Source organism: Streptomyces marokkonensis (assembly GCF_008312835.1).
Classification (GTDB): domain Bacteria; phylum Actinomycetota; class Actinomycetes; order Streptomycetales; family Streptomycetaceae; genus Streptomyces; species Streptomyces marokkonensis_A.
The window spans coordinates 1-113601 of record NZ_VSKS01000012.1; the positions used below are offsets into that span (position 1 = coordinate 1).

The 113601-nt window shown below is 72.0% G+C and carries 107 protein-coding genes, 1 tRNA gene and 1 pseudogene (1 of these 109 only partly in view); 36 read left to right on the plus strand and 73 right to left on the minus strand.

The window, feature by feature from the left end; all coding sequences use genetic code 11:
- The first annotated feature begins 287 nt into the window (after nt 1-287).
- The 4 genes from F1615_RS21010 (at nt 288) to F1615_RS21025 (ending at nt 4048) form a co-directional block, all read left to right on the plus strand.
- Nucleotides 288-875, plus strand: a complete 588-nt coding sequence (locus F1615_RS21010; protein WP_149550581.1) for a pyridoxamine 5'-phosphate oxidase family protein — start codon at nt 288-290, stop codon at nt 873-875.
- Between the two features lie 168 nt (nt 876-1043).
- Nucleotides 1044-2426 carry a ferredoxin reductase family protein gene (locus F1615_RS21015; RefSeq protein WP_167533813.1) on the plus strand — a complete coding sequence of 461 codons (1383 nt, stop codon included), beginning with the start codon at nt 1044-1046 and terminating at the stop codon, nt 2424-2426.
- Nucleotides 2427-2478: 52 nt separating this feature from the next.
- Nucleotides 2479-3255 carry an FMN-binding protein gene (locus F1615_RS21020; protein ID WP_149550582.1) on the plus strand — a complete coding sequence of 259 codons (777 nt, stop codon included), beginning with the start codon at nt 2479-2481 and terminating at the stop codon, nt 3253-3255.
- 55 nt (nt 3256-3310) lie between these two features.
- The gene (locus F1615_RS21025; protein ID WP_149550776.1) at nt 3311-4048 is read left to right on the plus strand and encodes an FAD:protein FMN transferase; all 738 of its coding nucleotides are present in this window, start codon (nt 3311-3313) and stop codon (nt 4046-4048) included.
- Between the two features lie 268 nt (nt 4049-4316).
- Here the strand turns inward: F1615_RS21025 and F1615_RS21030 are convergent, their stop codons facing one another.
- The 5 genes from F1615_RS21030 to argC are packed head-to-tail and all read right to left on the minus strand — an operon-like array spanning nt 4317 to nt 9147.
- The gene (locus tag F1615_RS21030; protein WP_149550583.1) at nt 4317-4859 is read right to left on the minus strand and encodes an arginine repressor; all 543 of its coding nucleotides are present in this window, start codon (nt 4857-4859) and stop codon (nt 4317-4319) included.
- A gap of 7 nt (nt 4860-4866) precedes the next feature.
- On the minus strand, nt 4867-6075 hold the full coding sequence (locus F1615_RS21035) for an acetylornithine transaminase (RefSeq protein ID WP_149550584.1): 1209 nt from the start codon (nt 6073-6075) through the stop codon (nt 4867-4869).
- Nucleotides 6072-6974: an acetylglutamate kinase gene (gene argB / locus F1615_RS21040; protein WP_149550585.1), complete on the minus strand. Its 903-nt coding sequence runs from the start codon at nt 6972-6974 to the stop codon at nt 6072-6074. Before argB ends, F1615_RS21035 begins: the two co-directional genes overlap by 4 nt.
- Nucleotides 6971-8122: a bifunctional glutamate N-acetyltransferase/amino-acid acetyltransferase ArgJ gene (gene argJ / locus F1615_RS21045; protein WP_149550586.1), complete on the minus strand. Its 1152-nt coding sequence runs from the start codon at nt 8120-8122 to the stop codon at nt 6971-6973. The genes argB and argJ overlap by 4 nt, the downstream gene beginning before the upstream one ends.
- Complete coding sequence (argC, locus tag F1615_RS21050) at nt 8119-9147, minus strand: N-acetyl-gamma-glutamyl-phosphate reductase (protein ID WP_149550587.1); 1029 nt, start codon at nt 9145-9147, stop codon at nt 8119-8121. The genes argJ and argC overlap by 4 nt, the downstream gene beginning before the upstream one ends.
- A gap of 80 nt (nt 9148-9227) precedes the next feature.
- Between argC and F1615_RS21055 the strand changes: the two genes are divergently transcribed.
- A complete protein-coding gene (locus F1615_RS21055; RefSeq protein WP_149550588.1) occupies nt 9228-9968 on the plus strand; it encodes a VOC family protein in 741 nt (246 codons plus the stop codon).
- Between the two features lie 3 nt (nt 9969-9971).
- On the opposite strand, the pseudogene F1615_RS36400 reads toward F1615_RS21055, so the two are convergent.
- A pseudogene (locus F1615_RS36400) lies at nt 9972-10167 on the minus strand (hypothetical protein); the annotation flags it as partial.
- Nucleotides 10168-10374: 207 nt separating this feature from the next.
- On the opposite strand from F1615_RS36400, the gene F1615_RS21065 reads away from it, so the two are divergent.
- Nucleotides 10375-10815: a DUF6314 family protein gene (locus F1615_RS21065; protein ID WP_149550589.1), complete on the plus strand. Its 441-nt coding sequence runs from the start codon at nt 10375-10377 to the stop codon at nt 10813-10815.
- Here F1615_RS21065 and F1615_RS21070 read toward each other — a convergent pair.
- From F1615_RS21070 to F1615_RS21080, 3 genes are all read right to left on the minus strand, one after another.
- Nucleotides 10797-11390, minus strand: coding sequence for a histidine phosphatase family protein (locus F1615_RS21070; protein ID WP_149550590.1), 594 nt, complete (start codon nt 11388-11390; stop codon nt 10797-10799). The genes F1615_RS21065 and F1615_RS21070 overlap by 19 nt on opposite strands.
- 129 nt (nt 11391-11519) lie before the next feature.
- Nucleotides 11520-11957: a GNAT family N-acetyltransferase gene (locus F1615_RS21075; RefSeq protein WP_149550591.1), complete on the minus strand. Its 438-nt coding sequence runs from the start codon at nt 11955-11957 to the stop codon at nt 11520-11522.
- A gap of 41 nt (nt 11958-11998) precedes the next feature.
- Nucleotides 11999-13435, minus strand: coding sequence for a PLP-dependent aminotransferase family protein (locus F1615_RS21080; RefSeq protein ID WP_149550592.1), 1437 nt, complete (start codon nt 13433-13435; stop codon nt 11999-12001).
- On the opposite strand from F1615_RS21080, the gene F1615_RS21085 reads away from it, so the two are divergent.
- Both F1615_RS21085 and F1615_RS21090 read left to right on the plus strand, forming a co-directional pair.
- The gene (locus F1615_RS21085) at nt 13434-14351 is read left to right on the plus strand and encodes a DMT family transporter (protein ID WP_149550593.1); all 918 of its coding nucleotides are present in this window, start codon (nt 13434-13436) and stop codon (nt 14349-14351) included. The genes F1615_RS21080 and F1615_RS21085 overlap by 2 nt on opposite strands.
- Nucleotides 14352-14363: 12 nt before the next feature.
- Nucleotides 14364-14558: a DUF1918 domain-containing protein gene (locus F1615_RS21090; RefSeq protein ID WP_149550594.1), complete on the plus strand. Its 195-nt coding sequence runs from the start codon at nt 14364-14366 to the stop codon at nt 14556-14558.
- A gap of 1 nt (nt 14559) precedes the next feature.
- Here the strand turns inward: F1615_RS21090 and F1615_RS21095 are convergent, their stop codons facing one another.
- Nucleotides 14560-15819 carry a glycoside hydrolase family 10 protein gene (locus F1615_RS21095; protein WP_149550595.1) on the minus strand — a complete coding sequence of 420 codons (1260 nt, stop codon included), beginning with the start codon at nt 15817-15819 and terminating at the stop codon, nt 14560-14562.
- Between the two features lie 167 nt (nt 15820-15986).
- Here F1615_RS21095 and F1615_RS21100 point away from each other — a divergent pair, with 167 nt between their 5' ends.
- On the plus strand, nt 15987-16847 hold the full coding sequence (locus F1615_RS21100) for a 3-hydroxybutyryl-CoA dehydrogenase (RefSeq protein ID WP_149550596.1): 861 nt from the start codon (nt 15987-15989) through the stop codon (nt 16845-16847).
- 55 nt (nt 16848-16902) lie between these two features.
- Here the strand turns inward: F1615_RS21100 and F1615_RS21105 are convergent, their stop codons facing one another.
- From F1615_RS21105 to infC, 10 genes are all read right to left on the minus strand, one after another.
- Nucleotides 16903-17448: an NUDIX hydrolase gene (locus F1615_RS21105; protein ID WP_149550597.1), complete on the minus strand. Its 546-nt coding sequence runs from the start codon at nt 17446-17448 to the stop codon at nt 16903-16905.
- Between the two features lie 156 nt (nt 17449-17604).
- The gene (locus tag F1615_RS21110) at nt 17605-18945 is read right to left on the minus strand and encodes a transcriptional regulator (RefSeq protein ID WP_149550598.1); all 1341 of its coding nucleotides are present in this window, start codon (nt 18943-18945) and stop codon (nt 17605-17607) included.
- A 269-nt stretch (nt 18946-19214) separates the two neighbouring features.
- A complete protein-coding gene (locus F1615_RS35965; protein ID WP_208818371.1) occupies nt 19215-19439 on the minus strand; it encodes a hypothetical protein in 225 nt (74 codons plus the stop codon).
- A gap of 229 nt (nt 19440-19668) precedes the next feature.
- Nucleotides 19669-22221 (minus strand): phenylalanine--tRNA ligase subunit beta, encoded by a 2553-nt coding sequence (gene pheT, locus F1615_RS21120; protein ID WP_149550599.1) that lies wholly within the window; start codon nt 22219-22221, stop codon nt 19669-19671.
- Nucleotides 22221-23342 carry a phenylalanine--tRNA ligase subunit alpha gene (gene pheS, locus F1615_RS21125; RefSeq protein WP_149550600.1) on the minus strand — a complete coding sequence of 374 codons (1122 nt, stop codon included), beginning with the start codon at nt 23340-23342 and terminating at the stop codon, nt 22221-22223. The genes pheT and pheS overlap by 1 nt, the downstream gene beginning before the upstream one ends.
- Nucleotides 23343-23531: 189 nt before the next feature.
- A complete protein-coding gene (locus F1615_RS21130; RefSeq protein WP_149550601.1) occupies nt 23532-24668 on the minus strand; it encodes a sensor histidine kinase in 1137 nt (378 codons plus the stop codon).
- 92 nt (nt 24669-24760) lie between these two features.
- Complete coding sequence (locus F1615_RS21135; RefSeq protein ID WP_149550602.1) at nt 24761-25621, minus strand: TrmH family RNA methyltransferase; 861 nt, start codon at nt 25619-25621, stop codon at nt 24761-24763.
- A gap of 184 nt (nt 25622-25805) precedes the next feature.
- Nucleotides 25806-26189 (minus strand): 50S ribosomal protein L20, encoded by a 384-nt coding sequence (gene rplT / locus F1615_RS21140; RefSeq protein WP_004933571.1) that lies wholly within the window; start codon nt 26187-26189, stop codon nt 25806-25808.
- Nucleotides 26190-26287: 98 nt separating this feature from the next.
- Nucleotides 26288-26482 (minus strand): 50S ribosomal protein L35, encoded by a 195-nt coding sequence (rpmI, locus tag F1615_RS21145; RefSeq protein WP_003977225.1) that lies wholly within the window; start codon nt 26480-26482, stop codon nt 26288-26290.
- 111 nt (nt 26483-26593) lie between these two features.
- Nucleotides 26594-27247 carry a translation initiation factor IF-3 gene (gene infC / locus F1615_RS21150; RefSeq protein WP_078903207.1) on the minus strand — a complete coding sequence of 218 codons (654 nt, stop codon included), beginning with the start codon at nt 27245-27247 and terminating at the stop codon, nt 26594-26596.
- A gap of 396 nt (nt 27248-27643) precedes the next feature.
- Here infC and F1615_RS21155 point away from each other — a divergent pair, with 396 nt between their 5' ends.
- A complete protein-coding gene (locus F1615_RS21155) occupies nt 27644-28021 on the plus strand; it encodes a DUF1844 domain-containing protein (protein WP_149550603.1) in 378 nt (125 codons plus the stop codon).
- 4 nt (nt 28022-28025) lie between these two features.
- Here the strand turns inward: F1615_RS21155 and F1615_RS21160 are convergent, their stop codons facing one another.
- On the minus strand, nt 28026-28757 hold the full coding sequence (locus F1615_RS21160; protein ID WP_149550604.1) for an SseB family protein: 732 nt from the start codon (nt 28755-28757) through the stop codon (nt 28026-28028).
- Nucleotides 28758-28868: 111 nt separating this feature from the next.
- Here F1615_RS21160 and F1615_RS21165 point away from each other — a divergent pair, with 111 nt between their 5' ends.
- Complete coding sequence (locus F1615_RS21165; RefSeq protein ID WP_149550605.1) at nt 28869-29576, plus strand: serine hydrolase; 708 nt, start codon at nt 28869-28871, stop codon at nt 29574-29576.
- On the opposite strand, the gene mycP is transcribed toward F1615_RS21165, so the two are convergent.
- Together mycP and F1615_RS21175 are read right to left on the minus strand one after the other, a co-directional pair.
- Nucleotides 29573-30754, minus strand: a complete 1182-nt coding sequence (mycP, locus tag F1615_RS21170; protein WP_149550606.1) for a type VII secretion-associated serine protease mycosin — start codon at nt 30752-30754, stop codon at nt 29573-29575. The genes F1615_RS21165 and mycP overlap by 4 nt on opposite strands.
- On the minus strand, nt 30751-31599 hold the full coding sequence (locus F1615_RS21175) for a hypothetical protein (protein ID WP_149550607.1): 849 nt from the start codon (nt 31597-31599) through the stop codon (nt 30751-30753). Before F1615_RS21175 ends, mycP begins: the two co-directional genes overlap by 4 nt.
- A 1262-nt stretch (nt 31600-32861) precedes the next feature.
- On the opposite strand from F1615_RS21175, the gene F1615_RS21180 reads away from it, so the two are divergent.
- Nucleotides 32862-34064: an amino acid deaminase/aldolase gene (locus tag F1615_RS21180; protein ID WP_149550608.1), complete on the plus strand. Its 1203-nt coding sequence runs from the start codon at nt 32862-32864 to the stop codon at nt 34062-34064.
- A gap of 4 nt (nt 34065-34068) precedes the next feature.
- On the opposite strand, the gene F1615_RS21185 is transcribed toward F1615_RS21180, so the two are convergent.
- From F1615_RS21185 to F1615_RS21200, 4 genes are read right to left on the minus strand one after another with little or no spacing between them, the layout of a single operon-like run.
- Complete coding sequence (locus tag F1615_RS21185; protein WP_149550777.1) at nt 34069-34968, minus strand: DUF2510 domain-containing protein; 900 nt, start codon at nt 34966-34968, stop codon at nt 34069-34071.
- Between the two features lie 28 nt (nt 34969-34996).
- Nucleotides 34997-35779 carry a 3-oxoacyl-ACP reductase gene (locus F1615_RS21190; RefSeq protein WP_149550609.1) on the minus strand — a complete coding sequence of 261 codons (783 nt, stop codon included), beginning with the start codon at nt 35777-35779 and terminating at the stop codon, nt 34997-34999.
- Between the two features lie 6 nt (nt 35780-35785).
- Nucleotides 35786-37159: an aldehyde dehydrogenase family protein gene (locus tag F1615_RS21195; protein ID WP_149550610.1), complete on the minus strand. Its 1374-nt coding sequence runs from the start codon at nt 37157-37159 to the stop codon at nt 35786-35788.
- Between the two features lie 7 nt (nt 37160-37166).
- A complete protein-coding gene (locus F1615_RS21200) occupies nt 37167-38537 on the minus strand; it encodes a glutamine synthetase family protein (protein ID WP_149550611.1) in 1371 nt (456 codons plus the stop codon).
- Nucleotides 38538-38619: 82 nt separating this feature from the next.
- Here F1615_RS21200 and F1615_RS21205 point away from each other — a divergent pair, with 82 nt between their 5' ends.
- The 3 genes from F1615_RS21205 (at nt 38620) to F1615_RS21215 (ending at nt 41687) form a co-directional block, all read left to right on the plus strand.
- On the plus strand, nt 38620-39354 hold the full coding sequence (locus F1615_RS21205) for a FadR/GntR family transcriptional regulator (RefSeq protein WP_149550612.1): 735 nt from the start codon (nt 38620-38622) through the stop codon (nt 39352-39354).
- A 107-nt stretch (nt 39355-39461) separates the two neighbouring features.
- Nucleotides 39462-40952: an ethanolamine permease gene (gene eat / locus F1615_RS21210; RefSeq protein WP_425385653.1), complete on the plus strand. Its 1491-nt coding sequence runs from the start codon at nt 39462-39464 to the stop codon at nt 40950-40952.
- 21 nt (nt 40953-40973) lie between these two features.
- The gene (locus F1615_RS21215) at nt 40974-41687 is read left to right on the plus strand and encodes a gamma-glutamyl-gamma-aminobutyrate hydrolase family protein (protein ID WP_149550614.1); all 714 of its coding nucleotides are present in this window, start codon (nt 40974-40976) and stop codon (nt 41685-41687) included.
- Between the two features lie 179 nt (nt 41688-41866).
- Here the strand turns inward: F1615_RS21215 and F1615_RS21220 are convergent, their stop codons facing one another.
- From F1615_RS21220 to F1615_RS21240, 5 genes are all read right to left on the minus strand, one after another.
- Complete coding sequence (locus F1615_RS21220; RefSeq protein ID WP_149550615.1) at nt 41867-42802, minus strand: LysR family transcriptional regulator; 936 nt, start codon at nt 42800-42802, stop codon at nt 41867-41869.
- A complete protein-coding gene (locus tag F1615_RS21225; protein ID WP_149550616.1) occupies nt 42799-43545 on the minus strand; it encodes a helical backbone metal receptor in 747 nt (248 codons plus the stop codon). Before F1615_RS21225 ends, F1615_RS21220 begins: the two co-directional genes overlap by 4 nt.
- Nucleotides 43542-44111, minus strand: coding sequence for a helix-turn-helix domain-containing protein (locus tag F1615_RS21230; protein ID WP_149550617.1), 570 nt, complete (start codon nt 44109-44111; stop codon nt 43542-43544). Before F1615_RS21230 ends, F1615_RS21225 begins: the two co-directional genes overlap by 4 nt.
- Before the next feature lie 395 nt (nt 44112-44506).
- On the minus strand, nt 44507-47125 hold the full coding sequence (locus tag F1615_RS21235; protein ID WP_149550618.1) for an ABC transporter permease/substrate binding protein: 2619 nt from the start codon (nt 47123-47125) through the stop codon (nt 44507-44509).
- Nucleotides 47118-48209 carry a quaternary amine ABC transporter ATP-binding protein gene (locus tag F1615_RS21240; protein ID WP_149550619.1) on the minus strand — a complete coding sequence of 364 codons (1092 nt, stop codon included), beginning with the start codon at nt 48207-48209 and terminating at the stop codon, nt 47118-47120. The genes F1615_RS21235 and F1615_RS21240 overlap by 8 nt, the downstream gene beginning before the upstream one ends.
- 234 nt (nt 48210-48443) lie before the next feature.
- On the opposite strand from F1615_RS21240, the gene F1615_RS21245 reads away from it, so the two are divergent.
- The 4 genes from F1615_RS21245 to F1615_RS21260 all read left to right on the plus strand — a co-directional run bounded on the left by F1615_RS21245 (nt 48444) and on the right by F1615_RS21260 (nt 51700).
- Complete coding sequence (locus tag F1615_RS21245) at nt 48444-49373, plus strand: 5'-3' exonuclease (protein ID WP_244328813.1); 930 nt, start codon at nt 48444-48446, stop codon at nt 49371-49373.
- Nucleotides 49374-49426: 53 nt separating this feature from the next.
- Nucleotides 49427-50323 (plus strand): siderophore-interacting protein, encoded by an 897-nt coding sequence (locus F1615_RS21250; protein ID WP_149550621.1) that lies wholly within the window; start codon nt 49427-49429, stop codon nt 50321-50323.
- A gap of 75 nt (nt 50324-50398) precedes the next feature.
- A complete protein-coding gene (locus tag F1615_RS21255) occupies nt 50399-50707 on the plus strand; it encodes a hypothetical protein (protein WP_149550622.1) in 309 nt (102 codons plus the stop codon).
- A gap of 42 nt (nt 50708-50749) precedes the next feature.
- Complete coding sequence (locus F1615_RS21260; RefSeq protein WP_149550623.1) at nt 50750-51700, plus strand: RluA family pseudouridine synthase; 951 nt, start codon at nt 50750-50752, stop codon at nt 51698-51700.
- On the opposite strand, the gene F1615_RS21265 is transcribed toward F1615_RS21260, so the two are convergent.
- The 17 genes from F1615_RS21265 to F1615_RS21345 all read right to left on the minus strand — a co-directional run bounded on the left by F1615_RS21265 (nt 51694) and on the right by F1615_RS21345 (nt 68866).
- Nucleotides 51694-53205 (minus strand): cytochrome P450, encoded by a 1512-nt coding sequence (locus tag F1615_RS21265; protein ID WP_149550624.1) that lies wholly within the window; start codon nt 53203-53205, stop codon nt 51694-51696. The genes F1615_RS21260 and F1615_RS21265 overlap by 7 nt on opposite strands.
- A 66-nt stretch (nt 53206-53271) precedes the next feature.
- Nucleotides 53272-53892, minus strand: coding sequence for a GTP-binding protein (locus F1615_RS21270; protein ID WP_149550625.1), 621 nt, complete (start codon nt 53890-53892; stop codon nt 53272-53274).
- A complete protein-coding gene (locus tag F1615_RS21275) occupies nt 53873-54286 on the minus strand; it encodes a DUF742 domain-containing protein (RefSeq protein WP_149550626.1) in 414 nt (137 codons plus the stop codon). The genes F1615_RS21270 and F1615_RS21275 overlap by 20 nt, the downstream gene beginning before the upstream one ends.
- Complete coding sequence (locus F1615_RS21280) at nt 54283-54690, minus strand: roadblock/LC7 domain-containing protein (protein ID WP_125507959.1); 408 nt, start codon at nt 54688-54690, stop codon at nt 54283-54285. Before F1615_RS21280 ends, F1615_RS21275 begins: the two co-directional genes overlap by 4 nt.
- A complete protein-coding gene (locus tag F1615_RS21285; protein WP_208818372.1) occupies nt 54687-56297 on the minus strand; it encodes a sensor histidine kinase in 1611 nt (536 codons plus the stop codon). The genes F1615_RS21280 and F1615_RS21285 overlap by 4 nt, the downstream gene beginning before the upstream one ends.
- Nucleotides 56298-56685: 388 nt before the next feature.
- Nucleotides 56686-59544 (minus strand): DEAD/DEAH box helicase, encoded by a 2859-nt coding sequence (locus tag F1615_RS21290; RefSeq protein ID WP_149550628.1) that lies wholly within the window; start codon nt 59542-59544, stop codon nt 56686-56688.
- Between the two features lie 40 nt (nt 59545-59584).
- Nucleotides 59585-60475: a diacylglycerol kinase gene (locus tag F1615_RS21295; protein ID WP_149550629.1), complete on the minus strand. Its 891-nt coding sequence runs from the start codon at nt 60473-60475 to the stop codon at nt 59585-59587.
- A 31-nt stretch (nt 60476-60506) separates the two neighbouring features.
- Entirely contained in the window at nt 60507-61376 is an 870-nt protein-coding gene (gene tatC, locus F1615_RS21300) for a twin-arginine translocase subunit TatC (protein WP_149550778.1), read from the minus strand.
- Between the two features lie 92 nt (nt 61377-61468).
- The gene (gene tatA / locus F1615_RS21305) at nt 61469-61750 is read right to left on the minus strand and encodes a Sec-independent protein translocase subunit TatA (RefSeq protein ID WP_037932365.1); all 282 of its coding nucleotides are present in this window, start codon (nt 61748-61750) and stop codon (nt 61469-61471) included.
- A gap of 252 nt (nt 61751-62002) precedes the next feature.
- On the minus strand, nt 62003-62197 hold the full coding sequence (locus F1615_RS21310) for a hypothetical protein (protein ID WP_149550630.1): 195 nt from the start codon (nt 62195-62197) through the stop codon (nt 62003-62005).
- Nucleotides 62198-62207: 10 nt separating this feature from the next.
- Nucleotides 62208-62501: a phage terminase large subunit family protein gene (locus tag F1615_RS21315; RefSeq protein ID WP_244328808.1), complete on the minus strand. Its 294-nt coding sequence runs from the start codon at nt 62499-62501 to the stop codon at nt 62208-62210.
- A gap of 70 nt (nt 62502-62571) precedes the next feature.
- The gene (locus F1615_RS21320) at nt 62572-63567 is read right to left on the minus strand and encodes a helix-turn-helix transcriptional regulator (protein ID WP_149550631.1); all 996 of its coding nucleotides are present in this window, start codon (nt 63565-63567) and stop codon (nt 62572-62574) included.
- An 18-nt stretch (nt 63568-63585) separates the two neighbouring features.
- Nucleotides 63586-64539 (minus strand): helix-turn-helix transcriptional regulator, encoded by a 954-nt coding sequence (locus F1615_RS21325; protein WP_149550632.1) that lies wholly within the window; start codon nt 64537-64539, stop codon nt 63586-63588.
- 123 nt (nt 64540-64662) lie between these two features.
- Nucleotides 64663-65034, minus strand: a complete 372-nt coding sequence (locus tag F1615_RS21330) for an FKBP-type peptidyl-prolyl cis-trans isomerase (RefSeq protein WP_030835713.1) — start codon at nt 65032-65034, stop codon at nt 64663-64665.
- Between the two features lie 61 nt (nt 65035-65095).
- A complete protein-coding gene (locus F1615_RS21335; RefSeq protein WP_149550633.1) occupies nt 65096-66097 on the minus strand; it encodes an FKBP-type peptidyl-prolyl cis-trans isomerase in 1002 nt (333 codons plus the stop codon).
- A 138-nt stretch (nt 66098-66235) separates the two neighbouring features.
- Entirely contained in the window at nt 66236-67597 is a 1362-nt protein-coding gene (gene pafA, locus F1615_RS21340) for a Pup--protein ligase (protein ID WP_142196373.1), read from the minus strand.
- A 9-nt stretch (nt 67598-67606) separates the two neighbouring features.
- Nucleotides 67607-68866, minus strand: coding sequence for an MFS transporter (locus F1615_RS21345; RefSeq protein ID WP_149550634.1), 1260 nt, complete (start codon nt 68864-68866; stop codon nt 67607-67609).
- Between the two features lie 93 nt (nt 68867-68959).
- Between F1615_RS21345 and F1615_RS21350 the strand changes: the two genes are divergently transcribed.
- Nucleotides 68960-69976, plus strand: a complete 1017-nt coding sequence (locus F1615_RS21350; RefSeq protein ID WP_149550635.1) for a LacI family DNA-binding transcriptional regulator — start codon at nt 68960-68962, stop codon at nt 69974-69976.
- 468 nt (nt 69977-70444) lie between these two features.
- On the opposite strand, the gene prcA is transcribed toward F1615_RS21350, so the two are convergent.
- From prcA to arc, 6 genes are all read right to left on the minus strand, one after another.
- The gene (gene prcA, locus F1615_RS21355) at nt 70445-71206 is read right to left on the minus strand and encodes a proteasome subunit alpha (RefSeq protein ID WP_149550636.1); all 762 of its coding nucleotides are present in this window, start codon (nt 71204-71206) and stop codon (nt 70445-70447) included.
- Nucleotides 71207-71276: 70 nt separating this feature from the next.
- Nucleotides 71277-72122, minus strand: a complete 846-nt coding sequence (gene prcB, locus F1615_RS21360) for a proteasome subunit beta (protein ID WP_149550637.1) — start codon at nt 72120-72122, stop codon at nt 71277-71279.
- Nucleotides 72074-72340, minus strand: a complete 267-nt coding sequence (locus F1615_RS21365) for an endonuclease domain-containing protein (protein ID WP_341873449.1) — start codon at nt 72338-72340, stop codon at nt 72074-72076. The genes prcB and F1615_RS21365 overlap by 49 nt, the downstream gene beginning before the upstream one ends.
- Nucleotides 72341-72406: 66 nt before the next feature.
- Nucleotides 72407-72625 (minus strand): ubiquitin-like protein Pup, encoded by a 219-nt coding sequence (locus F1615_RS21370; protein ID WP_030225373.1) that lies wholly within the window; start codon nt 72623-72625, stop codon nt 72407-72409.
- Nucleotides 72626-72814: 189 nt separating this feature from the next.
- Nucleotides 72815-74326, minus strand: coding sequence for a depupylase/deamidase Dop (dop, locus tag F1615_RS21375; RefSeq protein ID WP_341873451.1), 1512 nt, complete (start codon nt 74324-74326; stop codon nt 72815-72817).
- A 232-nt stretch (nt 74327-74558) separates the two neighbouring features.
- On the minus strand, nt 74559-76325 hold the full coding sequence (gene arc / locus F1615_RS21380) for a proteasome ATPase (RefSeq protein WP_149550638.1): 1767 nt from the start codon (nt 76323-76325) through the stop codon (nt 74559-74561).
- Between the two features lie 245 nt (nt 76326-76570).
- Between arc and F1615_RS21390 the strand changes: the two genes are divergently transcribed.
- On the plus strand, nt 76571-76876 hold the full coding sequence (locus tag F1615_RS21390; RefSeq protein ID WP_149550640.1) for a ferredoxin: 306 nt from the start codon (nt 76571-76573) through the stop codon (nt 76874-76876).
- Nucleotides 76877-76956: 80 nt separating this feature from the next.
- Here F1615_RS21390 and F1615_RS21395 read toward each other — a convergent pair whose 3' ends face one another.
- From F1615_RS21395 to F1615_RS21405, 3 genes are all read right to left on the minus strand, one after another.
- Nucleotides 76957-77535, minus strand: a complete 579-nt coding sequence (locus F1615_RS21395; protein WP_149550641.1) for a hypothetical protein — start codon at nt 77533-77535, stop codon at nt 76957-76959.
- 248 nt (nt 77536-77783) lie between these two features.
- Complete coding sequence (locus F1615_RS21400; protein WP_073933638.1) at nt 77784-78686, minus strand: tRNA (adenine-N1)-methyltransferase; 903 nt, start codon at nt 78684-78686, stop codon at nt 77784-77786.
- A gap of 50 nt (nt 78687-78736) precedes the next feature.
- Entirely contained in the window at nt 78737-80497 is a 1761-nt protein-coding gene (locus F1615_RS21405) for a site-2 protease family protein (protein WP_149550642.1), read from the minus strand.
- A gap of 175 nt (nt 80498-80672) precedes the next feature.
- Here F1615_RS21405 and F1615_RS21410 point away from each other — a divergent pair, with 175 nt between their 5' ends.
- Nucleotides 80673-81617 (plus strand): RecB family exonuclease, encoded by a 945-nt coding sequence (locus F1615_RS21410; protein ID WP_149550643.1) that lies wholly within the window; start codon nt 80673-80675, stop codon nt 81615-81617.
- Between the two features lie 14 nt (nt 81618-81631).
- Entirely contained in the window at nt 81632-82303 is a 672-nt protein-coding gene (locus F1615_RS21415; protein ID WP_037932336.1) for a response regulator, read from the plus strand.
- Nucleotides 82304-82372: 69 nt separating this feature from the next.
- Here F1615_RS21415 and F1615_RS21420 read toward each other — a convergent pair whose 3' ends face one another.
- The 4 genes from F1615_RS21420 to metH all read right to left on the minus strand — a co-directional run bounded on the left by F1615_RS21420 (nt 82373) and on the right by metH (nt 90413).
- Nucleotides 82373-83956 (minus strand): ABC transporter substrate-binding protein, encoded by a 1584-nt coding sequence (locus F1615_RS21420; protein ID WP_149550644.1) that lies wholly within the window; start codon nt 83954-83956, stop codon nt 82373-82375.
- 63 nt (nt 83957-84019) lie between these two features.
- Complete coding sequence (locus F1615_RS21425) at nt 84020-85627, minus strand: ABC transporter substrate-binding protein (RefSeq protein WP_149550645.1); 1608 nt, start codon at nt 85625-85627, stop codon at nt 84020-84022.
- Between the two features lie 443 nt (nt 85628-86070).
- Nucleotides 86071-86772, minus strand: coding sequence for an HAD family hydrolase (locus F1615_RS21430; protein ID WP_149550646.1), 702 nt, complete (start codon nt 86770-86772; stop codon nt 86071-86073).
- Between the two features lie 128 nt (nt 86773-86900).
- Nucleotides 86901-90413: a methionine synthase gene (gene metH / locus F1615_RS21435; RefSeq protein ID WP_149550647.1), complete on the minus strand. Its 3513-nt coding sequence runs from the start codon at nt 90411-90413 to the stop codon at nt 86901-86903.
- A gap of 298 nt (nt 90414-90711) precedes the next feature.
- Here metH and F1615_RS21440 point away from each other — a divergent pair, with 298 nt between their 5' ends.
- From F1615_RS21440 to F1615_RS21460, 5 genes are all read left to right on the plus strand, one after another.
- On the plus strand, nt 90712-91476 hold the full coding sequence (locus F1615_RS21440) for an IclR family transcriptional regulator (RefSeq protein ID WP_149550648.1): 765 nt from the start codon (nt 90712-90714) through the stop codon (nt 91474-91476).
- A gap of 343 nt (nt 91477-91819) precedes the next feature.
- Nucleotides 91820-92614 carry an MIP/aquaporin family protein gene (locus F1615_RS21445; protein WP_149550649.1) on the plus strand — a complete coding sequence of 265 codons (795 nt, stop codon included), beginning with the start codon at nt 91820-91822 and terminating at the stop codon, nt 92612-92614.
- 83 nt (nt 92615-92697) lie between these two features.
- Nucleotides 92698-94236 carry a glycerol kinase GlpK gene (gene glpK, locus F1615_RS21450; protein WP_149550650.1) on the plus strand — a complete coding sequence of 513 codons (1539 nt, stop codon included), beginning with the start codon at nt 92698-92700 and terminating at the stop codon, nt 94234-94236.
- Between the two features lie 8 nt (nt 94237-94244).
- A complete protein-coding gene (locus F1615_RS21455) occupies nt 94245-95861 on the plus strand; it encodes a glycerol-3-phosphate dehydrogenase/oxidase (RefSeq protein WP_149550651.1) in 1617 nt (538 codons plus the stop codon).
- Nucleotides 95862-96197: 336 nt separating this feature from the next.
- Entirely contained in the window at nt 96198-97184 is a 987-nt protein-coding gene (locus tag F1615_RS21460; RefSeq protein ID WP_149550652.1) for a PAC2 family protein, read from the plus strand.
- Nucleotides 97185-97245: 61 nt separating this feature from the next.
- Here the strand turns inward: F1615_RS21460 and mshC are convergent, their stop codons facing one another.
- The 4 genes from mshC to F1615_RS21480 form a co-directional block, all read right to left on the minus strand.
- On the minus strand, nt 97246-98475 hold the full coding sequence (mshC, locus tag F1615_RS21465) for a cysteine--1-D-myo-inosityl 2-amino-2-deoxy-alpha-D-glucopyranoside ligase (protein WP_149550653.1): 1230 nt from the start codon (nt 98473-98475) through the stop codon (nt 97246-97248).
- A 128-nt stretch (nt 98476-98603) separates the two neighbouring features.
- Nucleotides 98604-99437, minus strand: coding sequence for an SCO1664 family protein (locus F1615_RS21470; RefSeq protein ID WP_149550654.1), 834 nt, complete (start codon nt 99435-99437; stop codon nt 98604-98606).
- Nucleotides 99401-99991: a DUF3090 domain-containing protein gene (locus F1615_RS21475; protein WP_149550655.1), complete on the minus strand. Its 591-nt coding sequence runs from the start codon at nt 99989-99991 to the stop codon at nt 99401-99403. Before F1615_RS21475 ends, F1615_RS21470 begins: the two co-directional genes overlap by 37 nt.
- Before the next feature lie 110 nt (nt 99992-100101).
- Nucleotides 100102-100788 (minus strand): histidine phosphatase family protein, encoded by a 687-nt coding sequence (locus F1615_RS21480; RefSeq protein ID WP_149550656.1) that lies wholly within the window; start codon nt 100786-100788, stop codon nt 100102-100104.
- A 62-nt stretch (nt 100789-100850) separates the two neighbouring features.
- Here F1615_RS21480 and corA point away from each other — a divergent pair, with 62 nt between their 5' ends.
- Complete coding sequence (corA, locus tag F1615_RS21485) at nt 100851-101846, plus strand: magnesium/cobalt transporter CorA (protein WP_149550657.1); 996 nt, start codon at nt 100851-100853, stop codon at nt 101844-101846.
- 63 nt (nt 101847-101909) lie between these two features.
- Here corA and F1615_RS21490 read toward each other — a convergent pair whose 3' ends face one another.
- Nucleotides 101910-102698: a ferritin-like domain-containing protein gene (locus F1615_RS21490; protein WP_149550658.1), complete on the minus strand. Its 789-nt coding sequence runs from the start codon at nt 102696-102698 to the stop codon at nt 101910-101912.
- Nucleotides 102699-102958: 260 nt separating this feature from the next.
- Nucleotides 102959-104014, minus strand: coding sequence for an LLM class F420-dependent oxidoreductase (locus tag F1615_RS21495; protein ID WP_149550659.1), 1056 nt, complete (start codon nt 104012-104014; stop codon nt 102959-102961).
- 534 nt (nt 104015-104548) lie between these two features.
- Between F1615_RS21495 and F1615_RS21500 the strand changes: the two genes are divergently transcribed.
- Both F1615_RS21500 and F1615_RS21505 read left to right on the plus strand, forming a co-directional pair.
- Complete coding sequence (locus F1615_RS21500; protein ID WP_149550660.1) at nt 104549-105535, plus strand: aldo/keto reductase; 987 nt, start codon at nt 104549-104551, stop codon at nt 105533-105535.
- Nucleotides 105520-107565 (plus strand): helix-hairpin-helix domain-containing protein, encoded by a 2046-nt coding sequence (locus tag F1615_RS21505; RefSeq protein ID WP_425385654.1) that lies wholly within the window; start codon nt 105520-105522, stop codon nt 107563-107565. The genes F1615_RS21500 and F1615_RS21505 overlap by 16 nt, the downstream gene beginning before the upstream one ends.
- 51 nt (nt 107566-107616) lie before the next feature.
- Here F1615_RS21505 and F1615_RS21510 read toward each other — a convergent pair whose 3' ends face one another.
- Nucleotides 107617-108291 (minus strand): hypothetical protein, encoded by a 675-nt coding sequence (locus tag F1615_RS21510; RefSeq protein ID WP_149550662.1) that lies wholly within the window; start codon nt 108289-108291, stop codon nt 107617-107619.
- Nucleotides 108292-108338: 47 nt separating this feature from the next.
- Here F1615_RS21510 and F1615_RS21515 point away from each other — a divergent pair, with 47 nt between their 5' ends.
- Nucleotides 108339-108527, plus strand: a complete 189-nt coding sequence (locus F1615_RS21515) for a DUF5703 family protein (RefSeq protein ID WP_030225438.1) — start codon at nt 108339-108341, stop codon at nt 108525-108527.
- Nucleotides 108528-108599: 72 nt separating this feature from the next.
- On the opposite strand, the gene F1615_RS21520 is transcribed toward F1615_RS21515, so the two are convergent.
- The 3 genes from F1615_RS21520 to F1615_RS21530 form a co-directional block, all read right to left on the minus strand.
- Nucleotides 108600-109313: a chaplin gene (locus F1615_RS21520; protein WP_149550663.1), complete on the minus strand. Its 714-nt coding sequence runs from the start codon at nt 109311-109313 to the stop codon at nt 108600-108602.
- Nucleotides 109314-109480: 167 nt separating this feature from the next.
- Nucleotides 109481-109714: a chaplin ChpH gene (gene chpH, locus F1615_RS21525; protein WP_149550664.1), complete on the minus strand. Its 234-nt coding sequence runs from the start codon at nt 109712-109714 to the stop codon at nt 109481-109483.
- Nucleotides 109715-109866: 152 nt separating this feature from the next.
- Entirely contained in the window at nt 109867-111192 is a 1326-nt protein-coding gene (locus F1615_RS21530; protein ID WP_149550665.1) for a M20/M25/M40 family metallo-hydrolase, read from the minus strand.
- Between the two features lie 200 nt (nt 111193-111392).
- Between F1615_RS21530 and F1615_RS21535 the strand changes: the two genes are divergently transcribed.
- A tRNA-Leu gene (locus F1615_RS21535) sits at nt 111393-111477 on the plus strand.
- A gap of 63 nt (nt 111478-111540) precedes the next feature.
- Entirely contained in the window at nt 111541-111915 is a 375-nt protein-coding gene (locus F1615_RS21540) for a YchJ family protein (RefSeq protein ID WP_149550666.1), read from the plus strand.
- On the opposite strand, the gene F1615_RS21545 is transcribed toward F1615_RS21540, so the two are convergent.
- Complete coding sequence (locus F1615_RS21545; protein ID WP_149550667.1) at nt 111912-112613, minus strand: FadR/GntR family transcriptional regulator; 702 nt, start codon at nt 112611-112613, stop codon at nt 111912-111914. The genes F1615_RS21540 and F1615_RS21545 overlap by 4 nt on opposite strands.
- A 137-nt stretch (nt 112614-112750) precedes the next feature.
- Between F1615_RS21545 and F1615_RS21550 the strand changes: the two genes are divergently transcribed.
- Together F1615_RS21550 and F1615_RS21555 are read left to right on the plus strand one after the other, a co-directional pair.
- Nucleotides 112751-113269, plus strand: a complete 519-nt coding sequence (locus F1615_RS21550; RefSeq protein WP_149550668.1) for a gluconokinase — start codon at nt 112751-112753, stop codon at nt 113267-113269.
- Between the two features lie 80 nt (nt 113270-113349).
- Nucleotides 113350-113601: the 5' end (the start) of a gluconate:H+ symporter gene (locus tag F1615_RS21555; RefSeq protein WP_149550669.1), read on the plus strand. 1146 nt of this gene lie beyond the right edge of the window; only the first 252 of its 1398 coding nucleotides appear in the window; it begins with the start codon at nt 113350-113352; the stop codon falls past the right edge of the window.

The window sequence follows — 113601 nt, forward strand, 5'->3', positions numbered from 1 at the left end:
CAGGGCGGACCCAACTTCGTCCAGAACGCCATCCTCGGCCCCCTCGAGGACAAGCGCGTCGCCGCCATCAACCGCATCGCCACCGCCATCGGCCGCACCGCCGAACGCCCCTCGGGGCTGGACTCCCTGGCCGCCTGCACGCTCACCAAGTGAGGTGACAGGCGCTGTGGCCGCCCCGTTCAGCGCCGGCCGGGGCGGCCACGGTTCCCTCTCCCGGGTGCCGGACTCCCAAGATCAACCGGCAATTCCTTAGACAAGCGAACGATCTGCTCCCATAATCGTTGGACATGGGAAAGACCTATGAGCGCATAGACGGCCGCCTCCGCACATTCATCGAGGAGCAGCCGGTCTTCTTCACCGCCACCGCCCCCCTGGCCGCCGACGGCACGGTCAATCTTTCGCCCAAAGGGCTCAAGGGGTCCTTCGCGGTCCTCGACGAGCTCACCGTCGCCTACCTCGACTTCGCCGGCTCCAACGCCGAGACGATCGCCCATCTGCGCGAGAACGGCCGGATCACCCTCATGTGGTGCGCCTTCCAGGGCCCGCCCAACATCGTGCGCGTCCACGGCCGCGGCGAGCCCGTCTTCCGGGACGACCCCCGCTTCGCCGGGCTGCTCGCCCGCTTCCCCGGCATCGACCACACCGCGCACGGCCTGCGTGCCGTCATCGTCGTGACGGCCGAACTGATCCGCGACACCTGCGGATACGCGGTGCCCTTCATGGCGTACGAGAGCGAACGCGACCTGCACGAGAAGCGGTTCGCGCGGGAGGACGACGCCTCGCTCGACGCGTACTTCACCAAGAAGGAGCACGTCGCGACCAGCCTGGACGGACTGCCCGGGCTGCCGTTGCCGCTGCCCCCGTCCAGTGTCTGAGCCCCGCCCCGGGTGTCGCCGCCGCCGTCCTCGTGGGCAAGGCGTCGCGCGATCGGCACCGGGGGCGGAGGCACGGCGATCACGCGGTACCGAACCGGGAATCCTCTGAACGCTCCAGCGTGACGGCACGTATCTGTGGGCCAAGGGTCAAGTCCCCACGGAGGAACCGTGACCACCACGCTCGCCGGCGGCCGTGCCGCCCGCCGCCAGACGATGCGCCGCATCCGTCCGCGCCGCTCCCCCGCCGTGCCCCTGCTGCTCGCCGTGGGTGCGGGCGCGGTGGCCGTGCTGTGGCTGTGGTGGACGAACACACCGTCCATCGCGGACACCACCGGGAAGATCGTCGCCGCGGGCCGGATCACCGGGCTGCTCGCCGGCTATCTGATGGCCCTGGTGGTCCTCCAGATGGCGCGGGTGCCCGCCCTGGAGCGGCGGGTGGGTTCGGACCGGGTCGCCCGCTGGCACGCGATGAGCGGCCGCTACACCGTCAGCCTGGTCATCGCGCACGTCTTCCTCATCATGTGGGGCTACGCCCGCCAGGCGGGCAAGAGCCTCGGCGACATCGTGCAGCAGACCATCACCTCCGTCACCACGCTGCCGGACATGGGCAAGGCCGCCATCGGCACCGGACTGCTGTTCGTGATCGCCTTCCTCTCCATCGGCCCGGTCCGGCGCCGGCTGCCGTACGACGGCTGGTACCACGTGCACCTGCTGACGTACGCGGCGGTCTTCCTGACGTTCTGGCACCAGATCACCACCGGCAACGAGTTCGCCGTCGAACCGACCGCGAAGACCTTCTGGTACGGGCTCTACGGCGTCGTGACCGCGCTGGTGCTGTGGTACCGGATCATCACCCCCGTGCGGCTCAACTTGCGGCACCGGATGCGGGTCGCGGCGGTCATCGAGGAGACGCCGGGCATCGTGTCGGTGCTGATCAGCGGCCGCAGGCTGCACCGGATGGGCGCGGAGGCGGGGCAGTTCTTCCGCTGGCGGTTCCTGGCCCCCGGGATGCGGTTCAGCTCCCACCCGTACTCGCTGTCGGCGGCGCCCCGTCCCGACATGCTGCGGATCACCGTCAAGGCGATCGGCGACCACAGCTCGCGGCTGCGCGAGCTGGAGCCCGGCACGCGGGTGTGGGCGGAGGGCCCGTACGGTGCCCTGACCGCGCAGCGCCGCAGCCGCGGCAAGGTGCTGCTGGTCGCGGGCGGGGTGGGCATCACCCCGATGCGGGCCCTGTTCGAGACGCTGCCCGGCGCGGCCGGTGACATCACTCTGCTCTACCGGGCCAACAGCACGCAGGACCTGGCGCTGTGGAGCGAGCTGGCCAAGATCGCCGACGAGCGCGGCGCACGTCTGATGTACGCGGTGAACAGCCCCGACGGGGAACGTCCCGACATCTCGGCGGAGAGCCTGCAGCGGAAGATCCCGGACGTCGACCGGCACGACGTCTTCATGTGCGGGCCGCCCGGGTTCGCGCAGTCGGTGTACGACGCACTGCGCGGCGCCGGGGTCCCCGCCCGCCGTATCCATCACGAGTCGTTCGAGATGTGAGCGACGGGTCATCCACCCGGGCCATCCACACCCATCAGGAGCTTGAGAAGCGATGAGGAAGAGTCACCCCGTCCGGCGTGCCGTACTCGCGACCGCCGCCACCGTGTCCGGGATCGTGCTGCTGCTGTCGCTCAAGCCGGCGTCCGATCCCGGCTCGGCCGCGGCGGCGGGCGGCGCGGCCCCGCCCGCGGCGGCCCAGTCCCCGCAGGGCGGCTCCCAGCCCATCGGCGACGGCACGGTCACCGGGGACGCCGCGAGCACCCAGTACGGCGCGGTGCAGGTGCGGCTGACGGTGAGCGGCGGGAAGATCACCAAGGCCGAGGCGGTCCAGGCGCCCAAGGGCGGACAGAGCGACCGGATCACCTCCAGCGCCGTGCCCCGGCTCAACCAGGCGGCGGTCGCGGCGCAGGGCGCGGAGATCGACGCGGTGTCCGGGGCGACGTACACCAGCGCCGGGTACAAGAAGTCGCTCCAGTCGGCGCTGGACAAGGCGCGGGCCGCCGGAGCCCCGGAGTCCTCCGGTCCGGGGGGCGGCGGGAACGCCGGGAACGAGCAGGCCGGGACCGTCACCGGGGACGCGGCGCAGACGCAGTACGGGCCGGTGCAGGTCCGGATCACCGTGAGCGGCGGGAAGATCACCAAGGCCGAGGCCGTCCAGGCGCCCAAGGGCGGACAGAGCGACCGGATCACCTCCAGCGCCGTGCCCCGGCTCAACCAGGCGGCGGTCGCGGCCGGCAGCGCGGAGATCGACGCGGTGTCGGGGGCCACGTACACGAGTGCGGGGTACAAGCAGTCGCTCCAGTCGGCGCTGGACAAGGCCGGTGACTGACGCGGTGGCCGAGCCGGCCGAGGCTCCCGCCGCGGTGCGTCGTGCGGAGGAGACGATGGGGACCGTCTTCTCCCTCGACGTCCGCGGCGGGGAACCCGCCGCGGTGCGCGCGGCGCTGGAGGAGGCGGTCGCGGGGCTGCGCCGGGTCGACGAGGTGTTCAGCACCTACCGCGAGGACAGCCAGATCTCCCGGCTGGCGCGCGGTGAGCTGGGCGTCGGGGAGTGCGATCCCGAGGTCGCCGAGGTGCTGGAGCTGGCGGCGGAGGCGGAGCGGGTGAGCGACGGCTGGTTCAGCACGCGCTGTCGAGGGCGTCTCGACCCGACCGGGATCGTCAAGGGCTGGGCCACCGAGCGGGCGGCGCGGCGGCTCGCGGCGGCCGGGGCGACGGGGGTGAGCGTCAACGGGGGCGGCGACGTGCAGGTGCTGGGTGCGCCGGGGGCGGGGCGGCCGTGGCGGGTCGGGGTGTCGGATCCGCTGCGGCCGGGCGGGCTCGCCGCCGTGGTCTCCGCGGCCGGTGCGGACGAACTGGCCGTGGCGACGTCCGGTACCGCGGAGCGGGGGGATCACATCGCCGATCCCCGTACGGGGCGGTCGGCGGTGACCGACCTGGTCGCGGTGACGGTGGTCGCGCCCCGGCTGACGTGGGCGGACTGCTGGGCGACGGCGGCGTTCGCGATGGGCTCCCGGCAGGCGCTCGCCTGGCTGGAGTCGCTTCCGGACGTCGAGGCGCTGCTGATCACGGCGGGCGACGAGGTGCGCTGTACGGGTGGGCTGGCGGGTTGGCTGGGGTGACCGGCGCTGCGGGGTGACCGGCGCTGCGGCTGAGGTACGGGCGTGACACTCACCGCGTTGGCGGGGTGCCTCCCCCAGAGGAGGTACCCCCGTCGCCCACCCGTGCCGCCCTGGGGGAACCTCCCAGGCCCTTGAGGCACTGGGGGAGGCACGGCCGCCCGCGCCCCTGGGGCCGCCACCTCCCCCAGGGGCGCGGGGAACTGCGCGAGCGGCCACCGACGGGCCGCAGGCGCCGTACCGACATGTACCCGCCGCCCCCGCGGAGCGCTCAGTGGCCGTTCTGGGCCAGCCGGAGCAAGTGGTCCGCCAGGGCCTGACCCCCCGCCGGCTCCCTGCTGATCAGCAGCAGCGTGTCGTCACCGGCGATCGTGCCGAGGATGTCCTGCAGTTCCGCCTGGTCGATCGCCGAGGCCAGGAACTGCGCGGCGCCCGGCGGGGTGCGCAGGACCACCAGATTCGCCGAGGCCTCCGCGGAGATCAGCAGCTCCTGCGAGAGCCGCCGCATCCGCTCCTCCTTGGCGGACTCCCCCAGCGGCGCCCGCGGGGTGCGATAACCCCCCTCGCTCGGCACCGCGTAGATCAGGTCACCGTCGTTGTTGCGGATCTTCACCGCGTTCAGCTCGTCCAGGTCGCGGGAGAGCGTCGCCTGGGTGACGCTCAGCCCGTCGTCGGCGAGCAGCTTCGCCAGCTGGCTCTGCGACCGCACCGGCTGCCGGTTGAGGATGTCCACGATCCGGCGGTGGCGTGCGGTGCGCGTCTGCGGCACGGCAGGTCCGGCCTGCTGACCCTGGTCCTGCTGCTCCTGGCTCATCGTCGTCTCATTCTCCGGATCGTCCTTCCCCGCCCGCCGGCGCACCGGCCTGGTCCAGGATGCCGGGCAGCGCCCCGAGGAAGGCGTCCACCGCGTCGTCCCCGAGGTTCAGCGGCGGCATGAGCCGTACGACATCGGGGGCGGGCGCGTTCACGAGGAATCCGGCGTCCTGAGCCGCCTGTTGCGCCTGGGGCGCGAGCGGCTCGGTGAGCACGATACCCAGGAGGAGCCCCGCACCCCGGACATGGTCGATCAGGGCGTGGCCGGATCCCTCGATTCCGTCCCGGAGCCTCTCGCCCTGCCGCTTGACGTTCTCCAGCAGCCCTTCGCCCTCAATGGTGTCGAGAACGGCGAGTCCGGCGGCGCAGGCGACCGGGTTGCCGCCGAAGGTCGTGCCGTGGTGGCCGGGCCCGAGCAGGTCGGCGGCGCGGCCGAAGGCGACGGTGGCGCCCAGCGGCAGGCCGCCGCCGAGCTGCTTGGCCAGGGTGACGACGTCCGGCAGCACGCCCTCGTGGGCCTGGTACTCGAACCAGTGCCCGGTGCGGCCGATGCCGGTCTGCACCTCGTCCAGCACGAGCAGCGCGCCCTTGGCCGCGGTGATGGCACGGGCCGCCTTCAGATAGCCGGGGGGCGGGACGACGACGCCGAGTTCGCCCTGGATGGGTTCGAGGACGACGAGGGCCGTCTCCTCGGTGACCGCGGCGGCCAGCGCCCGGGCGTCGCCGAAGGGCACATGGGTGACCTCGGCGGGCAGCGGCTGGAACGGCTCGCGCTTGCCGGGCTGGCCGGTCAGGGCGAGGGCGCCCATCGTGCGGCCGTGGAAGGCTCCCTCGGTGGCGACGACGTGGGTCCGTCCGGTCAGCCGGCCGATCTTGAACGCTGCCTCGTTGGCCTCGGCGCCGGAGTTGCAGAAGAAGACCCGGCCGGTCCGGCCGAAGAGCTGGAGCAGCCGTTCGGCGAGGGCGACGGTCGGCTCGGCCATGAAGAAGTTGGAGATGTGGCCGAGGGAGCCGATCTGCCGGCTCACGGCCTCGACGATCGCCGGGTGGGCGTGGCCGAGGGCGTTGGTGGCGATGCCGCCGACGAAGTCGGCGTACTCCGTGCCCTCGGCGTCCCAGACCTTCGTGCCCTCACCGCGCACGAGCGGCAGGCGCGGGGTGCCGTAGTTGTTCATCAGGGCGCCCTGCCACCGCGCGGTCAGTTCTGCGTTGCTCACGACTCCCCCTGTTCGTCGGGCACGACCATGGTGCCGATGCCCTCGTCCGTGAAGATCTCCAGCAGGATCGAGTGCTGGACCCGGCCGTCGATGACGCGGGCGGTGGTCACGCCGCCTCGCACGGCGTGCAGGCAGCCCTCCATCTTCGGCACCATGCCGGAGGACAGTTCCGGCAGGAGCTTCTCGAGCTGGGACGCGGTGAGGCGGCTGATCACCTCGTCGCTGTTGGGCCAGTCCTCGTAGAGTCCCTCGACGTCCGTGAGGACCATGAGGGTTTCGGCGCCCAGTGCAGCAGCGAGTGCCGCAGCCGCCGTATCAGCATTGACGTTGTAGACATGGTGGTCGTCCTGGCTGCGGGCGATCGACGAGACGACCGGGATGCGGCCGTCGGCGAGCAGTGCCTCGATCGCGCCCGTGTCGATCGCGGTGATCTCGCCCACCCGCCCGATGTCGACCGACTCGCCGTCGATCTCGGGCCGGTGCTTGGTGGCGGTGAGGGTGTGCGCGTCCTCGCCGGTGAGGCCGACGGCGAGCGGTCCGTGCCGGTTGAGCAGTCCGACCAGTTCCCGCTGCACCTGTCCGGCGAGCACCATGCGTACGACGTCCATGGCGTCCTCGGTGGTGACGCGCAGGCCGGCCTTGAACTCGCTGACGATGCCGTGCCGGTCGAGCGCCCGGCTGATCTGCGGGCCGCCGCCGTGCACGACCACCGGCCTGAGGCCGGCGTGCCGCAGGAAGACGACGTCCTGGGCGAACGCGGCCTTCAGGTCCTCGTCGACCATGGCGTTGCCGCCGAACTTGATGACGACGGTCTTGCCGTGGTGCCGGGTCAGCCAGGGCAGCGCCTCGATGAGGATCTGCGCCTTGGGCAGCGCGGTGTGCTTACGGGTGTGGGTCATGACGAGTACGCGCTGTTCTCGTGGACGTAGTCGGCGGTGAGGTCGTTGGTCCAGATGGTGGCGGTGGCGTCACCGGCGGCCAGGTCGGCGACGATGTGCACCTCGCGGTAGCGCATGTCGACCTTGTCGCGGTCCTCGCCGACACCGCCGTTCTTGCAGACCCAGACGCCGTTGATGGCCACGTTGAGCCGGTCGGGCTCGAAGGCGGCCCCGGTGGTGCCGATGGCGGAGAGCACGCGGCCCCAGTTGGGGTCCTCGCCGTGGATGGCGCACTTGAGGAGGTTGTTGCGGGCGATGGAGCGGCCCACCTCGACGGCGTCGTCCTCGGTCGCGGCGCCCACCACCTCGACCCTGATGTCCTTGCTGGCGCCCTCGGCGTCGCGGATGAGCTGCTGGCCGAGGTCGTCGCAGACGGCCCGCACGGCCTCGGCGAACTCGTCGTGGCCCGGGGTGACGCCCGAGGCGCCGGAGGCGAGCAGCAGCACGGTGTCGTTGGTGGACATGCAGCCGTCGGAGTCGACGCGGTCGAAGGTGACCCGGGTCGCGTCGCGCAGGGCCCGGTCGAGCACATCGGCCTCGAGGTCGGCGTCGGTGGTGAGGACGACGAGCATGGTGGCCAGGCCCGGGGCGAGCATGCCGGCGCCCTTGGCCATGCCGCCGACGGTCCAGCCGTCCCTGGTGACCACGGACGTCTTGTGGACGGTGTCGGTGGTCTTGATGGCGATGGCGGCCTTCTCGCCGCCGTGCTCGGACAGCTGACCGGCGGCGGTCCCGACGCCGGGGAGCAGTTTGTCCATGGGGAGCAGGACACCGATGAGTCCCGTCGAGCAGACGGCGATCTCGCCCGCGCCGGTGCCGAGCACCTCGGCGGCCTTCTCGGCGGTGGCGTGGGTGTCCTGGAAGCCCTTCGGTCCCGTACAGGCGTTGGCGCCGCCGGAGTTGAGGACGACGGCGGACAACTGCCCGCTCTTCAGGACCTGCTCGGACCAGAGGACCGGCGCGGCCTTGACGCGGTTGGAGGTGAAGACGCCGGCGGCGGCGCGGCGGGGGCCGTTGTTGACCACGAGGGCCAGGTCGGGGTTGCCGTTCTCCTTGATCCCGGCGGCGATGCCCGCCGCCGTGAATCCCTTCGCTGCCGTCACACTCACGGCGCAACTCCGATCGTCGTCAGCCCGGTGGTCTCGTCGAGACCCAGGGCGATGTTCATGCTCTGGACGGCACCGCCCGCGGTGCCCTTGGTCAGGTTGTCGATGGCGCTGATCGCGACGATCCGCCCCGCGGCCTCGTCGTGGGCGACCTGGATCACCACGGCGTTGGAGCCGTGGACGGACGCGGTCGTGGGCCACTGTCCCTCGGGGAGGAGATGGACGAAGGGCTCGTCGGCGAGGGCCTTGCCGTAGGCCGCGCGCACGGACTCGGCGGTGACGCCGGGCCTCGACTTCGCGGTGCAGGTGGCGAGGATGCCGCGGGGCATCGGCGCGAGGGTCGGCGTGAAGGAGACGGAGACCCGCTCGCCGGCCGCCGCGCTGAGGTTCTGGATCATCTCCGGGGTGTGCCGGTGCTCGCCGCCCACACCGTACGGCGACATCGAGCCCATGACCTCGCTGCCGAGCAGATGGGGCTTGAGCGCCTTGCCCGCGCCGGAGGTCCCGGAGGCGGCGACGATCACCGCCTCGGACTCGGCGAGGCCGGCGGCGTACGCCGGGAACAGGGCCAGGGAGACGGCGGTGGGGTAGCAACCGGGCACCGCGACGCGCTTGGACCCCTCCAGCGCGGCGCGGGCACCCGGCAGTTCGGGCAGGCCGTACGGCCAGGTGCCGGCGTGCGGCGAGCCGTAGAACCGCTCCCAGTCGGCGGCGTCCTCCAGCCGGAAGTCGGCGCCCATGTCGATCACGAGCACGTCCCCGCCGAGCCGCTCGGCGACGGCGGCGGACTGCCCGTGCGGCAGCGCGAGGAACACGACGTCGTGCCCGGCGAGCACCTCGGGGGTGGTCGGCTCCAGGACGCGGTCGGCGAGCGGCAGCAGATGCGGCTGGAGCGCGCCGAGCCGCTGGCCGGCGTTGGAGTTTCCGGTCAGGGCGCCGATCTCGATCCCGGGGTGCGTCAGGAGCAGACGCAGCAGCTCACCGCCCGCGTACCCGCTCGCTCCGGCCACCGCCGCACGTACTGCCATGGAAAACCCTCCTCCTGGATGGCATGACTATACGTTTGCTTGCACGTTTATGCAACGCCGTGGCCCGTATGATCAGCGGCATGGCGCTGCGACCGGTCATGGTGAACATCAAGGCTCTCGACGCCCCGGCGATCGGCCGTTTCTGGGCGGAGGCGCTCGGCTGGACCGCCTACAGCGCCGGCGTGACCACCTACGTCGGACCCCCCGGCGGCCTCGTCTGGCCGGATCCGGTCGCCCTCGGCATCGACGTCGTTCCCGTCCCGGGGCCCGGGACCGCGGCGAAGAACCGGGTGCACCTCGATCTCGCCACGACCTCCGCGGCCCACCGGACGGAGTTGGTCGAGCGCCTGAGGGGCCTCGGTGCGACGCCCGCCCACGTGGGCCAGGGCGCGGTGCCGTGGACGGTCCTCGCCGACCCGGAGGGCAACGAGTTCTGCGTGCTGGAGCCCCGGGAGACCTACCGGGACACCGGGCCGGTCGCCGCCGTGGTGGTCGACTGCGCGGATCCGCGGGCCATGGCCGCCTTCTGGGGTGAGGCACTGGACTGGACCGTGCACGAGGTGACCGACGGTCATGCCTCGATGCGCTCGGCCAGGGGTACCGGGCCGTATCTGGAGTTCCTCCGCACCCCCGACGTGAAGACCGTGCCGGACCGGGTCCATCTGGACCTGCTGCCGTACCCCGGGGACGACAGGGCGGCGGAGGTGGCCCGGCTGCGGGCCCTCGGCGCCACCGGCCTCGACATCGGCCAGGGCGACGTCCCGTGGACGTGCCTGGCCGATCCCGAGGGCCACGAGTTCTGCGTCCTCGCCCCGTCCTAGCCACCTCCGCCCGATCCTCGGGAACGTCACCGAGTTTCGCCGGGAAGGTGTACGTGAAGGTGCTCGCCATGCCCCGGAACGTGGAGGTCATCAGGGTGACCGGGGTGTCCGTCTCCGTGTTCACCGCGTCCGCGTCCGCGTCGGCGGCCGGGGTGGTCACGCGGGCCCGTGGGGCGACCCTCGCGCCGCCGAGGTCGATCTCGGGACCGAGTGCGAGTCGTGCGCGGTTCCGGGCGGTGCGTGACTTGGGCGCTCCGCGGCTCTCTCGCGGGGGTGGGGGACACAGGAGACGAGCCGTTCGGTATGTCGGTCATCGGTCAGCACTTCGAACGGCAGGATAGGGAGGAGACAGGAGCACGTTCATGGGTCGCGTGACGGCGCGGGCCACGCGGGAACGGGGGGGGCGATGGGCGAGTTCTGGCCGGTACCCGACGCACTGATCTACCTCGCCGGCCACTGGCGGGCGGAGCGGACCGTGCGGGACCTGGCGAGCGGCGACGAGGGGCACTTCGCGGGGACGGTCGTCTTCGGCCCGCTGGAGGGCGGCGGCCTGCTGCACCGGGAGTCGGGCGACTTCACCTGGCGGGGCCTCACCCGGCCCGCCGAACGGACCCTGCTCTTCCTGCCCGGGCCCGGCGGCACGGCGGACGTACGGTTCGCGGACGGCCGCCCGTTCCACGACCTGGATCTCACCGCGGGCCGGCACGTCACCGACCACCCGTGCTCCGCCGACCTCTACCGGGGCGAGTTCACCGTCCGCGACGCCGGCCACTGGCACACGGTCTGGCGGGTGCGCGGTCCCGCCAAGGATCTGGAGCTCACCACCGGCTACGCGCGCGTGGGCTGAGCACAGGTCCCTTCCAGGCGCAGGCTCCAGCGGCCCGCCCGGCCGGTCACGCCGACCGTCGAGAGCGAGCGGACGTCGATGCTCCAGTACGTGGCGGGCGGCGCCTTGAGCACGTACACGAGGGCCGCGCGGATCACCGACGGCTCGGCCACGGCGACGACCCGGCAGCCGTCCTCGACCGGCCTGGTGTCGAGCCAGCCGCCGACCCGGCCGATGAAGTCCAGCAGCGACTCCCCGCCGTGCGGTGTGGCCCGCGGGTCGGCCAGCCAGGCGTCCACGGCCTCCGGCTCCCGGGCCATGGCCTCACCCAGGGTCAGCCCCCGCCAGCGGCCCATGTCGCAGTCACGGAGGGCGAGCTGCACCAGCGGCGCGTATCCCAGCCCTTCTCCGGTGGCACGGCTGCGCGGGGCCGGGGAGCAGTAGCGCAGATCGGCCGCCGCGAGCGGCAGCAGTTCGTGCGCGACCCGTTGCACCTCGCCCCATCCGGCCCGGTCCAGCGGCCGCACGTCCTCGAAGCGCTCGGCGAGCACCGAGGAGCTCCCCGCGGCTGCGACGAACGTGACCCGAAGTGCCATGCCGCGATCGTCAGTCGCCGGAGTGGACAGGTCAAGGGGTGCCGCCATGCCGTCACTCCGGGTGCCCACCGCCCTACTCACCGGTAAGGACGCGCCGGACAAGTCACCCGGAACGCCCGTGCGCCCCCCTCACTCGAAGACGAGCGCCATCCAGTGGTCCGGCCGCTCCAGCGGGCGGAACCCCAGCTTCTCGTAGACGCCGTGCGCGTCGTGCGTGGCGAGCATGACGCGCTTGGGCCCGCAGGCCCGCAGCTCCTCCCGCACGGCCGCCACCAGCGCGGTGCCGACCCCCTTGCCCCGTACCGACGGGTCGACGTACACATCGCACAGCCAGGCGAACGTCGCCCGGTCGGTGACGACCCTGGCGTACGCCACCTGCTCCCGCGACGCGCTCTCGTAGACGCCGAAGTTCAGCGATCCCCCGATCGCCCGGTCCTGCTTCTCCCGGGAGCGGCCCAGGGCCCAGTACGCGTCGGTGGACAGCCACCCGTGCACCCGCGCCGCGTCGATCCTGGCAGGGTCGGTGGAGATCTCGTAGCCCTCGGGCAGGCGCGGGGTGTCGGTCATGTCGGGGATGTTCGCAGGCCGGGCGGGGCGGCGTCGAACCTTTATCCCCGTACCTCGTCGCAGGCGGTGCGCAGGCGCCGCACGCCCTCCGTGATCTCCCCGGTGCCGGCCACCGCCGCGAAGCTCAGCCGGAGGTGCCCTGCCGGCGGCTCGGCGCTGAAGTAGGGGCGGCCGGGGGTGACGGCGACGCCCGCGCGCAGGGCGGCGGCGGTCAGGGCGGACTCCGCGGTGCCTTCGGGCAGCCGCAGCCAGAGGTGGTAGCCGCCGGAGGGGACGTGCGGCAGGGCGAGTTCCGGCAGCCGCAGGCGGAGCGCGGCGGTCATGGCGTCCCGGCGGGCCCGCAGATCGGCGGAGATCGCGCGCAGATGACGCGGCCAGGCGGGCGAGCCGACGAGTTCCAGCGTGGCCTCCTGGAGCGGGCGGGGCACGAAGAAGGTGTCGACGACCTGGATGGCCCGCAGCCGCTCCAGCACCGGGCCGTGCGCGGCCAGGGCGCTCACCCGGAAGCTGGGCGAGGTCGCCTTGGTCAGCGAGCAGACGTGCACCACCACTCCGTCGGGGTCGTCGGCGGCGAGCGGACGGGGCAGCGGGCCCGCGTCCTCGTGCACCAGCCGCCGGACGAAGTCGTCCTCGACGACGAACGCGCCCGCCTCGCGTGCGATGCGCAGCACCTCGCCGCGCCGTTCCGGAGCGAGCACGGCGCCGGTGGGGTTCTGGAACAGCGGCTGGCAGACGAAGACACGGGCGCCGGTCGCCCGGAACGCGTCGGCGAGCAGCGCGGGCCGTACGCCGTCCGCGTCCACCGGTACGGGCACCGGGCGCAGTCCGGCCGCGCGGGCGATGGCCAGCATGCCGGGATAGGTGGGCGACTCGACGAGCACGGGCGCGCCCGGCGGGGCGAGGGCGCGCAGGGCGGTGGTCAGCGCGGACTGCCCGCCCGAGGTGACCAGCACCCCGGCCGCCGACACCGGCCCGCCGACACTGCGCGCGAACCACTCGCGCAGCTCCGGCAGCCCCTCCATGGGCGGCCGTCCCCAGGCACCCGGCCGGCGACCGGCCCGGGACAGCGCCGCCGCCATCGCCCGCTCGGGCTGAAGACAGGGATGCAAATAGCCGCCGTTGAACTCGATCACCCCGGGCGGCGGCGCGGCCAGCGAGACGAGCACGCCGGAGGCGTCCACCGAGCGCGGCACGAGGTCGGCGGCGCCGTCGGCGCTGAGGGCGACCTCCTGCCAGGAGGTGTCGCCCGCGGCAGCGGCCGAGGCGCGGGGCTGGGCGCGGAACGCCCCGGCGCCGGGCCGGGTGACCACCAGCCCCTCTGCGGCGAGCCCCGCGAGCGCCCGGGAGACGGTCACGGGACTCACTCGGAACCGCTCCACAAGGGCGCGGCTCGACGGGAGCTTTTCACCGGGAGAGTAGCGGTCAAGCTCCCGTCGCAGCCGCTCCGCCAGTTCACCGACACTGCTACGCTCTTGCATGAGAGCACAGAGTAGCGCTACTACCGCGCCTCCGATAGCGGTTGCCGCTCCCCGGGACCGCGGCGGCTCCGGCACCCTCCAGGCCGCCCTCGGCGTCATCGCCTTCTCCCTCACCTTCCCGGCCACCGCCTGGGGTCTCGAGGGCTTCGGGCCGTGGTCGCTGGTGGCCGTGCGCAGTGTGCTCGCGGCGCTGATCGCGGGCGCATGTCTGCTGGCGCTGCGCATCCCGGCGCCGGCCCGGCAGCACCGGCCCGGCCTCGCGGTGGTCGGTGCCGGAGTGGTGCTCGGCTTCCCGATGCTGACCACGCTGGCGCTGCAGACGTCGACCACCGCGCACGCGGCCGTCGTGGTGGGTCTGCTCCCGCTGACCACGGCGCTGCTGTCCGCCCTGCGGGTCGGCTCACGGCCCTCGCGCACCTTCTGGGCGGCGGCCCTCGCCGGTGCGGCCGCGGTGGTGGCGTTCACCGTGCGGCAGAGCGGCGGCGCGCTGACCACGGCCGACCTGTACCTCTTCGGGGCGCTGCTGGTCTGCGCGGCCGGCTACACCGAGGGCGGCAGGCTGGCCCGGGTGATGCCGGGGTGGCAGGTGATCGGCTGGGCGCTGGTCCTCTGCCTGCCGCTCGCCCTGCCCGCCGCCGCGGTCGCGCTGACGGTCGAGCCGGTGCGGCTGACCGCCCACAGCGTGACCGGCCTGCTGTGGGTGGCGGCGGGCTCGCAGTTCCTCGGGCTGATCGTCTGGTACCGGGGCATGGCGGCCATCGGCATCCCCAGGGCCAGCCAGTTGCAGCTCGCCCAGCCGCTGCTCACACTGGTGTGGTCGGTGCTGTTGCTGAACGAGCACCTGACGGTGGCCGCGCCGCTGACGGCCGCGGCAGTGCTCGTGTGCATCGCCGTGACCCAGCGGTCACGCGGTTGAGAGGAGGCCCCGATGCGCGCAACCGAGGGTGACCAGCTTGTCCAGCACGGCAGGGTGGTCGGCCAGCACGACAAGGTCGGAGAGATCGTCGAAGTGATGGGCCAGGAGGGGAACCCGCCCTACCGTGTCCGCTTCGAGGACGGACACGAGGGCGTGTGCTCACCCGGCCCCGACACGGAGATCCGGCACAGGACCCCGCAGCACTAGATCAGCGCGGCGGTTGCGCCGGCTGCCGGTAGTGGTCGGTGACCACCCGCGCCATCGCCCCGGCCGGATCGGCCGCCACCTCACGGGCGGCGAAGAAGACGTGTCCGCGCACCTGCGGGTACTTCTCGGCAAGCGTGAGGTGGCGGGACAGCTCGGCCGGGTCGCGCCAGGCCGCGGGCTGCGCCGGGTCGCCCGCCTTGTACAGCGCCTCGCCGACGCAGAGGCGTGTGGCGGAGCCCCGGACCACGTCGGCCCACCAGCGGACGAGCTCGGCGTAGTCGGCGGGGGCGAAGCCGATGTGCCAGTAGAGCTGCGGGCAGATGTAGTCGATCCAGTTCTCCCGGGCCCACCTGCGGGTGTCGGCGTGCAGATCGTCGTACGTCTGCACGCCCGCGCGGGTGGCGGAGCCCCGCTCGTCCACCTCGGCGTTGCGCCAGACCCCGAACGGGCTGATCCCGAAACGGGTGCCGGGCCGGACCGCCTTGATCCCGGCGGCCGTCTCGCGCACCAGCCGGTCGACGTTGTCCCGCCGCCAGGCCGCGCGGTCCGGGAAGGCTCCGCCGTGGGTGTCGTAGGCACGGTCGTCGTCGAACGTCTGGCCGGCCACGGGATACGGATAGAAGTAGTCGTCGAAGTGCACCGCGTCGACGGGGTGGCGCCGCACCGCGTCGAGCATCGCCTCCCGCACGAAGGCGCGGACCTCGGGCAGCCCCGGGTTGTAGTAGAGCTTGTCCCCGTACCGGACGATCCAGTGGGGGTGGCGCCGGGCGGGGTGCGAGGGGGCGAGCCGGGCCGGATCGGCGTGCATGGCCACGCGGTAGGGGTTGAACCAGGCGTGGAGTTCCAGACCGCGGGCGTGCGCCTCCTCGACGGCGGTGCCGAGCGGGTCCCAGCCGGGGTGGGCTCCCTGGGTGCCGGTGAGGTACTGCGACCACGGCTCGTACGGCGAGGGCCACATCGCGTCGGCGGTGGGCCGCACCTGGAACACCACGGTGTTGAGGCGGGCACGGACGGCCGCGTCGAGGTGGGCGGTCAGCTCGGCACGCTGCCGGGCGGCGCTCAGGCCGGGCCGGGAGGGCCAGTCCCGGTTGGTCACGGTGGCCACCCACATGCCGCGCATCTCCCCGGCCGCCGTGCCGCCGCCCCGCCCCGGACCGCCGGGGGTCCCGGGTCCGCGCCCGGGCGCGGCGGACGCCTGCGGCATCGTCGCCAGCGCGGCCAGCGCCATCGCCGTGAAGCCCCTGCGGGACACCCGCCCCATCGTGCCCCCTCGTGTGCCGTCGAACCGGCTGGTCGGGTACCGTCTCCCGGCCAGGATGCCCCACCCGCGCGATCGATCATCGATACTTCGGAGTAACGTGCACGAACGGAGCAGGCGCCGGGACCCGGCACCCTGCCACAGCCGTAAGCAGTAGCGAAAGGGACGATGTGACCGACATCGAACGCGTCGGAGTGGTGGGCTGCGGTCAGATGGGCGCCGGGATCGCCGAGGTGTGCGCCCGGGCCGGACTGGACGTCATGGTCGCCGAAACCACCGGCGAAGCCCTGGAGATCGGCCGTACCCGGCTGTTCAACTCCCTGTCGAAGGCGGCCGAGCGCGGGAAGATCACCGAGGAGGAGCTGGCGGCCACACAGGCCCGGCTGAGCTTCACCACGGACCTCGGCGAGTTCGCCGACCGTGACCTGGTGATCGAGGCCGTGGTCGAGAACGAGCAGGTCAAGACCGAGATCTTCCAGGTGCTCGACCAGGTGGTGACCCGGCCGGACGCGATCCTGGCCTCCAACACCTCCTCCATCCCGCTGGTGAAGCTGGCGGTCGCCACCTCGCGGCCCGACCACGTCGTCGGCATCCACTTCTTCAACCCGGCCCCGGTGCAGAAGCTCGTGGAGCTGATCCCGGCGCTCACCACCTCCGAGGGCACGCTGAGCCGGGCCCAGGTCTTCACCGAGAAGGTGCTGGGCAAGCACGCGATCCGCGCGCAGGACCGCTCCGGCTTCGTGGTGAACGCGCTGCTGATCCCCTATCTGCTCTCCGCGATCCGGATGTTCGAGTCGGGCATCGCCAGCCGCGAGGACATCGACAACGGCATGGAGATGGGCTGCGCCCACCCGATGGGCCCGCTGAAGCTGTCCGACCTGATCGGCCTGGACACCGTGGCCTCGGTCGCGTACTCGATGTACGAGGAGTACAAGGAGCCGCTGTACGCCGCTCCCCCGCTGCTCCAGCGCATGGTCGACGCGGGCCGGCTCGGCCGCAAGAGCGGTTCCGGTTTCTACACGTACGGCTGAGGGACCTCCCCGAGGGGCCCGGACACCCGGCCGCGGGTGCCCGGGCCCCTCGGCGTCAGGGCCTGCCGTCCTGGCCGAGCCTGAGGTGGTGCAGCAGGAGTAACGCGGCCGCCATGCCCGCGGCCGGGACCTCGCCGCGGGCGACGAGGTCGGGGACCACCTTGAGGGGCACCCACTCCCGGCGCTCCGACTCGAAGTCGTCCACGGGGTGCCCGACGTACTCCCCCTCCTCGGCCCAGTAGACGTGGTGCCGGGCGTCGGTGAGGCCGTTGGACGGCTCCACGCTCATCAGGTGGCGCAGGGGACCCGGCCGCCAGCCGGTCTCCTCCTCCAGCTCCCGCGCCGCTGCCCCGGCGAGGTCCTCGCCGTCCTCGACCACCCCCGCCGCGAGTTCCCAGCCCCAGCTGTCGGTGATGAACCGGTGCCGCCACAGCAGCAGGACCTCGTTGGCGTCGTTCACCACCGTGGCCACGGCGACCGGGCGCAGCCGTATGAGGAAGTGGTCGAGGTGCCGGCCGTCCGGCAGCTCGACGTCCGCGAGATTGACGCTGAACCAGCGGTTTGCGTACACAGGCTGTTCGTTCTGTTTCGTCCACTGCACGGTTCTGCCACCTTCCGAACGAGTAAGGGGCAATATCCCAGCAGTAGACGTCCCGGCAGCAGGCGCACGGGAGGCCGCCCGCGGCGCAGCGGAAGGCGCGGCGGAGGCGCACACCTGGCCGCGGTGTCCCTGCACCGCGGCGATGCCGACGGGCCCTCAGAGCGGGACGCGCAGGGCCCCGTCGATGAGTTCGGCCGCCTCGGCCGTGCCCGAGCAGCCGCTGCGCACGAGGTGTTCGCGCACCGCGCGCAGCCTGTCGCGCAGCCGCTGCGACTCCATCCCCCGGGCCTGTTCGGCCATCCGCACCGCGATGGCCACCGCCTTGTCGGCGTTGCCCTGGCGCAGTTCGACGGTGCTCAGCATCGCAAGCCGGTGCACCCGGCCCCGGTCGTGCGCCGGGGTGTCCACGGCCGCCGCGGCGTGCTCCCCGGCCGCCGCCAGCTCGCCGAGGCTCAGCAGCGCCTCCGCCACCTGGACGTTGACCAGGCCGGGCTGGACGTAGCCGGTCTCGTCGGGCTCGTGCCCGCGCCGGATGCGCTCCGCGGACTGCTCGGCCCGCCGGATGCAGGACAGCGCGCTCGTGCCGTCGCCGAGGTGCGCGTACGCCTTGGCCTGCATCGCGTACAGGTCGGAGGCGAGCGCCGGGGTGATGCGGCTGCCGGCGGCGCGCAGCGCGGCCTCCGCGAAGGCGACGGCCTGCCGGTACTCCCGCATGAACAACGACTGGTTGACGAGCAGCGCGATCACATAGGCGCCGAGTCCGCGGTCCCCGCTGGCCTTCGCCAGCCGGAGCGCCTGGTGGAAGTAGCGCTGGGCGAGTCCGTGCGCGTCGGAGTCGTAGGCGCAGATGCCGGCGACGGCGACCAGACCGCCGGTGGCGCGGTGCAGCTGACGGCCGGTCGCGTCGGTGTAGCTGCCGCGCAGCAGCGGGGCCGCCTCGGCGTTGAGGAAGCCGACGATCCGGGCCCGGGTCGCCACACCGCCGGCCTTGCGGTACATCTGCTCGTAGTGGGTACGGGCAGCGCGCAGCATGTCGAGGTCGTTCGGCGTGACCCGGTGCCGGCCGCCGCGGGAGACGTCCACGTCCTCGGGCGGGTTCTCCCACTCCCACACCGGCATCACGGCGGGCGTGCCGGTGACCGCGGGGGCGCCGACTATGTGCGGGCGGCGCTGCTGGTCGGAGCGCCACAGCGCGGTGGCCCGCTCGACGAACCCGCACAGCGATCCGGTGTGCGGGGCGGCCGGTTCGCCGGGAACCCCGAGCCCGATGTCGTCGAGGGTCACCGGACGCCGCAGCCGGGCGGCGAGCACCTCGCAGATCAGGTCGGGCACCTGCCCCCGGGGCCGTTGCCCCTTCAGCCACCGCGCCACGGCGGTGTGTTCGTACCTGAGGGACAGACCGCGCGCCCGTCCGGCCTGGTTGACGTGCGCCGCGAGGCCGGCGTGCGAGACCCCGGCCTCGTCCAGGATCGCGTCGAGGAGAGTGTTGGGCTGCATGCGGGCCCCCCGGTGGCTCGGTGCGGACAGACTAGTGGCTGCCGATTCACACGGGGTGTGAACGGAGTGCCAGGATCCGTAGTGTGCGCGCACTGTCGCGGAGAGTTTCCAGCCGGTTGACTGAATTGCCTCGAAAGAGGCCGGCCGGGCCGCCGGCTCCCCCTCGTACAGTGCGGCGGCCCGTTTCCGCGCCGTCCGCCCGGCTGCCTGCCCGACACTCCGTGGCGGGGCGGACGGCCCCGCCGGCTCCGACCAAAGCGGACGGCCGGTCACTCCGCCGGAGCGGCAGGCGGTCGGCTCACGCCCGGGTCGGCGGGCGACCACGCGGGGAGCTTCAGGTGGTCCGCCGGGTGGGCGTCGGCCGTGGCACGGGGGCGCGGGGGCGGGACGGGGTGCCGCGCGTGCCGCTCGTTCCTGAGGACCAGCAGTGCCACGTCGTCCCTCGAGAGCCCGGTCGAGTGGCGCGGAAGCGCGCCGAGGAGCGTGCGCAGCACCGACCGGGGCCTGGGCGGGCGGGTGCGGGCGGCCTCGGTGAGGGCCCCCGCAGCGGAAAGAAGCGCCCCTCGGCGTTCCGGGCCTCGCAGAACTGGACCGGCCGCACGGCCCGATCCGGATGTATCGCCCGGAATGGCCACCCGAACAGTGAGGTGACCGGCGGGAAGGGGGGTGCGGGTGTGGTGGGGGCGTGTCGCACGCCCCCACCACCGGCACAACCCGGAGGAGCTAGCTCCGCAGGACCGCCCCGGTGCGGTCGCCCGCGAGGGCGACCGCCGCCTCGCGGGCCGCCGACGCCTCGTCGACGGTCAGCGTCCGGTCGTTCGCGCGGAACCGCAGCGCGTACGCCAGCGACTTGCGGCCCTCGCCCAGCTGCTCGGCGTTCTCGTACACGTCGAACAGGCGGATGGACTCCAGCAGTGCCCCCGCGCCCTCACGCAGCGCGGCCTCGACGTCCGAGGCGGGCACGAACGCGTCGACGACCAGCGCGACGTCCTGTGTGGCGACCGGGAACGTGGAGATGCCCGGCGCCTGCGGGGTGTCGTCGCCGACCCGCTCCAGGACGTCCAGGTCCAGCTCCATCGCGCAGCTGCGCGCGGGCAGGCCCAGGGTCTTCAGGACGCGCGGGTGCAGCTCTCCGGCGTGGCCGATGACGCGCTCGGCGCCGTCGACGGTGACGGTCAGCTCGGCGCAGCGGCCCGGGTGCCACGGCCCGTACTGGCCCTTGCGGATGCCGAGTCCGGCGCCGGCCTCGCGGGCGACGGTCCGGGCGGCCTCGACCGCGTCGGCCCAGTCGGCCGGACGGCCCCTGCCCCACCAGCCGGCCTGCTCGCGGGCGCCGGCCAGCACCACGGCGACGTGCCGGGGCTGGTCGGGCAGCGCGGCGTTCAGCGCGGCGACGTCGGCCTCGCTGGGGCGCCGGTCGACGGGCAGGTTCGCGGCGACCCCGCGCTCGTCGCGCGGCTGGAAGACCAGGCCGGTCTCGAACAGCGCGAGGTCGTGCGAGCCCCGGCCGTCGTTGCGGCGCAGCGCGCCGAGCAGACCCGGCAGCAGCGAGGTCCGCAGCGCGGGCTCCTCGTCGCTGAGCGGATTGACCAGCTTGACGACACGGCGGGCCGGGTCGTCCGCGTCCAGGCCGAGCTGGTCGAAGACCTGCTCGCTGACGAACGGGTAGTTCGGCGCCTCGACGTAGCCGGCCCCGGCCAGCGCGCGGCCGACGCGGCGGTGCAGCCGCTGGCGGGCGGTCAGGCCCCGGCCGGCCGGCGGCCTGGGCAGCGTGGAGGGCAGGTTCTCGTAGCCCTCCAGCCGGATGACCTCCTCGGCCAGGTCGTTCGGGTCGGTGAGGTCGGGCCGCCAGGACGGGACGGTGACGATCAGCTCATCCTGCCCGTACACATCACACCCGACCTCCTGAAGGCGGCGTACGACGGTCTCGCGGCCGTACGTCACACCGGCGACCTTGTCCGGGTGGTCGGCGGCGACGGTGACGGTGTGCGGCGCGGCCGGGGCGACGACCTCGGTGACACCGGCCTCGGCGGTGCCGCCGGCGAGCAGCACCAGCAGGTCGACGGTGCGCTGCGCGGCGGCGGCGGCGGCCTGCGGGTCCACGCCGCGCTCGAAGCGGCGGGAGGCCTCGGAGGACAGCTTGTGCCGGCGTGCGGTGCGCGCGACGGACACCTGGTCGAAGTGCGCGGCCTCGATGACCACGTCGGTCGTCGCGTTCCCGCCGTTGCCGGAGGCGTCGTGGTCGGCGATCTCGGTGTTGGCGCCGCCCATGACCCCCGCGAGGCCGATCGGGCCGCGGTCGTCGGTGATCACCAGGTCCTCGGCGTGCAGCTTCCGCTCGACGCCGTCGAGGGTGACGATCTTCTCGCCCTCCTCGGCCCTGCGGACGCCGATGGTGCCCTGGACCAGGTTGCGGTCGTAGGCGTGCAGCGGCTGGCCGAGCTCCATCATCACGTAGTTGGTGACGTCCACGGCGAGCGAGATCGGGCGCATGCCGACCTTCTGCAGGCGCCGCTGGAGCCAGATCGGGGAGCGCGCCTCGGGGCTGAGGCCGGTCACCGTGCGGGCGGTGAAGCGGTCGCAGCCGGCCGGGTCGGAGACCTTCACCGGGTAGCCGAAGGCGTTGGGGCCCGGCACGTCGAGCAGCGCCGGGTCGCGCAGCGGCAGGCCGTAGGCGATGGCGGCCTCGCGGGCGACACCGCGGATGGACAGGCAGTCGCCGCGGTTGGCGGTGACGGCGATGTCCAGGACCTCGTCGACCAGTTCGAGGAGTTCGATGGCGTCCTTGCCGACCTCGGTCTCCGGCGGCAGCACGATGATGCCGTGGGAGCCGTCGTCGCCCATGCCCAGCTCGTCGCTGGAGCAGATCATGCCGTGGGACGTCTTGCCGTACGTCTTGCGCGCGGAGATCGAGAAGCCACCGGGCAGGGTGGCGCCGGGGAGGACCACGACGACCTTGTCGCCGACGGCGAAGTTGCGGGCACCGCAGACGATCTCCTGAGGCTCACCGGTGCCTCCCCCGGAGCCGAAAACTTGGGAGGCGCCCCCGGCCCGGCCCACGTCGACGGTGCAGAAGCGGATCGGCTTCTTGAAGCCCTCCAGTTCCTCGATGGTCAGCACCTGGCCGACCACGAGGGGGCCCTTGAGGTCGGCGCCGAGGTGCTCGACGGTCTCGACCTCCAGCCCCGCCGAAATGAGCTTGGCCTGTACGTCACGGCCGGTCTCCGTCGCCGGCAGGTCGACGTACTCCCGCAGCCAAGAAAGCGGGATCCGCATCAGATCTCCATCCCGAACGGCCGGGTGAACCGGACGTCACCCTCGACCATGTCTCGCATGTCCTCGACGTTGTGGCGGAACATCAGCATCCGCTCGATGCCGAACCCGAAGGCGAAGCCGCTGTACTTCTCCGGGTCGACGCCGCAGGCGGTGAGCACCCGCGGGTTGACCATGCCGCAGCCGCCGAGCTCGATCCAGCCCTCGCTGGAACAGGTGCGGCAGGGCCGGTCGGGGTTGCCGACGGACGCGCCCTTGCAGACGTAGCAGAGCATGTCCATCTCGGCGCTCGGCTCGGTGAACGGGAAGAAGTTCGGCCGCAGCCGGGTCTTCATCTCCGCTCCGAACAGCGACTGGACCATGTGGTCCAGGGTGCCCTTGAGATCCGCCATGGTCAGGCCCTCGTCCACGGCGAGCAGCTCGACCTGGTGGAAGACGGGGGTGTGCGTGGCGTCCAGCTCGTCGGTGCGGTAAACGCGGCCGGGGCAGATCACGTAGACCGGCAGCTCGCGGTCGAGCAGGGAGCGGATCTGCACGGGCGAGGTGTGGGTGCGCAGCACGACACCGGACTCGGTGCCGCCCTCCGGGCCCTGGACGAAGAAGGTGTCGGCCTCGCCGCGGGCCGGGTGGTCCGGGCCGATGTTCAGGGCGTCGAAGTTGAACCACTCGGCCTCGGCCTCGGGGCCCTCGGCGACCTCGTAGCCCATGGCCACGAAGACGTCCTCGATGCGCTCGGAGAGCGTGGTGAGCGGGTGCCGGGCGCCGGCCGGTACGCGGTCGTGGGGCAGGGTGACGTCCACGGCCTCCTCGACCAGGACGCGCTGGTCGCGCTCGGCCTCCAGCTCGGCCTGGCGGGCGGCGAGGCCCTTGTTCACGGCACCGCGTGCCTGGCCGACACGCTTGCCGGCGTCGGCCTTGGCGTGCGGCGGCAGGGCGCCGATCTCGCGGTTGGCCAGGGCCAGCGGCGAGGTGCCGCCGGTGTGGGCGACCTTGGCCTCCTGGAGCGCGTCGAGGGAGTCCGCGGCGGCGAAGGCGGCGAGCGCCTCGTCCCGCATGCGCTCGATCTCTTCCGGTTTCAACGCCTCGACCTCGACAGGGTCGTACGACTTATTCGGTGCCGACATCTCTTCCCGTGCTTCCGGTTGTCCCCCAGCTGTCGCTGAGAGGTGCCCCCAGGCTGATGGTCCCGTCATCGACTCGTGGACGAATCCCTGGTGACGTCTCGTCTTTCGTCCTCGGGACGCAAAGGTGCCAAAAGCCGAGTCTAACGGGGTGAGGGAATGCGAATGCGCCCGTGGGGGCCGTCGGACGTCTCAGCTGAGATACGCCGGTGCCGCCACGGGCAACGTAAATCGGAACTCGGCGCCGCCGCCGGGGGCACGCCCGACCGTGATGGTGCCGCCGTGGGCTTCGACGATGCCCTTGACGATGTACAGCCCGAGGCCCGTCCCGCCACGCTTGCTGCCCCGCCAGAAGCGGGTGAAGACGCGGTTCATGGACTCCTCCGGGATGCCGGGCCCCTCGTCGCTCACCGTGACCGACGTGCCGGCGTCCTCCCGTTCGCGCGGGGACGCCGAGGGCGTGATGTCAATCGTGACGGTTCCCTCGCCGTGCCGCACGGCATTTTCCAGCAGGTTGCTCAGCACCTGGTCGATCTTGTCGGGGTCGGCCCACAGGTCGGGCAGCGGGTGCTGCATCCGCAGCAGGAACCGGTCGGCCGGCTGGCCCGCGGCGACGTAGGCCTGGATGTGGCGGCCGACGGCGGCCCCGATGTCGACGGGCTGACGGCGCACCTCCAGGCGCCCGGAGTCGATGCGCGATATGTCGAGCAGCTCGGCGATGAGCCGGGTGACCCGGTCCGCGTCGGCGTCGACCGTCTCCAGCATCAGCCGTTTCTGGTCGTCGGTGAACCGTTCCCACTTGGCGAGCAGGGTGGCGGTGAAGCCCTTGACGGAGGTGAGCGGGGACCGCAGTTCGTGGGCGACGGTGGCGATCAGCTCGGCGTGGCTGCGCTCGGTGCGGCGCCGGGCCTCGGTGTCGCGGAGGGTGACGACGACCCGGCGGACGGGTCCGGTGGGGCGGGCGCGGACGTAGCGCGCGGACACGAGGACCTCGCGTCCGCCGGGGAGCAGCAGGTTGCGCTCGGGCTGGCGCACGCGGATGGCGAGGCCGCCGTAGGGGTCGGTGAGCTGCCACCAGCGGCGGCCCTCCAGGTCCTCTAACGGCAGGGCCGTCTCCAGCGGCTGCCCGAGGACCCGCCGGGCGGGTACGGCGGTGATGCGCTCGGCCGCCGCGTTGAAGCAGATCACACGGCCGTGCTCGTCGGCGACGACGAGTCCGTCGGGCAGCTGGTCGGGGTCGATGCCGAGTTCGGCGAGATCACCGGGCCGGGGCGCGGGCGGGCGCGCCGTCCGCTGTGCCCCCGGTGCGCTGCTCGTGCCGACGCTCATCCCCGTACCCCACCTCTCGGAACTTCCTCGGGGCGCCCCGTGCTCGGGACCGGCCGAGAGCTTGGGGGAGGGTCCCCGAGCTGGTCACCCTACTAGTTCCCGGTGACGGAGCGGCACCCTCCGGCGGCGCGCTGTGCACGTGCCGACGCGTAGAGACATACGGCGGCGGCGGTGGCCAGGTTCAGGCTCTCGGCCCTTCCGTGGATCGGAACGCGTACGACGGCGTCGGCGAGCGCGCGGGTCTCCTCGGGCAGTCCCCAGGCCTCGTTGCCGAAGACCCAGGCGGTCGGGCCGCCCATGGTGCCCTTGTCGAGCTCCTCGTCCAGGTCCCGGTCACCGGCGCCGTCCGCGGCGAGCAGCCGCACGCCCGCCTCCCGCAGCCCCGTCACGGCCCGTTCGACGGGCACGCCGACGGCGACGGGCAGGTGGAACAGGGAGCCGACGGAGGCGCGTACGGCCTTGGGGTTGTACAGGTCGACGGAGGCGTCGGTGAGGACGACGGCCTCGGCTCCGGCGGCGTCGGCGCACCGCAGCACGGTGCCGGCGTTCCCGGGGTCCCGCACGTGGGCGAGCACGGCGACGAGGCGGGGCCGGGCGGCGAGGACCTGCTCGAACGGCGTGTCCAGGAACCGGCACACCCCGACCAGCCCCTGCGGGGTGACGGTGGTGGAGATGTCCGCGATGACCTGCTCGGAGGCGAGGTGCGTACGGGCACCGGCGTCCCGTGCCGCACCGATGATGTCGGCGTACCGGTCTGCGGCCTCGGGTGTGGCGAACAGTTCGACGAGCGTGGCGGCGTCCCCGTCCCGGTGCGCGGCGGCCTCCCGCACGGCCTGCGGCCCCTCGGCGAGGAACAGCCGCTCCTTCCCCCGGAAGTTCCGCTTGCCGAGCCGCCGGGCGGCGGCGACGCGGGAGGAACGGGGGGAGATCAGCTCGGGGCTGACGGGGGCCATCTTCTTCGTCACCTTCGGGAGATCTCAACACGCGGCACGCGCCCCCGGGGCGCGGGGAACTGCGCGACCAGCCACAACGGACCCGGGGCCGAACGACGGCCGGCGAACCTGCAACAGCAGGACCCGCAAGCTTTCAAGCCTGCGGGTCCTGGAAACTCACGTCGGCTTCAGGCCAACGCAGTGCTCACGCGGCCTTCGGCGCGTTGACGTCCGCCGGCAGCGCCTTCTGCGCGACCTCGACGAGCGCCGCGAAGGCGGTGGCGTCGTTGACGGCCAGCTCCGCGAGGATCTTCCGGTCGACCTCGACGTTCGCGGCCTTCAGACCCTGGATGAAGCGGTTGTACGTGATGCCGTTGGCGCGGGCAGCGGCGTTGATGCGCTGGATCCACAGCTGGCGGAAGTCACCCTTGCGCTTCTTGCGGTCGTTGTAGTTGTAGACCAGCGAGTGGGTGACCTGCTCCTTGGCCTTGCGGTACAGACGCGAACGCTGACCGCGGTAGCCGGAGGCCTGCTCGAGGATCGCCCGGCGCTTCTTGTGGGCGTTGACTGCCCGCTTGACGCGTGCCACTTGTTAACTCCTTGTAGCGGGGCCGTGGTTGTGCCCACACGGCCCGAAATCGATTGGGTCCCGGTCGGACGGACGTGCGGCGCTCGCGCGCCGGGGCGTCACTTGCCGAGAAGCTTCTTGATCTTCGCGGCGTCGCCCGGGGCCATCTCGGCGTTGCCGGTGAGGCGACGCGTCACACGGGACGACTTGTGCTCGAGCAGGTGGCGCTTGCCGGCGCGCTCGCGGAGCACCTTGCCGGAGCCGGTGATCTTGAAGCGCTTGCTGGCACCGCTGTGCGACTTGTTCTTCGGCATAGCGCCGTTCTCTCCTCGTCGGTGGCGCTCCGGTGCCCGGTCGTGAGAACCGGGCACGGTGGAGCGTCGTACTTGTGTCGGTTACGTCCTGGGGACTCGCGTCCCCCGGAGTCACGCCTCGGCGGAAGCCTCGGCCGGAGCCTCGGCGTTCGCGGCGTCGGGGTCCGCGGCGTTCATCGAACGGCCGGGGTTGGCCTTCGCCTCCGCCTTGCGAGCTTCCTGTGCCTGGCGGGCCTCGGCCATCGCCTCGGTCTTCTTCTTGTGCGGACCGAGGACCATGATCATGTTGCGGCCGTCCTGCTTCGGGTTCGACTCCACGAACCCGAGGTCGGCCACGTCCTCCGCGAGACGCTGCAGCAGTCGGTAGCCGAGCTCCGGCCGGGACTGCTCGCGACCACGGAACATGATCGTGATCTTGACCTTGTCGCCCTGCTTGAGGAACCGGACGACGTGACCCTTCTTGGTGTCATAGTCGTGCGGGTCGATCTTCGGCCGGAGCTTCATCTCCTTGATGACCGTGTGCGCCTGGTTCTTGCGCGCCTCACGGGCCTTCATGGCCGACTCGTACTTGAACTTCCCGTAGTCCATGAGCTTGCACACGGGCGGACGGGCGTTCGCCGCGACCTCGACGAGATCGAGGTCGTACTCCTGCGCAAGCTCCAGGGCCTTGGCAAGCGGGACAATCCCGACCTGCTCGCCGCTGGGACCGACAAGTCGCACCTCGGGAACGCGAATCCGGTCGTTGATGCGGGGCTCGGCGCTGATGGATCCTCCTCGGTAGCACCACGCGACGGTCTGGCGGACAGCCGCGTAACGTCTGTGTTCGTTAGACCTGACCGCGCCGAAGCATGCAAAACGCCCCGGACGATCACAGGCGGGGCTCCTCGAACTACCGGAGCACCGCCGCGATGACCGCGGGGCGCGATTTCGGGCGGACCGCCGTCTCGGGGACGGGGACCGCCTGACCGGTGACCCGCCACCCTGAGGGCGGCCAGGTGGGAGTTCGAAGCCTCCACTTGTGGGCCGGGCTCGCTAGCCGCGAGGCATACGGGTCCGACCGGTCGTTACACAAGGTTAGCAGCTCCGGGAGGCGTGCGCTAACCGCGTGCCGCATGCCTCCTGCTGTCAAGGGGACACGCGTCTGCGCCTATCGTGTGGGGCATGAGTGACACCTCCCCCTCGGACACCCCCGAGACCCCCGGAAACCCCGACTTCGACGCCATGGCCCGCGACATCGCCGAGGTCCCGGCGGTCGAGGTGATCGTGACGGTGGCCGTCAACCTGATGAGCGCCGCCGCCGTGAAGCTCGGTCTGACCGAGGAGGGCGACAGGTTCAAGGACCTGGACGAGGCCCGCAAGCTGGTGCACGCGCTGGCCGGTCTGCTGGACGCGTCCGCGACGGAGATCAGCTCCTTCCACGCCGCGCCGCTGCGCGACGGCCTGAAGTCGCTCCAGCTGGCCTTCCGCGAGGCCTCCCTGGTCCCGGACGAGCCGGGCAAGGGCCCGGGCGAGAAGTACACGGGCGCGATCTACGGCTAGGACCTCAGGGACGCACGTACAGGGGCTCGCCGGGAGGCGCCGCCTCGGCCGGCAGGACTGCCAGGTCGAGGCCGCGCACCAGGCGGGCCCTCAGCGTTTCGTCGGCCGCGAGGCGCCGGGCCACGGCGCGGGCGGCCTCGGCGACGGAGGCGGCCGGGTCGAGGACCAGGGCGAGGGTGCCGTCGGCCTGTCCCGGCCCGAGGTGGGCGCGCAGCACGGCGGGCTCCTCGGCCACGGCGGCCCGAACGGCCTCGACCACGGCGGGGTCGGCGAGCGGGTCGGTGCTGGTGCGGCCCTCGGCGAGCGCGAGCAGGGTGGGCCCGGTCAGTTCGAAGGGCACGGGACCGGACATGTCCAGGACCACGGTGTCCGCCTTCTCGTGCGCGGCGGCCTGCAGGGCCTGGTGCAGCGGTACGGCGACGGGGCGGGCCGCGGGGTCCCAGCGGGCGAGCGACTCGACGGACGTGAAGGCGGGCAGAGCCGTGCGGCCACCGGCCTTCAGGGTCGGCACGGCCATGTCGCTGGTCTTCTCGCGGCGCAGCCCGTTCTCGTCTTCCTCCACCTCGCCGAGCAGCGCCACGACGGGGACGAGCAGACGGGCGTCCTTGAGTGCCTCCAGGACGGGACCGACCGCGTTGCCGTCCTCGGCCCAGGCGGCGAGCGCGGCACTCAGCCGGGGGTCGGCGGAGCCGTCGTCGTCACGGAACGGGGAGTCGGGAATGTTCTTGTTCGCCACGGTCACCGACCCTATCGGCCGTCCGTGACACGCTCGGACGCGGGCGGCCCGTACGACGCGGGGGCGCATGCGGCTTCGGCTTCGGCTTCGGCTTCGGCGGAGGGAGACACGGTGGGGGACGGGGCGAGGGTGTCCGTGGCGGTGCAGGACCTCGGCTCCCGGGAGACCGTCTCGCACGGGGACGGGACGTTCGTCACGGCGAGCATCGTCAAGGTCGACATCCTGGCGGCGCTGCTGCTCGGCGCGCAGGACGCGGGACGGGAGCCCGGCGGGACGGAGCGGGCGTACGCGGAGGCGATGATCGTGCGCAGCGACAACGACGCGGCGTCGGCCCTGTGGGACGGGATCGGGCGGGCGGCCGGTCTGGACGCCGCGAACGCCCGCCTCGGGCTGACCCGGACCGCGGGCGGCGAGGGCACGCTGTGGGGGCTGACCCGCACCACGGCCGAGGACCAACTGGTGCTGCTGCGGCAGGTGTTCGGCGGGGACTCGGAGCTGGGCGAGGCCTCGCGGGCGTATCTGCGGGGACTGATGGCGCGGGTCGTCCCGGAGCAGGCGTGGGGTGTGCCGACGGCGGCGGACGAGGGTACGGCGTGGGCCGTGAAGAACGGCTGGCTGCCGCGCGACGCGACCGGTCTGTGGGTCGTGCACAGCATCGGGTGCGTCACGGCCGGCGGGCGCGAGTGCCTGGTGTCGGCGCTGTCCGACGGCAACGCGACGAAGGAGCGGGGCGTGGCACGGGTGGAGGGGGCGGTGGCGACGGCCCTCTCGGCGCTGGACCGGCTTCCGCACCCCTTGCGGCGGCCGGGCGGCTCCTAGAAGTCCTCGCGGTCAGCGCGGCGGCCGCGCCACAGGACCACCGTGGCGACCAGCAGGACGCCGCCCGCGCTGCCCGCCAGGGGCGCCGCCCAGTCGGCGGTGTCCTCGCCGGAGCGGTCGGTGTCCGGGCCGGGGCCGAAGTACTTCTCCCCGTGGGCCGCCGGCTTCAGGCCGTCCGGCTTCAGCCGGCCCGCCGCCTCGATCGCGGCGGCCGGGTCGATGAAACCGGAGCCGCGGGAGTCGTCGCGGCCGTCGGCGGGGGCGTTGCGGGCGGTGTCCTGAAGGAGCCGCTTGATCTGCGCGGGGGTCAGACCCGGGTGGGCCGCCTTGACCAGCGCGACGGCGCCGGAGACGAAGGCGGCGGCGGCGCTGGTGCCCCAGCCCTCGTAGTACTTGTGGTCGGGGTCGGCGATGATCACGTCGACGCCCGGGGCGCTGACCGTTGCGTACCAGCGGCGGGTGGAGAACGGGGCGCGGGTGCCGTAGCGGTCCACGGCGGTCGCGGTGATGACGCCCGGGTAGGCGGCCGGGTAGGAGATCCGGTCGCCCTTCTCGCCGCCGTTCCCCGCGGAGGCGACGACGGCCACGCCCTTGCGCAGGGCGTACTGGATGGCCTCGTCCTCGCCGGGTTCGGGGTGCGCGGAGGCGGAGTCGTCGCCGAGGGAGAGGTTGATGACGTCGGCGCCGTTGTCGGCGGCCCACCGGATGCCCTCGGCGAGGGCGTTGCCGCGGGTGCTGCGGGCCTTGGCGCGGGAGGGGTCGCCGTCCTCCAGGATCACGCGGACGGGGAGGATCTTCGCCCCGGGCGCGATGCCCATCACTCCGTCCGCGTTTCCGGGGCCGTGTCCGTGACCGGCGATGATGCCGGCCATGGCGGTTCCGTGGCGGGCCCAGGCACGGTCGCCCTCGCTCGCGCCGAAGCCGACCAGGTCCTTGCCGTCGAGGACGTTGCCGTCGAGGTCGGGGTGGTCGGCCTCCACGCCGGTGTCCAGGACGGCGACGGTGACGCCCTCGCCCTTCGTGGTCCGCCAGGCCTCCTCGGTGTGCATGGCCTCCAGGGACCACTGCCGGACGCGGATGCCGTCGGCGTGCGCGGGCGCGGCGGGCAGGAGCACCAGCGTGGCGGCGAGGAGCGCGCCGAGGGCCGCGGCGTGACCCCGGCCGGTGACGGGCCTCATGACGGCTGCTCCGTGGCGGTGCCCGCCCTCTTGCGCAGGCCGCGTTCGACGCGGTCGGCGAGGCCCCGTGCCTCGTGGCCGAGGCCCGCCTGGGCGGCGGCGGTGGTGGCTCCGGACTCCATGGCGTCCTCGGCGGGCTGCGGGGTGTCGACGGTGCGTCCGTCGGCCCAGCCGGAGACGGCGTAGACGACGACGGGGGCGTCCGTGAGGACGGAGACCGCCCAGGAGGCACGCTGTCCGGCGCCGAAGCCGGCGGCGGCGGTGCCCTTCGCGGCGTGGGGCAGGGGCATCAGGTCGGTCCGGCGGTCGAGGCGTTCCCTGTCGAAACGGCGGGCGAGGGAGGCCATGCCGGCGGCGTCGGCCTCGGTGAACAGCAGGCCGACGGTGGTGACGTGGCTCTGGGTGGCATCGGTGTAGGTGGCGCGCAGCAGACGCTCGCAGCCGACGGGGTCGAGGACCTTGCGCAGCAGGGGGTCGAAGGCGCCCTCGCAGCCGCTGTCGGGGGCGACGGCGATACGGGTCCACGTCCGGTCGGCTTCGCCGGGTCCGGCGCCCTTGCCCCGCACGGTGGGCGGGAACAGCTGGTCGACCGGGACGTTGTGCCACAGGTCTCCGGCGGCGGTGAAGCCGTGCCGGGCGCCGGGTCCCGCGGAGTCCCCGGCGAGCCAGGCACCGGTGACGGCACCGCCGATGAGCCCCGTCCCGAGGACGAGGCAGGCCGCGGCGGCCACGACCTGCGACCGGCCCCGCCGGCCGAACGGCCGTCGCCGGGCGCGCTCGTCGTACGCCTCCGGCTCGCCGAACGTGACGAAGGCCGCCGGTCCGGGGGCGCCGCCCGGCGCCACGGGGGCGCTCCAGGACAGCGCGGGGTCGGGACCGCCCCGGCCCCCCTGACCGGTGGTCGCGCCGTCGCCGGTCGCGGGCCGCCGGGCGGGGGCGGGCGCACCGGCCGGGGCGTGCGCCGGGCCCGCTCCGGAACGGTGCGGCTCCCCGGAGCCCGGGCGTGGACCGGGCCCCGGCCGGGGCGGGGCGGGCGGTGTCCGGGACGTCCCGCTCGGGCCGGCGGCCGGTTCGGCGGGGACGGGGCGCAGACGGGTGGTGGTCTCCGACGCCGTTTCCGAAGGGGCACCCGGCCTGCCCGCGGTGGGCCGGTGGGTGGGCTGCGCCGGCACGGAGGGCGCGGCGTCCGGGGAGCGCAGGCCCCGGCCGACGGTGGGCGGGGCGTCGGGGAAACGGGCGGAGGCACGCGGCGGCGGGGGCGGCGCGGAATCCGCGTCCCGGTGGGCACCGGCACCGAAGCGCGGGAAACGCGGCCGGGGCGCGGACCCGTCGGCCCCCGCGGGAGCAGGTCCGCGGCGGCGGTCGAGCGGGCCGTCGGCGTGGCCGTCGCCCTCCCCGGCCGAAGGGTTCGCGGGCTGACGGCTCTCGAACGCACCGGACCCGCCCGGGGTCCGCCCGCGCCGATCGGCCGCGCCGGCCGCTCCGTCACGGGGGTCGGCGCCCGGCGGGTGGCCCGGTTCACCGCGGTCGGGGCCGGCGCCGGCCCCGACGCGTCCACGGCGGCCGGTCGCGCCGTCCCGACCGTCCGCCGTCCCGGCCGGAGGGCCGGCGGGCTCCCGGTTTCCGGGTGCGCCGGGCGCACCCGGGGTCCGCCCGCGGGGAACGGTGGCTGTGCCGTGGGTGGGTTCGCGGGAGTCGAAGGCGCCCGGGCCGCCGGAGGTCCGGCCCTGGGGGGCGGGTTCCGCCGGGGCGGTGCCGGGTGGGGTCGGGGGGTGGACGGGGCGCGGAGGGACGGCCGGGCGCGGGGGGAGGGAGGCGCGACGCGCTTCCGTGCTCATGCACCCCCCGTTTCCTCGTGCCCGGGCCGCTCCTCGTGTGCGGGCCGGTGTTCCGCCGCCAGGGGCCCGGCACGGACTCGTCCCGGGCACAGATACCCGCACGGACGGCGCGTCATCCCGCCCGGACGTCCGGGCCGGCCCCGTTCCGCCGTGCGTGCGCGTCACTCTACGGCGTGGTCCGCCCCGAACGGGAACCAGTCCGCAGGCCCGCGGCATCTGCCCGGAACGTCCCCCTACCCTGCGGTAATCCCGTCTGGCAGGCTGCGGTCATGACTGCGCGCGCCGCCGACCGGGCCCGTTACGACCGGGCCACCGCCCAGCTCGACGCCCCTCTCGCGATCGTGGATCTGGACGCCTTCGACGCCAACGCGGACGATCTGGTCCGCAGGGCCGGGGGCAAGCCGATCCGGGTCGCCAGCAAGTCCGTGCGCTGCCGTTGGCTGCTCGAACGGGTCCTGGCCCGGGACGGGTTCGCGGGCATCATGTCGTTCACGCTCGCCGAGTCGTTGTGGCTGGCCCGCTCCGGTTTCGACGACGTCCTGCTCGCCTACCCCTCCGCCGACCGCGCGGGGTACGCCGAACTCGCCGCCGATCCCAAGCTCGCCGCCGCCGTCACGGTGATGATCGACGACCCGGCACAGCTGGAGCTGATCGACGCGTCACGCGCGGGCGGCGGCGAAGTGGTGCGGGTGTGCCTGGAGTTGGACACCGCGCTGAAGCTGTTCGGCGGGCGGGTGCGGGTCGGTGCCCGCCGCTCGCCGCTGCACGCCCCCGCCCAGGTCGCCGAGGTCGCGCGCGCGGTGGCCCGGCGGCCCGGGTTCAGGGTCGTGGGGATCATGGCGTACGAGGGTCATGTGGCCGGTGTCGGCGACGCGGTGGCCGGGCGGCCGCTGCGGTCCCGGGCGGTGCGGCTGATGCAGGCCGCCGCGCGCCGTGAGCTCGCCGAGCGCCGGGCCGCGGTGGTGCGGGCGGTACGGGAGGTCGTACCGGACCTGGAGTTCGTCAACGGCGGGGGCACCGGCAGTGTGCAGCACACCGCCGCGGAGGACGCGGTCACCGAGATCGCGGCCGGCTCGGGGCTGTACGTGCCGCGGCTGTTCGACAACTACACGTCGTTCAGCGGGCGTCCGGCCGCTCTCTTCGCCCTGCCCGTCGTACGGCGGCCGGGGGTGGGCGCGGTCACGGTGCTGGGCGGGGGCTATCCGGCCTCGGGCGCGGCCGGCGCGGACCGGCTGCCGGTGCCGTATCTGCCCGAGGGGCTGCGGTACGACCCCCAGGAGGGGGCCGGCGAGGTGCAGACCCCGCTGCTGGGTCCGCCCGCCGACGATCTGCTGATCGGCGACAAGGTGTGGTTCCGGCACGCCAAGGCGGGCGAGCTGTGCGAGCGGTTCGACGCGCTGCGTCTGGTGGAGGGCGACGCGGTGACGGCGACCGTGCCGACGTACCGCGGCGAGGGGCACACGTTCCTGTAGCGGCTCAGCCGGCCGGGCCGATGCTGCTGCCGACGCCGCCGCCGGAGTCGGCGTCGGTGACCGGGCGGATGCCCTTGGTGATGCGGTCCATGTCGGCCAGGGGCGGGCCGTCCTCCCCCGCTTCGAAGACGTACCGGACGAGGACCGGTGACTCGGTGCCGACGCTGGAGGGGAACACCAGCGACTGCACGTAGCCGCCGGGTCCCTCGGCGGTGGTGACGCGCCAGCGCACGAAGTAGCCGGCGCGTCCCGCCACCGCGACCGGGCCGGACTTCACGACCTGGTGGGACTCCAGGCCGCCGTACGGGCGCTGGCCGAGGCTGTCCTCGTCGAAGGCCGCGTCGGCCGCCTCGGAGATGTCCTCCTTGGCGAGTGCCTCGGGCGAGGTCCGGTCGGTCTCGGTCACGGTGCGGGAGATGACGAGGCCGTGGCGGCAGACGGAGCCCTCGCCGGGGCAGTCGTAGGTGCCGTCGGTGGTCATGACGACGTCGTCCTGGGCGACGTGCTCGGGCCGGACCCAGCCGTCGAGGAGCGGGAAGGTGATGCCGTTGAGCTGGTCCTCGACGACGTCCGGGTCACCCGTGCCGGGCTCAGGCGTGGAGGGCGAGGGAGACGGCGGCGCGGTCGCGGAGGTGGCGGCGGTGGCCGTCGGGCCGGTCCGTGTCTCCGGCTCGCCGCCGTCCCCGCCGAGGAACACCGCGCCGGTGACGACCGCGGCGACGAGTACGGCACCGGCGGTGGTCAGGGCGACGGCCTTCGCGCGGCCGGTGCCGTCCGCGGGCGGGGCCGGCGGCACGTCGGGGCTCCCGGGTGTGCGCCGGTGCCCGGTCCAGGCCGTGCCGTCCCACCAGCGTTCCAGGTGCGGTGCGTGCGGGTCGCGGTACCAGCCGGGCGGGGGCGTCATGCTCATCCGGGCACTGTAACGACGGGCGCTACAGCGGTGTGACGTACGCCCCCGAGATTCCGCCGTCCACCAGGAAGTCGGTGGCGTTGACGAAGGAGGCGTCGTCGCTGGCCAGGAAGGCGACGGCGGCGGCGATCTCCTCGGCCTCGGCGAACCGGCCGAGCGGGATGTGCACCAGGCGCCGGGCCGCCCGCTCGGGGTCCTTGGCGAACAGTTCCCGCAGGAGGGGGGTGTTGACCGGGCCGGGGCACAGGGCGTTGACGCGGATGCCGTCGCGGGCGAACTGCACGCCGAGCTCACGGGACATGGCGAGAACTCCGCCCTTGGAGGCGGTGTAGGAAATCTGGCTGGTGGCCGCCCCCATCCGGGCCACGAAGGACGCGGTGTTGATGATGGAGCCCCTGCCCTGGCGCCGCATGTAGGGGATGGCGGCCTTGCAGCACAGGTACACGGAGGTGAGGTTGACCTCCTGGACGCGCTTCCAGGCGTCGAGGCCGGTCTCCAGGATGGAGTCGTCGTCGGGCGGGGAGATCCCGGCGTTGTTGAAGGCGATGTCGACGCTGCCGTAGGTGTCGTACGCGGTGCGGAACAGCGCCTCGACCTGTTCGGGTTCGGTGACGTCGACGTTCACGAAGACGCCGCCGGTCTCCTCGGCGGCGGCCTTGCCGCGTGCCTCGTCCACGTCCCCGCAGACGACGAGGGCTCCCTCGGAGGCGAGCCGGCGGGCCGTGGCGAGGCCGATGCCGCTGCCGGCTCCGGTGACGACGGCGCTGCGGCCGACCAGTCGGCGGCAGATGTTCTCTTCGCTCATGTGCGGTCAGGCCTCCGTGCTGATGAAGACGTTCTTGGTCTCGGTGAAGGCGGTCAGCGCGTCCGGGCCGAGCTCGCGGCCGACGCCGGACTGCTTGAACCCGCCGAAGGGGGTCCAGTAGCGGACGCTGGAGTGGGAGTTGACGGACAGGTTGCCGGCGCGCACCCCCCGGGAGACGCGCAGGGCGCGGCCGACGTCCCGGGTCCAGACCGAGCCCGAGAGCCCGTAGTCGGTGGCGTTGGCCAGGTGTACGGCGCCGGCCTCGTCGTCGAAGGGGAGCACGACGGCGACGGGGCCGAAGACCTCCTCGACGGCGACGCGCGCGCGGGGGTCGACGCCGGTGAGGACGGTGGGCGGGAACCAGTAGCCGGGGCCCTCGGGGGCCTTGCCGCGGATGCCGTCGAGGTCGTCGGTGACGTACGAGCGGACGCGGTCCAGCTGGGTGCGGGAGATCAGCGGGCCCATGTGGACGGTCTCGTCGGCCGGGTCGCCGACCCGGACCGCCTCGATCGCCGGGGCGAGCAGTTCCAGGAACCGGTCGTGCGCGGAGCGTTCGACGAGGATGCGGGTGCGGGCGCAGCAGTCCTGGCCGGCGTTGTCGAGGAAGGACAGGGGGGCGGTGGCCGCGGCGGCCTCCAGGTCGGCGTCGGCGAAGACGATGTTGGGGCTCTTGCCGCCGAGTTCGAGGGTGACGCGCTTGAGGTGTGCCGCGCCCTTCGCCCACACCTGTCTGCCCACGTCCGTCGACCCGGTGAACACGATCTTGGCGACGCCGGGGTGTTCGACGAGTGCGTTGCCGGCGACGGGTCCGTGTCCGGGGAGCACCTGGAGCAGGCCCTCGGGCAGTCCCGCCTCCAGGGCGAGCTCGGCCAGCCGCAGGGCGGTGAGGGGGGTGGTCTCGGCCGGTTTGAGGAGGACCGCGTTGCCCGCGGCGAGGGCGGGTGCGGCGCCCCAGGCCGCGATGGGCATCGGGAAGTTCCAGGGGGCGATGACGCCGACGACCCCGAGCGGTTCGAGGAAGGTGACGTTCACCCCGCCGGAGACCGGGATCTGGTGGCCGGTCAGGCGTTCCACTCCCCCGGCCGCGTAGTCGAGCAGATCGCGGACGTTGCCCGCCTCCCAGCGGGCGTTGCCGAGGGTGTGGCCGGCCTCGCGGACCTCCAGCTGGGCCAGTTCCCCGACGTGCGCATCGACCGTGGCGGCGAACCGGCGCAGCAGCCGCGCCCGGTCACCGGGGGCGAGGGCGGCCCACGCGGTCTGCGCGCGTGCGGCGCGCACGACGGCGGCGTCGACGTCGGCGGGGGTGGCGGCCGGGACGGTGGCGATCACCTCCTCGGTCGCGGGGTTGCGTACCTGGAGCTCAGGGGTGTGCTCGGACAACGAGGCCTCACATGCGTTCGAAGGAGCGGCGCAGCTCCCAGTCGGTGACCGCGGCGTCGAAGGCGTCGATCTCGACGCGCGCCATGTTGCGGTAGTGCGCGACGACCTCGTCGCCGAAGGCCGCCTTGGCGATCGCGCTGTTCTCCCACAGTTCGGCGGCCTCGCGCAGGGTGGTGGGGACGTGCTCGAAGCCGGCGGTGTAGGCGTTGCCGGGGCAGGGTTCGGGCAGCTCGAGTCCCTGCTCGATGCCGTACAGGCCGGCGGCGACCATGCCGGCCACCGCGAGGTGCGGGTTGACGTCGCCGCCGGGCAGCCGGTTCTCGAACCGCAGCGAGCGGCCGTGGCCGACCACGCGCAGGGCGCAGGTGCGGTTGTCGCGTCCCCAGGCGACGGCGGTCGGGGCGAAGGAGCCCGGCTGGAACCGCTTGTAGGAGTTGATGTGCGGGGCGTACAGCAGGGAGAACTCGCGGAGCGCGGCGAGCTGCCCGGCGAGGAAGTGGCGCATGACCTCGGACATGGCGTCCGGTTCCTCGGCGGAGTCCGGCATGACGCTGTCGCCGGCGGCGTCCGTGAGGGAGAGGTGGATGTGGCAGGAGTTGCCCTCGCGCTCGTTGTACTTGGCCATGAAGGTGATCGAGACGCCCTCCTGGGCGGCGATCTCCTTGGCGCCGGTCTTGTAGACGGCGTGCTGGTCGCAGGTGACCAGGGCCTCGTCGTAGCGGAAGGCGATCTCGTGCTGGCCGGGGTTGCACTCGCCCTTGGCGGACTCGACGGTGAGTCCGGCGCCGGCCATCTCGTTGCGGATGCGGCGCAGCAGGGGCTCGATGCGTCCGGTGCCGAGCACGGAGTAGTCGACGTTGTACTGGTTGGCCGGGGTGAGGCCCCGGTAGCCGGCGTCCCAGGCCTGTTCGTAGGTGTCCCTGAAGACGATGAACTCCAGCTCGGTGCCGGCCTGGGCGGTGTAGCCGAGCGCGGTGAGGCGGTCCAGCTGGCGGCGCAGTATCTGCCGCGGGGCGGCGACGACCGGGGAGCCGTCGGCCCAGGCGAGGTCGGCGACGACCAGGGCGGTGCCCTCGTTCCAGGGCAGGCGGCGCAGGGTGCCGAGGTCGGGGTACATGGCGAAGTCGCCGTAGCCGGTGTCCCAGGAGGACATCTCGTACCCCTCGACCGTGTTCATGTCGGCGTCGACGGCGAGCAGGTAGTTGCAGCCCTCGGTACCGTGCCGGAGCACCTCGTCGAGGAAGAAGCGCGCGGCGAACCGCTTGCCCTGGAGCCGCCCTTGCATGTCCGGAAAGGCCAGGACGACGGTGTCGATCTCACCGCCGGCGACGAGGGTGTGCAGCTCCTCGACGGAGAGCGGGGGTGTGCGGTCTGCCACGGGAGAGCCTCCTCGGGCTTCTGTCAGCCGGGAGCCATAAGGTATTGCGGAGGACCTTTGCTTGGGAAGGGGGCACGGCGACATGCCGGAAGATGCGGTCGGAGCGGTCGGGGACCGTCTGGCACCGGTGCTGCGGCAGGTCCGCGCGGGCAACGGTTTCGAGGAGGCGCTGGAGCAGATCCTCCAGGTGGTGCGGCTGGGCCTGGTGGCGGGCGGGGAGCGGCTGCCGGCCGAGCGGGAGCTGGCGGAGCGGCTGGGGATCAGCCGGGTGACGCTGCGCGAGGTGCTGAAGGTGCTCCAGGACCAGGGTCTCGTCGAGTCGCGGCGCGGGCGGTACGGCGGCACGTTCGTGCTGCCCCGCCCGACGGACACGGGCGAGGAGGAGCTGCGGCGGCGGATCGCCGAGGTGGACATCGAGGACGTGCTGCGCTTCCGGGAGGTGCTGGAGGTGGGGGCGGCGGGGCTGTGCGCGGCGCACGGGCTGACGGACGGGCGGGCGGCGCGGCTGCGCGAGGCGCTGTCCGGCACGCAGGAGGCCCCGCTGGGCGACTACCGGCGGCGGGACACGCTGTTCCACCTCACGCTGGCGGAGCTGTGCGGCTCACCGACGCTGACGGCGCAGTACGCGGCGGTACGGGCGACGGTGAACGACCTGCTGGACTGCATCCCGCTGCTGGTGCGCAACCTGGAGCACTCCCAGCGGCAGCACGCGGCGCTGGTCGAGGCGGTACTGGAGGGGGACGCGGACGGGGCGAGGGAGATGATGCGCGAGCACTGCGCGGGGACGGCGGCGCTGCTGCGGGGGTTCCTGGCGTGAGGGCGTGACGCCGCACGGATGGTTTACCGCGGCTTGACGCATGGGGCTTGCGCTCACGGTGTCCGCGCCACGAAGGTATGGGCCCACAAAGGTCTGGATCCGTTCCATTGCTCCACTGCCCCCTCCGTCGCCGCCCCTTGGGGAGTCGCCCTGTGAGCCTTCCACCCCCGTCCCGTGAGCCCGCCGGTGAGGCGGATGACTACCTGGAGCGCAGGAAGCTGCGCCGCGGCAGCGCCGGCTGGGTGCTGCTGACCGGCCTCGGTGTCGCCTACGTCGTGTCCGGCGACTACTCGGGCTGGAACTTCGGCCTGGCCGAAGGCGGCTTCGGCGGCCTGGCGATCGCCATGGTGCTGATGGGCGCCATGTACACCTGCATGGTCTTCGCCCTCGCCGAACTGTCCTCGATCCTGCCCACGGCGGGCGGCGGCTACGGCTTCGCACGCCGGGCGCTCGGCCCGTGGGGCGGGTTCCTCACCGGCACGGCGATCCTGATCGAGTACGTCCTGGCACCCGCCGCGATCTCCATCTTCATCGGCGACTACGTCGAGTCGCTGGGCCTGTTCGGCCTGGAGTCCGGCTGGCCGGTGTACCTGGCCTGCTTCGTCGTCTTCATCGGCATCCACCTGTGGGGTGTGGGCGAGGCCCTGCGGTTCAGCTTCGTCGTCACGGGCATCGCGGTGGCGGCGCTGGTCGTGTTCGCGCTGGGGGCGCTGCCCGACTTCGACGCGTCCTCGCTGGACGACATCCCGGTGGACGCATCGGCCCTCGGCGCGAACTCCTGGCTGCCGATGGGCCTGCTGGGCATCTGGGCGGCGTTCCCGTTCGGCATGTGGTTCTTCCTGGGCGTCGAGGGCGTACCGCTGGCCGCGGAGGAGACCAGGGAACCGGCCCGTACGCTGCCGAGGGCGATCCGCTGGTCCATGGGCATCCTGGTGGTGCTGGCCGTGGTCACCTTCGTCGCGGCGGCCGGGGCGCGGGGCTCCGCCGCGGTCCAGGACGCGGGCAACCCGCTGGTGGAGGCGCTCCAGCCGGACGGCGAGGCGACGGTGCTGAGCCGGATCGTGAACTACGCGGGCCTCGCGGGGCTGGTCGCCTCGTTCTTCTCGCTGATCTACGCCGGTTCGCGGCAGCTCTTCGCGCTGTCCCGCGCGGGCTACCTGCCCAAGTTCCTGTCGCTCACCAGCGTCCGCAGGGCGCCTTACCTCGGACTGCTGGTGCCGGGCGCGATCGGCTTCGCCCTGGCCGCCGGGACGGGCAACGGCGCGCGCATGCTGAACATCGCCGTCTTCGGCGCGACGATCTCGTACGCGCTGATGTCCCTCTCCCACATCGTGCTGCGCCGCCGCGAGCCTGAGCTGCCGCGGCCGTACCGGACGCCGGGCGGCGTGCTGACCTCCTCGGTCGCGCTGGTGCTCGCGTGCGCGGCACTGGTGGCGACGTTCCTGGTGGACGTGACGGCGGCGTTCATCGCGCTGGCCGTCTACATCGTGGCCGCGGCGTACTTCGGCCTGTACAGCCGCAGGCATCTGGTGGCGAAGGCGCCGGAGGAGGAATTCGCGGCGCTGGCGGCGGCCAAGGCAGAGTTGGCACGGGACTGAGAGCGGAAGGAGGTGCCCGGAGTGCCGTCCAGGCCACTGATCGGCATCAGTACGTACGCGGAGCCCGGTGTGCGCTGGGGTGTGTGGCACCTGGACGCCGTGCTGCTGCCGGCCGGCTATCCGCGGCTGGTGCAGCGGGCGGGCGGACTGGCCGCATTGCTCCCGCCGGACGCGCCGGAGCAGGCGGCGCCGGCCGTGGCACGCCTCGACGGCCTGGTCGTCGCGGGCGGCCCGGACGTGGAGCCCGTCCACTACGGCGCCGAGCCCGACCCGCGCACGGGGCCGCCCGCCCGGGCGCGGGACGCGTGGGAACTGGCGCTGATCGAGGCGGCCCTGGCCCGCGGGATCCCGCTGCTGGGCATCTGCCGGGGCATGCAGCTGCTCAACGTCGCGCTGGGCGGCACCCTCGTCCAGCACATCGACGGCCACGCGGAGGTGCCGGGGACCTTCGGCCGGCACCCGGTCAAGCCGGTCCCGGGCACGCTCTACGCCGGCATCGCCCCGGAGCAGACCTCCGTACCCACCTACCACCACCAGGCGGTGGACCGCCTGGGCACCGGCCTGATCCCTTCGGCGCACGCGGAGGACGGCACGGTGGAGGCGATCGAGCTGCCGGGACCGACGTGGGCCCTGGGCGTCCAGTGGCACCCGGAAATGGCCGACGACCTCCGAGTGGTGCAGGCCCTGGCCGCCGCCGCCGGCCGCGGGCAGTCGTGCCTCCCCCCAGTGCCTTGAGGGCCTGGGAGGTGCCCCCAGCGGCGATGGGGGTCTCCCCGCTCATGAGGGTCTCCCCGCTCATGGAGGTGGGGAGAAGCCGAGAGCGGGGGAGGGTGGGCGCGACGGCACCCCGTAGCGCCGGGCTGCGTGAACGCCCCCGGCCAGCACCCACGCCTGCACGTGCCGGCTCACGCCCCTCAACCCCGTGTCAGCGACAGCAGGTCCCGCGCCGGCCCGGCAGGCCGATGCCCCGCGGTCCACACCGCCCGCAGGTCCCGCGCCAGCGCGACACCGTGCACAGGAATCCGCACCAGCCGCCGCGTCCCCAGCTCCTCCCCCACCGCGAGCTCGCTCAGCACCGCCGGCCCCGCGCCCCCGACGGCCGCCGCCTTCACCGCGGTGGTCGAGGACAACTCGATCAGCGGCCGCGCCAGCCCGCCCAGCGCGGCGTCCAGCACCTGCCGCGTCCCCGACCCCTCCTCCCGCAGGATCAGCGGGGTCGCCGCAAGTTCCTCCGCCGCGAGCGGCCGCCGCCGCCGCGCCCACGCGTGCGACGGTGCCGTCACGACGATCAGCCGGTCATGGGCGATCACCGCGGAGTCCAGCCCCGCCGGCACCGTCAGTCCCTCCACGAACCCGACGTCCGCCTCCCCTGTCAGCAGCCGCTCCGCGACCGCCGCGGAGTTCCCCGCGAGCAGCGACACCGCCGTGTCCGGCCGCTGCGCGCGCAGCGCGAGCAGCCAGCCCGGCAGCAGGTACTCGGCGATCGTCATGCTCGCCGCCACCCGCAGCCGCGAGTCCCTGCGGTCCCGCAGTGCCTGCGCGCCCGCGTCGAAGGCCTCCGCCGCCTCCACGATGCGTCGCGCCCAGTCGGTGACCAGCGCCCCCGCGTCGGTCAGCCGCGACCCCCGCGGCGAGCGGTCGACCAGGGCCACACCCAGCTGCCGTTCCATCGACCGGACGCGGCTGCTCGCCGCGGGCTGGGTGATGCCCAGTTCGCGCGCCGCGCCGCCCAGGCTCCCCAGCCGCGCCACCGCCAGCAGCAGTTCGAGCGCCCCGAGGTCCGGCACCCTGTGGGTCAGCGACCCGGGGCTCACGGGCCGGTCGTCGGCGTGGTCCTCCGTCGTGCTCATAAGTTCAGCTTATGTGGGCGCGCTCCTCGCAGGGCCCGCCCCAGCACCGTCGGGGCCTCAACCAGCGAAGGACCGTACCAGGTGAGGTGCCGGCCGCTCACCAGCGCGCAGGGCAGTCCGGGGAAGGCCTCGGGGCCGTCGTCGGCGGTGAAGCGGTACGGCTCGTCGGGGAGGACGACGAGGTCCGGTTCCCTCCCGCGCAGTTCGTCGAGGGGGATGCGCGGATACCGCTCCGGGTGAGCGGCGTACACCTGGTCGACGCCCAGCCGCGACAGCAGGTCACCGGCGAAGGTGTCGCGGCCCAGCACCATCCAGGGGCGCCGCCAGACGGGCACGACCGCCGTCCGGCGGGGCGGGGCCGGGGACAGGGCGTCCCAGGCGGCTTCCGCCTCGTCCAGCCACCGGGGCCGTGCCACGACGGCGCAGGCGGTGAGTACCCGGGCCAGCTCGCCGAAGGCCTGCGGCAGCGTCCGCACCTCGGTCACCAGCACGTCGAGGCCCGCCGCGCGCAGGGCGGCCAGATCGGGCGCGCGGTTCTCCTCCTCGTTGGCGATCACCAGGTCGGGGGCGAGGGCGGCGATCCGGTCCACCTCCGGGTTCTTCGTGCCGCCAACGCGTACGACGTCCAGCCCGGCCGGATGCGTGCACCAGTCGGTGGCGCCGACGAGGGCGCCGGGCGCGGAGCGGGCCACGGCCTCCGTCAGCGACGGGACGAGGGAGACGACCCGGAGGGGACGGCTCATCGGCGCGGCTTGTCCCGCAGCGCCTCGATGTCCTCGGCCACGGCGACGACCAGCAGCCGCGTGTCGGGGACCGTGGCCCGCCACCGGTGCCGGACGCCTCCGGTCAGGTACAGGGTGTCGCCGCGGCCGAGGCGGTAGGCGCGCCCCTCCGCCTCGATCTCCACGGCGCCGTCCGACACGTACATCAACTGGTCGTTGCGGAACTGGAGTTCGCGTCCGGCATCATGGTCGCCGGTGTACTCGGAGGCGTGCATCTGGTGGTGGCCGCGCACCAGGGAGCGCACCCGGGGTTCCGCCCAGGGCTCCGTGTCCTCGGCGCGGACGACGTCCACGCTGCACGCCGGGTCGGCGGCGGCGAGCAGTTCCACGGCGGTGGTGCGCAGGGCGTCGGCGACCTTCTCCAGGGAGCTCTGGCTGGGGCGCGCCCGCTCGTTCTCGATCTGGCTCAGGAACGGGACCGACAGGCCGCTGCGCTCGGCCACGACGGCGAGGGTGAGGTCCAGCGCGCGGCGGCGCCGCCGCACGGCCGCGCCCACCCGCAAGGGCTGTTCCTTGTGGTCGCCCATCGCTCCGGCTCCCTCCTCGCCGATCGTCCCGCACCCCGTGTGCCGGTCACCCCGGCCCACTCCCTTGGTGAGTTGTCTGCACCCTACGCATGTTCGGCAAACCGTTTCAGGCGCCTGTCACGTCGCCGTCCCGCGCGACCGGTGCCGACCTCACAGTTCGCGCCAGCCGCCCGGCGGGCCCCTCGGTCCCCCGCACATACGAAAAGGGGGTGTTCCCGCCATTCTTCCCCGGACTCGGCGGAAGGTCACGGGGGAGGTTCGGGCAGGGCATTGCGCTCTGTGGTTGTCCGGATTCCTCTCGTGTTCCTGCTCGGCCGCGGACATGCGCGAGGGGCGGGCCCGGCCGTCCCGAGGGGCGGATCCGGGCCCGCCCCTCGGGACGGCCGGTACGGCGGTTACCGCGGGGTCATCCGCTCCACCATGTCCGGGTGCTCCTCGAGCCAGGCGGCGACCGCCTCCTCCTCGTGGCCCTGGCCACGGTTCTTGATCTCCGCCTCCAGGCTGCCGAGCTCTTCCTCGCTCATGTGCCAGCCCTTGATCCACTCCGTGAGCCGCGGGTACTGCTCGGGGAACTTCTTGCTGGCGATGGTGCGGATCGTGTTGCCCTCACCGAAGGCCTTCCTGGGGTCCTTCAGCTTGGTCAGCTCGTACTCGCTGTAGGCCCAGTGCGGTGACCACAGGGTGACCGCGACCGGTTTCCTCTCGGCGAGGGCGCGCTTGAGCTCGGCGAGCATCGCCGGCGTGGAGCCGTCGACGACCTCGTACTCGTCCTCCAGGCCGTAGCCCGGCATGACCTCGTTCTTCAGCAGCTGCATCTCACCGGTGCCCGGCTCGATACCGATGATCCTGCCGTCGAAGAGGCCGGCCTTGCCCTTGAGGTCCTCGAGCGACTTCACGTCCCTGACGTACGAGGGGACGGCGATCTCCAGCGAGGTGGGCTCGTACCAGGTGCCCAGGTCGGTGAGGTCGTCCTTGCTCTTGTCCCAGTAGTTCTTCTGCGCGTAGGGCAGCCAGGCGTCGAAGTTGAGGTCGAGGTCCCCGGAGGCGAGGCCGGTGTAGACCGGGCCGACCTCCATCTGCTTGAGGTTCAGCGTGTAGCCGCGCCGTTCCAGGACGTTCTTCCACAGGTAGGTGACGGCGATGTCCTCGTCCCAGGGGAACCAGGCCACGTCCAGCGTCCGCTTCGCCTCGGCGGGGACGTCGCCGGTGCCTGACCCGACCGGGGCGAGCCGGTCGACGACGCCCGGGTTGTCCCCGAGCCAGGCGCGGACCGCGTCCTGCTGCCTGCCCTTGCCGGCCTTGTTGATCTCGGCCTCGAGGCCCGTCAGCTCCTTCTCGGTCATCGAGAAGTCCTTCAGCCACTTCCCGACGAGCGGGTTGTCGCCGGCGAAGCCCTTGCGCGACACGGTGTGCACGCCGTCGCCCTCGCCCCAGGACCCCTTGGGGTCCTTCAGCTTCTTCAGGTCGTAGTCGCTGTACGCCCAGTGCGGCGACCAGAGCGTGACGACGAGCGGCTCCTTCTTGCTGTAGGCCCGCTTGAGCTCGGCCAGCATCGCCGGCGTGGAGCTGTCGACGACCTCGTACTCCTTGTCCAGGCCGTAGTCCTCGAGCACCTTGTCCTTCAGCAGGCCCATCATGCCGGCGCTGGACTCGATGCCGGTGATCTTCCCGCCGAAGACGGACGCCTTGCCCTTCAGGTCCTCCAGGGAGTCGACGTCCTCCATGTACGCCGGCACGGTCAGCTCCAGCGACGTCTCCTCGTACCATGAGCCGAGGTCGTCGAGCTGCTTTCCGTACTTCTTCCAGTACGCCTCGTGGGTGGTGGGCAGCCAGGCGTCCGTCTGGAAGTCGACGTTGCCCTGGGCGAGCGCGGTGTAGAGCGGGCCGGCCTCGAACTGCTCGGCCTCCACCTCGAAGCCGCGCTGTTCGAGGACCTCCTTCCACAGGAAGGTGGAGGCGACGCCCTCGTCCCAGGGGATGTAGCCGATGCTGACCTTCTTGCCGTCACCGACCTTCTTGCCGTCGGCGATGCCGCCGGTACCGCCGGAGCCGCCGCCGAACAGTCCCATGCCGCCCGCGACGAGCGCGAGGACGACGACACCGATCACGGCGACCTGCGGGCGGGGCCGGTAGGACCAGATCTTCAGTCCCTGGGCGGCGCGCGCCTTGGCCGCGGCGCGCCGGCCGAGCGGGGAGACGTGGGTGCCCAGGGCGCTGGTCATCCGGTCCAGGTAGATCGCCAGGATGACGATCGCGATGCCGGACTCGGCGCCGAGGCCGATGTTCAGCTGGCCGATGGCCTCGATGACCGCGCCGCCCAGACCGCCGGTGCCGACCATGCCGGCGATGGCCGCCATGGACAGGCCGAGCATGATGACCTGGTTGACGCCCGCCATGACCGTCGGCAGGGCCAGTGGCAGCTGGACGCGCAGCAGGGTGTTGCGGGGGGTGGTGCCGAACGCCTCGGCGGCCTCGACCAGTTCCTTGTCGACCTGGCGGATGCCCAGCTCGGTCATGCGCACGCCGGGGGCGAGCGCGAAGATCAGGGTGGCGACGATGCCCGGGGCGGATCCGGTCCCGAAGAACAGGATCGCCGGGATGAGGTAGATCATCGCGGGCAGCGTCTGCATGAAGTCCAGGACCGGCCGGACGACGGCACTGACCCGGTCCGAGCGGGCCGCCCAGATGCCCAGCGGCACCGATACGACCAGCGCGATGACGGTGGCGACGATGACCAGCGCCAGCGTCACCATCGAGTCCTCCCACAGTTCGAGGGAGTCCAGGAAGGCGAACCCGAGGAAGGTGAGGACACCGGCGAAGGTGCCGCGCAGCCAGAAGGCGATGACCGCGAAGATGCCGCAGAGGATCAGCGGTTCGGGTGCCTGGAGGACGGCGTTGACACCGTCGTAGGCGCCGGTGAAGACGGCCTTGAAGAAGTCGAACAGCCAGCTGACGTTGTCGAGGAGCCAGTCGACGGTGCTGTTGACCCAGTCGCCGAGCGGGATCCTAGGCACGGGCCATCACCTTCTCGCCGCCCTTGTCGCGCGGGGTGTCGCAGACCCCGGGGTCGGACTCCTCGTCGCCGAGGAAGCCGACGAGGCGCTGCCGGGGCACGACCCCGACGAGCGCGTCCCGCGTGTCGAGCACCGCCACGGGGTGCGGCACGCGGGCGCTGATCGCGCACAGATCGGTGAACGGTGTGTCGGGCGAGGCGGTCTCGCAGCCGCAGTCGGCCTCGTCGCCGCGCACCTCGCGGTCCATCACGGCCCCGGCGGTGAGCACGCGGGAGCGGTCGACGTCCTGGGTGAAGGAGGCGACGTAGTCGTTGGCGGGCCGGATGAGGATGTCCTGCGCGGTGCCGATCTGCACGATGCGGCCGTCGCGCATCACCGCGATGCGGTCGCCCAGGCGCATGGCCTCGTTGAGGTCGTGGGTGATGAAGACGATCGTCTTCTTCAGCTTCTTCTGCAGTTCGATCAGCTGGTCCTGCATGTCCCGGCGGATCAGCGGGTCGAGCGCGCTGAAGGACTCGTCCATCAGCAGCAGGTCGGCGTCGGTGGCGAGCGCGCGGGCGAGGCCGACGCGCTGCTGCATACCGCCGGACAGCTCGTCGGGCCACGACTTCTCCCAGCCGGCCAGGCCGCACAGGGCGAGCGCCTCGTCGGCGCGGCGTTCGCGCTCGGCGCGGGGCACGCCCTGCACTTCAAGACCGTAGGCAGCGTTGTCACGGACGCTGCGGTGCGGGAACAGCGCGAAGTGCTGGAAGACCATGCTGATCTTCCTGGAACGGACCTGGCGCAGTTCCCGGTCGGACAGCGCGGTCAGGTCCTGACCGTCGAAGCGCACGTGTCCGGCGGTCGGCTCCAGCAGGCCGTTGAGCATCCGCAGGAGGGTCGACTTGCCCGAGCCGGACAGGCCCATGACGACGAAGATCTCGCCCGGCTCCACCGTGAACGAGGCGTCGATGACGGCCGCGGTGATGCCGTCGGCGCGCAGCTCCTCCCGGTCCGCCTTCTTCTGGCGCAGTCGTTCGACCGCCTGGTCCGGTCGTCTGCCGAACACCTTGAACAGATGCTCGGCCTCAAGCCTGGATGACACGCGTACCTCTTGTCTCGACGGCGAAGGACAGGAGCGATGTCCGGACGGCTACGGCTCACACCGCCCACGACGGTTGAATCTGCAACCGGCATCGCTCCGGGGCCGCGCCTCCCCGGTTTTGCACAGGGCAAACGTGTTCATGCGACGCCTCACAGAGGTCGCGCATGACGCAACTCGTTGTGTCCTGCACGCCACCGCGCTTCGGGCGGGGCGGTGTCGGTGCCGTGCGGCATGATGCGGGACGTGACCGGACGACTGATGCTCCTCGACACCGCCTCCCTGTACTTCCGCGCCTACTTCGGCGTCCCCGAGTCCGTCCGGGCCCCGGACGGCACGCCGGTGAACGCCGTGCGCGGACTGCTCGACTTCATCGACCGGCTGGTGAAGGACCACCGGCCGGACCACCTGGTGGCCTGCATGGACGCCGACTGGCGCCCGCAGTGGCGGGTGGAACTCATCCCCTCCTACAAGGCGCACCGGGTCGCCGAGGAGCGTCCTCAGGGCCCCGACGAGGAAGAGGTGCCCGACACGCTGACGCCCCAGGTACCGGTCATCGAGACGGTGCTCGACGCGGTGGGCATCGCGCGCGTGGGGGTCGCCGGGTACGAGGCGGACGACGTGATCGGCACGTTCACCGCCCGGGCCACGGGGCCGGTCGACATCGTCACCGGCGACCGCGACCTGTACCAGCTGGTGGACGACGCGCGCGGGGTGCGCGTGCTGTATCCGCTGAAGGGTGTCGGCACGCTCCAGGTCACCGACGAGGCCGCGCTGCGCGAGAAGTATGGGGTGGACGGCAGGGGGTACGCGGATCTGGCGCTGCTGCGCGGTGATCCGAGCGACGGCCTGCCGGGCGTGCCCGGCATCGGGGAGAAGACGGCGGCCAAGCTGCTGGCCGAGTTCGGCGACCTGGCCGGGATCCTGGCGGCCGTGGACGACCGGCAGGCCAGGCTCACACCGACGCAGCGCAAGCGTCTGGACATGGCGCGTCCGTACCTCGCGGTCGCCCCCAAGGTCGTCCGGGTCGCGGACGACGTCCCGCTGCCGGACGTGCACACGGCGCTGCCGCGGGCGCCGCGCGACCCGGCCGGGGTCGACGCCCTGGCCGCCCGCTGGGGCCTGGGCGGTTCGCTGCGGCGTCTGCTGACGACGCTCTCGGCGTGAGCCCCGAGGTGCTAACTTAGGTAACCCTAACTGTAACGGCTGGGAGGCACCTCATGGCAGAGCGACCGGGACGCGCACCGCGCACGCCGCACACCGCCGAGGTGATCCGCACCGAGCGGCTGACCCCGCACATGCAGCGCGTGGTGCTCGGTGGCGAGGGCCTCGCCGGCCTGGCCGCGGACACGTGCACGGACCACTACGTCAAGCTGCTGTTCCCGCCCCCGGGGGCGGCCTACCCGGAGCCCTTCGACCTCCAGCGCATCCGCGAGGAGCTCCCGCGCGAGCAGTGGCCGGTGACGCGTACGTACACCGTGCGCCAGTGGGACGCCGGGCACCGCGAGCTGACCCTGGACTTCGTGGTGCACGGGGACGAGGGCCTGGCCGGCCCCTGGGCGGCGCACGCGCGGCCGGGCGAGGTGGTGCGCTTCCTGGGCCCCGGCGGCGCCTACGCCCCGGACCCGGCCGCCGACTGGCACCTGCTCGTCGGCGACGAGAGCGCGCTGCCCGCGATCGCCCGCTCTCTTGAGGCACTGCCGCACGGCGCCCGGGCGTTCGCCTTCGTGGAGGTCTCCGGTCCCGAGGAGGAGCAGAAGATCGACTCCGACGTGGAGGTGCGCTGGCTGCACCGCGGCGGCCGGCGCGTCGGCGAGGCGCTGGTGGAGGCGGTCCGCGGTCTCGACTTCCCCGAGGGCCGGGTGCACGCCTTCGTCCACGGCGAGGCCCACTTCGTGAAGGAACTGCGCCGTCTGCTGCGGGTCGAGCGCGGTGTCCCGCGCGAGGACCTGTCGATCTCCGGTTACTGGCGGCTCGGCCACAACGAGGACGGCTGGCAGGCCTCCAAGCGGGACTGGAACGCCCGTATCGAGGCCGAGCAGGAGGGCACGGCGGCTCCCGCCCGACCGGGCCCTCGAGCCGTCCTCCGGCCCTCCTGGGGAGCGCCGTCCGGGTGAACGACGGCGCCGCGCCCCGGCCCGGACGGCGTGGCGAGCCCGCCCGGGCCGGCCGCTGCCCCAGGATCCGGGCGCGTGGCACACACCTTCGACGAGCTCGTGGCCAAGCAGCGCGCGGCGGACGAGGCACACGCCCGGGTACGACAGCTCCGGGACGCCTACGACCCGCGCGCCCGCGCCCGGTGGAGCGGGAACCAGACCTCCACCTGGGAAACCGCCTGGAGGGCCTGGCGCGACCTCGCCCGTGACGTCCGCGTCGCGGTGGCCGAGTACGCCCGGGCCGAGGGCAGGTCCCTCCACGAGATCGAGGCCGAGCTGGCACGGGCGGTACGGCCCGAGGATCCACCCGGGCCGGGCGGACGGGAAGGCGGGAGGCGGCCCTAGGGGCGCCTCCCGCCTTCCCGCCGCCTCGTACGCTTGCTCGTTGTGAGACGTAGACGCCCCCTCCCGCCCTCTCCCCTGCCGCAGCGCGACGGTGTGGACCCCGTGCGGGTGCGGCTGCCCGCCGGGGAGCGGTGGTCCACGGTGCGGGAGCACCTGGTGCAGCGGCTGTCGGCCGGACCCGGCGTCGTGGACGGGATGTTCGCGGCGGGGCTGATCGTCGGGGCGGACGGGCGGGCCGTACCGGCGGACGCGCCGTACGCACCCGGCATGTACCTGTGGTTCCACCGGGAGCTGCCCGCCGAGGTGCCCGTGCCGTTCCCGTTGGAGGTCGTCCACCGGGACGAGCACATCGTCGTGGCCGACAAGCCCCACTTCCTGGCCACCACCCCGCGCGGCAGCCATGTCACCCAGACCGCGCTCGCCCGGCTCCGCCGTGAACTGGGCATCCCGGAGCTGGGCGCGGCACACCGCCTCGACCGGCTCACCGCGGGCCTGGTGCTGTTCACGGTGCGTCCCGGGGAGCGGGGCGCGTACCAGACGCTGTTCCGCGACCGTCTGGTGCACAAGGAGTACGAGGCCGTCGCGCCGTACGACCCGGCGCTGGAGCTCCCCCGGACCGTACGCAGCCGGATCGTGAAGGAGTGCGGGGTGCTGACCGCCCGGGAGGTCGGGGGCGAGCCGAACGCGGTGACCCGTGTGGAGCTCGCCGCCCACCGCCCGGACGGTCTGGGCCGGTACCGGCTGGTGCCCGGCACCGGGCAGACCCATCAGCTGCGGGTCCACATGAACGCCCTCGGCGTGCCGATACTCGGCGATCCGCTGTATCCCGCGGTGGCCGGCCCCGTCCCCGCAGGTGACTTCCGGCGTCCGCTGCAACTGCTGGCGCGGCACCTGGAGTTCACCGATCCGGTGACGGGCGTGGAGCACCGCTTCACCAGCGGCCGGGCACTCGCGGCCTGGTCGTCGTACGAGGACTGGGCGGCCGGTCAGTAGCCGCGCCACCAGCGCAGGAAGCGCTGCCATGCGTTCCGCGGCGGGGCGGGTTCCGTCACCGGCGGGGGCGGCGGCACGGGCACGGGCGGCTCGACGCGCGGCTCGGGCGGCACGGGGGCCGCGGTGACCGGCCCGGGCTGTGGGCGTGCGGCGCCGATGTGCCAGTCCCGCTGCCGGGGCGTGTCGTTCTCGTGGCTGGGCCGCTGCGTCACGTCCTGCTGCGGCCGGGGCGTGAAGTGGACGGGCAGCTCCACCAGATGCCGCGAGGCGATGGACTCGGTGAAGGACAACTCCTCCTCGTCGACGCTGAGCTCCACGTCGGGCAGCCGCATGAGCAGGGCGTCGACGCCGACTTCGGCGATGGTGCGGCCGATGTCCTGGCCGGGGCACTCGTGCGGGCCGCCGCCGAAGGCGAGGTGCGAGCGGTTTCCCTGCATGTCGGCCGTCGGGTCGGGGCGCACGCGCGGATCGACGTTGGCCGGCGCGGGCGCGAACAGCAGTCCGTCGCCCTTGCGGATGCGCTGGCCGCCGAGCTCCGTCTCCTGCTTGGCGTAGTAGGCGAAGATGGTGCTGAAGGGAGGCTCGTCCCACAGCAGTTGCTCCACCGCCTGAGGCACGGTCATCTGGCCGCCGTTGAGCTGGGAGCGGAAGCGGGGGTCGATCAGCACCTGGCGCAGCACGTTGGCGAGGAGGTTGGCGGTGGCCTCGTAGGCGGCGATCAGCACCACTCTGAGGTGCTGGCTGACCTCCTCGTCGGTCAGCCCGGCCGGGTGGGCGATGAGGTGGCCCGCGAAGTCGTCCATCGGCTCGGTACGGCGGCGTGCGGTGAGGCGTTCCAGGGCCCCCATGACGTAGGCGTTGCTGGCGATGGCGGTCTCGGTGCCCCGGATCATGTCGCGGGCGGCCTCGACGATCCGGTCGTCGTACTCGTCGGGCATGCCGAGGACATGGCACATCACGGCCATCGGAAGGTGCTCGGCGTACTGGCCGACCAGGTCGGCCTCGCCCGCCTCGCAGAACCGGTTGACGACCCGCTGCACGCTGCGGTTGACGTGCCGGCGCAGGCCGCGGAAGTCGGTGGCCGCCACGGCTGCGTCGATGGCGGCGCGCAGCCGCTTGTGCTCGTCGCCCTCGGCGTGCGCGCACATCGGCTGCCAGGCGATGTGCGGCATCAGCGGATGGTCGGGCTTGACCAGACCGTCCCGGAGCGGGGACCAGATGCGGCTGTCCTTGCAGTACTGCGCGGGTGTGCGGACCAGCTGCTGGCTCTCGGCGTGACCGAGGACCACCCACATCGGCACGTCGTCGTGCACCAGCACCGGTGCCACCGGACCGTGCCGGTCCCGGAGTTCCTCGTACAGCTTCCTCAGGTCCTCCGACTCGTGCAGCCGGGCCGGTCCGCCGGGGCCCGGGCCGTGCGCGGGGCAGCCGGGGGGCGGCCCGGGCCGGGGACCGTCCGTGCCGGTCGGGGAGTCACCCGTCAGGGAGTGGGATTCAGGCGTCACAGTGGTCGCTCCGGAAGGGGAGAGCAGAGGGCTGGGGAGGGGAAGGGCGGGGGCGGATGCCGGGGATCAGGTGAGCGAGCCCGTCATGGCGAGGGAGTGCAGGAACCGCATCAGGGTCATCAGGACGTCCCGGCTGGAGGCGCGGCGCCGCACGTCGCACTCCATGATGGGGATCTGCTCCGACAGGTCGAGGGCGGACCGCAGGTCGGCGACGGGGTAACGCGGGGCGTCCGGGAAGGAGTTGACGGCGACGACGAACGGTACGCCGCGTTCCTCGAGCCGTCCCATGACGTCGAAGCTGACTTCGAGGCGGCGGGTGTCGACGAGCACGACCGCGCCGAGCGCCCCCTCGAACAGCCCGTTCCACAGGAACCAGAAGCGCTCCTGGCCGGGGGTGCCGAACAGGTACAGCACCAGCTGGTCCGTGATCTTGATGCGGCCGAAGTCCATGGCGACGGTGGTGGCCGTCTTGGAGGGGGAACCGAAGTTGTCGTCGACCCCGATGCCTGCCTGCGTCATGGTCTCCTCGGTGGTCAGCGGTTTGATCTCGCTGACCGAGCCGACCATGGTCGTCTTGCCGACGCCGAATCCGCCGACGATGACGATTTTCACCGCGGCCTGGGCCGTGTGCGGCAACTGATCCTCGGCCCGGGGTCCCGGGATGGTGTCAGAGCCTTTGAAGTCCATGCATCACCGCTTCGAGAAGGGAACGGTCGGGGAGCGCCTCGCGGACGACCGGCAAGCGCGCCTGGACCAGTTCCGCCGTCAGCAGCTCGGTGAGCAGCACGGTCACCACGCTGAACGGCAGGCTGAGGTAGGCCGACAGTTCGGCCACGGACAGGGGGGCGACGCAGAGCCGCAGCAGCGCCGCCTGCTCGGGGGTGGCCGAGGGCGGGGGGTCCGGGGAGCGGGCCACGATCAGCGTCACGAGATCGATGTCCGCCCGTTCGCCGTCGGGGCCGGCGACGACGTACAGGCGCTCGGGATTGCCGCCACGGCCCGGCTTCCTGCCGGCCGGTCCGGCCGGTTGCGGAGGGGGGCCGTCCTGGGGGGAGCGCCTCTGGCGTTGCGGAGGAGTCATACGGTCTGCCCGTTCCGTCGCGGCGGACTGGTCAGATGGGCGCCGATGCGGACGACGAGGTCGCGCATCATGCCGCCCATGCGGCCGGGTTCGCAGGTCATGTCGGAGAGCACCGCGAGATAGGCGTTGGCGCCGGCCGCCATCAGATAGAAATAGCCCTCGTTGATCTCGATGAGCACCATCTTCATCTCGCCGTCGCCGTGCGGGAGTTCCTGGGCGACGGCCCCGGCGAGGCTCTGTACGCCCGCGCAGGCCGCGGCGACCCGGTCGGCGGCGTCCGGCTCGCCTCCGTAGCGCGCGATGCGCAGACCGTCGGCGGACAGCACCACGATCATCTCGACACCGGGTACGCCGTCGGCGAGCTCCTTGAGCATCCAGTCGAAGTTGGCTCGCTGCTGGATCACGTGAGGTCCCCCTCGTCATCGGCCTCGGTACGGGCCGGTTCGTTGATGAGATGCAGGTAGGCGGTCGGGTTCCGGGTGAAGTCGGTGGGGTGGACGCCCGGGTCGAGGTCCTTCTTCAGGCCCTCCCAGAAGGCGTCGACCCACAGCCCGGGTTCGCGGTCGTTCTGCTTCTTCTTCTCGGGCTCGGGCGTGGCCCAGATGTCGTGGTACTCCTCGCCCCGCTCCTTGGCCTCGCGCTCGGCCCGTTCGGCGGCCGCCCGTTCGGCGTACCGCTGGGCCAGCGGGGTCTTCACCCGGCTCCGGCGCTGCGGCAGGCCGCCCGCGGTCCACTCGGTGACCTCGGGGGCGTCGTCCTCCACGGCCACCGTGTCGGGGATGCGGGGGCTGGTGGGGCGGCGCTTCTTGGGTGTGCGCTCGGGGCCGGGGAGGGCGTCGACCGGGCGGGGCACGGCGGTCGCCCCGATGCCGTGGGCGAGGCCCACGCCGGGCTGGTCGGTGATCATCTCGCTCGGTACGACGAGGACGGCGCGGACGCCTCCGTAGGCGGAGGCGCGCAGCGAGACCTTCATGTCGAACGCGGTGCACAGCCGCCCGACGACCGCGAGGCCGAGGCGCGGGTTGCCCCCGATCTCCTGGAGGTCGACGCCCCGCTGGGCCTGCTCGAGGATGCCCTCGATGCGTGCCCGGGCCTGCTCGTCGAGGCTGACTCCGGCGTCCTCGATCTCGATGGCGACGCCGGTCTGCACCTCCGTGGCGGTGACACTCACCTTGCTCGTCGGCGGCGAGTAGCGGGTGGCGTTGTCGAGGAGCTCGGCGGCGGCATGGATGACGGGTTCGACGTGGATGCCCTTGATGTTGATCTTGGCGATCGACTTCAGGTCGATGCGGCGGTACTCGAGGATGCGGGACATGGCGCCGCGCAGCACGCTGTAGAGCGCGACGGGCTGGGGCCACTGACGTCCCGGACGGCCGCCGCCGAGGACGGAGATGGAGTCGGCGAGGCGGCCGATCAGCGCGGTGCCGTGGTCGATGCGCAGCAGGTCGTCGAAGACCTCGGGGTTGCGGCCGTGGTCCTCCTCCATCTCCCGCAGTTCCTTGGCCTGCTGGTGGACGATCGCCTGGACGCGGCGGGCGATGCTGACGAAGGAGCGCTGGGAGGAGTCGCGCAGGTTCTCCTCGTCGTCGATGATCTTCAGCATCGTCTTGAGCAGGCTGATCTGGTACTTCGGCAGGTCCCGCCAGGCCGGGTCGAGCCGGGGCAGGGCGCGGATCACCTCGTCGGGGTCGTTGCCGACGTGCAGGTGGTCCAGGGCCGCGGGGACGACCCGCTGGGTGAAGTACTGCGTCTCCGTGTCATGGGCGGCGATCCGGGCCTCCAGATACGCACGGTGACGGCCGTACTCGGCTCGCGCCTCCCGCAGTACGCGGCCGCGGCGCACCGCCTCGGCCGCGGCGGCGGTCACGAAAAGCGTCGCGACGGCGCCGCACACACCGACGGCGGTCCGGGCGGGCTCCGTCACCAGGGCGACGGCGGCTCCGGTCGCCGCGGCCATCACTATGGCCGGCAGCAACAGCACGCGTGCATAAGGAAGTTGGACACTCGCCATGTGAGCCCTCTGAAGCGAATCGACTGATGGTCGGGGAATGTGCGCATAAGGGAACAAGCGCACGAATTCATCCCAACTCGGTGCGCTGCGGGCGAGCTTAGTCCGACGGGATCATCGCCATGTCATATTCAGCAAGTGCCGGAAATGACCTCTGGGGCAGGAGTACGCTCAGGTCCTTTGCACGGTGCGCGCCTGTTCGAACACAATGCGTCACGACGTACGGACGTACGAGAACCACTCACCGTCATGGGTGGGGAAGAGCCCCGTGGCGACCTGATCCTGCCCACAGGACCGGCCGGTGATGCGGGCCGGCGAGGGCGCACGGAACGCACGAGCCCGGCGCGCGGAAGGCGCACCGGGCTCGGCGTGGTGTCGGGACCGGGCGGGGTCAGCCCACGGAGGAGTAGGCGACCACGCCGCGCAGCAGTCCGTCGACCGCCTTGCGGGCGTTCCTGGCGACGGTCGAGCCCTCGACGGACGGTGCCGCGGCGGAGATCTGGCCGAGCACGTCGATGACCTGCTTGCACCAGCGCACGAAGTCGCCGGCCGGCATCTCCGCCTCGCGCAGCACCTCGTCCAGGCCCTTGCCCGAGGCCCACATGTAGGCGGCCCAGGCGAAGCCGAGATCGGGCTCGCGCTGGCCCACGCCCTCCGTCTGGCTGATCCGGAAGTCCTCCTCCAGGGCGTCCAGCCGGCCCCAGATGCGGACCATCTCGCCGAGCGCCGCCTTCGCCCTGCCCGAGGGCAGCTTGGGTGCCATCGCGTCGTCGGAGACCCGCGCCTCGTAGACCAACGCCGACACGCACGCGGCGAGTTCGGCGGGGGCGAGCCCTTCCCAGACGCCCTCGCGCAGGCATTCACTCGCCAGCAGGTCGAGTTCGCCGTACAGCCGGGCCAGCCGCTTGCCGTGCTCGGTGACCTCGTCGCCGCGCAGGTAGTCCATCTCGGTCAGCAGCGCGACGATCCGGTCGAAGGTGCGGGCGATGGTGTTCGTCCGGCCCTCGATACGGCGCTCGAGCTGCGAGGTGTCACGCAGCAGCCGGTGGTAGCGCTCGGCCCAGCGGGCGTGGTCCTCGCGGTCCTGGCAGCCGTGGCACGGGTGCGCCTTCAGTGCCTTGCGCAGCCGCGCGATCTCCCGGTCGTCGGCCGCCTGGGCTCGCTGCTTGCGGTGCCGCTCCGGCGCGATGTGCCCGGCCTTGGTGCGCAGCGCCGAGGCGAGGTCCCGGCGGGACTGCGGGGAGCGCGGGTTGAAGGACTTCGGGATCCGCATCCGCTCCAGCGCCTCCACCGGCACCGGGAAGTCGATCGACGCCAGCCGCTTGACCTGCCGCTCGGCGGTCAGCACCAGCGGGCGCGGACCGTCGTGGTACTCCACACCCCGGTGCCCGTGTGACCGGCCCGCGGGCAGGCCGGGGTCGAGGACCAGTGCCAGCCCCGCGTACTTGCCGGTGGGGACGTGGATGACGTCACCGGGCTTGAGCTTCTCCAGCGCGACGGCGGCCTCCGCGCGGCGCTGCACCGCGCCCTGCCGGGCCAGCTCGTTCTCCCGGTCCTTCAGCTCGCGCCGCAGCCGCGCGTACTCCTCGAAGTCGCCGAGGTGGCAGGTCATGGAGGCCTTGTAGCCCTCCAGCCCCTCCTCGTTGCGCTGCACCTGCCGCGAGATGCCCACGACCGACTTGTCCGCCTGGAACTGCGCGAACGACGTCTCGAGCAGTTCCCGCGAGCGGTGCCGGCCGAACTGCTCGACCAGGTTGACCGCCATGTTGTACGACGGCTTGAAGCTGGAGCGCAGCGGGTACGTGCGCGTGCCGGCCAGCCCCGCGAGGTGGTCGGGGTTCATGCCGCGCTGCCACAGCACGACCGCGTGGCCCTCGACGTCGATGCCCCGCCGTCCGGCCCGGCCGGTCAGCTGGGTGTACTCGCCGGGGGTGATGTCGGCGTGCTGCTCGCCGTTCCACTTGACGAGCTTCTCCAGGACCACCGACCGGGCGGGCATGTTGATGCCGAGTGCGAGGGTCTCGGTCGCGAACACGGCCTTCACCAGGCCGCGGACGAACAACTCCTCCACGACCTCCTTGAACGTCGGCAGCATGCCCGCGTGATGGGCCGCGATGCCGCGCTCCAGGCCCTCCAGCCACTCGTAGTAGCCGAGGACGTGCAGGTCCTCGGACGGGAGGGAGGCGGTGCGCTCCTCGACCAGCGAGCGGACCCGGGCCCGCGCCTCCTCGTCGTTGAGCCGGAGCCCCGCGTACAGGCACTGCTGGACGGCGGCCTCGCAGGCGGCGCGGCTGAAGATGAAGGTGATGGCGGGCAGCAGGCCCTCGGAGTCGAGCCGCTCGATGACCTCCGGCCGACTCGGGGTCCACACCCGCGAGCGCTGCCGGCGCTCCCGCTCCCGGTCCGCCTCCCGCATGGCGCCCCGTCCGCGTCTGCGGTCCGCGTAGGACGGGCGGCTCGCCTCCAGACGGGCCATGCGCGTGAGGTCCGGGTTGACGGCCTTCTTCCGGCCCTCCCCCTCCTCGAACAGGTCGTACATCCGGCGGCCGGCGAGCACGTGCTGGAACAGCGGCACGGGCCGGTGCTCGGAGACGATCACCTGGGTGTCGCCGCGGACCGTGTCCAGCCAGTCGCCGAACTCCTCCGCGTTCGACACCGTCGCCGACAGCGACACCAGGGTCACGGACTCGGGGAGGTGGATGATCACTTCCTCCCAGACGGCGCCGCGGAAACGGTCGGAGAGGTAGTGCACCTCGTCCATCACCACGTAGCCGAGGCCGAGGAGGGTCTGCGACCCGGCGTACAGCATGTTCCGCAGCACCTCGGTGGTCATCACGACCACCGGTGCGTCGGAGTTGACACTGTTGTCGCCGGTGAGCAGGCCGACCTTCCCGGCGCCGTAGCGGCGGCACAGATCGGCGTACTTCTGGTTCGACAGGGCCTTGATGGGTGTCGTGTAGAAGCACTTCTTGCCCTGCTGGAGGGCGAGGTGGACGGCGAACTCGCCGACGATCGTCTTGCCGGAGCCGGTGGGCGCCGCGACCAGCACGCCCTTCCCCGCCTCGAGCCCCTGGCAGGCCTCGATCTGGAAGGGGTCGAGGCCGAAGTCGTACATCTCGCGGAAGGAGGCGAGCGCGGTGGCCTGCTCGGCAGCGCGCCTGCGTGCTGCCGCGTACCGCTCGGCCGGTGAGAGATCCTCTGTCATCGTGCTTTCGAGCGTACCGGGCCGCACCGACAACAGGACGATCATTATCCGGAACCGTCCCGCTGAGCGGCGGGAGCCGCCCGGATCAGGGGCCCACGACCCGCAGGGCGCCCGGCACGCACCGCGCGGTCAGCGGCAACGGGCCCACCGGCTCCCCGTCCGCGTACCCGGTGACGTGCTCGGCGGCCAGCTCGACGCTCGCCGCCCGCAGCACGGTGATCGCGGGATGGTCGACGTGCGTCCCCCGGTACACCCGCGGGAACACCCGCAGCAGCGTGGCCCGGCTGCACTCCCCCACGACCGTGATGTCGAACAGCCCGTCGGTGAGATCCGCTCCGGGGCATATCCGCATGCCGCCGCCGTACGACGGCCCGTTCCCGACGGCCACCAGCGTCGCCTCGACCTCGCGTACCTCGCCGCCGTCCAGGGTGATCCGGTACGGCAGGGGCCGGAAGGCGGCCAGTTCGGCGACCATCGCGAGGTCGTACTTGAAGCGTCCGAGGGGCAACCGCATCCGGTTGCCGCGGTCGTTGACGCGGGAGTCGAACCCGGAGGCGAGCACGGCGCCGAACCAGCGGTCGCCGATCCGGCCCAGATCGATGTCGCGGACCCGGCCGCTCCTGAGGGCGTCGGCGATCATCCGGCCGGCCGCGGCCGGTTCCCGCAGGGGCATGCCGAGCGCGCGGGCGAAGTCGTTGCCGGTTCCGGCGGCGACCAGGCCGAACGGGGTGCCCGTGCCGACGACCGCCTGCAGCGCCAGGTTCGCCATGCCGTCGCCCCCCACGGCGATCAGGGCGCCGGTGCCCTTCTCGATCGCGGCGCGTGCCCGGGCCAGGGCGTCCTGGGGGTCGTCACCGAGCACGGTCCGCACCGGGAAGCCGGCGTCCCGCAGGGCCGAAGCGGCCGGCAGCGCCGCGCGGGCGCCCCGGCCGCCGCCCGCGGTGGGGTTGACGAAGAGGGTGATCTCGCTGGTCACGGGAGTGACCCTATGAGCTGCGGGCCGCTCCTCAGGTCACGTCGTCATAACCGTTGACCCGGTCCTTGGTCGCCTGCTCGGGCAGTGCGGCCACCGGCTCCACCGGTTCGATCGACTCCGGTGTGAGGTCCAGCTCGGAGGCCTCGTCGTCGGCGGGCCCCGCGGACTCCCTGCGGGCGCGCCGTTTGTCGTTGAGCAGCGAGAACGCCACGGCGACGAAGTAGAGGACGACGATGGGCCCGGAGAGCGCGATCATTCCCACCGGGTCGGTCGTGGGCGTCGCGACGGCGCCGAAGACGAAGACGCCCATGACGACACCGCGCCACCAGCCGGCCATGCGGCGGCCGGAGACGATGCCGACCAGGTTCAGCATGATGAGCAGCAGGGGCAGCTCGAAGGCCAGGCCGAAGACCAGCACCATCCTGATGGTGAAGTCGAGGACCTCGTCGAGCGAGAGGATGTTGGCCGATCCCCCGGGTGTCAGGCTGAGCAGCACCTTGATGCTGACGGGGAGGATGACGTACGACAGGTAGGCGCCGCCGACGAACAACGGAACGGCGGCCGCGACGAAGTAGTAGGTGTACTTCTTCTCGTGCTTGTGCAGCCCGGGGGCGACGAAGGCCCAGAGCTGGTAGAGCCACACCGGGCTGGAGACGATCAGGCCGGCCATGAGGCTCACCTTGATCGTCGTGGTGAACGGCGACGTCAGTGTGTTGAAGGAGACGATGGCGCAGTTGCCGCCGTCGCTGTTCGCCAGGTCCTCGCATTTCGGCACCGGCTCCGCGAGGAACTGCATGAGCTGCTCGCTGTAGAACGCGGCCGCGATCATCACCACGACGATCGCGACGACGGCCTTGGCGAGCCGGTTGCGCAGCTCACGCAGGTGTTCCACGAGGGGCATCCGCCCCTCGGGATCCCTCTCCTGCTTGCGGGCAGACTTGAGCAACCCACGTTCCCATCTCGTGCGGCGGGCCGGAGATCACCGGCCCTGCGTCAGCGCTTGGTCGTGTCCGTCGGCTCCGTGACCGGGCGGGAGCTGGTCACGTCGCCGGGGGCCGCCTGGATGGTGCGCTGCGCCGGAGGCTGCTCGCCGGGGGCCGGCGGGTCGGCGGGGGCGGAGGACTTGTTGTCGTCCTTCATCGCCTTCGCCTCGCTCTTGAGGATGCGTGCGGACTTGCCGAGCGACCGCGCCATGTCCGGAAGCTTCTTCGCGCCGAACAGCAGGATGATGACGACGAGGATCAGAATGATCTCGGTAGGTCCGAGCCGTCCCATAAGTCTTTACCTTCTCACCGAGGCGGGTGGGTGGGTGGCTGTCCGACCGGTCGGACAAGTGTCCGAACGACGGTGCTGGCAGCGATCGTAACGCTCAGGGGTGAACGTCCGGCAATCCCTGTGCGTACTCCCGTCCGCGATCCGGGCCTCGTTCTCCGGGCCGCGATAGGCAGCGTACCTGCCGGGCCCCGCCGGGTGACAGCGCGCGGCCCTGCCGGCCGTCGCGGGCGGTCGCGCCACCGGTGGACGAGGTCAGAGCGCCTCGGCCGAACGCGCCGCGCCGGCCGCCGCGCTCTCCAGGTCCTCGGCGGCGCGGCTGATACGCCGGGCCGACTCCGTGACCTGCCTGCCGAGCCGCTCCGCTTCGACGAAGACCCGGACGGCAAGCACCCCGAGCACCAGAAGACCCAGGAATCCCACGGCAACCGCGAACATCGGCCAGAACATGGGAGCGAGCCTAGACGGTCGAGTGCAGCCGCAGCGTCCGGACCCCGCCGCCGGTCAGCAGCTCGACGATCCGCTCCCCCGCCGGCTTGCGGACGGCGGCGCCGCACCCGGGACAGGTGAAGGAGTAGAAGGTGGTGCGGCTGCTGGCGCCGATGGCCAGGCGCAGCGCGCTCGCGGAGAGCTCGAAGCGCTCCCGGCAGTCCGGGCAGCCCGCCCGGAACATCACCGGGGCCACGCTCCTCATCCCGGCGAACGCGGACGCCGCCGTCATGCCCCGCACTCCAGGGGTCGCCGACTCGCTCAAAGCCCTCGCTCCTGACTGTCGTCCTGCCCGTCCCGCACAGGCCGCCCGTCCCAGCCCGCGTGCGGCCCGTTCATCCGGCCGCCTCGGCCCCGTCGTACGCCGCCAGCGCCTCGCGCGCCGCCTGCCGGGCGCTGTCGGCCAGCTCGGACGGCTCGACGATGCGGCCGTCGCGGCCGAGCCGCAGCGCCAGCCGTCTGAGCGAGGCGGGGTCGGGCGTGCGCAGGGTGATACGCAGCCCGCCGTCGGGAAGCTCATCCGCGCTGTCGTGCGGGTAGTACTCGGCGACCCAGCGCCCGCCCGGCGCGACCTCGACCACCACCTCCGGGTCCTCGGCCGCGGGCTGCACCAGTGCCTCCGACAGGTCCCGCAGCTCCATCTCGGGCGGCGCGGACGGCTCGTCCATGACCCTGATCTCGGCGACCCGGTCGAGCCGGAAGGTGCGGCGCGCCTCGGAGCGGCGGCACCAGGCCTCGACGTAGGTGTGACCGACGCTGACCAGACGGATGGGGTCGATCTCCCGCTCGGTCACCTCGTCGCGCGCGGGCGAGTAGTAGCGGATCCACAGCCTGCGGCGCTCGGCGATGGCCCGGTCGACGTCCGCGAAGACCCCGCCCTCGGACTCGAAGGTCACCGACAGCCGGGAGCTGGCGCCCGCCGCCTCACCGGCGGCGGTCTCGACCTTGGCCGTGGCGCGCAGCAGGGCCTGCCGGTCGCTCTCGCGCAGGCCGGGCAGGGTGGCCACGGCACGGGCGGCGACCAGCAGGGCGGTCGCCTCGTCGGCGGCCAGCCTCAGCGGCTCGGCGGCCTCGGCGCCGAGGGCCGCCGGGTTGTGCCACCAGATGCGCTCGCCGTCGGTGTCGATGTCCAGCAGGTCGCCGCCGCGGAAGCTGGTGCCGCACATGGGCAGGACGTCGAGGTCGGAGACCAGCTCGTCCTCGGTGATGCCGAAGGCGCGCGCCACGTCCTCGATCCGGGCGCCGGGGCGCTCGCGCAGATACGTCACCAGCGAGAGCATCCGCCGGGTCTGGTCGATGGCGTTCACGGGCCTGACCGGTTTGCCTGCCACGTTCTTGTCCGCTCCCCCTCAGCCCTTGGCCACGGCACGCAGCCGGTCCACCACGTCGGCCCGCAGCTCGGCGGGTCCCAGGACCACCACGTCCGGCCCGAACTCCACCAGCCAGGCATCCAGCCCGTGTCCGTACGGAATCTCCAACTCGTCCCAGCCGTCCCCGAGTTCCCGCACCGCGGTGGCCTTCGACCGGAGCGGGTAACCGGCGTCGGAGCGCAGCCGGATCCGCGCCGAGCGGTCGGCGGTCTCCCCGGCCCAGCTCGCCACGGTCTCCCGCACGGTGACGACGTCCGGCACCGGGACGGTGAACCGGCCGCTGCGCGACCGCACCTTGCCGCTGATCCGGGAGAGCCGGAAGACCCGCTCGGCACCCCGGTCACGGTCCCAGCCGGCCAGGTACCAGTGGCCGCGCCAGCACTCCAGCGCCCACGGTTCGACGTGGCGGGGTTCGGGCTGGGCGGCGTTGGCCTTGCGGTAGTCGAAGACGACTGGCCGGCGGTCGCGGCAGGCCAGCATCAGCGGCTCGAACGCCGCCTCGTGCACGGGGATGCGCGGTTCGAGCGCACCATGGGCACCGTACGGGTCGACGTCCTCCGGGAGGCCCGCCGCGCGCAGCTTCTGCAGGGCGCCGCTGGCCGCTCCGGCGAGCCGGGCCTGCTGCCACACCTTGGCGGCGAGCCCGAGGGCTGCGGCCTCCTCGGCGTCGAGGGTGATCGGCGGCAGCCGGTTGCTGTCGCGGCGCGCGAGGTAGCCGGTGTCGCCGTCGAGGTTCTCAACGGTTTCGATCACCAGTCCGAGTTCGCGCAGATCGTCCTTGTCGCGCTCGAACATCCGGTTGAAGGAGTCGTCGGACCCGGCTTCCAGATAGGCCTCGATGGACTCGCGCAGCTCGCGCTTGCTGAGCGGCCGCCGGGTCCCGAGCAGACACAGCGCCAGATTCATCAGCCGCTCGGCCTTGGCAATGGCCATCGACGCGCTTCGCCTCCCTATGGTGCTTACGAGCGATGACCGTACCGCCCCGAGGTGGCGCGGTAAAAGCCGAGGGCCCATGCCCGGACAGGCATGGGCCCCAGGCGATCGACTCCGGTCGGATCAGACGCCGAGGAGGTCGACCACGAAGATCAGGGTCTCACCGGGCTTGATCGCCGGGGTGGGGCTCTGGTTGCCGTAGGCGAGGTGCGCCGGGATGGTCAGCTGACGGCGGCCGCCGACCTTCATGCCCTGCACGCCCTGGTCCCAGCCCTTGATGACCCGGCCGCCGCCCAGCGGGAAGCGGAAGGGGGTGCCGCGGTTCCAGCTGGCGTCGAACTCCTCGCCCGTGCTGAACGCCACGCCGACGTAGTGGACGGTGACGGTCTGACCCGCCTGCGCCACCTCGCCGTCGCCCTCCCAGATGTCCTTGATCTCGAGGTCCGCCGGGGGCTCGCCGCCCGGGAAGTCGATCTCGGGCTTGTCGATGCTCACGTCTAACGCTCCTGCTTGTCTGCGGAAAGGCGAACACGCACAGTCTTACATCCCCACGGCGTCACAGCTTCGCGAGGATGTCGACCGAGAAGACCAGTGTGGAGTCCTTCTTGATCTCGCTGCCCTGCGGCGGATTGTCGCCGTAGCCCAGCTCCGGCGGGATGACGATGAGGACCCGGCTGCCGACCTTCTTGCCGGTGAGCCCCTGCGCCCAGCCCTTGACGACCTGCTGGAGCGAGAACGACGTCAGCTGCCCCCGGCCGTAGGTGGAGTCGAACTCCTTGCCGCCGTCCCACAGCACGCCCTTGTACTGCACGAGCACGCTGTTGTCGGCGCCGACCTCCTCGCCGTCGCCCTCGAGGACGTAGCTCGACACGAGCTTCTTGGGGGCGTCCGTGTCGGGCACCTCGATGGAGGGCGCCTTGCCGTCGGTGTTGGTGCCGACCTTGGGCAGGTCCTTGTTGTCCTGGGCCACCTCGGAGCCCTTGGCGGAGCTCTTGGCGTTGTACGTGTCCTGCACGTCGACCACGAACACCAGCGTGTCGGTGCCCTTGATGCCCGCCTGCTCGTTGCCCTGCTCGCCGTACCCCCACTTCGGCGGTACGGCCATCTGGACGCGGCTGCCGGTCTTCTTGCCGGTGAGCGCGTACCGCCAGCCGTCGATGATGGTGCCCTGGGCGAGCTGGATGGCCAGCGGGGTCTTGCGGTCGTAGGAGTTGTCGAACACCTTCGCGGTGCTCCACACCTGACCCAGGTAGTGGGCCACGACGAAGTCGTTCTCGGCGACCGTCTTGCCGCCGCCCGCGATGACGGTCTTGACCGCGAGGTCCTTGGAGGGATCGCCGCTGCCCTTGGCGACCGTCGGCTTCTCACCGAACTTCGTGCCCGCCGTGATCGCCGGAAGCGGGCCGTCGACGATCTTCGGCGGCGGCGCGGCGGACGTCTCGGGCGCCGAGGGCGACGCGCTGTCGCCGGCATTGCCCGAGTCGGACTTGTCGTCGCCGCACGCGGCGAGGGTGGCCAGTCCAGCGGGAACGGCAATGAGAAGTGAGCGTCGGCGCACGGTGGGGGCCTCGTAATCGTCGATCTTGTGGATGGCGTCCGCGCAACTCTACGGCGTGAGAAGGGCGCCGCACGGTGTAACGTACGGCGCCCGTGTGACGTTCCGGGAATATTGGGATCCCCTGACAGAACGTGTTTCTCACATTCCGGCGATCAGCTTCTCCACCCGTTCGTCCACCGAGCGGAACGGGTCCTTGCACAACACGGTGCGCTGGGCCTGGTCGTTCAGCTTGAGGTGCACCCAGTCGACGGTGAAGTCGCGGCGCTGCTCCTGGGCCCGCCGGATGAAGTCGCCCCGCAGCCGGGCCCGAGTGGTCTGCGGCGGTACGGACTTGCCCTCGAAGATCTTCAAGTCGTTGCAGATCCGGGCGGCTTGTCCCTTCTTCTCCAGCAGGTAGTACAGGCCCCGCCGGCGGTGGATGTCGTGGTAGGCGAGGTCTATCTGCGCGACCCGGGGGTGCGACATGGTCATGTTGTGCTTGGCCCGGTACCGCTCGAGCAGCTTGTACTTCATGACCCAGTCGATCTCGGTGCCGATGCGGTCGAGGTCCTCGGACTCGATCGCGTCCAGCGTGCGGCCCCACAGCTCCAGCACCTGCTCGACGGTGCCGGTGCGGATGCCGCGGCGCTCGCAGAAGTCCAGCGCCTTCTCGTAGTACTCGCGCTGCACCTCCAGCGCGGACGCCTCCCGGCCGCTGGCCAGGCGCACCTTGCGCCGCCCGGTGATGTCGTGGCTGACCTCGCGGATCGCCCGGATGGGGTTCTCCAGGGTCAGGTCGCGCATCACGGTGCCCGCCTCGATCATGCGCAGCACCAGGTCGGTGGCGCCGACCTTGAGCAGCATGGTCGTCTCGGACATGTTCGAGTCGCCCACGATGACGTGCAGCCGGCGGTAGCGCTCGGCGTCCGCGTGCGGCTCGTCCCGCGTGTTGATGATCGGCCGGGAGCGGGTCGTCGCGGAGGAGACGCCCTCCCAGATGTGCTCGGCCCGCTGGCTGACGCAGTACACGGCGCCGCGCGGCGTCTGCAGCACCTTGCCCGCGCCGCACAGCAGCTGCCTCGTCACCAGGAAGGGGATGAGGATGTCCGCCAGCCGGGAGAACTCCCCGTGCCGGGCGACGAGGTAGTTCTCGTGGCACCCGTAGGAGTTGCCGGCCGAGTCGGTGTTGTTCTTGAAGAGGTAGACGTCGCCCGCGATTCCCTCCTCGTGCAGGCGTCGTTCGGCGTCCACCAGGAGTCCTTCGAGAATGCGCTCGCCGGCCTTGTCGTGGGTGACCAGCTCGGTCACGTTGTCACATTCCGGCGTTGCGTATTCCGGATGTGACCCCACGTCGAGATAGAGGCGGGCGCCGTTTCGCAGAAAGACATTGCTGCTCCGGCCCCATGACACGACACGGCGGAAGAGGTACCGCGCCACCTCGTCAGGCGACAGGCGGCGCTGTCCCCTGAACGTGCACGTGACGCCGTACTCGTTCTCCAGCCCGAAAATGCGGCGGTCCATGAGGGAACATTACGCCCGATCCCCCGAGCTGAAACGAGGTTCGGGGGCACGGTTCGGATCATTTTCCGAACGGGCCGCGACCACCGCCCTGCCGGCGGGAACCGCCAATACCCGTCCCGTGGCGATCAAAACCAGCAGCGACACGCCGCCCGCGACACCCGGCACGGCGAACCCCCACAGCGCCCCGCCCGTCTCGACCACCGGACCGGTGAGACCCGTTCCGACCGACGCGCCCACGGTGAAGGTCGTCACCAGCCAGGAGAAGGCCTCCGTGACGGTCCCGCGCGGCGCGTGCCGGTCGACGAGCACGAACGCGCAGGCGATCGCCGGCGCCAGGAAGAGGCCGGCGACCACGGTGAGCAACGTCATGGCCACCGGGCCGGGCATCAGCATCAGCGGCAGGTAACACACCGCCAGAAGGGCCACGAGCACCTGAAGCCGCCGCGCGGGCTCACCGGCCCACTGCCGGGCCCCGTACGCCGCACCGCCGACCAGGGCGCCCAGCCCGATCCCCGCCATCAGCCAGCCGTACACGTGGTCGCCGCCGTGCTGGTCCGCGTACGTCACGGCCGCCACCGTGATCGACCCCAGGGCCATCCCCACGGCCAGGAAGGCGCCCAGCAGCGCGAGCAGCCCCGGCGAGCGCAGGGCGCCCAGCCAGTGCGCCTCGCGCGGCGCCGACCGCCAGGCGCGGGAGGGCTGCGACACGACGACGGAGAGGGCGCCCAGCACGCCGATGACGTTCAGCACGAGCAGCGCGGCCTGGGCGGACCACAACGAGGCGCAGACCGTCACGAGCAGCGGCCCGACGGTGAACATCACCTCCTGCGCCACGGCGTCCATGGCGTACGCCCGGTGCACGTGGTCCTCCTTGGGCAGCACCGAGGACCACAGCGCCCGCAGCCCGCCCTCCAGCGGCGGAGTGAAGAGGCCCGCCGCGGCGACCGCGCCGTAGGCGAGCGCCGGGGGCCCGGTACCCACGAAGGCGAACACGGCCATCGCCAGCGCCGACAGCACGGCGGCGGGCAACTGCACCCGCGGCTGCCCCCGCAGGTCCACCAGCCGCCCCAGCACAGGCTGTCCGACGGCGTTGGCGACGCCGTACACCGCGGCCAGGGCTCCGGCCAGGCTGTACGTACCGCCCTCCGCGCGCACGAACAGCACGATCGCGATGGCCGCGGTCGCGTTGGGCAGCCGCCCCACGAGCGTGCCGACCAGCAGCCGGGTGGCGTGCCGTGCCCGGAGGATCTCCAGGTATCCCGTGGCCATTCCGGCGCCTCCACTGAAGTTTTACGTATAACTTGTTCCTCCATACGTACCATGGCCGCTGTTCACCAGTCCAGACGAAGGAGCGGCCCGACGATGCCCGGAGCCGGTACCCGCCCCACGAGCCGGGATGTCGCCCAGGCCGCCGGTGTCTCCCAGGCCGCGGTCTCCCTGGTCCTCGGCGACAAGTGGCGCGGCCGGGTCTCACAGGCCACGGCGGAGCGCGTGCGCGAGGCCGCGCGCGCCCTGGGCTACCGGCCCAACCTCGCCGCCCGCAACCTCCGCCTCGGCCGTACCCGCACGGTCCTCCTCGTCGTCCCCGCCCTCACCACGGAGTTCTTCGCGGGCGTCTACACGGGTGCCGCCCGGGTGGCCTCCCAGCACGGATTCGGCGTGGTCCTCTACCCCTCCCCCGAGGGCATCGGCCCCGCTCGCAACCCCTTCGCGTCCGCCCAGGCGGCCCTGGACGGCGTGATCGCCTCCTCGATGGCGGCGGAGGCGCTGACCGCGATCCGCGGCGACCAGCTGCCGCTGGTGATGCTGGACAGCGATCCCGAGGGCAGTGTGGGCGCGGCCACGGTCAACCTGGACATCGCCGACGGGGTCCGGCAGGTCACGGACCACCTTCTCGGCCTGGGGCACCGCCGGTTCCTGCATCTGGCGGCGGATGTGCCGTCCTGGACCTTCGAGGTGCGCGCGCGGGAGCTGGCGGGGCGGCTGCGGGAGGTCCCGGGGACGTCGTTGCGCACGGCGCGTGCGCCGATCTCCATCAGGGGTGCGGAGGCCTCGGCCCAGGCCGCGCTCGCCGGGGCGCCGGACCGGCCGACCGCGGTGGTCTGTGACGACGACCAGCTGGCGGCGGGCGCGTACAAGGCGGCGCGGCGGCTGGGGCTGCGGGTGCCGGAGGATCTGTCCGTCACCGGGCTGGACGATCTGGCCCTGGCGACGGCGATCGATCCGGAGCTGACGACGGTGCGGCTGGATGCGGAGCTGTTCGGGGAGCGGGGGATGCGGGCGCTGCTGGCGGTGCTGGAGGGACGCGATCCCTCGGAGGGCGACATCCCGGTCGACCTGGTGGTGCGGGGGTCGACGGCACGGGTGCCGGCGGGCTGACGCGGCGAGGGCTGCGCCGGCCGGGGTTGAGGGAGCTACCCGGCGTCGGTGTGGGCCGGCGGAGGTGGCGCAGCCCGGCGCATACGGGGTGCCGTCGCGCCGGGCTGTGCCACCTCCCCCACTCTCGGCTTCGCTCGAGCGGGGGACCCCATCACCCCAGCGGCACGACCGCCCGCGACGACCGGCAACGGCGAGGCTGCCCGCAGGAACGGAGGCGCGACACCGCTTGCCCGCAGGCACGGCGCGCGCGGCACCTCTGCCGGCGGTTGTCCGCACTGGCGCGGCCGGCCGCCGCGGAGTACGCCGCCGACGGCGCGGAGGGGACGGGGCGGGGGTGTGCGCCCGCAGCGGCTGGTGCGAGTCAGCGCCCTCGGCCCCTTCGGCCAACCCAGTCGCGCCAGTCCGAGGACGGACACCCCCGACCCGGCCCCGACCCACCCACCGGCATCAGGCGCTGCACGAGGAGACCTACTCCACGTCGCCGCCGGAGTCGGTCTCCGCGTCCTCCGCCTCCGAGGCCGTCTCCGCGCCGCCCGCCTCCAGCAGGCGCCCCAGCTGCCGTCCGCCGATCCGCTTGAACTTCCGCTTCTGCGGCCGCGTGCGGTCCAGCACGGCCACCTCCAGCCGCTCCTCGGGAATCTCCCGCTCACTGCCGTTGGTGTCCCGCGACAGGGACTGCACCGCCAGCTTCAGCGCCTCCGCCAGCGTCATCCCGTCCCGGTGCCGCTGATCGAGGTACCCGCTGATCTGCTCCGCGTTGCCCCCCACCGCCACCGAGCCGTGCTCGTCCACGATGGACCCGTCGTGCGGCAGCCGGTAGATCTGGTCCTGCTCCGGGGTCTCCCCGACCTCGGCCACCACCAGCTCCACCTCGTACGGCTTCTCCCCCACGCTCGAGAAGATCGTCCCGAGTGTCTGCGCGTACACGTTCGCCAGCCCCCGGGCGGTCACGTCGTCCCGGTCGTAGGTGTAACCCCGCAGATCGGCGTACCGCACGCCCCCGATCCGCAGATTCTCGTACTCGTTGTACTTACCGGCGGCGGCGAACCCGATCCGGTCGTAGATCTCGCTGAACTTGTGCAGCGCCCGGGACGGGTTCTCGCCGACGAACACGATCCCGTCGGCGTACTGCAGCACGACAAGGCTGCGGCCACGGGCGATGCCCTTGCGGGCGTACTCCGCCCGGTCGGCCATCGCCTGCTGGGGTGAGACATAGAACGGCGTCGACACCGGTTATCCGTCCCTTTCTGTCGAAGTCACTGGACCACCCTGAAACATCCGAACAACCCGCCCGCGCGGCCTACAGCAGCGAGGCCCGCGGACCGTCCGGCTGCTCCAGCCGCCGCTCCAGCACGGACCGGGCGATGTCGGACGCCTCGTCCTCGGTGAGCCGGCGGTAGCCGTCCTCGGTGATCACGGTGACGATGGGGTAGATCCGGCGGGCGACATCGGGACCACCGGTCGCCGAGTCGTCGTCTGCCGCGTCGTACAGCGCCTGCACCACCAGCGTGGTGGCCTCGGCCTCACTCAGATTCTCCCGGAACAGCTTCTTCATCGCACCGCGCGCGAAGATCGAACCGGAACCGGTGGCGGCGTACCCCTGCTCCTCCGAGCGCCCGCCCGTGACGTCGTAGGAGAAGATCCGCCCCTTCTCCCGGTCGACGTCGTACCCGGCGAACAGCGGGACCACGGCCAGTCCCTGCATGGCCATGCCCAGATTGGAACGGATCATCGTGGAGAGCCGGTTCGCCTTGCCCTCCAGCGAGAGCTGCGCGCCCTCGACCTTCTCGAAGTGCTCCAGCTCCAGCTGGAACAGCTTCACCATCTCCACGGCAAGCCCGGCCGTGCCGGCGATGCCCACGGCCGAGTACTCGTCGGCGGGGAACACCTTCTCGATGTCCCGCTGCGCGATGACGTTCCCCATGGTGGCCCGCCGGTCACCGGCGAGCACGACCCCGCCGGGAAACGTGACGGCCACGATCGTCGTGCCGTGCGGCGCCTCGATCACGCCCTTGACGGGCGGCAACGTCCTCCTGCCCGGCAGCAGTTCCGGCTGGTGCTCGGAGAGGAAATCCATGAAGGAGGAGGATCCGGGCGTCAGGAAGGCGGCCGGCAGACGCCCTGTGTGACGAGTGTTCGCTTCCACGAAGTTCCTTCCAGGTAGGCGGCTGCCCGACGAACAGCGTCGGGATCATCTCCCAACTTGCCGATGGCCGAATTGCAGTTGAAGCACGGTACGCCACGGACCCTACCCGCCTCACGGCAATGATCCACATATCCGGCGAGGGCTTTCGGGACGCCCCGGACGGCGGCCCTCGTCACCCCCGCAGCGCGAACGCTGCCCGCGGCCGGCCGAGCCCGCACCGCGAACAGCGTTCACACCGTCTTCGTCTCTCGCCCCGTGCGCCCCCGCGGCCTCCGGTCCGGAGGCTACTGGCCACCCTTCTGAACGAAGGACCTCACGAAGTCCTCGGCGTTGGCTTCGAGCACGTCGTCGATCTCGTCGAGGACGTCGTCCACGTCCTCGTTCAGCTTTTCCTGACGCTCCTTGAGGTCCTCCGAAGCCTGCGTCTCCGCCGCCTGCTCCTCGACCTCCTCGGTGGACCGGGTGGCCTTCTGCTGTCCGCCGCCGGTGTCCTTGGTCGCCATCACCCTCACCCCGCTCGGTTCGCCCGACACACTTGCTCGGTCAAGATCAGACCCTACAAGCCGGGTCCGACAATGCCCCCGCAGTTGCTCCAACGTACGGGGACCACCTCGATGATTCCCGGACCGGGGATTTTCCACCCTGTCCGGCCGGTCCTTCCGGGTACCCGCAGGTACCCGCCCAGGCCAGGATCACCCCCCGGACAACACCCTGACCAGGTCTTCCGCCGTCCGGCAGCGGTCCAGGAGCTCCTTGACGTGATTACGCGTTCCGCGAAGCGGTTCCAGGGTTGGCACCCGCTGGAGCGAGTCCCGGCCCGGCAGATCGAAGATCACCGAGTCCCAGGAGGCCGCCGCGACATCGTCCGCGTACTGCTCCAGGCACCGCCCGCGGAAGTAGGCCCGGGTGTCCTCCGGAGGCGCCGTACGGGCCCGCTCGACCTCCTCCTCGGCCAGGAGCCGCTTCATCCGTCCCCGGGCCACCAGACGGTTGTACAGGCCCTTCTCGGGGCGCACGTCGGCGTACTGCAGGTCCACCAGGTGCAGCCGGGCGGCGTCCCAGTCCAGACCGTCCCTGCGCCGGTATCCCTCCATGAGCTCACGCTTGGCGACCCAGTCCAGCTCGCCGGCCAGGCTCATCGGGTCGTTCTCCAGCCGGGTGAGTGTGTCCTCCCAGCGCGCGAGGACGTCCTTGGTCTGCTCGTCGGCGTCGGCCCCGAAGCGTTCCTCCACGTACTTGCGAGCCAGCTCGAAGTACTCCATCTGGAGCTGCACCGCGGTCAGCGTCCGCCCGCTGCGCAGCGTGACGAGCCGCTTCAGGGACGGATCGTGCGACACCTGGTGCAGCGTCCGCACCGGCTGGTCCACCGCGAGATCCACCGCGATGAAGCCGTCCTCGATCATGGACAGCACCAGCGCCGTCGTGCCCAGCTTCAGGTACGTCGAGATCTCGGACAGGTTCGCGTCGCCGATGATCACATGCAGTCGCCGGTACTTCTCCGCGTCGGAGTGCGGCTCGTCCCGGGTGTTGATGATCGGGCGCTTCAGCGTCGTCTCCAGGCCCACCTCGACCTCGAAGTAGTCCGCGCGCTGGCTGAGCTGGAAGCCGTGCTCGTGGCCGTCCTGGCCGATTCCGACACGGCCGGCGCCGGTGAAGACCTGGCGGGAGACGAAGAACGGCGTCAGGTGGCGCACGATGTCCGAGAAGGGGGTCTCCCGCTTCATCAGGTAGTTCTCGTGCGTGCCGTAGGACGCGCCCTTGTTGTCGGTGTTGTTCTTGTACAGGTGGATCGGCTGGGCGCCGGGAAGCTGGGCCGCGCGCTCCGCCGCCTCGGCCATGATCCGCTCGCCCGCCTTGTCCCAGAGCACGGCGTCGCGCGGATTGGTGACCTCGGGCGCGCTGTACTCCGGATGGGCGTGGTCCACGTAGAGCCGCGCGCCGTTGGTCAGGATGACGTTGGCCAGACCGATGTCCTCGTCCGTGAGCTGGCTGGCGTCGGCGGCCTCACGGGCGAGGTCGAAGCCTCGCGCGTCCCGCAGCGGGTTCTCCTCCTCGAAGTCCCAGCGGGCCCGGCGGGCCCGGTGCATCGCCGCCGCGTAGGCGTTCACGATCTGGGACGAGGTGAGCATGGCATTGGCGTTGGGGTGGCCGGGGACGGAGATTCCGTACTCCGTCTCGATGCCCATTACTCGCCGTACGGTCATGCGGCCCTCCTTGCCCGGCGGCGTCCCCGGTCGGGGACGCTGCTGTACCGCTGGCGCTCCGGTGCGTGTGCGGTGCCCGTCCCCGCACTGCGCGACTCGGCGGTACCAGAGAGCCTAGAACGCCTTTGCGCTGGTGGGGAGATCATTTGCGTCATTGCTGTGCTCCAGCCGTGGCACCGAAAAACAGTCGGCTGCGGGTACCCGCTGAGGGCACCCGCAGCCGCCCTGGTTTTTACAGGTACTGACCGGTATTCGCCACCGTGTCGATGGAGCGTCCGGTGTCCGCGCCCTGCTTTCCGGTGATGAGCGTACGGATGTAAACAATCCGCTCGCCCTTCTTTCCGGAGATACGGGCCCAGTCGTCCGGGTTGGTGGTGTTGGGCAGGTCCTCGTTCTCCTTGAACTCGTCCACGCAGGCCTGGAGCAGGTGGGAGACGCGGAGGCCCTTCTGGCTCTTCTCCAGGAAGTCCTTGATCGCCATCTTCTTGGCGCGGCCCACGATGTTCTCGATCATGGCACCGGAATTGAAGTCCTTGAAGTACAGGACTTCCTTGTCACCATTGGCGTAGGTGACTTCCAGGAAGCGGTTCTCCTCGGTTTCGGCGTACATCTGTTCCACCGCGGTCTGGATCATGCTCTGGACCGTCATGGACTTGTCGCCGCCGTGCTCCGAGAGGTCGTCGCCGTGCAGCGGGAGGCGTTCGGTGAGGTACTTGCCGAAGATGTCCTTGGCCGCCTCGGCGTCCGGACGCTCGATCTTGATCTTCACGTCCAGCCGGCCGGGACGCAGGATGGCGGGGTCGATCATGTCCTCACGGTTGGAGGCGCCGATCACGACCACGTTCTGCAGGCCCTCGACGCCGTCGATCTCGGCGAGCAGCTGCGGGACGATGGTGTTCTCCACGTCCGAGCTGACACCGGACCCACGGGTGCGGAAGAGGGACTCCATCTCGTCGAAGAAGACGATGACGGGGGTGCCCTCGCTGGCCTTCTCCCGGGCCCGCTGGAAGACCAGGCGGATCTGCCGCTCGGTCTCACCGACGTACTTGTTCAGCAGCTCGGGGCCCTTGATGTTGAGGAAGAAGCTCTTGCCGGCGGCCTGGCCGGTGACCTCGGCGACCTTCTTGGCCAGCGAGTTGGCGACGGCCTTGGCGATGAGCGTCTTGCCGCATCCGGGGGGTCCGTACAGCAGCACGCCCTTGGGCGGCCGCAGTTCGTGCTCCTTGAACAGGTCCGGGTAGAGGTAGGGCAGCTCGACCGCGTCGCGGATGGCCTCGATCTGGCCACCGAGGCCGCCGATCTGCTCGTATCCGATGTCGGGGACTTCCTCGAGGACGAGCTCCTCGACCTCGCTCTTGGGGACGACCTCGTAGACGTATCCCGAGCGGGGTTCCAGCAGCAGGGCGTCGCCGGGGCGGATGGTGACGTCCAGCAGCGGCTCGGCGAGCCGCACCACCCGCTCCTCGTCGGTGTGCCCGAGCACCAGGGCCCGCTCGCCGTCCTCGAGGATCTCCTTGAGGGTGACGATGTCACCGACGCGCTCGAACTCCATGGCCTCGACCACGTTGAGCGCTTCGTTGAGCATCACTTCCTGGCCGCGCCTGAGCTCGTCGAGCTCGACGCTGGGACTGACGTTCACCCGCAGCTTGCGGCCGCCGGTGAAGATGTCGGCCGTGCCGTCCTCGTTGGCCACGAGGAAGACGCCGAAGCCGGCCGGGGGCTGTGCGAGCCGGTCGACCTCCTCCTTGAGGGCCACGATCTGGTCGCGGGCCTCACGGAGCGTGCCCGCGAGTCGTTCGTTCTGGGCGGACACGCCGGCCAGGTTGGTCTGCAGCTCGACGATCCGCTCTTCGAGAATCCTCGTGTGTCGCGGAGAGTCGGCGAGCTTGCGTCGCAGGACGGCGATCTCCTGCTCAAGGTAGGCGATCTGCCCGGCCGGGTCGTCGGACCCGTGTCCCGGGCGGATGCCGCGGTTCATGTCGTCGTCGTGGGCTGCCACGGTCCTCACCTCCTCCAAGGGGAGCTGGACGCTTCCAGACCCTACCTGGGCGGGTGTCGATTGAAACCCCTAGATCACAAAGACGGTCGGGGTGTGTCCGATCTTCACCCTTGCGCTCTCCCTCACGCCAGGGGAATACCCACCGAAGATGATTGGAACCCAGGCGAAGGTAGGGTCGAAGTGTTCAACACCCGTCAGAGCTGGCCGGATTCCCGTTCGGCTCGGCGCAGGAAACGGCAGGAGAGATGAGCGTGCAGCAGGAGGCCGGAGTCGGTGGCGAGGCCCTGGAGGTCTGGATCGACCAGGACCTGTGTACCGGTGACGGCATCTGCGCGCAGTACGCGCCCGAGGTGTTCGAGCTGGACATCGACGGTCTGGCCTATGTGAAGAGCCCGCAGGACGAGCTGCTGCAGGACAAGGGGGCGACAACGCCCGTGCCCCTGCCGCTCCTCACGGATGTGATCGACTCCGCGAAGGAGTGTCCCGGCGAGTGCATCCACGTCCGTCGGGTTTCGGACAGGGCCGAGGTGTACGGGCCGGACGCCGCGTGACCGCTACGGCACGGCGCGTCACGACTGTCTGATTCCTCACACTCCGGTGTGCGCGCCCCGACGCACGCCCCGCGTGCGGGTCACACGCTCCTGGCGCCGGACGGGGTCGACCGCACGAACGCGCCGTCGTCCCACCGCCATTTCACGCTCTCGCGCACATCGGGACAGCAACTGGGCACGTCCTCGGACGAGTAGCCGAGGAGGGTGGCGGCGACCTCGCCGTCCCGTACGGCGAAGTCGTCGACGTTGGTACGGTCCTCGGGGTCGGCCAGGGTGGCGACCACGCGCGGCCGCGTGCTCCCGGCGGCCTGGGTGACGACGTACACACCGTCGGGCGGGGTGCCCATGGGGGCGTCGCAGTGCACCACCGCCACCGTCTCCGGCCGCCCGTCTCCGTCGAGGTCGCCGGACGCCTTCTTCTTCACCACCGGCTTCACCGGGCCGCACTCGAGGGGGAACTCCACGGCCGCCGGGTCGGGTGGGGCGGTCTGCGCCGGGGCGCTCTTCGTCTGCGGTCCGGGGGGCGGGGCCGCGGTGGCGGCGTCGGGCCCCAGGACCGAGGACAGGGCCACGACACCGGCGAGGGCCGTGGCGGTGGCGACCCAGTGGATCGGGCGTGCGTGCGTGTGGGCGAGCTCCGGAACGGCGGAAGGCTGCACTAGGAGTGTCTCCTGTGAGGGCTGTGCCGGTGGGGGTGGCCAGCATCGTGCCACACGTCACAGTACGGAGGGAACGGCGGGGGGTGTGCAGTTGCGGTGCCGGGGAACCGGGGAGGGCTGCGGTCGCCGCACTCATGTCGATGTGTCGACGTGTCACCGTGTCAACGGCGGAGCGCCGTGGCGCAGTTCCGAGCGGTTCGGGGGAACTGCGCCACGGCGCCCGTGCGTTGCGGGAGTGGCGGGCCGCGTCAGCGGGCGGCGCCTCCGTCGGCGTTGGGACCGGCGTAGTCCTCGCCGTAGGCGCCCTTGGCGGGACGGCGTCGGCGCATGGGCGGCTCGACTCCGTCGGCGAGGCGGCGGGCGGTGAGCAGGAAGCCGGTGTGGCCGATCATCCGGTGGTCCGGACGGACGGCCAGGCCCTCGATGTGCCAGTTGCGGATCATCGTCTCCCACGAGGTCGGCTCGTTGAAGCAGCCGATCTCACGGATGGACTCGACGGTCCGGGCGAGCTGGGTGGTGGTGGCGACGTAGCAGCACAGGATGCCGCCGGGGACGAGCGCCTTGGAGACGGCCTCCAGGCACTCCCAGGGGGCGAGCATGTCCAGGATGACGCGGTCGACGTCGGTGTCGGACAGGTTGTCCTGGAGGTCGCCCACGGTGAGCTGCCAGGCGGGGTGCGGTCCGCCGAAGTAGCGCTCCACGTTCTGCCGGGCGATGTCGGCGAAGTCCTCGCGGCGCTCGTAGGAGTGCAGCATGCCCTGGTCGCCGATGGCGCGCAGCAGGAAGCTGCTGAGCGAGCCGGAGCCGACGCCGGCCTCCACGACGCGCGCGCCGGGGAAGATGTCGGCGAAGGCGAGGATCTGCCCCGCGTCCTTCGGGTAGACGACGGCGGCCCCGCGGGGCATGGACAGGACGTAGTCGGGGAGCAGGGGGCGCAGCGCGAGGTAGGCGACGTTCCCGGTGGTGCGGACAACGCTGCCCTCGGGAGCACCGATCAGTTCGTCGTGGGGGAAGGAACCCTTGTGGGTGTGGAAGTTCTTCCCGGCCTCGAGCGTGAACGTGTAGTGGCGGCCCTTGGGGTCGGTCAGCTGAACCTGGTCCCCGACCTTGAAGGGCCCGCGCCTGCGGGCGGCACCGGTCGGTTCGGACATGTGACCAGCCTACCGGTCCACGGAGGGGCCGCCGACCACGGCCCGTGCGATCAGCTGGGCCGTGCCATGGCCTTCACGAAGGCGCGCTCGACGTCGGCCGCGGACAGCACGCCGTAGATCTCGCCCGTCTCCTCGACCACGAGGTACTCGGTGGCCGGTGCCGCGCGCAGGGCGTCCAGGAGGTCCTCTCCGGCGAGCTCGGCGGAGACGCGCATGCCGTCGGTGAGGTCCTGGGCGAGCCCGCTGACCGGGACCCAGGGCCGGCGGTGCTCGGGCACGCCGACGATGGCGGCCTCGCGCACCAGGGAGAGGGGAGCGCCGTCCGGGTCGACGACGACCAGGGCGCGGGCCCCGGCGGCGTTGGCGCGGCGCAGGGCCTCGGAGAGGGGGGTGTCGCTCTCGACGGGCACCGCGCGGCGGGTGAGGGTGCGGGCGCGCAGCTCGGGCAGGTGTTCGCGCAGGCGGGCCATGCGCAGGCTGTTGCCGGCGCCGGTCCAGATGATCGCGGCCAGGATGGCGGCGAGCAGGGCGTCCAGGACCGTGTCCATGCCGACGTTGTCCACGGCGTCGGAGCCGAGGGCGCCGGACTGGGTGAGCAGCGGGAGGCCGATCAGGACGGAGACGGCGAGGGCGCGGCCGACCCAGGCGGCGGCGATGGTGCCGGTCATCGGCTTGCCGGTGATCGCCCAGACGACGGCGCGGAGCATGCGGCCGCCGTCGAGGGGGAGGCCGGGCAGCAGGTTGAAGACGGCGACGATGAGGTTGGAGATCATCAGGCCGGCCAGCAGCACCCCGGGGACGCTGCTGGGGTCGACGGCCAGCAGGGCCAGGTAGAAGAGGCCCGACAGGACGAGCGAGAGCAGGGGGCCGACGAAGGCCAGCACGAACTCCCGGCCGGGTGTCTCGGCCTCCTTCTCGATCTCGGACACGCCGCCGAAGAACTGCAGCTGGATGCGGCGCACCGGCAGCTTGAAGCGGAGGGCGGCGAGGGTGTGGGCGAGTTCGTGGACGAGCACGGAGGCGTAGAAGGCGACCGCGAAGAACAGGGAGACCAGATAGCTGGCGGCGCCGAGCTCGGGCAGGACGCGGTCGATCTGTCCGCCGAACACCCAGGTGATGAGGATGGCGACGAGGAACCAGCTGGGTGCCACGTACACGGGCACGCCGAACGGCCGGCCCATCAGCAGCCCGCCCCGCTGCCGCTCCTCCGGTCGCCGCGGCCCGGGTCCCCGGCCGCCGCCGGAGTGGGCGAGCGGGCGGTCGCCGCCGTGCCGCGCCGCGGGGTCGTCGGCGGGGTGCCCGCCGGTGCCCTGCCCGGCGGGCGGAGTGGTCCACGCACCGGGAGCCGGGCCGGCGCCGGATGCGTGGTGCGGGCCGGCTGGTGCCTTACGGTCGGACGGCTGCCCGGGCTCGGGGTCCTGGTCCGCGGGAGCGGGGCCTTCGGTGCCCCGCCGGCCGGCTCCGGGTTCCGTACGGTCGGACGGCTGCCCGGGCTCGGCGCCGCGGTCCGCGGGAGCGGGGCCTTCGGTGCCCCGCCGGCCGGCTCCGGGTTCCGTACGGTCGGACGGCTGCCCGGGCTCGGCGCCGCGGTCCGCGGGGGTGTCCGCGTCCGGGGCGGTGTCGTCCGGCGCGGCGGGCGGTGAAGCGGGCCCGGGCGTGCGGGCGCCGTCGTCGGTGGGCCCGGCCGGGGTCACGGGGCGCGCGCCGGTCCCGGGGAGGGCGTCGCCGGCGGCCGGGGCCTCGGGCCCTGTGTGGTCGGCCGACTCGTCGTTGCCCGGCCGCGGCTGCCCGCGCCCGCCGCTTACATCCACCGGTGTCCCCTCGTTCGCTGCGTATCCCGCGCCTGCCGGACGGGAGGTCTCGAGTCGATGGTATGCGGCGATGGCCGCCCGTTCCGCCCCGGCACCCCTGTCTCTACCCCCTCGTTCCCCTTCTCTCCCTTCGGTCACGCCGCGCTGTCGGTGGCGGGCCGTAAGGTCTGTGGTCATGGAGACGAGCACCGAGGGCGCGGCACCGCCCGACAGCAGCCCGGGTACGGCGGAGGCGGCGAAGGACACGGTCGTGGTGACCGAGGCCCTCGCCGTACCGCCCGCGTCGCTGTCCCCCTCGCGTGCGAGCGACTTCATGCAGTGTCCGCTGCTGTACCGGTTCCGGGTGATCGACCGGCTGCCGGAGAAGCCGAGCGAGGCGGCGACCAGGGGCACGCTGGTGCACGCGGTGCTGGAGCGGCTCTTCGACGCGCCCGCGGCAGAGCGCACCCCGCCGCGGGCGAAGGCTCTCGTCCCGGGCCAGTGGGACCGGCTGCGCGAGACCCGCCCGGAGGTCGTGGAGCTGTTCGCCGACGACCCGGAGGGCGAGCGGCTCGCGCGCTGGCTGGCGGAGGCGGAGACGCTCGTCGAGCGCTGGTTCGCGCTGGAGGATCCGAGCCGGCTGGAGCCCGCCGAGCGGGAGCTGTTCGTCGAGGCGGAGCTGGAGTCCGGACTGCGGCTGCGCGGCATCATCGACCGGGTGGACGTGGCGCCCACCGGCGAGGTGCGCATCGTCGACTACAAGACGGGCAAGGCACCCCGCCCGGAGTACGCCGAGGGCGCGCTGTTCCAGATGAAGTTCTACGCGCTGGTGGTGTGGCGGCTGAAGCGGGTGGTCCCGCGCCGGCTCCAGCTCGTGTACCTGGGCAGCGGTGACGTGCTGACCTACGACCCGGTGCTCACCGATCTGGAGCGGGTGGAGCGCAAGCTGCTGGCGCTGTGGGACGCGATCCGGCTGGCGACCGAGACGGGCGACTGGCGTCCGCGTCCGACGAAGCTGTGCGGCTGGTGCGACCACCAAGCCCACTGTCCGGAGTTCGGCGGCACTCCCCCGCCGTATCCCCTCCCCGTGAGGGCGGCTGAGTCCGGCGGGGGTCATCAGGGCAGAATGGGGCCGGACTAGCGAAGGAGACTTACGTGGCCATCCGCGTCCTACTGGTCGACGACCAGCCGCTGCTGCGTACCGGGTTCCGGATGATTCTGGAGGCCGAGCAGGACCTCGCGGTCGTCGGCGAGGCCGGAGACGGCCTCCAGGCCCTGGACCAGGTGCGGGCGCTGCAGCCCGATGTGGTGCTGATGGACATCCGCATGCCGCGGATGGACGGGGTGGAGGCGACCCGGCAGATCACCGGGCCCGAACGGAACGGGCCCGCGAAGGTGCTGGTGCTGACGACGTTCGATCTCGACGAGTACGTGGTGGAGGCCCTGAAGGCCGGGGCCAGCGGCTTCCTGCTGAAGGACGCACCCGCCAATGAGCTGGTGCAGGCGATCCGTGTGGTGGCCGCCGGGGAGGCGATGCTCGCGCCGAGCATCACGCGCCGGCTGCTGGACAAGTACGCCACGCATCTGCCGTCCGGTGACGAGCCCGTGCCGGACACGCTGCACACGCTGACCGAACGTGAGGTGGAGGTGCTGAAGCTGGTGGCGCGCGGGCTGTCCAACGCGGAGATCGCCGCCGACCTGTTCGTCAGCGAGACCACCGTCAAGACGCACGTCGGTCATGTGCTGACCAAGCTGGGCCTGCGCGACCGGGTCCAGGCGGCGGTGTACGCCTACGAGAGCGGGCTGGTGCGCCCCGGCGCGCAGTAGTCCGTCCCCGCCCGCACGACGAAGGCGCCCGTCCGGCGGGGTGGGCGCCCTCGTCGTACGGCGACGGCGTCAGCTCTTGCTGAGCTCCCAGAACCGGAACACGGTCGAGGCGTCGAGGCAGTACTCCAGGCCGTACACGCCGTCCTGGACGACCGCGTACTGCTTGGCCTGCCAGACCGGGAGGACGGGGACGTCCTCGGCGACGATGTCCTGGATCCGGCCGAAGTCCTTGTCGGTGGCGGCGCGGTCGCCCTGGGCGGCCGTGCGCGGGAGGAGCGACTCGGTGATCGTGCCGTTGTCGTAGTTGTTGCCCAGCACATTGCCCTCGCCGAAGAAGGGCCCGGTGAAGTTGTCGGCGTCCGGGTAGTCGGGGACCCAGCCCTTGACGTAGACGCCGTACGTGCCGGCCGCGATGTCCTTCTCGTACTGGGCGAACGGGACGGACTTGACGTCGGCGTCGAAGAGCCCGCTGGCGTTGAGCTGCCCGGCGATCGCCTCCAGCTCCTGGTCGGTGGCCGGGCCGTAGCGGGACGGGGTGGACCACAGGGTCAGCTCCACCTTGCCGCTGATGCCCTCCTCCTCCAGCGCCGCTGCGGCCTTCGCCCTGGACGGGCGGGCGCCGTAGGTGTCGAAGAAGGCCGTGTTGTGGCCCGCGACACCGGCCGGGACGATCGAGTACAGCGGGGTGGCCGTTCCCTCGTGGACGTCCCGGATGAGGGCGTCGCGGTCGATCAGGTGGGCGATGGCCCTGCGCACGCCGAGCTTGCCGGCGACCGGGTCGTCCATGTTGAAGACGAGGTGCTGGACCTCGGCGCTGCTGCCCTCGACGACCTCGATGCCGCCGGTGCCGCGGTCGGCCTCCTCGATGTCGGCGATGGCCCGGGCGGTGAGGCCGCGGTAGGCGATGTCGACCTCGGCGTCCTGCAGGGCCTCCTTCAGGGCCTTCTGGTCGCCGTGGAAGAACTCCAGCGTCACGCCGGAGTTCTGGGGCTCGGCGGTGCCCGCGTAGTGCTCGTTGACGGAGAACACGGCACGGTCGTTGCCGAAGGAGTCCAGCTTGTACGGGCCGGAGCCGACCGCTTCGCCGTCCTCGCGGAGTCCGTTCGCGTCGTACGAGCGGTGGTCGACGATGGAGCCGGCACCGGAGGCGATCTTGCTGGGGAAGGTGGCGTCGGCCGTGTTGAGCCGGAAGACGACCGTCTTCTCGTCGGGCGTGGTGACCTTCTCCAGTGTCGGGAACATGACCGCGGGGCCGTCGGGGTCGTTGATCCTCAGCATGCGGTCGAAGGAGAACTTCACGTCCTTCGAGGTCAGCGGGTCGCCGTTGCTGAACTTCAGCCCGTCCCGCAGGGTGCAGGTGTAGACCTTGGTGCCGGTTCCCGAGAAGGCGCAGCTCTCCGCGGCGTCCGGCTGGGGCTCGGTGGCTCCCTTGGGGAAGCTGAGCAGCGACTGGAAGACGTTGTTGAACAGCAGCCAGGAGCCGGGGTCGTAGCCGGAGGCGGGGTCGGTGGCCAGGACGTCGTCGGACATCCCCACCACGACGTCGGAGCCGTCGGCCCCGGTCGCGCCGTTCTCGGTGCCACAACCCGTCAACAGGCCGGAGGCCAGCCCTGCCACGATCGGCAGGACTGGCCACTGGTGACGCAGGTTCACGTGCAATTGCCTTGTCGTTCCGTGTGCCCGGACCGCCACGCGTTCCGGGGTCCTGCCGGTGCGTCAGCCGCTGACGCCGCGTCCGAGCTCCCACAGCTGGAGAGTCGAGGACGAGTTGAGCGCGTAGGCGGTGCCCGTGACGCCGTCGCGGGTGGCGATGTACTGCTTGCCCTGCCACAGCGGCAGCACCGGGACGTCGTCGGCGACGATGTCCTGGATCTCCGTGAAGCTGTCGGAGGCGGACAGCCGGTCGGCCTGGCGGCGGGACTGCGGGATCAGGTCCTTGCGGATCTCGCTGTTGGAGTAGGGCGAGTTGAGGAAGTTGTCCTCATCGAGGAAGGGCGAGATGAAGGCGTCGGCGTCCGGGTAGTCGGGGAACCAGCCCATGCCGTAGACGTCGTACTTGCCCTTGCGTCCATCGGGGCTGAACTTCTTCCAGGGGATGCCCTCGATGTCGGTCTCGAACAGTCCGCTGTCGTTGAGCTGCTTGCTCAGCTGCTCGAACTCGACCTTGGTGGCCGGACCGTAGTGGTCGGTGGTGTAGTGCAGCGTCAGCTTCACCGGCGTGGTCACGCCGGCCTTCTCCAGCAGCCGGCGGGCCTTGGCCAGGCTCGGGTCGCCGTACTTGTTGAAGAACGCGTTGTTGTGGCCGGTGACGCCGGCCGGGACCAGCGAGAACAGCGGCTCGGCCTGGGAGCCGTAGACCTTGCCGACCAGCTCGCCGCGGTCGATGATCTGGGCCATCGCCTGGCGGACGGCCTTGTCCTCGACGGTCTCGGCCTCGGTGTTGAAGGCCAGGTACCGGATCTCCAGACCGGGCGACTCGACCAGCTCGATCTCACCGCCGGCGGCGTTGCCGAGCTTCTTGATCTGCTCCGGCGACATGCTGCGGGTCATGACCTGGATGTCGCCCTTCTCCAGCGCCTCGCCCATGGACTCGGAGCTCTCGAAGGACACCAGCTCGACCTTGTCGTTGTTCACCTCCAACGCGCCCTTGTAGGACGGGTTCTTGGTGAAGACGGCCCGGACGATCTCGTTGTCCTCGACCTCGGCGTCGAGGGTGTACGGCCCGGAACCGCCGATGTCGAAGCCCTCGCGCAGCTTGTTCTTCTCGTAGTCGTCCGGGTTCACGATGCCCGCGACCGGGGTGGACAGCTTGTACGGGAACGTGGCGTCGGCGGCCTTGAGGTGGAAGATCACCTCGCTCTCGCCCTGCGTCTCCACGGTGTCGATGGTGGACAGCAGCGCGAACACGCCGCTGTCGGACTTGATGGCGAGGGCGCGGTCGATGGAGAACTTCACATCGGCCGCGGTGATCGCGTCGCCGTTGGAGAACTTCAGGCCGTCGCGCAGCTTGCAGCTGTACCGCTGGTTGCCGGCGTCGGTGAACCCGCACGACTCGGCGGCATCGGGCACCGGCTCGCCGTCGCCGCGGGGCTGGACCATCAGGGTCTGCACGGTCTGCCGCAGGATGTTCCAGGTACCGACGTCGTACGCGAAGGCCGGGTCGAGGGGCGCGAGACCGTCCTCCTCCGATGCGGTGAACCGGTCCGTGGTGCCCACGACGATCGCATCGCCGTCGCCGCTCCCGCTGTCGGTGTCGCCGCAAGCGGCGAGCACCGGCGCGAGCAGGCCCATCGCGGCCGCCAGCACCAAAGTCTTGCGGTTCATGCTCGAGTTTCTCCAGGACTGTCGACTCCGTGTATCCGGCATGCAGGGGTTGTTGCAGCGGATGACATGGATGGGGCGAGGTTCTCGCGACGACATTAGTCCGCGCCCGCAGGAGGGCTCGCAGCCGCCGGAGTTGACCGCTCATCACGGAGTGGAACCGGGTGTGAACGGATCGGCGAAGGTGACGGGGGAAGGATTAGTGCAGGTTCCCACCAATCAGGACACAAGGGCGCACCGGTGACGTCAGAAATCGGACGGACTGCACACCCGGACATCGTTGTCGACCCCCTTCCATGTGGCGAACCTCACATGTGAAAACGGGTTCGGTGGTACCGAAATTCAGCCACCGGCAACCGGAGCGAATTCTTTCGGGCAAGAGCCCGTCACCGGTGGCCGAGTGGCGTCAATTCCGTTTCCCGTGCCGCTGCACGCTGGGTGAACGCCTAGCGCATTTCCGTCATCAGACCGTGCAGGAATGTCAGGTCCACGACTTCCAGGGAAGGAACGACCGTCCGCCGGGCGGCCGGCGTGATGGGGCCCACCGACGGCACCGCGACGACGTGGCAGCCGGCGGCCTCGGCGGCGGTGACACCGGTCACCGTGTCCTCGACGACGGCGCACCGCACGGGGTTCACGCCCAGGCCCTCGGCTGCCGCCAGATAGGGGTCCGGGTGCGGCTTGGTGCGCGGCACCTCGTCACCGGCGACCGACAGCGCGAAGTGCTGCGGCCCCAGCACGGGCAGCACCCGGTCGATGATGCGCCGGTGGGAGGCGGAGACGAGCGCCGTGGGGATCTCGTACTCGGCCAGCTCGGCCAGCAGCCGCGCGGCGCCCGGCATCAGCGGCAGGGCGCGGTCGATGCGGTCCTCGAAGCCGTCGTTGAGCAGCACCGTCAGTTCGGCGAGGGAGATGTCGGCACCGGTCGCCTCGATGAGAAACCCCGCACTGCGGGTCATGGGGCCGCCGACCACGACATGCCGCCAGGAGTCGTCGAGGGTGTGGCCGAGGGAGGCGAAGACCTCCACCTCGACGTCCCACCAGAAGCCCTCGGTGTCCACCAGGGTGCCGTCCATGTCGAGGAGCACGGCCTGGAGGGCCGAGCCTTCGGCCGTGAGCGTTCCGAGCGCGGGGACCGTACTGGTCATCCACATACCTCCTTGAGGGACGATCAGGCCGGTTCCCACGGGGGGAACCGGCCTGCGGTGGACCGACCAGTGTACGTCGTGCGGTCCCGGAATGCCCGATGTGGCGTGTGCGGCGGGTCGCGGACGCCTCAGCGGGCGTTGAAGTACTTGGCCTCCGGGTGGTGGATGACGATGGCGTCCGTGGACTGCTCGGGGTGCAGCTGGAACTCCTCGGAGAGGTGGACGCCGATGCGCTCCGGCCGGAGCAGGTCGGCGATCTTGGCGCGGTCCTCCAGGTCCGGGCAGGCACCGTAGCCGAGGGAGAAGCGGGCGCCCCGGTACTTCAGGGCGAACATGTCCTCCATCTCGGCCGGGTCCTCCCCCGAGAAGCCGAGCTCGGAACGCACGCGCGCGTGCCAGTACTCGGCGAGCGCCTCGGCCAGCTGCACGGACAGCCCGTGCAGTTCGAGGTAGTCCCGGTAGGCGTTGGCCTCGAACATCCGTGCGGTCTCCTCGCCGATGCGGGAACCGACGGTGACGACCTGCAGACCCACGACATCGGTCTCGCCCGACTCCTCCGGGCGGAAGAAGTCCGCCAGGCACAGACGGCGGCCGCGGCGCTGGCGCGGGAAGGTGAAGCGGGTGCGCTCGTTGCCCTCCTCGTCCAGGATGATCAGGTCGTCGTCCTTGGAGACGCACGGGAAGTAGCCGTAGACCACGGCCGCCTCCAGCAGGTTCTCCGTCTGCAGCCGGTCCAGCAGCCCGCGGAGCCTCGGCCGGCCCTCGGTCTCGACGAGCTCCTCGTACGTCGGGCCCGCCCCGGTGCGGGCCTGCTTCAGGCCCCACTGGCCCTTGAACAGGGCACCCTCGTCGAGCCAGCTCGCGTACTCCTTGAGCTGGATGCCCTTGATCACGCGGGTGCCCCGGAAGGGCGGCTCGGGGACCGGGTTGTCGGTCGCGACGTCGGAGCGGACGTGCCCGGCCTCGGGACGTTCCTCGATCTCCACGGTCGCCGCGCGAACCCGTCGCTGCTTGAGTTCCGGGAGCCTGGCCCCGGGGACGCCCCGCTTGATGCCGATGAGGGCGTCCATCAGGCGCAGGCCCTCGAAGGCGTCACGGGCGTAGCGGACCTCGCCCTGGTAGATCTCGTGCAGGTCCTGTTCGACGTAGGCGCGGGTCAGGGCGGCGCCGCCCAGGATGACGGGGTAGTCGGCCGCGAGCCCCCGCTGGTTGAGCTCCTCGAGGTTCTCCTTCATGATCACGGTGGACTTGACCAGCAGGCCGGACATGCCGATGACGTCGGCCTTGTGCTCGTCGGCGGCGTCCAGGATCGCGGAGACGGGCTGCTTGATGCCCAGGTTGACCACGTTGTAGCCGTTGTTGGACAGGATGATGTCGACCAGGTTCTTGCCGATGTCGTGCACGTCCCCGCGCACCGTGGCCAGCACGATGGTGCCCTTGCCGGCCTCGTCGGTCTTCTCCATGTGCGGTTCCAGATGCGCCACCGCGGTCTTCATCACCTCGGCCGACTGCAGCACGAACGGCAGCTGCATCTGACCGGAACCGAACAGCTCACCGACCACCTTCATGCCGTCCAGCAGGGTGTCGTTGACGATGTCCAGCGCCGGACGCTCCCTGAGCGCCTCGTCCAGGTCCTGCTCCAGCCCGTTGCGCTCGCCGTCGATGATCCGCCGCTTCAGCCGCTCGTCCAGCGGCAGCGCCGCCAGCTCCTCGGCCCTGCCCGCCTTCAGCGACTTCGCCGTCGCCCCCTCGAACAGCTGCATGAGCTTCTGCAGCGGGTCGTAGCCCTCACGACGGCGGTCGTGGATCAGGTCCAGCGCCGTGGTGACCTCCTCCTCGCTGAACCGTGCGATGGGCAGGATCTTCGAGGCGTGGACGATCGCCGAGTCCAGACCCGCCTTGACGCACTCGTCGAGGAAGACGGAGTTCAGCAGGATGCGGGCGGCCGGGTTGAGACCGAAGGAGATGTTCGACAGGCCGAGGGTGGTCTGCACCTTCGGGTGGCGCTTCTTCAGCTCGCGGATGCCCTCGATGGTGGCCACACCGTCCTTGCGGGACTCCTCCTGGCCGGTGCAGATGGTGAAGGTCAGGCAGTCGACGAGGATGTCCTCCTCGCGGATGCCCCAGTTGCCGGTCAGGTCGTCGATCAGCCGCTCGGCGATCTCCACCTTCTTCTCGGCGGTCCGGGCCTGCCCCACCTCGTCGATGGTCAGCGCGATCAGAGCGGCACCGTGCTCCCGCGCCAGCCGGGTGACGCGGGCGAAGCGGGACTCGGGGCCGGCGCCGTCCTCGTAGTTCACCGAGTTGATCACCGCACGCCCGCCGAGCTTCTCCAGCCCGGCCCGGATGACGTCGACCTCGGTGGAGTCCAGCACGATCGGCAGCGTGGACGCCGTCGCGAAGCGGCCCGCCAGCTCCCGCATGTCGGCCACACCGTCGCGGCCGACGTAGTCGACGCACAGGTCCAGCATGTGCGCGCCCTCGCGGATCTGCTCCCGGGCCATCTCCACGCAGTTGTCCCAGCGGCCCTCCAGCATGGCCTCCCGGAACTTCTTCGACCCGTTGGCGTTCGTCCGCTCACCGATCGCCAGGTACGAGGTGTCCTGCCGGAAGGGGACCGTCTGGTAGAGGGAGGCGGCGCCGGGCTCCGGACGCGGGTCGCGCTCCGCCGGGGTCACCCCCCGCACCCGTTCCACGAGCTGCCGCAGATGCTCCGGCGTCGTACCGCAGCAGCCGCCCACCAGGGACAGGCCGTAGTCCCGTACGAAGGTCTCCTGGGCGTCCGCGAGCTCTCCCGGGCTCAGCGGGTAGCGCGCGCCGTCCTTGGTGAGCTCCGGCAGGCCGGCGTTCGGCATGCACGACAGCCGGACGCGGGAGTGGCGGGCCAGGTAGCGCAGGTGCTCGCTCATCTCGGCCGGCCCGGTCGCACAGTTCAGGCCGATCATGTCGACGCCGAGGGGCTCCAGCGCGGTCAGGGCCGCGCCGATCTCCGAGCCGAGCAGCATCGTGCCCGTCGTCTCCACCGTCACCGACACGATCAGCGGGACCTCGAAGCCCGCGGTCTCCATGGCGCGGCGGGCGGCGATGACGGAGGCCTTGGTCTGCAGCAGGTCCTGGGTCGTCTCCACCAGCAGCGCGTCCGCGCCGCCCGCGAGCAGGCCCTCGGCGTTCTGCTGGTAGGCGTCGCGGATGGCGGTGAAGGTGGTGTGGCCGAGGGTGGGCAGCTTGGTGCCGGGGCCCATCGAGCCGAGCACCCACCGCGGCCGGCCGTCCCGCGCCGCGCACTCGTCCGCGGCCTCGCGGGCGATGCGCGCGCCCGCCTCGGACAGCTCGGTGACGCGCTCGGGGATGTCGTACTCCCCGAGGGCGGTGAGGTTGGCGCCGAAGGTGTTGGTCTCGACGCAGTCGACTCCGGCGTCGAAGTACTCGGCGTGGACCGAACGGACGATGTCCGGGCGGGTCAGGTTCAGGATCTCGTTGCAGCCCTCGAGGTTCTGGAAGTCCTCGAGCGTGGGGTCGTGGGCCTGGAGCATGGTGCCCATCGCTCCGTCGGCGACCACCACGCGGGTGGCGAGCGCCTCTCGGAGAGCGGACACACGGGTCCGGCTGTCGGCGGAAGGGGTCAGCGGCAACGAGGCCATGAAAGGGGCTCCCTCAGGTGCGACGGCTGTCGGCTTTGCGGCTGCCCGGGAAGCTCCTGGTCGTGCTTCCCGGCAGGGCGCACGCCGTCAGGGTATCCGGGACCGCGCCCTGATGTTCAGGGCGTCCACGGGACGGACGAGGATGGCCGACTAGCGCTGTTCGGAGTAGGAGTTGCGGAACCGATCAGGGTCGACCATTAGCGAGAGGTCGGCATGGACCGGTAGTGTTCGGCATTGCCGAACAGCGGCAGCGGCGCGTCGCGGGTCGACGGTCGAAGGGGACGGAGGCAGTACGGCGATGGCACGGAACATCCAGTCGCTCGAACGGGCGGCAGCGATGCTGCGGCTGCTCGCGGGTGGCGAGCGACGGCTCGGCCTGTCGGACATCGCCTCCTCGCTGGGCCTCGCCAAGGGCACCGCCCACGGCATCCTGCGCACCCTCCAGCAGGAGGGGTTCGTCGAGCAGGACGACGCCTCGGGGCGCTACCAGCTGGGCGCCGAGCTGCTGCGCCTGGGCACCACGTATCTCGACGTGCACGAACTGCGGGCACGCGCCCTGGTGTGGACGGACGACCTGGCCCGCTCCAGCGGCGAGAGCGTCTACCTCGGGGTGCTGCACCAGCAGGGCGTGCTGATCGTGCACCACGTCTTCCGGCCCGACGACAGCCGGCAGGTCCTGGAGATCGGGGCCATGCAGCCGCTGCACTCCACGGCCCTGGGCAAGGTGCTGTCGGCGTACGACCCGGTGGCCCACAGCGAGGCCCTGGAGGCCGACCGCAAGGCGTTCACCGACCGCACCGTGTGCGACCTCGACGCCTTCGAGCACATCCTCGACCTCACCCGCGCGCGCGGTTACGCGGCGGACGTGGAGGAGACCTGGGAGGGCGTCGCCTCGGTCGCCGCCCCCATCCACGACCGGCGGCGCATGCCGGTGGGCGCCGTCGGCATCGCGGGGGCCGTGGAGCGGCTGCGCCGCGAGGGCGAGCTGCGGCCCGAGCTGATCGCGGCGGTCCGGGACTGCGCCCGCGCGGTCTCGCGGGACCTGGGCGCCGGCCGGTTCTGAGGGAAGACGGACAGGGAACCGGGGCGCCGCACGGCGTTCCGGTCACAGGCGTGCCCGGGGTGATGCCCGGGGCGCGCACACCGGGCGTGAGGCGGCGGAACGCCGCGAAGATCGATAACCCGGGACGATCAATAACGATCGCGTTTTCGATAACCAAACTCTTGACGCGTGGGTGGCGCCGGGAAAGACTCCCGTCCATCGGTCGGCATTGTCGAACACCTACCGGCAATACGCGCTAGAGTGTGACAACGCCAAGGGCCGGCATCGCTCTCACCCCTGAGGGCGCCAATCCCCGGTGGGACCCGGGGGTCGGCTCCCTGGACGAAGGACAAAGGAGTCGCGGGTGTCCAGCTCCGACATCTTCATCGGCGAGACCATCGGTACCGCCATACTCATCCTGCTCGGCGGCGGTGTGTGTGCCGCCGTGACGCTCAAGGCCTCCAAGGCCCGTAACGCCGGATGGCTCGCCATCGCCTTCGGGTGGGGCTTCGCCGTCATGACGGCGGTGTACATCGCGGGGCCGCTTTCCGGCGCCCACCTCAACCCGGCCGTGACCGTGGCGCTCGCCGTCAAGGACGGCGAGTGGAGCAACGTTCCGACCTACTTCGCCGGAGAGTTCCTCGGCGCGATGATCGGTGCGGCTCTGGTCTGGGTGGCGTACTACGGACAGTTCCAGGCCCACCTCACCGACAAGGAGATCGTGGGCGGACCGGGCGCGCAGGCCACCGCCGCCAAGTCGGTCGAGGCACAGGAGAAGGGCGCGGGCCCCGTGCTCGGCATCTTCTCCACCGGTCCGGAGATCCGGCACACGGTGCAGAACCTCACCACGGAGATCATCGGCACGGTCGTGCTGCTGCTCGCCGTGCTCACCCAGGGCCTGAACGACGCGGGCAACGGCCTCGGCGTGCTGGGCGGTCTGATCACGGCGCTCGTGGTCGTCTCGATCGGTCTGTCCCTCGGCGGCCCGACCGGCTACGCGATCAACCCGGCCCGCGACCTCGGTCCGCGCATCGTTCACGCCCTGCTGCCGCTGCCCAACAAGGGCGGCTCCGACTGGTCGTACGCCTGGATCCCGGTGGTCGGTCCGCTGATCGGCGGTGCCCTCGCGGCCGGTATCTACAACGTCGCCTTCGCATAGGTGACCAGGTCGCCGAAAGGCGCGAATGTTGTAGAAGCGCCGTACATACAGCCCCGTAACCAAGGAACACGCAGGAGCACACAGTGACCGACGCCCACACCGCCGGCCCCTTCATCGCCGCCATCGACCAGGGCACCACCTCGTCCCGTTGCATCGTCTTCGACCGCGACGGCCGCATCGTCTCCGTCGACCAGAAGGAGCACGAGCAGATCTTCCCCAAGCCGGGCTGGGTGGAGCACGACGCCACCGAGATCTGGACCAACGTCCAGGAGGTCGTCGCCGGGGCCATCGAGAAGGCCGGCATCACCCGCGACGACATCAAGGCCATCGGCATCACCAACCAGCGCGAGACCACCGTCCTGTGGGACAGGAACACCGGTGAGCCCGTCCACAACGCCATCGTCTGGCAGGACACCCGCACCGACGCCCTGTGCCGCGAGCTCGGCCGCAACGTCGGGCAGGACCGCTTCCGCCGCGAGACCGGCCTCCCCCTCGCCTCCTACTTCGCCGGCCCCAAGGCCCGCTGGCTGCTCGACAACGTCGACGGCCTCAAGGAGCGCGCCGAGGCGGGCGACATCCTCTTCGGCACCATGGACACCTGGGTCATCTGGAACCTGACCGGCGGCGTGGACGGCGGCCACCACGTCACCGACGTCACCAACGCGTCCCGCACCCTGCTGATGAACCTGCACACCATGCAGTGGGACGAGAAGATCGCCGAGTCCATCGGCGTGCCGCTCGCGATGCTGCCCGAGATCCGCTCCTCCGCCGAGGTCTACGGCGAGATCACGGGCGGCAAGCTGGGCGACCTGCTGGGCGGCATCCCGGTCGCCTCCGCGCTGGGCGACCAGCAGGCGGCCCTGTTCGGCCAGACCTGCTTCGCCGAGGGCGAGACCAAGTCGACGTACGGCACCGGCACCTTCATGGTGATGAACACCGGCGACAAGATCATCAACTCCTACAGCGGGCTGCTGACCACCGTCGGTTACAAGATCGGCGACCAGGACACGGTCTACGCCCTGGAGGGCTCGATCGCCGTCACCGGTTCGCTGGTGCAGTGGATGCGCGACCAGATGGGCCTGATCTCCACCGCCGCCGAGATCGAGACCCTCGCGCTCTCCGTCGAGGACAACGGCGGCGCCTACTTCGTGCCGGCCTTCTCCGGCCTGTTCGCCCCGTACTGGCGCTCCGACGCCCGCGGTGTGATCGCCGGCCTGACCCGGTACGTGACCAAGGCGCACCTCGCGCGCGCCGTGCTGGAGGCCACCGCCTGGCAGACGCGGGAGATCGCGGACGCCATGACGAAGGACTCCGGCGTGGAGCTCACCGCCCTCAAGGTCGACGGCGGCATGACCTCCAACAACCTGCTGATGCAGACGCTCTCGGACTTCCTGGACGCACCCGTGGTGCGCCCGATGGTCGCCGAGACCACCTGCCTCGGCGCCGCCTACGCCGCCGGCCTCGCCGTCGGCTTCTGGAACAGCACCGACGACCTGCGCGCCAACTGGCGGCGGGCCGCCGAGTGGACCCCCCGCATGGACGCGGAAACCCGCGACCGTGAGTACAAGAGCTGGCTCAAGGCCGTCGAGCGGACCATGGGCTGGCTCGAGGACGAGGAGTAAGAACCGCCATGACCACCCAGTCCACCCTGCAGTCCGTGCCTGCCCTGGGGACGCGCCCGGCGTCCGGCTCGAACCCGAGCCGCGCCGAGACCCGGGAGCAGCTCTCCAAGGCGTCGTACGACCTTCTCGTGATCGGCGGCGGCATCCTGGGCATCTCCACCGCCTGGCACGCCGCGCAGTCCGGCCTCAGGGTGGCTCTGGTGGACGCCGGTGACTTCGCCGGCGCCACCTCCTCCGCCTCCTCCAAGCTGCTCCACGGCGGTCTGCGCTACCTGCAGACCGGCGCGGTGAAGCTGGTGGCGGAGAACCACTTCGAGCGCCGTGCGGTCTCCCGCCAGGTGGCACCCCACCTGTCGAACCCGCTCACGTTCTACCTCCCCGTGTACAAGGGCGGGCCGCACGGCGCGGCGAAGCTCGGGGCCGGCGTCTTCGCCTACTCCGCGCTCTCGGCGTTCGGCGACGGCGTCGGCCACCTGCTCTCGCCGGCCAAGGCCGCGCAGGACGTGCCCGAGCTGCGCACCGACAACCTCAGGGCCGTGGCCGTGTACGGCGACGACCAGATGAACGACGCGCGCATGGCGCTGATGACGGTCCGCGCGGCGGCCGAGTCCGGCGCGGTCGTCCTCAACCACGCCGAGGTCACGGGCCTGCGCTTCACCAAGGGCCGGGTCACCGGTGCCGAGCTGCGCGACCGCCTCTCCGGCGACGAGTTCGGCGTCAACGCGCGCCTCGTGCTGAACGCCACCGGCCCCTGGGTCGACCACCTGCGCCGCATGGAGGACCCCGATGCCGCGCCGTCCATCCGGCTGTCGAAGGGCGCGCATCTGGTCCTGAAGCGGACCAGCCCCTGGAAGGCCGCGCTGGCCACGCCGATCGACAAGTACCGCATCACCTTCGCCCTCCCCTGGGAGGACATGCTGCTGCTGGGCACGACCGACGAGGAGTTCGAGGGCGACCCGGCGGACGTCGCGGTCACCGAGAAGGACACCGCGCAGATACTCGACGAGGCCGCGTTCTCCATCCGCGACCAGCAGCTCGACCGTGACCTGATCACGTACGCCTTCGCCGGTCTGCGGGTACTGCCGGGCGGCCCCGGCGACACGGCCAAGGCCAAGCGGGAGACGGTCGTCACCGAGGGGCGGGGCGGGATGCTGTCCGTCGCGGGCGGCAAGTGGACCACGTTCCGCCACATCGGCCGTACGGTGATGCAGAAGCTCCAGGCCCTCCCGGGCCACCCGCTGGGCGAGGACTTCGAGCCGGTCTCCTCGCTGCCGAAGAAGCTGCCGCTGCCCGGTGTCGCCAACCCCCGCGCGGTCGCCCACCGGCTGCTGGTCGACGGTCCGGCGCCCGGCCCGCGGATGGCGGCGGACACCGCCAGGCACCTGGCCACCCACTACGGTTCGCTGGCCTTCGACATCGCCCGGCTGGCCAACGAGGATCCGGCGCTGGGCCGGCGCGTCCACCCGGACGCCCCGGAGATCTGGGCGCAGGTCGTCTGGGCCCGGGACCACGAGTGGGCCGAGACCGCGGACGACGTGCTGCGCCGCCGCACCACGCTGACGATCCGGGGCCTGGCCACGGACGAGGTACGCGCGGACGTCCAGGAACTGCTCGACAAGAAGTGACGCCCGGTCCCCCGGCTCCCCCGCACGGGAGCCGGTGACGGAAGGGGGGCGGTCCCGCGCCGACGGGGCCGCCCCCCTCCGTACGCCGCTCAGGGGCACCCGCCCTGAGGGACCCTCAGACGCGCGTCGTCACCGCCGCCGGCCGCGCGCGAGGCGCCGGCTTCCGTCGCCGGCCTCCATCGCGGCGACATGGGCCCGGAGTTCACCGCCGTAGTGTTTCCCGGTGTCCCGCGGGGCAGTGATGGGGCACTCCCCCTGTGAGGGGGCTGCGGGCGCCCCCGTGGGCACGCCGTAAGGTTGGGGCGTACGCGAGGGCACGTCGGAAGGAGGCGCTGGGTGATCGAGCTCGAGGGGGTTCCCGAGCTGATCGACCCGGTCATGGTGGCCGCGTTCGAGGGCTGGAACGATGCCGGTGACGCCGCCTCCACCGCGGTCGCGCACCTGGACAGGGAGTGGAAGGGCGAGGTGTTCGCGGCGCTGGACGCCGAGGACTACTACGACTTCCAGGTGAACCGCCCCACGGTGTTCATGGACGGCGGGGTCCGCAAGATCACCTGGCCGACGACGCGGCTGTCGGTGGTCCGGGTCGGCGGTGACAAGCCGCGCGATCTGGTGCTGGTCCGCGGCATCGAACCGTCCATGCGGTGGCGCTCGTTCTGCAACGAGATCCTCGGCTTCGCGCACGAACTGGGCGTGGAGCTGGTGGTCGTCCTGGGCGCGCTGCTCGGCGACACCCCGCACACCCGTCCGGTCCCGATCAGCGGGACCACCTCCGACCCGGACCTGGCCCGCCGCATGGGCCTGGAGGAGACCAAGTACGAGGGGCCGACGGGCATCGTCGGCATCCTCCAGGAGGCGTGCACACACGCGGGCGTTCCCGCGGTGTCGCTGTGGGCGGCGGTCCCGCACTACGTCTCGCAGCCGCCGAACCCGAAGGCCACGCTGGCTCTCCTCAACCGTCTGGAGGACCTGATCGACGTGCGGATCCCGCTGGGCGAACTGCCCGAGGACGCGCGTGCCTGGCAGGTGGGAGTGGACCAACTGGCCGCGGAGGACAGCGAGGTCGCCGAGTACGTCCAGACGCTGGAGGAGGCCCGGGACACGGCCGAGCTGCCGGAGGCGTCGGGCGAGGCGATCGCCCGCGAGTTCGAGCGCTATCTGCGGCGTCGTGACGGGGCGTCGGGGCCGTCCGGCGGGCACGCCACCGCGGACGGCTCGGACGGTACGCCGTACCGGCGGGACAGCCCGGGCGGCCGGGCCCGGCCGCCCAAGCCGCCGAAGCCGGAGTCCGACGCGGACGGCGAGGAGTCGCCGGAGGACTGAACCGCGCGAAGGGCGCCCCCTCCCTCCCGGGAAGGGGCGCCCTCCGTCGTGTGCCGCTCTCCTACAGCGCCACGCCGAGCAGCGCGTCCACCGCGCGGGAGACGATGCCGGGCGCGCCGGTGTCGGTGCCGCCGCTCCGCTCCTGGAGCACGGTCCAGCGGTCGACGGCCGTGAGCGCCGCCGGGGCGTCCAGGTCGTTGGCCAGGGCCTCGCGGATCTCCTCGACCAGCGCCTCGGCGGGCGGGCCGTCGGGACGGGAGACGGCGGCGCGCCAGTGCTCCAGGCGGGTCACGGCGTCCTGGAGGACCCGGTCGGTCCACTCCCAGTCGGAGCGGTAGTGGTGGGCGAGCAGCGCCAGCCGGATCGCCGCCGGGTCCACGCCGTCGCGCCGCAGCCGGGACACGAACACCAGGTTGCCCTTGGACTTGGACATCTTCTCGCCGTGCAGGGCGACCATGCCGGCGTGGACGTACGCCTTGGCCATGGGGAACTCGCCGGTGAGCACCTGGGCGTGGGAGGCGCCCATCTCGTGGTGCGGGAAGACCAGGTCGGAGCCGCCGCCCTGGACGTCGAAGCCCATGCCGAGGTGGTCGAGGGCGATGGCCACGCACTCGATGTGCCAGCCGGGACGGCCCCGGCCGAGCGAGCCGCCGTCCCAGCTCGGCTCACCCTCGCGGGCGGCCATCCACAGCATCGGGTCGACCGGGTTCTTCTTACCCGGGCGGTCCGGGTCGCCGCCGCGCTCGGCGGACAGCAGGCGCATGGCGGCGGCGTCGAGGTGCGAGACCTGGCCGAAGTGCCGGTCCGACTCGACGGAGAAGTAGACGTCGCCGTCGACCTCGTAGGTCGCGCCGAGATCGCGCAGCCGTTCGACGAGCGGGACGATGCCGGGTATCGCCTCCACGGCGCCTATGTAGTGCCGCGGGGGCAGCATGCGCAGGGCCGTCATGTCCTCACGGAACAGCGCGGTCTCGCGCTCGGCGAGCGCCGTCCAGTCGAGGCCGTCCCGGTCGGCGCGCTCCAGCAGCGGGTCGTCGACGTCGGTGACGTTCTGGACGTAGTGAACCTGCCGCTTGGTGTCGAGCCACACGCGCTGCACGAGGTCGAACGCGTTGTAGGTCGCCGCGTGTCCGATGTGCGTGGCGTCGTAGGGCGTGATGCCGCAGACGTAGATACGGGCGACGGGACCGGGGTCGAGGGTGATCGGGCCCCCGGTCGCGGTGTCGTGGATCCTCAGGTCGCGGCCCTGACCGGGCAGGGCGGGGACCTCGGAAGCGGGCCAGGCATGCATGCCATGAGCCTAACCGGACCGGAGTTCCGGATACGAACCGGAGCGGGCCGGATGACCGGGAAGGCTCTCTTGCGCGTCCCCGCGCGGCGTGCGTCCGGTCCCGCCGCGCGGAGCGGTCTCCGGGATCGTCAGACCGGGGGCCAGGGAATGGCCGGCCACTCGGTGCCCGGTTGCGGGTGGACGCCCGTGGTGAGCAGGGAGTCGACACGGGCGCGGGTGGCGTCGATCTCCGCGGGAGTGATCAACGGGGCCAGGGCGGCGGTGAGGGGGCCGGCGGCCGTGAGGGCACTCCTGAGGTCCTCCAGGACCCCCAGTGCCTCCTGGGTCAACGGCTCCCCCGCCCAGCCCCACAGCAGCGTGCGCAGCTTGTCCTCGGCGTTGAAGGCGACCCCGTGGTCGATGCCGTACAGCAGCCCGTCCGCGGTGGGCAGCAGATGACCGCCCTTGCGGTCGGCGTTGTTGATCACCGCGTCGAACACGGCCAGCCGGCGCAGCCGCTCGTCGTCGGCGTGCACGAGCAGCGCGGTGCGGCCCTCACCGACCTCCGCCGGACCGATCGCCTTCCAGCCCTGCCCGGGCTCCTCCGCGTCCACCAGGGCGAGCAGTTCCGCGCCCGGTGCCGTCTCGACCCACATCTGGCACATGCCCTCGCCGTACGGGCCGTCCCGCAGCACGGTGGGCGGCACGAGTCCCCACCCGGTCGCCTGCGAGACCTCGTACGCGGCGACCTCGCGCCCGGCGAGCGTCCCGTCGGGGAAGTCCCACAGGGGCCGCTCCCCGGCGACCGGCTTGTAGACGCAGGCGGCCTCGCGTCCCTCGTGGGTGACGGTGCAGTACAGCGCCGCGTTCGACGCCTCGCGGATGCGTCCGCGCACGGTCAGCTCGCCCTGGGCGAGGAGCACCGCGGCGGCCGGGTCGGCGGTGCTCACGCTCCGCGGCGGTATCCGTTCTGGCGCGGACATACGTGTCCCTCCGGGTCGAGCGGGAGGCTGCACAGCGGACACGGCGGCCGCCCCGCGTTGACTACGTCCAGGGCGCGCTTGGCGAAGGCTCGCGCCTGCGCGCCGGTGAGCCGGACGCGGAGCATCGGGGGCCCGTTCTCCTCGTCCTGGAGCAGCCGCTCCTCGGCCTCGGCGAGGTCCTCCTCGGAGTCGGCGTCCAGCTCGACGAGCGCCTGCGCCTCGACGATCATGCGCTCGTCCTCGCCGTCCCAGGCGAGCGCCATGGTGCCGACGCGGAACTCCTCCTCGACGGGGGTGTCCAGCGGAGCGGTGTCGGCGACCTCCGTCGGCACCACGGCGGGCACCGCCGCGCTGCCGCCGCTGCGGCGTACGACCTCGTCGAGCAGTTCGTCCATGCGCTCGGCGAGCGCGGCGACCTGGGTCTTCTCCAGGGCCACGCTGGTCACCCGGGAGCCGGCGGAGGCCTGGAGGAAGAACGTACGGCGCCCTGGCAGTCCGACCGTGCCGGCCACGAAACGTTCCGGCTGGTCGTAGAGGAACACCTGACGGGACACGTCCTGATCTCCATTGAGAGTCGTGGGAACGGGCGGCTGTTCATGGGAACGGGCGGCTGTTCAAACGGGAGCGCACTGCTGCGGTCGCTTCACCCTACTGCGGCCGACGATCACGGTGCGCCCGCGTCGCCCCCGACCGTCGCGTCGTCGGCGGGCGCCTCCTCGCGCGGTGCCAGGGAGGCGAAGTCGCCGGTGTCGCCGAGACGGACGAGGAACGGACGCAACCGTGTGTAGCGGATCGCGGTGATGGAACACGGTTCAACGGCAATCCGCTGGAAGAGGTCGAGATGAAGTCCCAGTGCGTCCGCGACGAGAGACTTGATGATGTCGCCGTGCGAACACATGAGATACACGGCGTCGGCACCGTGGTCGCGCTCCACGCGCGCGTTCCACTCGCGCACCGCCTCGGCGGCGCGTGTCTGCATCGCCCGCATGGACTCCCCGCCGGGGAACGCCGCCGCCGACGGGTGCGCCTGCACCACCTCCATCAACGGCTCGTCCTTGAGCTCGGCGAGCTTGCGGCCCGACCAGTCGCCGTAGTGGCACTCGCCGATCCGCTCGTCGGTGTGCGGGGTCAGGCCGGGGCGGGCGTCCAGCAGCGGCCTGATCGTCTCCTGGCAGCGCTGGAGCGGGCTGGTGACGATCTCGGCCAGCGGCAGCTCGGCGAGCCGCCCCGGCAGTGCGGCGGCCTGCGCGGCCCCGCGGTCGTCGAGGGCGACGCCGGGCGTCCAGCCGGCGAGCAGTCCCTCGGTGTTGGCGGTGGAACGTCCGTGCCGGACCAGGAGCAATGTGGGCATGCGGCCCAGGGTAGGCGCACCCGTGTGTGCGGTGTCCGTGGTGAGGAAGGAGAAAACGCTCCGTGATCGTCGACTGTGCCATCTACCGGGAGGGAAAACGGTCGGAGGGGCCCCGTGACTTCTCCGACGCGCTGGACGAGGCGCGGTCGGCGCGGGGTTTCGTCTGGATCGGGCTGCACGAGCCGTCGGCCGACGAGTTCGACCTGGTCGCGCAGGAGTTCGCGCTCCACCCGCTGGCGGTGGAGGACGCGCTCAAGGCCCATCAGCGGCCCAAGCTCGAGGTGTACGACGACTCGCTCTTCGTGGTCCTCAAACCGGTGGTGTACGAGCCGCGGAGCGACACCGTCTCCTCCGGCGAGATCATGATCTTCCTCGGTGACTCGTTCGCGGTGACCGTGCGGCACGGGGAGGGTGCCCCGCTGGCGGCGGTGCGCGACCGGCTGGAGCGGGAGACCGACCTGCTGGGCGAGGGGGCGACCTCGGTGCTGTACGCGGTCGCCGACGCCGTCGTCGACCACTACCTGGAGGTGGCGACCGAGCTGCAGACCGATCTGGAGGAGCTGGAGGCCGAGGTCTTCACCCCCGACGGAGGCGGGTCGCGGAACACCGCGTCCCGGATCTACAACTTCAAGCGGCAGATCCTGGAGTTCCGCCGCGCGACCGGGCCGCTGGCACTGCCGATGACACGGCTGGCGGGGGTGGGCACGTTCGGGGCGGGCGTGCCGTTCGTGGAGGACGGGGCGCGGCCCTTCTTCCGTGACGTGCACGATCACCTCACCCGCGTGAACGAGTCCGTGGAGGGGCTGGACCGGCTGGTCTCGGACATCCTCTCGGCGCACCTGGCGCAGATGAGCGTGCGGCAGAACGACGACATGCGGAAGATCTCCGCGTGGGCGGCGATGGCCGCGGTCCCCACGATGATCGCGGGGATCTACGGGATGAACTTCGAGCACATGCCGGAGTTGCGGTGGGAGTGGTCGTATCCGGTGGTGATCGTGGTGATGGCGGTGCTGGAGGTGCTGCTGTACCGGCTGTTCAAGCGGCGGGGGTGGTTGTAGGCCGGCGGTGCGGCAGTGGGTGGTGGGGCGGTGGTGCGCGGTGGTGCACGCGGTGGTGCGCTGTCAGGCCGGTTCGGGCTCCGGGGTGGCCGGGCCGCCCAGGGCGTTGCGGCGGTCGGGCATCCTGAGGGAGACCATGCGGCGCCAGCCTGCCAGGCGTTCGTACGCGTACACCGCGTGGATGCCCGCGGCCAGCACCGCCGCCTTGGGCTTGGGCCAGCCCAGGATGCGGCCCATGTGGGCCATCACCGCGAGGCTCACGTCCCGGTAGACGCGGATCTCGGCCAGCGCGCACTCGCGCAGGGTGCGCTGGATGGCGCGGCCGTGTCCGGCGTACGCGAAGCGCAGCAGTTCCTCGTGGCAGTAGGCGAGGTGGTTGTCCTCGTCGTCCGAGATCATCCTGACCGCGCGGCCCAGGTCCGGGTGGTCGGCGAAGTGCTTGCGGAGCAGTTCCATCTGCTCCGAGGCGCGCTGTTCGGTGACCCTGCTGTGGGCGAGGTAGGTGACGATGTCCCGCACCGTGAGCGGCTCGTCGCGTCTGAGCTGGTCGTGCGCCAGGCCGATGCCGTTCTGCTCCAGCAGCATCGTGTAGTCGGTCTCCGGGGGGACCGGGACGGGCTGCAGTCCGCGCTTCTTCAGCAACGCGTTGAAGATGCGGCCGTGCTTGTCCTCGTCGGCGCCGTGCCTGGTGATCTTGGGCGCGAGGTCGCGCTGGGACTCGGGGACCAGCGCGGCGATGCGGGCGTTCTCCCACCCGCCCTGGGACTCGCCGCTCGCGGCGATGGAGCAGAACAGGGCGAACGACTCGTCGTTGTCGAGGATCTCCTGGAACAGGCTCTGTGCCGAAAGCATGGTGGGCCACCTCTCCGCGGGCTTCGCGGTGCTGCACTGCTGCAGTTCCGCAAAGAACGAGTCAAGTGCGAGAGCCCGGGTGCGGCAACAGGGGTGTCGGACAACTCCGCCAAAAGGAGTACGTGCACGGATGCGCCGGGGCGTGACGGGCCGGGGCGTGACCGTGGGGGCGGAGGGACGTTGGTGTGGGTGACGGCCGTGGTGGGGTGGACCCCCGAGCCCCCACCACGGCCGTGGTGGGGGTGGCGCGCGGATGACCGTCAGGCGAGGCCGGCGCGCTCCAGGGCCTCGGTGCCGGCGCGGAGCGATGCGAGGCGCTCGTCGAGGGTGAAGCCGGCCGGGGCGAGGGTGAGGGTGGTGACTCCGGCGGCGGCGTAGGCCTTCATGCGGTCGGCGATGCGGTCGACCGAACCGAGGAGAGTCGTCTTGTCGATCAGGTCGTGCGGGACGGCGGCGGCCGCGGCCTGCTTGTCGCCCGACAGGTACTTGTCCTGGATGTCGGCGGCCTCGCGCTCGTAGCCCATGCGCTGGGCGAGTTGGTTGTAGAAGTTCTGCTTGCGGCTGCCCATGCCGCCGACGTACAGCGCGGTGTAGGGGCGGAAGGTGTCGGCGAGGGTGGTGACGTCCTTGTCGTCGCCGACGGCGAGGGGGAGCGTGGGGCAGATGTCGAAGCCGTCGAGGGTCTTGCCGGCCTTCTCGCGGCCGGCGCGGAGGTGCGTGACGGCGGTGTCCTCGAGGTGGTCGGCGGAGGGAAAGATCAGCAGGGCGCCGTCGGCGATCTCGCCGGTCTGTTCGAGGTTCTTCGGGCCGATCGCGGCGATGTAGAGGGGGATGTGCTCGCGCTGCGGGTGCACGGTGAGCTTGATGGGCTTGCCGGGACCGTCGGGGAGGGGGAGGGTCCAGTGCTCGCCCTCGTAGGAGAGGCGCTCGCGGGTCATGGCCTTGCGGATGATCTCGACGTACTCGCGGGTGCGGGCGAGGGGCTTGTCGAACTTGACGCCGTACCAGCCCTCGGACACCTGGGGGCCGGACACGCCGAGGCCGAGGCGGAAGCGGCCGCCGGAGAGGGAGTCGAGGGTGGCCGCGGTCATCGCGGTCATCGCGGGCTGGCGGGCGGGGATCTGGAAGATGGCGGAGCCGACGTCGATGCGCCGGGTCTGGGCGGCGACCCAGGTGAGTACGGTGGCGGCGTCGGAGCCGTAGGCCTCCGCGGCCCAGCAGACCGCGTATCCCAGGCGGTCGGCTTCCTGGGCCACGGCGAGGTTGTCCGCGTCCATTCCGGCACCCCAGTAGCCGAGGTTGATCCCTAGCTGCATGGCCGTCTCCCCTTACCGATGAGTAACGTCGCTTGTGCGGAGACCATATACCTCCGGTGGGTGGGGAATGCCTGCGGCGCAGCGGTCTGGGGGGTGGGGTGCGCGTGGCGCCCACGGGTGGGGAGTGGGTCGGGGCCGGGTCGGGGGGTGTCCGTCCTCGGACTGGCGCGACCGCGTTGCCTGGAAGGGGCGGAGGGCGCGGACGCGCCGGCCACTGCGGGCGAACACACCCGCCCCGACCCCTTCGCGCCGTGGGCGGCTCTCCCACGCCCACCTCGCGCTCCGCGCCGTACGCGACCACTGGCTGCTGTTCGCACGCGTCACCGCCGCACGGGTGGGCGGGACGGCACCCCGTGAGCTGCGCAGACTCACCCGGTCCACACCCACGCGGAGTACCCCCGCAGGCGCCGGGCGGGTGCGGCGCACACCCGGTACGAGCGGCACCCTTCCACACGGAGACCCCCGGCGGGCCCCGGGAAATCGGTTGTCCACAGGCCCCCACGCCATCGCCTGCGGCCAGTAATCTCGGCGTTCATGGAGCAGAGGCATCTCGGCCGTACCGGCCTGCGCGTGTCCCGGATCGGGCTCGGGACTCTGACCTGGGGGCGGGACACCGACGAGCACGACGCGGCAGACCTCCTGAAGACGTTCTGGGAAGCCGGCGGGACCCTCGTCGACACCGCCGACGTGTACGGCGACGGAGAGGCCGAATATCTGCTCGGGCGGCTGATGGACGGGCTCGTGCCCCGGCGGGATCTGGTCATCTCGACGAAGGCCGGCAGCGTGCCCGACCCGGACCGCCGGTTCGACGGCTCGCGGGGACATCTGCTCGCGGCGCTGGACGCCTCGCTGGCCCGGCTCGGCACCGACTACGTCGACGTGTGGCACGTGCACGCCTACGACCCCGCCACCCCGTTGGAGGAGACGCTCCAGGCTCTCGACATCGCCGTCGGCAGCGGGCGCGTGCGCTATGCCGGTGTCTCCAACTTCTGCGGCTGGCAGCTGGCCAAGGCGGCGACCTGGCAGCTCGCGGTGCCGGGGGCGCGGACCCGGCTGGCGAGTACGCAGATGGAGTACTCGCTGCTGCAGCGCGGAGTGGAGCGCGAGGTGCTGCCCGCGGCACTGGATCTGGGCATCGGGCTCCTGCCGTCCTCGCCGCTCGGCCGGGGCGTGCTGAGCGGCAAGTACCGGGGCGACTCCACCCCGCCGGACTCCCGGGGTGCCTCGGAGCACCTCGCGCCGTTCGTCGCGCCGTACCTCGACGACGCGGCGAGCCGGATCGTGGACGCCGTGACGACGGCGGCGGACGGGCTCGCCGTGACCGCCCTTCAGGTGGCACTCGCGTGGGTGCGGGACCGGCCCGGTGTGGCCGCTCCCATCGTCGGCGCGCGCAACGCGCAGCAGCTGACGGCGGCGTTGTCAGTGGAGGCCCTTAGTCTTCCTGACGAGATCTGCCGGGCGCTGGACGATGTGTCGGCGCCCCTGCACCGCTATCCCGATCACGACTGGAGCACGCTGTGAGCACCGAGACGCCGGAGGACGCCGAGCCGGAGCGCGCGGACGGCACGCCCGCCGAGGGCGCGCAGGTGTCCGAGGCGGAGGCCGAACTGGCCGCGCAGCGCCTGGAGCGGGAGCGCATCGAGCAGCGGAAGGCGGAGCGGCAGGGGCCGATCGAGGCCGGTGGCAAGCTGAGCGGCACGGCCGCCGATCTGCTGGCCGCCGTGCGGGCCGTGGAGAGCGGCGAGAAGCCGGCCGCCCCCGTGTTCGAGGAGGCCCGGCCCGCGCCGCGGCGGGCCGCTCCCGAGCCCGTGCGGCGGGCGCCGGCCGTCGCGCCGGGTGTTCCGGCCGCCGGTGCCGTCGAGGACGTGCGGGAGGTGCTGGTCCAGGGGGGCGCTCCGGAGGGGCTCGCCGTGCAGGCCGCCGGCGTACTGGGCGAGGGGGCAGCGGAGGTGCTGCGCGCCGATCCCTGGCAGTTGCTGCGGATCGCCGGGGTGCGGCCCGAGCAGGCCGACGGGTTCGCCCGGGCGCTGCTCGGTGCCGAGGCCGGGCCGGGTGACGAGCGGCGGGGGCGCGCGGTCACCGTGTGGCTGCTCGAGCAGGCGGCGCCGGCCGGACACACCGTTCTCGAGATGGCCGCGCTGACCGACGCTCTGGGACGGCAGGGGGTGCCGGATCCCGAGGAGGCCGTGCAGAACGCCATCTCGGAGGGGGACGTACTCGTCTTCCAGGACGCCCTCGAAGAGGCCGGGGAGGACGAGGAGCAGCCCGTTCGGGTGCAGGTGGGGCTGGAGCGCTTCGCGATGGCCGAGGAGAGCCTTGCGGACGGACTGGCCCGGCTGGTCAACTCCGTGCCCGAGCCGGACGGTGCCGGTGAGGAGTGGGAGCGCGCGGCCGCCTCGGCGGAGGGTTCCGCCGGTGAGCTGATCCGCGCGGTCGCCGGGCACGGACTGGTGCTGCACACCGGCGGGGAGGCCTCGGTGGCCGAGCCGGCGGCGCTGCTGAACGCCGCGCACGGTCTGGGACTGCGCGTCTGGGCCGCCACGCACGGTCCGGTCGGGCGTGCGCGGTTCGCGTCGCTGGTCGAGGGTCCCGGTGTCGCCACCGTCGCCGGGCTGCTGTCCGGTACCGAGGGGCCCGGGCGTGACGCCGATGGCGCGCTGGATGTCGATCTGCTGGTCGTGCTGGACGCTCCGCAGCTGGACGTCGAGGCCGCCGCGCTGGTGACGGAGTCGCTGCCGGACGGGGCGCGGCTGGTGCTGGCCGGTGATCCCGGGGTGCTGTGGTCGGTGGGGCCCGGGCGGGTGTTCGCGGACCTGCTGGCGGCCCGGGTCTGTCCGCAGATCGCCTCCCGGCGGCCGGACCCCGGGCCGCTGGGTGAGCTGGTCTCCGGGATCGGCGTCGGCGAGCTGAACCAGGTAGCGGCGCCCGGCAAGGAGGTCGTGATCGTGCCGGTGCGGGACGCGGGAGAGGCCGTGCACCGGACCGTGCAGCTGGTGGCGGACTCGGTGCCGCGCGCGATCGGGGTGCCGGTGGAGGAGACCCAGGTGATCACCCCCGGGCACGGCGGCGCCGCCGGTACGCGGGTGCTGAACGCGGCGCTGAAGGAGCGGCTCAATCCGGGGCCGGGGCGCTTCGGCGGGTTCGACCCGGGTGACCGGGTCGCCTACTCCCCCGCTCCGGGACGTATGCTGCCGGGCCGTGTGGTGCGGGCCGACGGCGAGGGGCTGCACCTGGCGTGCGGGGGCGAGGAGATCGTCGTACCGCCGGAGCGGGTGGAGCAGTCCGTGCGGCACGGGTGGGCGCTGACCGCGCACCAGGCGGTGGGCTGCCGGTGGCCCGCGGTGATCGTGGTGCTGCCCGGTGACGCCGCCCAGGCACTGAGCCGGCCCTGGGTGTACACGGCCTTCGGCCGGGCCGGACGGCATCTGTCCGTGGTGCACGGGGTGGAGCAGGCGCTGCCGCGCGCCGTGGCCGAGGTGGCCGCCAAGCCGCGTACGACCCGGCTGCCGGCGCTGCTGGCGCCGCAGGTCCCGGCCGGCGCGGACGGCTGACGTGCGGCGGCACCGGGGTGCCGCCGCCGTCGTGCGCGGGACGGGGCCCGGTCAGCGGTCCGCGTCGAGTGGCTCCAGGTCCTCGTCCTCGTCCAGGCTCGGGACGGCGTCGTCCTCGATGTCGTCGTCGGTGTCGTCGTCGAAGACGGCGCTGACGTCGAAGCGGCAGACCACGTGTTGCGGGTCCACCTGCTCGAACGGGGCCTCCAGCCACTCGCCGGGGTCCGCGGGTTCGTCCGATGCCGTCACCCACAGCGTGGAGTCGCCCTCCTCCAGGCCGAACTCCTTGTGCCGGGAAGCGATCTCGTCGGGCTCGAACTCGCCGAACAGGAGGCCGAGCGCGCCGTGGACGGTTCCCGAGGCCTCCGGTCCCTCGTCGTCCGCCGCCTCGATGCGCTGGGCGTGGGCCAGCAGCCGCTGCGGTTCCGCGACGGCGTAGTCGCGGCGGATCAGCACGCTGACCGCGTTGGGTTCCTCGGGGCCGGTGTACGGCAGTGTGTCCTCGGCACTGGGGATCTCGAAGGGCGTGACCTCGTCGTAGCGGTCGTAGAGCAGTTCGTCGTACGTCTCCGCGGCCGCGGCCAGCTGGTTGAACGCCTCGTAGACGGCCGGGTCGTCCTCCCCCGACCGGCGTTCGACCGCGGCCAGGTGGCGGTCGAGCGCGGTCTTCACCGCCTCGGCGGCGGCGCGTACCTCGGCAGCGGTGGGCTGCGCAGCATCAGACATAGTGCAGACGCTATCCGTACCGGGGCCCGGCCCGCACAATAGATGCGATGCCGGAATACGAATTTGCCGACGTGTACGTGCCGCGCGGGGTCTCCCGCAAGGAGACGGCACGTCTGCTGACGGACCACGCAGAGTACGGTCACTGGGAGCTGTACCGCCTGACGCTGATGCGTGACGGCAGCCGCAGGGTGCGGCTGCGGCGGCGGATCATCCGCCAGGTGCGCGCCACCTGGTGAGTTCGGGCACCCGACCGGAATCACACACGGAGTGGGCCCCGCGGTCGCGGGGCCCACTCCGTGTGCCCGGTGTCACGCGGCGCCGCGGGCCTTGCGGTACAGGACAGCGCCGGCGAGCAGGGCGCCCGCGCCGACCGGCAGGACGAGGCCCATCGGCACCTCGCTGCCGGTCTGTGCCAGCTGCGCGTCGGCCTGGGGCGGGGTGACAGTGTGCGTGTCCGGCTGGTTGCCGCGCGGGGTGTCGCCCGGGGTGGCCGGGGTGCTCGGCTCGTCGCCGGGGGTTTCCGGCCGCTCGGGGCTGCCGGGCTCGCCCGGCTCGCCGGGCTGGCCCGGCTCCTCGTGGCCGGGGCCGCCGTTCACGCAGGCGTTGCCCTCGGCGGCGTTGCCGGCGCCGATGACGTCGACGCTGTTGCCGCAGACGTTCACCGGGACGTGGACCGGCGCCTGGATCCGGTTGCCGGAGCCCACGCCCGGCGAGTCGCTCGTGTGGCCGTCGGCGTGCGAGCCGCCGGTGTCGCCGTGCCCCTCCGGGGACGAGGCGCCGCCCTCGTTGACGCAGGCGTTGCCCGCGGACGGGTTGAGGAGACCGACGACATTGACCGTGTTACCGCAGACGTTGACCGGGACGTGCACGGGCGCCTGGACCGTGTTGCCGGAGAGCACGCCGGGCGAGCCGGTCGCGGCGCCCGCCGCGCCGGAGTCGGCGTGGGCGGCCCCGCCCACGGCGGCGAACACACCCGTGGCGGCCGCCATGGTCATCAGGCCCTTGCGGGTGACCTGTCGCATTGCTGAATTCCCTGCCTTCGACCTGGTTCCGGGAAGGGGCGTTCCGCCGGGTTCCCGGTGCTTCGACGTTTCCGGAAGACCGGTCGGCCCCGGAACGCATGGCGCGCGCTCCGGGGCCGACGGGCTCGAGCCCTCAGCGGGCATGCCCTAGAGGGCGAGGCACGACGTCACGCGTTGACGCAGGTGTTGCCGAAGGTGGGGTTCAGCAGACCGATCACGGAGACCGTGTTGCCGCAGACGTTCACGGGGATGTGGATCGGAGCCTGGATGACGTTGCCGGAGACGACACCCGGGGAGTGCACGGCGGCACCCTGGGCACCCGAGTCGGCAGCGGCCATGCCCGCACCCGCGAGAACCAGACCACCAGTGGCAGCCGCGACAGCGACGACCTTCTTGAGCATTGTTCCTCCTTGTTGGCAAAGCGATCCAAAGTCGCGGATCACATCACGGGTAACGAGGAGGAAGTAATGAGGCTACGAGCTTATGGTCGCATTCACCCTTCCCAGTCAACTCCGCACGCCTGCACGATTATCGGGTTCATCGGTCAATCGACTCAGGACGCGTCCAGGAAACGGTCGAGCACCCGCACGCCGAACTTCAGGCCGTCCACCGGAACCCGCTCGTCGACCCCGTGGAACATGCCCGCGAAGTCCAGCTCCGGGGGGAGCCTCAGCGGCGCGAACCCGAAGCAGCGGATGCCGAGGTCGTCGAAGGACTTGGCGTCGGTGCCGCCGGAGAGCATGTACGGCACGGCCCGCGCGATCGGGTCCTCGGCGCTCAGCGCGCTCTGCATGGCGTCGACGAGCCTGCCGTCGAAGTCGGTCTCCAGGGCCTTGTCGGAGTGCACGTCCTCGCGCCTTACCCGCGGGCCGAGGACGCGGTCGAGGTCGGCGAGGAACTCCTCCTCGTAGCCGGGCAGGAAGCGTCCGTCGACGTGCGCGGTGGCCTGGCCGGGGATGACGTTGACCTTGTAGCCGGCGCCTAGCATGGTGGGCGCCGCCGAGTTGCGCAGGGTGGTGCCGATCATGCGGGCGATGCCGCCGAGCTTGGCGAGGGTCTCGTCCATGTTCTCCGGGTCGAGCTCGGTGCCGAGCGCGTCGGAGAGCTCGTCCAGGAAGGCCCGTACGGTCTTGGTGACCCTGACCGGCCACGTGTGCCGGCCGAGCCGGGCGACGGCCTCGCACAGTTCGGTGATGGCGTTGTCGTCGTTGGTCATCGAGCCGTGGCCCGCGGTGCCGTCGACGGTGAGCCGCATCCAGTGCATGCCCTTCTCGGCGGTCTCGACGAGGTAGAGGCGCAGCTTCTCGTTGACGGTGAAGGAGAACCCGCCGACCTCGCCGATCGCCTCGGTGACCCCCTCGAACAGATCGGGGTGCTCGCGCACCAGGTGCTTGGCGCCGTACGTGCCGCCCGCCTCCTCGTCCGCGAGGAAGGCGAGGACGACGTCGCGCGGGGGCTTGCGCCCGCTGCGCAGGCGGTCGCGGACGACCGCGAGGGTCATCGCGTCCATGTCCTTCATGTCGACCGCCCCGCGCCCCCACACGCATCCGTCGGCGATCTCTCCGGAGAAGGGGTGGTGGGTCCAGTCGTCCGCGTTGGCCGGGACGACGTCGGTGTGGCCGTGGATGAGCAGCGCGGGCCGGGACGGGTCCTCGCCCTCGATCCGGGCGACCGTGGAGGCGCGCCCCGGGTGCGACTCGAAGATCTTCGGCTCGAGTCCCACCTCGGCGAGTTTCTCGGCCACGTACTCGGCCGCCTTGCGCTCTCCGGGGCCCGAGTGGTCGCCGTAGTTGCTGGTGTCGATCCGGATCAGCTCGCGGCAGAGGTCCACGACCTCGTCCTCACCGGTGACGCCCTTGGCCGTGTCCGTCTCGCTCACGTGCTTCCTCCCGCTGCTGGTGTTCCCGCTGGTGGGTCGTCCTCATCCTCTCTCCCCCGGCGGCGCGCCCCAAGACCCCGCCCGGCCCGTCACGCGCCGTTCACACGACGACGCGGGCGGGCGGGGTGATCGGCCACCCCGGAACACCTGGTAATGTTTACGTCGTCGCCGCGGGGGGAAACCCGCGCGACAGACACCTTGTCCGGGTGGCGGAATGGCAGACGCGCTAGCTTGAGGTGCTAGTGCCCTTTATCGGGCGTGGGGGTTCAAGTCCCCCCTCGGACACATGAAGCGTGAGGGCCGCGACCGCGAGGTCGCGGCCCTCACGGCGTTGTCGCGGAGGTGACCATGACCGCTCGTTCCTGCCCCTGCGGGCTCTCCGAGGCGTACGAGGCCTGTTGCGGCCGTTTCCACGCCGGAGCCGCCGCCGCTCCGACCGCCGAGCGGCTGATGCGGTCGCGGTACTGCGCGTTCGTACGGCAGGACGGCGGGTATCTGCTGCGGACCTGGCATCCGCGGACGCGGCCGGAGCGGATCGACTTCGATCCCGGGATGCGCTGGACCGGACTGGAGATCCTGGAGACCGCCGCCGGGTCCGCCTTCCACTCCACCGGGACGGTGACCTTCCGGGCGTCCTACCGCGGCGGCTCGCTCCACGAGCGCAGCCGGTTCGAGCGGGTCGACGGGGCGTGGGTGTACGTCGACGGGGAGTTCCCGGTCTAGGGCGCCAGGATGTCCAGTTCCTGGAGGGCGCCCTCGGTGATCTCGCGGGTGAGCCGTTCCGCGCGGGCGGCGTCGCGCTCGCGGACCGCCTCGGCGAGCTGGACGTGGAGGGTGACGGCCGCCGGGTCGGGGTCCTCGAACATCACGTCGTGGTGGGTGCGGCCGGCCAGCACCTCGGCGACGACGTCGCCGAGGCGGGCGAACATCTCGTTGCCCGAGGCGGTCAGGATGACGCGGTGGAACGCCATGTCGTGGAAGAGGTACCCCTCCAGCCGGTGACCGCGCGAGTTGGCGACCATGCCGAGGGCGCACTCGGTGAGTTCGGCGCACTGCTCGGCCGTGGCGTTGCGGGCGGCCAGGCCCGCCGCGACCGGTTCGATCGCCGAGCGCAGCACCGTGAGCGAGCGCAGTTGCCGGGGCCGGTCCGCGCCGGCCAGGCGCCAGCGGATGACCTGGGGGTCGTACACGTTCCACTCGCGGGCCGGCAGGACCGTGACGCCGACGCGGCGCCGGGACTCGACCAGGTGCATGGACTCCAGGACGCGGACCACCTCCCGCATCACGGAACGCGACACGTCGAAACGCTGTGCGAGCTCGTCGGTGCGGAGGACGCTGCCGGGCGGGTATGCGCCTGCGGTGATCTCGGGGCCGAGGGTGTCCAGAACGCGGCCGTGCAGCCCCCGGCCCGTGGTGCTCATGCACTCAGAGTACGGGGCGGATCACGCGGATAAAAAGTCAGACTTATACGTCACAGACTCTTGAAGTTGTCCTATTAATCAGCTTCAGTTGCCGTCGACATCACGCGTCGACGAAGACAGCAGACAGTGAGGCAGCGATGAACACCCCCCATGTCGTCGTCATCATGGGCGTCGCGGGCACGGGCAAGACCACCATCGGTCCCCTGCTCGCGGCGCGGCTCGACGTCCCGTACGCCGAGGGCGACGACTTCCACCCGCCGGCCAACATCGAGAAGATGACGGCCGGCACCCCGCTCACCGACGACGACCGCCGCCCCTGGCTGGACGCCATCGGCGAGTGGGCGCACGGGCGGGCGGGTCACGGCGGGGTGGTCAGCTGCTCGGCGCTGAAGCGGTCGTACCGCGACCGGCTGCGGGCCGCCGCGCCCGGCGTGGTCTTCGTGCACCTCACCGGTGACCGCGCGCTCGTCGAGGACCGGATGTCGCACCGGCAGGGGCACTTCATGCCCACGGCACTGCTCGACTCCCAGTTCGCCACGCTCCAGCCGCTGGAGCCGGACGAGGCCGGGGTCGCCGTGGACGTGGCGGGCAGCCCCGAGGAGATCACCGAGCGGGCGGCCACCGCCCTGGAAACCCTCCCCGGGCCCACCCCGTAGGTCCCTGACCGAACCCTCCCGCCGGGGCGCCCCCTCCGCCCCGGTTGCTCCCCGATCCCCGTACACACAAGGGAACCACCGTGACCAGACTCAGCGTCGAGATGCTGGCAGCGGACGCACCCGAGCCGATCACCTCGGCCGGCCACGCTCAGCTGGGCATCGCCGTCCTGGCGGGCATTGCCGTCATCGTCCTGCTCATCACCAAGTTCAAGCTGCACGCCTTCCTGTCGCTGACCATCGGGTCGCTGGCGCTCGGCGCGTTCGCCGGGGCGCCGCTGGACAAGGTGATCACCAGCTTCAGTGCCGGCCTCGGCTCCACCGTCGCCGGTGTG

Excerpts from the sequence above, each read along its gene's own strand:
- F1615_RS21010 (WP_149550581.1), top strand. The coding sequence starts at position 288 with ATGGGAAAGACCTATGAGCGCATAGACGGCCGCCTCCGCACATTCATC.
- F1615_RS21020 (WP_149550582.1), top strand. The coding sequence starts at position 2,479 with ATGAGGAAGAGTCACCCCGTCCGGCGTGCCGTACTCGCGACCGCCGCC.
- F1615_RS21025 (WP_149550776.1), top strand. The coding sequence starts at position 3,311 with ATGGGGACCGTCTTCTCCCTCGACGTCCGCGGCGGGGAACCCGCCGCG.
- F1615_RS21030 (WP_149550583.1), bottom strand. The coding sequence starts at position 4,859 with ATGAGCCAGGAGCAGCAGGACCAGGGTCAGCAGGCCGGACCTGCCGTG.
- argB (WP_149550585.1), bottom strand. The coding sequence starts at position 6,974 with ATGACCCACACCCGTAAGCACACCGCGCTGCCCAAGGCGCAGATCCTC.
- argC (WP_149550587.1), bottom strand. The coding sequence starts at position 9,147 with ATGGCAGTACGTGCGGCGGTGGCCGGAGCGAGCGGGTACGCGGGCGGT.
- F1615_RS21055 (WP_149550588.1), top strand. The coding sequence starts at position 9,228 with ATGGCGCTGCGACCGGTCATGGTGAACATCAAGGCTCTCGACGCCCCG.
- F1615_RS21065 (WP_149550589.1), top strand. The coding sequence starts at position 10,375 with ATGGGCGAGTTCTGGCCGGTACCCGACGCACTGATCTACCTCGCCGGC.
- F1615_RS21070 (WP_149550590.1), bottom strand. The coding sequence starts at position 11,390 with ATGGCACTTCGGGTCACGTTCGTCGCAGCCGCGGGGAGCTCCTCGGTG.
- F1615_RS21075 (WP_149550591.1), bottom strand. The coding sequence starts at position 11,957 with ATGACCGACACCCCGCGCCTGCCCGAGGGCTACGAGATCTCCACCGAC.
- F1615_RS21085 (WP_149550593.1), top strand. The coding sequence starts at position 13,434 with ATGAGAGCACAGAGTAGCGCTACTACCGCGCCTCCGATAGCGGTTGCC.
- F1615_RS21080 (WP_149550592.1), bottom strand. The coding sequence starts at position 13,435 with ATGCAAGAGCGTAGCAGTGTCGGTGAACTGGCGGAGCGGCTGCGACGG.
- F1615_RS21090 (WP_149550594.1), top strand. The coding sequence starts at position 14,364 with ATGCGCGCAACCGAGGGTGACCAGCTTGTCCAGCACGGCAGGGTGGTC.
- F1615_RS21095 (WP_149550595.1), bottom strand. The coding sequence starts at position 15,819 with ATGGGGCGGGTGTCCCGCAGGGGCTTCACGGCGATGGCGCTGGCCGCG.
- F1615_RS21110 (WP_149550598.1), bottom strand. The coding sequence starts at position 18,945 with ATGCAGCCCAACACTCTCCTCGACGCGATCCTGGACGAGGCCGGGGTC.
- pheT (WP_149550599.1), bottom strand. The coding sequence starts at position 22,221 with ATGCGGATCCCGCTTTCTTGGCTGCGGGAGTACGTCGACCTGCCGGCG.
- pheS (WP_149550600.1), bottom strand. The coding sequence starts at position 23,342 with ATGTCGGCACCGAATAAGTCGTACGACCCTGTCGAGGTCGAGGCGTTG.
- F1615_RS21130 (WP_149550601.1), bottom strand. The coding sequence starts at position 24,668 with ATGAGCGTCGGCACGAGCAGCGCACCGGGGGCACAGCGGACGGCGCGC.
- F1615_RS21135 (WP_149550602.1), bottom strand. The coding sequence starts at position 25,621 with ATGGCCCCCGTCAGCCCCGAGCTGATCTCCCCCCGTTCCTCCCGCGTC.
- rpmI (WP_003977225.1), bottom strand. The coding sequence starts at position 26,482 with ATGCCGAAGAACAAGTCGCACAGCGGTGCCAGCAAGCGCTTCAAGATC.
- F1615_RS21155 (WP_149550603.1), top strand. The coding sequence starts at position 27,644 with ATGAGTGACACCTCCCCCTCGGACACCCCCGAGACCCCCGGAAACCCC.
- mycP (WP_149550606.1), bottom strand. The coding sequence starts at position 30,754 with ATGAGGCCCGTCACCGGCCGGGGTCACGCCGCGGCCCTCGGCGCGCTC.
- F1615_RS21180 (WP_149550608.1), top strand. The coding sequence starts at position 32,862 with ATGACTGCGCGCGCCGCCGACCGGGCCCGTTACGACCGGGCCACCGCC.
- F1615_RS21185 (WP_149550777.1), bottom strand. The coding sequence starts at position 34,968 with ATGACGCCCCCGCCCGGCTGGTACCGCGACCCGCACGCACCGCACCTG.
- F1615_RS21190 (WP_149550609.1), bottom strand. The coding sequence starts at position 35,779 with ATGAGCGAAGAGAACATCTGCCGCCGACTGGTCGGCCGCAGCGCCGTC.
- F1615_RS21205 (WP_149550612.1), top strand. The coding sequence starts at position 38,620 with ATGCCGGAAGATGCGGTCGGAGCGGTCGGGGACCGTCTGGCACCGGTG.
- F1615_RS21220 (WP_149550615.1), bottom strand. The coding sequence starts at position 42,802 with ATGAGCACGACGGAGGACCACGCCGACGACCGGCCCGTGAGCCCCGGG.
- F1615_RS21225 (WP_149550616.1), bottom strand. The coding sequence starts at position 43,545 with ATGAGCCGTCCCCTCCGGGTCGTCTCCCTCGTCCCGTCGCTGACGGAG.
- F1615_RS21230 (WP_149550617.1), bottom strand. The coding sequence starts at position 44,111 with ATGGGCGACCACAAGGAACAGCCCTTGCGGGTGGGCGCGGCCGTGCGG.
- F1615_RS21245 (WP_244328813.1), top strand. The coding sequence starts at position 48,444 with ATGCGGGACGTGACCGGACGACTGATGCTCCTCGACACCGCCTCCCTG.
- F1615_RS21250 (WP_149550621.1), top strand. The coding sequence starts at position 49,427 with ATGGCAGAGCGACCGGGACGCGCACCGCGCACGCCGCACACCGCCGAG.
- F1615_RS21270 (WP_149550625.1), bottom strand. The coding sequence starts at position 53,892 with ATGGACTTCAAAGGCTCTGACACCATCCCGGGACCCCGGGCCGAGGAT.
- F1615_RS21275 (WP_149550626.1), bottom strand. The coding sequence starts at position 54,286 with ATGACTCCTCCGCAACGCCAGAGGCGCTCCCCCCAGGACGGCCCCCCT.
- F1615_RS21285 (WP_208818372.1), bottom strand. The coding sequence starts at position 56,297 with ATGGCGAGTGTCCAACTTCCTTATGCACGCGTGCTGTTGCTGCCGGCC.
- F1615_RS21290 (WP_149550628.1), bottom strand. The coding sequence starts at position 59,544 with ATGATCGTCCTGTTGTCGGTGCGGCCCGGTACGCTCGAAAGCACGATG.
- tatC (WP_149550778.1), bottom strand. The coding sequence starts at position 61,376 with ATGCCCCTCGTGGAACACCTGCGTGAGCTGCGCAACCGGCTCGCCAAG.
- tatA (WP_037932365.1), bottom strand. The coding sequence starts at position 61,750 with ATGGGACGGCTCGGACCTACCGAGATCATTCTGATCCTCGTCGTCATC.
- F1615_RS21310 (WP_149550630.1), bottom strand. The coding sequence starts at position 62,197 with ATGTTCTGGCCGATGTTCGCGGTTGCCGTGGGATTCCTGGGTCTTCTG.
- F1615_RS21325 (WP_149550632.1), bottom strand. The coding sequence starts at position 64,539 with ATGGCCATTGCCAAGGCCGAGCGGCTGATGAATCTGGCGCTGTGTCTG.
- pafA (WP_142196373.1), bottom strand. The coding sequence starts at position 67,597 with ATGGACCGCCGCATTTTCGGGCTGGAGAACGAGTACGGCGTCACGTGC.
- F1615_RS21345 (WP_149550634.1), bottom strand. The coding sequence starts at position 68,866 with ATGGCCACGGGATACCTGGAGATCCTCCGGGCACGGCACGCCACCCGG.
- F1615_RS21350 (WP_149550635.1), top strand. The coding sequence starts at position 68,960 with ATGCCCGGAGCCGGTACCCGCCCCACGAGCCGGGATGTCGCCCAGGCC.
- F1615_RS21370 (WP_030225373.1), bottom strand. The coding sequence starts at position 72,625 with ATGGCGACCAAGGACACCGGCGGCGGACAGCAGAAGGCCACCCGGTCC.
- dop (WP_341873451.1), bottom strand. The coding sequence starts at position 74,326 with ATGACCGTACGGCGAGTAATGGGCATCGAGACGGAGTACGGAATCTCC.
- F1615_RS21390 (WP_149550640.1), top strand. The coding sequence starts at position 76,571 with ATGAGCGTGCAGCAGGAGGCCGGAGTCGGTGGCGAGGCCCTGGAGGTC.
- F1615_RS21400 (WP_073933638.1), bottom strand. The coding sequence starts at position 78,686 with ATGTCCGAACCGACCGGTGCCGCCCGCAGGCGCGGGCCCTTCAAGGTC.
- F1615_RS21410 (WP_149550643.1), top strand. The coding sequence starts at position 80,673 with ATGGAGACGAGCACCGAGGGCGCGGCACCGCCCGACAGCAGCCCGGGT.
- F1615_RS21425 (WP_149550645.1), bottom strand. The coding sequence starts at position 85,627 with ATGAACCGCAAGACTTTGGTGCTGGCGGCCGCGATGGGCCTGCTCGCG.
- F1615_RS21430 (WP_149550646.1), bottom strand. The coding sequence starts at position 86,772 with ATGACCAGTACGGTCCCCGCGCTCGGAACGCTCACGGCCGAAGGCTCG.
- metH (WP_149550647.1), bottom strand. The coding sequence starts at position 90,413 with ATGGCCTCGTTGCCGCTGACCCCTTCCGCCGACAGCCGGACCCGTGTG.
- F1615_RS21440 (WP_149550648.1), top strand. The coding sequence starts at position 90,712 with ATGGCACGGAACATCCAGTCGCTCGAACGGGCGGCAGCGATGCTGCGG.
- F1615_RS21455 (WP_149550651.1), top strand. The coding sequence starts at position 94,245 with ATGACCACCCAGTCCACCCTGCAGTCCGTGCCTGCCCTGGGGACGCGC.
- mshC (WP_149550653.1), bottom strand. The coding sequence starts at position 98,475 with ATGCATGCCTGGCCCGCTTCCGAGGTCCCCGCCCTGCCCGGTCAGGGC.
- F1615_RS21470 (WP_149550654.1), bottom strand. The coding sequence starts at position 99,437 with ATGTCCGCGCCAGAACGGATACCGCCGCGGAGCGTGAGCACCGCCGAC.
- F1615_RS21480 (WP_149550656.1), bottom strand. The coding sequence starts at position 100,788 with ATGCCCACATTGCTCCTGGTCCGGCACGGACGTTCCACCGCCAACACC.
- F1615_RS21490 (WP_149550658.1), bottom strand. The coding sequence starts at position 102,698 with ATGCTTTCGGCACAGAGCCTGTTCCAGGAGATCCTCGACAACGACGAG.
- F1615_RS21495 (WP_149550659.1), bottom strand. The coding sequence starts at position 104,014 with ATGCAGCTAGGGATCAACCTCGGCTACTGGGGTGCCGGAATGGACGCG.
- F1615_RS21500 (WP_149550660.1), top strand. The coding sequence starts at position 104,549 with ATGGAGCAGAGGCATCTCGGCCGTACCGGCCTGCGCGTGTCCCGGATC.
- F1615_RS21510 (WP_149550662.1), bottom strand. The coding sequence starts at position 108,291 with ATGTCTGATGCTGCGCAGCCCACCGCTGCCGAGGTACGCGCCGCCGCC.
- F1615_RS21515 (WP_030225438.1), top strand. The coding sequence starts at position 108,339 with ATGCCGGAATACGAATTTGCCGACGTGTACGTGCCGCGCGGGGTCTCC.
- F1615_RS21520 (WP_149550663.1), bottom strand. The coding sequence starts at position 109,313 with ATGCGACAGGTCACCCGCAAGGGCCTGATGACCATGGCGGCCGCCACG.
- chpH (WP_149550664.1), bottom strand. The coding sequence starts at position 109,714 with ATGCTCAAGAAGGTCGTCGCTGTCGCGGCTGCCACTGGTGGTCTGGTT.
- F1615_RS21540 (WP_149550666.1), top strand. The coding sequence starts at position 111,541 with ATGACCGCTCGTTCCTGCCCCTGCGGGCTCTCCGAGGCGTACGAGGCC.
- F1615_RS21545 (WP_149550667.1), bottom strand. The coding sequence starts at position 112,613 with ATGAGCACCACGGGCCGGGGGCTGCACGGCCGCGTTCTGGACACCCTC.
- F1615_RS21550 (WP_149550668.1), top strand. The coding sequence starts at position 112,751 with ATGAACACCCCCCATGTCGTCGTCATCATGGGCGTCGCGGGCACGGGC.